General features: G+C 69.8%; 108 protein-coding genes, 3 tRNA genes and 1 riboswitch (1 of these 112 only partly in view). Of the genes, 61 read left to right on the top strand and 50 right to left on the bottom strand.

All coding sequences use genetic code 11. From position 1 onward, the window contains the following. Together ACZ4UV_RS07540 and ACZ4UV_RS07535 are read left to right on the top strand one after the other, a co-directional pair. A protein-coding gene (locus ACZ4UV_RS07540; protein ID WP_467836342.1) for an immune inhibitor A domain-containing protein crosses the window boundary here: on the top strand, positions 1-1,903 show its 3' portion. Its footprint begins 449 nt before the window's first position; only the last 1,903 of its 2,352 coding nucleotides appear in the window; the start codon falls outside the window, past its left edge; the stop codon is at positions 1,901-1,903. Positions 1,904-2,024: 121 nt separating this feature from the next. Beyond that, positions 2,025-2,354, top strand: coding sequence for a hypothetical protein (locus ACZ4UV_RS07535; protein WP_351501667.1), 330 nt, complete (start codon positions 2,025-2,027; stop codon positions 2,352-2,354). A gap of 800 nt (positions 2,355-3,154) precedes the next feature. Here the strand turns inward: ACZ4UV_RS07535 and ACZ4UV_RS07530 are convergent. Together ACZ4UV_RS07530 and ACZ4UV_RS07525 are read right to left on the bottom strand one after the other, a co-directional pair. Continuing rightward, positions 3,155-3,739 carry an isochorismatase family protein gene (locus tag ACZ4UV_RS07530; RefSeq protein ID WP_351501666.1) on the bottom strand — a complete coding sequence of 195 codons (585 nt, stop codon included), beginning with the start codon at positions 3,737-3,739 and terminating at the stop codon, positions 3,155-3,157. Between the two features lie 148 nt (positions 3,740-3,887). Beyond that, positions 3,888-5,234 (bottom strand): nicotinate phosphoribosyltransferase, encoded by a 1,347-nt coding sequence (locus ACZ4UV_RS07525; RefSeq protein ID WP_451017532.1) that lies wholly within the window; start codon positions 5,232-5,234, stop codon positions 3,888-3,890. Between the two features lie 58 nt (positions 5,235-5,292). Here ACZ4UV_RS07525 and clpS point away from each other — a divergent pair, with 58 nt between their 5' ends. From clpS to ACZ4UV_RS07480, 9 genes are all read left to right on the top strand, one after another. Continuing rightward, positions 5,293-5,610, top strand: a complete 318-nt coding sequence (gene clpS / locus ACZ4UV_RS07520) for an ATP-dependent Clp protease adapter ClpS (protein WP_351501662.1) — start codon at positions 5,293-5,295, stop codon at positions 5,608-5,610. Positions 5,611-5,662: 52 nt separating this feature from the next. Further along, positions 5,663-6,268: a DUF2017 domain-containing protein gene (locus ACZ4UV_RS07515; RefSeq protein WP_451017533.1), complete on the top strand. Its 606-nt coding sequence runs from the start codon at positions 5,663-5,665 to the stop codon at positions 6,266-6,268. Positions 6,269-6,611: 343 nt separating this feature from the next. Beyond that, positions 6,612-8,060 carry an amino acid permease gene (locus ACZ4UV_RS07510; RefSeq protein WP_467836334.1) on the top strand — a complete coding sequence of 483 codons (1,449 nt, stop codon included), beginning with the start codon at positions 6,612-6,614 and terminating at the stop codon, positions 8,058-8,060. A 131-nt stretch (positions 8,061-8,191) separates the two neighbouring features. Next, positions 8,192-8,614, top strand: coding sequence for a M67 family metallopeptidase (locus tag ACZ4UV_RS07505; RefSeq protein WP_351501655.1), 423 nt, complete (start codon positions 8,192-8,194; stop codon positions 8,612-8,614). 207 nt (positions 8,615-8,821) lie between these two features. Beyond that, positions 8,822-8,917 (top strand): putative leader peptide, encoded by a 96-nt coding sequence (locus ACZ4UV_RS07500; protein WP_345053128.1) that lies wholly within the window; start codon positions 8,822-8,824, stop codon positions 8,915-8,917. 85 nt (positions 8,918-9,002) lie between these two features. Then, a complete protein-coding gene (locus tag ACZ4UV_RS07495; protein ID WP_351720166.1) occupies positions 9,003-9,281 on the top strand; it encodes a MoaD/ThiS family protein in 279 nt (92 codons plus the stop codon). A 7-nt stretch (positions 9,282-9,288) separates the two neighbouring features. Beyond that, complete coding sequence (locus ACZ4UV_RS07490) at positions 9,289-10,239, top strand: PLP-dependent cysteine synthase family protein (protein ID WP_467836329.1); 951 nt, start codon at positions 9,289-9,291, stop codon at positions 10,237-10,239. Between the two features lie 245 nt (positions 10,240-10,484). Next, positions 10,485-12,557: a putative Ig domain-containing protein gene (locus tag ACZ4UV_RS07485; RefSeq protein WP_451017827.1), complete on the top strand. Its 2,073-nt coding sequence runs from the start codon at positions 10,485-10,487 to the stop codon at positions 12,555-12,557. 122 nt (positions 12,558-12,679) lie between these two features. Further along, positions 12,680-13,180, top strand: coding sequence for a hypothetical protein (locus ACZ4UV_RS07480; protein ID WP_390042638.1), 501 nt, complete (start codon positions 12,680-12,682; stop codon positions 13,178-13,180). Between the two features lie 7 nt (positions 13,181-13,187). Here ACZ4UV_RS07480 and ACZ4UV_RS07475 read toward each other — a convergent pair whose 3' ends face one another. Further along, on the bottom strand, positions 13,188-13,643 hold the full coding sequence (locus ACZ4UV_RS07475) for a type II toxin-antitoxin system PemK/MazF family toxin (RefSeq protein WP_451017828.1): 456 nt from the start codon (positions 13,641-13,643) through the stop codon (positions 13,188-13,190). A 237-nt stretch (positions 13,644-13,880) separates the two neighbouring features. Between ACZ4UV_RS07475 and ACZ4UV_RS07470 the strand changes: the two genes are divergently transcribed. Then, on the top strand, positions 13,881-14,633 hold the full coding sequence (locus tag ACZ4UV_RS07470) for an MBL fold metallo-hydrolase (RefSeq protein WP_451017829.1): 753 nt from the start codon (positions 13,881-13,883) through the stop codon (positions 14,631-14,633). 105 nt (positions 14,634-14,738) lie between these two features. On the opposite strand, the gene ACZ4UV_RS07465 is transcribed toward ACZ4UV_RS07470, so the two are convergent. Beyond that, positions 14,739-15,986, bottom strand: coding sequence for a PTS transporter subunit EIIC (locus tag ACZ4UV_RS07465; RefSeq protein WP_351490931.1), 1,248 nt, complete (start codon positions 15,984-15,986; stop codon positions 14,739-14,741). A 132-nt stretch (positions 15,987-16,118) separates the two neighbouring features. Then, the gene (locus ACZ4UV_RS07460) at positions 16,119-17,339 is read right to left on the bottom strand and encodes a PTS transporter subunit EIIC (protein WP_467836645.1); all 1,221 of its coding nucleotides are present in this window, start codon (positions 17,337-17,339) and stop codon (positions 16,119-16,121) included. Between the two features lie 247 nt (positions 17,340-17,586). Here ACZ4UV_RS07460 and ACZ4UV_RS07455 point away from each other — a divergent pair, with 247 nt between their 5' ends. The 4 genes from ACZ4UV_RS07455 to rdgB all read left to right on the top strand — a co-directional run bounded on the left by ACZ4UV_RS07455 (position 17,587) and on the right by rdgB (position 19,830). Beyond that, positions 17,587-17,820 (top strand): PTS sugar transporter subunit IIB, encoded by a 234-nt coding sequence (locus ACZ4UV_RS07455; protein ID WP_089106674.1) that lies wholly within the window; start codon positions 17,587-17,589, stop codon positions 17,818-17,820. Between the two features lie 96 nt (positions 17,821-17,916). Further along, on the top strand, positions 17,917-18,654 hold the full coding sequence (gene rph, locus ACZ4UV_RS07450; RefSeq protein WP_351490935.1) for a ribonuclease PH: 738 nt from the start codon (positions 17,917-17,919) through the stop codon (positions 18,652-18,654). Positions 18,655-18,783: 129 nt separating this feature from the next. After that, the gene (locus ACZ4UV_RS07445; RefSeq protein ID WP_451017830.1) at positions 18,784-19,191 is read left to right on the top strand and encodes a hypothetical protein; all 408 of its coding nucleotides are present in this window, start codon (positions 18,784-18,786) and stop codon (positions 19,189-19,191) included. A 33-nt stretch (positions 19,192-19,224) separates the two neighbouring features. Beyond that, the gene (gene rdgB, locus ACZ4UV_RS07440; RefSeq protein ID WP_451017831.1) at positions 19,225-19,830 is read left to right on the top strand and encodes an RdgB/HAM1 family non-canonical purine NTP pyrophosphatase; all 606 of its coding nucleotides are present in this window, start codon (positions 19,225-19,227) and stop codon (positions 19,828-19,830) included. A gap of 41 nt (positions 19,831-19,871) precedes the next feature. Here rdgB and ACZ4UV_RS07435 read toward each other — a convergent pair. Together ACZ4UV_RS07435 and bcp are read right to left on the bottom strand one after the other, a co-directional pair. Continuing rightward, a tRNA-Leu gene (locus ACZ4UV_RS07435) sits at positions 19,872-19,956 on the bottom strand. A 242-nt stretch (positions 19,957-20,198) separates the two neighbouring features. Further along, positions 20,199-20,666 carry a thioredoxin-dependent thiol peroxidase gene (bcp, locus tag ACZ4UV_RS07430; protein WP_451017832.1) on the bottom strand — a complete coding sequence of 156 codons (468 nt, stop codon included), beginning with the start codon at positions 20,664-20,666 and terminating at the stop codon, positions 20,199-20,201. Between the two features lie 104 nt (positions 20,667-20,770). Here bcp and ACZ4UV_RS07425 point away from each other — a divergent pair, with 104 nt between their 5' ends. From ACZ4UV_RS07425 to ACZ4UV_RS07415, 3 genes are all read left to right on the top strand, one after another. Continuing rightward, positions 20,771-21,103: a DUF3618 domain-containing protein gene (locus ACZ4UV_RS07425; protein ID WP_351490942.1), complete on the top strand. Its 333-nt coding sequence runs from the start codon at positions 20,771-20,773 to the stop codon at positions 21,101-21,103. A gap of 24 nt (positions 21,104-21,127) precedes the next feature. Next, a complete protein-coding gene (locus ACZ4UV_RS07420) occupies positions 21,128-21,484 on the top strand; it encodes a GroES family chaperonin (RefSeq protein WP_046730549.1) in 357 nt (118 codons plus the stop codon). A 53-nt stretch (positions 21,485-21,537) separates the two neighbouring features. After that, a riboswitch (guanidine-III (ykkC-III) riboswitch) is annotated at positions 21,538-21,611 on the top strand. A gap of 45 nt (positions 21,612-21,656) precedes the next feature. Further along, positions 21,657-21,977: a DMT family transporter gene (locus ACZ4UV_RS07415; RefSeq protein ID WP_467836316.1), complete on the top strand. Its 321-nt coding sequence runs from the start codon at positions 21,657-21,659 to the stop codon at positions 21,975-21,977. A 21-nt stretch (positions 21,978-21,998) separates the two neighbouring features. Here ACZ4UV_RS07415 and ACZ4UV_RS07410 read toward each other — a convergent pair whose 3' ends face one another. After that, positions 21,999-24,326, bottom strand: coding sequence for a transglycosylase domain-containing protein (locus ACZ4UV_RS07410; RefSeq protein ID WP_467836638.1), 2,328 nt, complete (start codon positions 24,324-24,326; stop codon positions 21,999-22,001). An 812-nt stretch (positions 24,327-25,138) separates the two neighbouring features. Between ACZ4UV_RS07410 and ACZ4UV_RS07405 the strand changes: the two genes are divergently transcribed. The 6 genes from ACZ4UV_RS07405 (at position 25,139) to ACZ4UV_RS07380 (ending at position 32,191) form a co-directional block, all read left to right on the top strand. Next, the gene (locus ACZ4UV_RS07405) at positions 25,139-25,924 is read left to right on the top strand and encodes an ABC transporter permease (RefSeq protein WP_390042967.1); all 786 of its coding nucleotides are present in this window, start codon (positions 25,139-25,141) and stop codon (positions 25,922-25,924) included. Between the two features lie 85 nt (positions 25,925-26,009). Further along, positions 26,010-26,774: an ABC transporter permease gene (locus ACZ4UV_RS07400; RefSeq protein WP_451017842.1), complete on the top strand. Its 765-nt coding sequence runs from the start codon at positions 26,010-26,012 to the stop codon at positions 26,772-26,774. Positions 26,775-26,778: 4 nt separating this feature from the next. Continuing rightward, on the top strand, positions 26,779-27,786 hold the full coding sequence (locus tag ACZ4UV_RS07395; RefSeq protein WP_351490950.1) for an ABC transporter ATP-binding protein: 1,008 nt from the start codon (positions 26,779-26,781) through the stop codon (positions 27,784-27,786). A gap of 41 nt (positions 27,787-27,827) precedes the next feature. Then, positions 27,828-28,571 (top strand): DUF1707 SHOCT-like domain-containing protein, encoded by a 744-nt coding sequence (locus ACZ4UV_RS07390; RefSeq protein ID WP_451017835.1) that lies wholly within the window; start codon positions 27,828-27,830, stop codon positions 28,569-28,571. A 788-nt stretch (positions 28,572-29,359) separates the two neighbouring features. Then, a complete protein-coding gene (locus tag ACZ4UV_RS07385) occupies positions 29,360-30,622 on the top strand; it encodes a DUF445 domain-containing protein (protein WP_467836628.1) in 1,263 nt (420 codons plus the stop codon). A gap of 84 nt (positions 30,623-30,706) precedes the next feature. Beyond that, complete coding sequence (locus ACZ4UV_RS07380; RefSeq protein ID WP_467836309.1) at positions 30,707-32,191, top strand: MFS transporter; 1,485 nt, start codon at positions 30,707-30,709, stop codon at positions 32,189-32,191. 18 nt (positions 32,192-32,209) lie between these two features. Here ACZ4UV_RS07380 and ACZ4UV_RS07375 read toward each other — a convergent pair whose 3' ends face one another. The 4 genes from ACZ4UV_RS07375 to ACZ4UV_RS07360 all read right to left on the bottom strand — a co-directional run bounded on the left by ACZ4UV_RS07375 (position 32,210) and on the right by ACZ4UV_RS07360 (position 36,528). Then, the gene (locus ACZ4UV_RS07375) at positions 32,210-32,587 is read right to left on the bottom strand and encodes a cytochrome C oxidase subunit I (RefSeq protein WP_467836306.1); all 378 of its coding nucleotides are present in this window, start codon (positions 32,585-32,587) and stop codon (positions 32,210-32,212) included. Beyond that, the gene (ctaD, locus tag ACZ4UV_RS07370) at positions 32,584-34,278 is read right to left on the bottom strand and encodes an aa3-type cytochrome oxidase subunit I (RefSeq protein ID WP_467836303.1); all 1,695 of its coding nucleotides are present in this window, start codon (positions 34,276-34,278) and stop codon (positions 32,584-32,586) included. Before ctaD ends, ACZ4UV_RS07375 begins: the two co-directional genes overlap by 4 nt. Before the next feature lie 247 nt (positions 34,279-34,525). Further along, entirely contained in the window at positions 34,526-35,962 is a 1,437-nt protein-coding gene (locus ACZ4UV_RS07365) for an alginate lyase family protein (protein WP_451020342.1), read from the bottom strand. A 107-nt stretch (positions 35,963-36,069) separates the two neighbouring features. Then, a complete protein-coding gene (locus ACZ4UV_RS07360; protein WP_390042670.1) occupies positions 36,070-36,528 on the bottom strand; it encodes a hypothetical protein in 459 nt (152 codons plus the stop codon). A gap of 144 nt (positions 36,529-36,672) precedes the next feature. Here ACZ4UV_RS07360 and ACZ4UV_RS07355 point away from each other — a divergent pair, with 144 nt between their 5' ends. Then, positions 36,673-37,629, top strand: a complete 957-nt coding sequence (locus ACZ4UV_RS07355; RefSeq protein ID WP_390042672.1) for a GlxA family transcriptional regulator — start codon at positions 36,673-36,675, stop codon at positions 37,627-37,629. Between the two features lie 127 nt (positions 37,630-37,756). On the opposite strand, the gene ACZ4UV_RS07350 is transcribed toward ACZ4UV_RS07355, so the two are convergent. The 5 genes from ACZ4UV_RS07350 to ACZ4UV_RS07330 form a co-directional block, all read right to left on the bottom strand. Then, the gene (locus ACZ4UV_RS07350; protein WP_451020343.1) at positions 37,757-38,059 is read right to left on the bottom strand and encodes a hypothetical protein; all 303 of its coding nucleotides are present in this window, start codon (positions 38,057-38,059) and stop codon (positions 37,757-37,759) included. Between the two features lie 112 nt (positions 38,060-38,171). Beyond that, complete coding sequence (locus tag ACZ4UV_RS07345; RefSeq protein WP_451020344.1) at positions 38,172-38,456, bottom strand: hypothetical protein; 285 nt, start codon at positions 38,454-38,456, stop codon at positions 38,172-38,174. 276 nt (positions 38,457-38,732) lie between these two features. Further along, positions 38,733-40,022, bottom strand: a complete 1,290-nt coding sequence (locus ACZ4UV_RS07340) for a hypothetical protein (RefSeq protein ID WP_467836290.1) — start codon at positions 40,020-40,022, stop codon at positions 38,733-38,735. Positions 40,023-40,052: 30 nt separating this feature from the next. Next, a complete protein-coding gene (locus ACZ4UV_RS07335; protein ID WP_467836287.1) occupies positions 40,053-40,574 on the bottom strand; it encodes a SigE family RNA polymerase sigma factor in 522 nt (173 codons plus the stop codon). Between the two features lie 145 nt (positions 40,575-40,719). Continuing rightward, entirely contained in the window at positions 40,720-41,259 is a 540-nt protein-coding gene (locus ACZ4UV_RS07330; protein WP_467836620.1) for a TetR/AcrR family transcriptional regulator, read from the bottom strand. Between the two features lie 177 nt (positions 41,260-41,436). Between ACZ4UV_RS07330 and ACZ4UV_RS07325 the strand changes: the two genes are divergently transcribed. Then, complete coding sequence (locus ACZ4UV_RS07325) at positions 41,437-42,312, top strand: SDR family oxidoreductase (protein WP_467836285.1); 876 nt, start codon at positions 41,437-41,439, stop codon at positions 42,310-42,312. A 95-nt stretch (positions 42,313-42,407) separates the two neighbouring features. Here ACZ4UV_RS07325 and ACZ4UV_RS07320 read toward each other — a convergent pair whose 3' ends face one another. Continuing rightward, complete coding sequence (locus ACZ4UV_RS07320; protein ID WP_451020347.1) at positions 42,408-43,577, bottom strand: serine hydrolase domain-containing protein; 1,170 nt, start codon at positions 43,575-43,577, stop codon at positions 42,408-42,410. Between the two features lie 151 nt (positions 43,578-43,728). Here ACZ4UV_RS07320 and ACZ4UV_RS07315 point away from each other — a divergent pair, with 151 nt between their 5' ends. Then, a complete protein-coding gene (locus ACZ4UV_RS07315; RefSeq protein ID WP_451020348.1) occupies positions 43,729-44,433 on the top strand; it encodes a Clp protease N-terminal domain-containing protein in 705 nt (234 codons plus the stop codon). A gap of 84 nt (positions 44,434-44,517) precedes the next feature. Here ACZ4UV_RS07315 and ACZ4UV_RS07310 read toward each other — a convergent pair whose 3' ends face one another. Continuing rightward, a complete protein-coding gene (locus ACZ4UV_RS07310) occupies positions 44,518-46,440 on the bottom strand; it encodes an N-acetylmuramoyl-L-alanine amidase (RefSeq protein ID WP_467836283.1) in 1,923 nt (640 codons plus the stop codon). A gap of 354 nt (positions 46,441-46,794) precedes the next feature. Between ACZ4UV_RS07310 and ACZ4UV_RS07305 the strand changes: the two genes are divergently transcribed. Further along, entirely contained in the window at positions 46,795-47,127 is a 333-nt protein-coding gene (locus ACZ4UV_RS07305; RefSeq protein ID WP_451020350.1) for a hypothetical protein, read from the top strand. Between the two features lie 266 nt (positions 47,128-47,393). On the opposite strand, the gene ACZ4UV_RS07300 is transcribed toward ACZ4UV_RS07305, so the two are convergent. From ACZ4UV_RS07300 to ACZ4UV_RS07280, 5 genes are all read right to left on the bottom strand, one after another. Further along, the gene (locus ACZ4UV_RS07300; RefSeq protein WP_467836281.1) at positions 47,394-47,906 is read right to left on the bottom strand and encodes a nucleoside deaminase; all 513 of its coding nucleotides are present in this window, start codon (positions 47,904-47,906) and stop codon (positions 47,394-47,396) included. 39 nt (positions 47,907-47,945) lie between these two features. Further along, positions 47,946-48,473 carry a hypothetical protein gene (locus ACZ4UV_RS07295; RefSeq protein WP_467836279.1) on the bottom strand — a complete coding sequence of 176 codons (528 nt, stop codon included), beginning with the start codon at positions 48,471-48,473 and terminating at the stop codon, positions 47,946-47,948. Continuing rightward, entirely contained in the window at positions 48,470-50,194 is a 1,725-nt protein-coding gene (locus tag ACZ4UV_RS07290) for a hypothetical protein (RefSeq protein ID WP_467836276.1), read from the bottom strand. The genes ACZ4UV_RS07295 and ACZ4UV_RS07290 overlap by 4 nt, the downstream gene beginning before the upstream one ends. Positions 50,195-50,302: 108 nt before the next feature. After that, complete coding sequence (locus tag ACZ4UV_RS07285) at positions 50,303-50,500, bottom strand: DUF397 domain-containing protein (RefSeq protein WP_467836274.1); 198 nt, start codon at positions 50,498-50,500, stop codon at positions 50,303-50,305. Next, positions 50,501-51,346, bottom strand: coding sequence for a helix-turn-helix domain-containing protein (locus tag ACZ4UV_RS07280; protein WP_467836272.1), 846 nt, complete (start codon positions 51,344-51,346; stop codon positions 50,501-50,503). It lies immediately after the preceding gene. A 215-nt stretch (positions 51,347-51,561) separates the two neighbouring features. On the opposite strand from ACZ4UV_RS07280, the gene ACZ4UV_RS07275 reads away from it, so the two are divergent. Beyond that, positions 51,562-52,188, top strand: coding sequence for an ATP-binding protein (locus ACZ4UV_RS07275; RefSeq protein ID WP_467836269.1), 627 nt, complete (start codon positions 51,562-51,564; stop codon positions 52,186-52,188). Positions 52,189-52,196: 8 nt separating this feature from the next. Here the strand turns inward: ACZ4UV_RS07275 and ACZ4UV_RS07270 are convergent, their stop codons facing one another. After that, positions 52,197-52,919 (bottom strand): HNH endonuclease, encoded by a 723-nt coding sequence (locus tag ACZ4UV_RS07270; RefSeq protein WP_467836267.1) that lies wholly within the window; start codon positions 52,917-52,919, stop codon positions 52,197-52,199. A 174-nt stretch (positions 52,920-53,093) separates the two neighbouring features. On the opposite strand from ACZ4UV_RS07270, the gene ACZ4UV_RS07265 reads away from it, so the two are divergent. Then, positions 53,094-54,224 carry a DNA cytosine methyltransferase gene (locus tag ACZ4UV_RS07265; protein ID WP_467836265.1) on the top strand — a complete coding sequence of 377 codons (1,131 nt, stop codon included), beginning with the start codon at positions 53,094-53,096 and terminating at the stop codon, positions 54,222-54,224. 54 nt (positions 54,225-54,278) lie between these two features. Here the strand turns inward: ACZ4UV_RS07265 and ACZ4UV_RS07260 are convergent, their stop codons facing one another. The 3 genes from ACZ4UV_RS07260 to ACZ4UV_RS07250 all read right to left on the bottom strand — a co-directional run bounded on the left by ACZ4UV_RS07260 (position 54,279) and on the right by ACZ4UV_RS07250 (position 58,235). Beyond that, a complete protein-coding gene (locus tag ACZ4UV_RS07260) occupies positions 54,279-56,102 on the bottom strand; it encodes a DEAD/DEAH box helicase (RefSeq protein WP_467836262.1) in 1,824 nt (607 codons plus the stop codon). Then, on the bottom strand, positions 56,099-57,514 hold the full coding sequence (locus ACZ4UV_RS07255; protein ID WP_467836260.1) for a ParB N-terminal domain-containing protein: 1,416 nt from the start codon (positions 57,512-57,514) through the stop codon (positions 56,099-56,101). Before ACZ4UV_RS07255 ends, ACZ4UV_RS07260 begins: the two co-directional genes overlap by 4 nt. Positions 57,515-57,602: 88 nt before the next feature. Beyond that, complete coding sequence (locus ACZ4UV_RS07250) at positions 57,603-58,235, bottom strand: hypothetical protein (protein ID WP_467836258.1); 633 nt, start codon at positions 58,233-58,235, stop codon at positions 57,603-57,605. A 263-nt stretch (positions 58,236-58,498) separates the two neighbouring features. Between ACZ4UV_RS07250 and ACZ4UV_RS07245 the strand changes: the two genes are divergently transcribed. Next, positions 58,499-59,188 carry a hypothetical protein gene (locus tag ACZ4UV_RS07245; RefSeq protein ID WP_467836257.1) on the top strand — a complete coding sequence of 230 codons (690 nt, stop codon included), beginning with the start codon at positions 58,499-58,501 and terminating at the stop codon, positions 59,186-59,188. On the opposite strand, the gene ACZ4UV_RS07240 is transcribed toward ACZ4UV_RS07245, so the two are convergent. The 4 genes from ACZ4UV_RS07240 to ACZ4UV_RS07225 all read right to left on the bottom strand — a co-directional run bounded on the left by ACZ4UV_RS07240 (position 59,166) and on the right by ACZ4UV_RS07225 (position 65,544). Further along, the gene (locus ACZ4UV_RS07240) at positions 59,166-59,684 is read right to left on the bottom strand and encodes a very short patch repair endonuclease (protein WP_467836255.1); all 519 of its coding nucleotides are present in this window, start codon (positions 59,682-59,684) and stop codon (positions 59,166-59,168) included. The two genes, ACZ4UV_RS07245 and ACZ4UV_RS07240, sit on opposite strands and share 23 nt — an antisense overlap. Positions 59,685-59,913: 229 nt before the next feature. Further along, positions 59,914-60,927: a NaeI family type II restriction endonuclease gene (locus tag ACZ4UV_RS07235; protein WP_467836251.1), complete on the bottom strand. Its 1,014-nt coding sequence runs from the start codon at positions 60,925-60,927 to the stop codon at positions 59,914-59,916. A gap of 14 nt (positions 60,928-60,941) precedes the next feature. Next, complete coding sequence (locus tag ACZ4UV_RS07230; protein WP_467836615.1) at positions 60,942-63,845, bottom strand: Z1 domain-containing protein; 2,904 nt, start codon at positions 63,843-63,845, stop codon at positions 60,942-60,944. A 118-nt stretch (positions 63,846-63,963) separates the two neighbouring features. Next, positions 63,964-65,544, bottom strand: a complete 1,581-nt coding sequence (locus tag ACZ4UV_RS07225; protein ID WP_467836249.1) for an ATP-binding protein — start codon at positions 65,542-65,544, stop codon at positions 63,964-63,966. An 812-nt stretch (positions 65,545-66,356) separates the two neighbouring features. On the opposite strand from ACZ4UV_RS07225, the gene ACZ4UV_RS07220 reads away from it, so the two are divergent. The 4 genes from ACZ4UV_RS07220 to ACZ4UV_RS07205 all read left to right on the top strand — a co-directional run bounded on the left by ACZ4UV_RS07220 (position 66,357) and on the right by ACZ4UV_RS07205 (position 69,181). Then, positions 66,357-66,674 (top strand): hypothetical protein, encoded by a 318-nt coding sequence (locus ACZ4UV_RS07220; RefSeq protein WP_390042703.1) that lies wholly within the window; start codon positions 66,357-66,359, stop codon positions 66,672-66,674. Between the two features lie 107 nt (positions 66,675-66,781). Further along, a complete protein-coding gene (locus ACZ4UV_RS07215) occupies positions 66,782-67,960 on the top strand; it encodes a hypothetical protein (RefSeq protein ID WP_467836246.1) in 1,179 nt (392 codons plus the stop codon). Next, entirely contained in the window at positions 67,957-68,583 is a 627-nt protein-coding gene (locus ACZ4UV_RS07210) for a hypothetical protein (RefSeq protein WP_467836243.1), read from the top strand. Before ACZ4UV_RS07215 ends, ACZ4UV_RS07210 begins: the two co-directional genes overlap by 4 nt. A 4-nt stretch (positions 68,584-68,587) precedes the next feature. Beyond that, positions 68,588-69,181: a hypothetical protein gene (locus ACZ4UV_RS07205; RefSeq protein ID WP_467836239.1), complete on the top strand. Its 594-nt coding sequence runs from the start codon at positions 68,588-68,590 to the stop codon at positions 69,179-69,181. 22 nt (positions 69,182-69,203) lie between these two features. On the opposite strand, the gene ACZ4UV_RS07200 is transcribed toward ACZ4UV_RS07205, so the two are convergent. Continuing rightward, positions 69,204-70,223, bottom strand: coding sequence for an SEC-C domain-containing protein (locus ACZ4UV_RS07200; protein ID WP_467836237.1), 1,020 nt, complete (start codon positions 70,221-70,223; stop codon positions 69,204-69,206). Between the two features lie 86 nt (positions 70,224-70,309). Between ACZ4UV_RS07200 and ACZ4UV_RS07195 the strand changes: the two genes are divergently transcribed. Continuing rightward, entirely contained in the window at positions 70,310-70,600 is a 291-nt protein-coding gene (locus tag ACZ4UV_RS07195; protein WP_451018289.1) for a DUF1905 domain-containing protein, read from the top strand. A 96-nt stretch (positions 70,601-70,696) separates the two neighbouring features. On the opposite strand, the gene ACZ4UV_RS07190 is transcribed toward ACZ4UV_RS07195, so the two are convergent. Further along, on the bottom strand, positions 70,697-72,169 hold the full coding sequence (locus tag ACZ4UV_RS07190; protein WP_451018288.1) for a glycoside hydrolase: 1,473 nt from the start codon (positions 72,167-72,169) through the stop codon (positions 70,697-70,699). A gap of 525 nt (positions 72,170-72,694) precedes the next feature. Here ACZ4UV_RS07190 and ACZ4UV_RS07185 point away from each other — a divergent pair. From ACZ4UV_RS07185 to ACZ4UV_RS07160, 6 genes are all read left to right on the top strand, one after another. Then, positions 72,695-73,072, top strand: coding sequence for a hypothetical protein (locus ACZ4UV_RS07185; protein WP_390042717.1), 378 nt, complete (start codon positions 72,695-72,697; stop codon positions 73,070-73,072). Positions 73,073-73,163: 91 nt separating this feature from the next. Then, the gene (locus ACZ4UV_RS07180) at positions 73,164-74,426 is read left to right on the top strand and encodes a DUF7224 domain-containing protein (protein WP_451018287.1); all 1,263 of its coding nucleotides are present in this window, start codon (positions 73,164-73,166) and stop codon (positions 74,424-74,426) included. Beyond that, positions 74,417-74,998 (top strand): hypothetical protein, encoded by a 582-nt coding sequence (locus ACZ4UV_RS07175; RefSeq protein ID WP_451018286.1) that lies wholly within the window; start codon positions 74,417-74,419, stop codon positions 74,996-74,998. Before ACZ4UV_RS07180 ends, ACZ4UV_RS07175 begins: the two co-directional genes overlap by 10 nt. Next, a complete protein-coding gene (locus tag ACZ4UV_RS07170; RefSeq protein WP_451018285.1) occupies positions 74,995-75,741 on the top strand; it encodes an ATP-binding cassette domain-containing protein in 747 nt (248 codons plus the stop codon). Before ACZ4UV_RS07175 ends, ACZ4UV_RS07170 begins: the two co-directional genes overlap by 4 nt. Before the next feature lie 123 nt (positions 75,742-75,864). Next, positions 75,865-76,638, top strand: coding sequence for a class E sortase (locus tag ACZ4UV_RS07165; protein WP_451018284.1), 774 nt, complete (start codon positions 75,865-75,867; stop codon positions 76,636-76,638). Between the two features lie 177 nt (positions 76,639-76,815). Beyond that, the gene (locus ACZ4UV_RS07160; RefSeq protein WP_451018283.1) at positions 76,816-77,100 is read left to right on the top strand and encodes a hypothetical protein; all 285 of its coding nucleotides are present in this window, start codon (positions 76,816-76,818) and stop codon (positions 77,098-77,100) included. An 8-nt stretch (positions 77,101-77,108) separates the two neighbouring features. Here the strand turns inward: ACZ4UV_RS07160 and ACZ4UV_RS07155 are convergent, their stop codons facing one another. Continuing rightward, entirely contained in the window at positions 77,109-78,515 is a 1,407-nt protein-coding gene (locus ACZ4UV_RS07155) for an MFS transporter (protein WP_467836231.1), read from the bottom strand. A 68-nt stretch (positions 78,516-78,583) separates the two neighbouring features. Here ACZ4UV_RS07155 and ACZ4UV_RS07150 point away from each other — a divergent pair, with 68 nt between their 5' ends. The 4 genes from ACZ4UV_RS07150 (at position 78,584) to ACZ4UV_RS07135 (ending at position 81,301) form a co-directional block, all read left to right on the top strand. After that, positions 78,584-79,111 (top strand): winged helix-turn-helix transcriptional regulator, encoded by a 528-nt coding sequence (locus tag ACZ4UV_RS07150; protein ID WP_451018281.1) that lies wholly within the window; start codon positions 78,584-78,586, stop codon positions 79,109-79,111. Between the two features lie 35 nt (positions 79,112-79,146). Next, positions 79,147-79,470: a DUF6412 domain-containing protein gene (locus tag ACZ4UV_RS07145; protein ID WP_451018280.1), complete on the top strand. Its 324-nt coding sequence runs from the start codon at positions 79,147-79,149 to the stop codon at positions 79,468-79,470. 108 nt (positions 79,471-79,578) lie between these two features. Then, the gene (locus ACZ4UV_RS07140; protein WP_467836228.1) at positions 79,579-80,310 is read left to right on the top strand and encodes a YidC/Oxa1 family membrane protein insertase; all 732 of its coding nucleotides are present in this window, start codon (positions 79,579-79,581) and stop codon (positions 80,308-80,310) included. Positions 80,311-80,443: 133 nt separating this feature from the next. Next, the gene (locus ACZ4UV_RS07135; RefSeq protein WP_451018278.1) at positions 80,444-81,301 is read left to right on the top strand and encodes a fumarylacetoacetate hydrolase family protein; all 858 of its coding nucleotides are present in this window, start codon (positions 80,444-80,446) and stop codon (positions 81,299-81,301) included. Between the two features lie 123 nt (positions 81,302-81,424). Here ACZ4UV_RS07135 and ACZ4UV_RS07130 read toward each other — a convergent pair whose 3' ends face one another. Further along, on the bottom strand, positions 81,425-81,925 hold the full coding sequence (locus ACZ4UV_RS07130) for a heme-degrading domain-containing protein (RefSeq protein WP_467836223.1): 501 nt from the start codon (positions 81,923-81,925) through the stop codon (positions 81,425-81,427). Next, on the bottom strand, positions 81,925-83,004 hold the full coding sequence (locus ACZ4UV_RS07125; protein WP_467836220.1) for a Gfo/Idh/MocA family oxidoreductase: 1,080 nt from the start codon (positions 83,002-83,004) through the stop codon (positions 81,925-81,927). Before ACZ4UV_RS07125 ends, ACZ4UV_RS07130 begins: the two co-directional genes overlap by 1 nt. A 48-nt stretch (positions 83,005-83,052) precedes the next feature. Between ACZ4UV_RS07125 and ACZ4UV_RS07120 the strand changes: the two genes are divergently transcribed. The 6 genes from ACZ4UV_RS07120 to ACZ4UV_RS07095 all read left to right on the top strand — a co-directional run bounded on the left by ACZ4UV_RS07120 (position 83,053) and on the right by ACZ4UV_RS07095 (position 89,560). Continuing rightward, a complete protein-coding gene (locus ACZ4UV_RS07120) occupies positions 83,053-84,213 on the top strand; it encodes an ROK family transcriptional regulator (RefSeq protein ID WP_451018275.1) in 1,161 nt (386 codons plus the stop codon). Positions 84,214-84,879: 666 nt separating this feature from the next. After that, entirely contained in the window at positions 84,880-85,881 is a 1,002-nt protein-coding gene (locus ACZ4UV_RS07115) for a hypothetical protein (protein ID WP_467836218.1), read from the top strand. Positions 85,882-86,061: 180 nt separating this feature from the next. Then, positions 86,062-86,841, top strand: coding sequence for an HAD-IIA family hydrolase (locus tag ACZ4UV_RS07110; protein WP_351491055.1), 780 nt, complete (start codon positions 86,062-86,064; stop codon positions 86,839-86,841). Positions 86,842-86,980: 139 nt separating this feature from the next. Beyond that, positions 86,981-87,523, top strand: a complete 543-nt coding sequence (locus ACZ4UV_RS07105) for a hypothetical protein (RefSeq protein WP_390042753.1) — start codon at positions 86,981-86,983, stop codon at positions 87,521-87,523. 13 nt (positions 87,524-87,536) lie between these two features. Continuing rightward, the gene (locus ACZ4UV_RS07100) at positions 87,537-88,208 is read left to right on the top strand and encodes a class F sortase (protein WP_467836214.1); all 672 of its coding nucleotides are present in this window, start codon (positions 87,537-87,539) and stop codon (positions 88,206-88,208) included. A gap of 323 nt (positions 88,209-88,531) precedes the next feature. After that, positions 88,532-89,560, top strand: a complete 1,029-nt coding sequence (locus tag ACZ4UV_RS07095; RefSeq protein WP_467836211.1) for a glycoside hydrolase family 6 protein — start codon at positions 88,532-88,534, stop codon at positions 89,558-89,560. Positions 89,561-89,650: 90 nt separating this feature from the next. On the opposite strand, the gene glxA is transcribed toward ACZ4UV_RS07095, so the two are convergent. The 3 genes from glxA to ACZ4UV_RS07080 all read right to left on the bottom strand — a co-directional run bounded on the left by glxA (position 89,651) and on the right by ACZ4UV_RS07080 (position 94,112). Beyond that, a complete protein-coding gene (gene glxA / locus ACZ4UV_RS07090; RefSeq protein ID WP_467836209.1) occupies positions 89,651-91,588 on the bottom strand; it encodes a radical copper oxidase GlxA in 1,938 nt (645 codons plus the stop codon). After that, positions 91,585-93,567: a glycosyltransferase family 2 protein gene (locus ACZ4UV_RS07085; protein WP_467836205.1), complete on the bottom strand. Its 1,983-nt coding sequence runs from the start codon at positions 93,565-93,567 to the stop codon at positions 91,585-91,587. The genes glxA and ACZ4UV_RS07085 overlap by 4 nt, the downstream gene beginning before the upstream one ends. A gap of 471 nt (positions 93,568-94,038) precedes the next feature. Further along, a tRNA-Lys gene (locus ACZ4UV_RS07080) sits at positions 94,039-94,112 on the bottom strand. 186 nt (positions 94,113-94,298) lie between these two features. On the opposite strand from ACZ4UV_RS07080, the gene ACZ4UV_RS07075 reads away from it, so the two are divergent. The 5 genes from ACZ4UV_RS07075 to ACZ4UV_RS07055 all read left to right on the top strand — a co-directional run bounded on the left by ACZ4UV_RS07075 (position 94,299) and on the right by ACZ4UV_RS07055 (position 99,897). Further along, positions 94,299-95,600 (top strand): peptidoglycan-binding protein, encoded by a 1,302-nt coding sequence (locus ACZ4UV_RS07075; RefSeq protein WP_467836202.1) that lies wholly within the window; start codon positions 94,299-94,301, stop codon positions 95,598-95,600. Positions 95,601-95,669: 69 nt separating this feature from the next. Continuing rightward, positions 95,670-96,800 carry an SPFH domain-containing protein gene (locus ACZ4UV_RS07070; RefSeq protein ID WP_467836199.1) on the top strand — a complete coding sequence of 377 codons (1,131 nt, stop codon included), beginning with the start codon at positions 95,670-95,672 and terminating at the stop codon, positions 96,798-96,800. 114 nt (positions 96,801-96,914) lie between these two features. Continuing rightward, positions 96,915-97,520, top strand: a complete 606-nt coding sequence (locus ACZ4UV_RS07065) for a lytic polysaccharide monooxygenase auxiliary activity family 9 protein (protein ID WP_390042765.1) — start codon at positions 96,915-96,917, stop codon at positions 97,518-97,520. Between the two features lie 129 nt (positions 97,521-97,649). Beyond that, a complete protein-coding gene (locus tag ACZ4UV_RS07060; RefSeq protein WP_467836194.1) occupies positions 97,650-98,123 on the top strand; it encodes a DUF3592 domain-containing protein in 474 nt (157 codons plus the stop codon). A gap of 115 nt (positions 98,124-98,238) precedes the next feature. Next, entirely contained in the window at positions 98,239-99,897 is a 1,659-nt protein-coding gene (locus tag ACZ4UV_RS07055; protein ID WP_467836192.1) for a long-chain-fatty-acid--CoA ligase, read from the top strand. Positions 99,898-100,183: 286 nt separating this feature from the next. Here the strand turns inward: ACZ4UV_RS07055 and ACZ4UV_RS07050 are convergent, their stop codons facing one another. From ACZ4UV_RS07050 to ehuB, 8 genes are all read right to left on the bottom strand, one after another. Continuing rightward, the gene (locus ACZ4UV_RS07050) at positions 100,184-100,765 is read right to left on the bottom strand and encodes a hypothetical protein (protein WP_451021286.1); all 582 of its coding nucleotides are present in this window, start codon (positions 100,763-100,765) and stop codon (positions 100,184-100,186) included. Between the two features lie 65 nt (positions 100,766-100,830). Beyond that, positions 100,831-101,499, bottom strand: a complete 669-nt coding sequence (locus tag ACZ4UV_RS07045; RefSeq protein ID WP_451021287.1) for a Crp/Fnr family transcriptional regulator — start codon at positions 101,497-101,499, stop codon at positions 100,831-100,833. Positions 101,500-101,629: 130 nt separating this feature from the next. Then, a tRNA-Lys gene (locus ACZ4UV_RS07040) sits at positions 101,630-101,706 on the bottom strand. A 108-nt stretch (positions 101,707-101,814) separates the two neighbouring features. Further along, the gene (locus tag ACZ4UV_RS07035) at positions 101,815-102,573 is read right to left on the bottom strand and encodes an IclR family transcriptional regulator (RefSeq protein ID WP_451021288.1); all 759 of its coding nucleotides are present in this window, start codon (positions 102,571-102,573) and stop codon (positions 101,815-101,817) included. A gap of 279 nt (positions 102,574-102,852) precedes the next feature. Further along, a complete protein-coding gene (ehuA, locus tag ACZ4UV_RS07030; RefSeq protein ID WP_390042771.1) occupies positions 102,853-103,635 on the bottom strand; it encodes an ectoine/hydroxyectoine ABC transporter ATP-binding protein EhuA in 783 nt (260 codons plus the stop codon). After that, positions 103,625-104,275: an ectoine/hydroxyectoine ABC transporter permease subunit EhuD gene (gene ehuD / locus ACZ4UV_RS07025; RefSeq protein ID WP_351496855.1), complete on the bottom strand. Its 651-nt coding sequence runs from the start codon at positions 104,273-104,275 to the stop codon at positions 103,625-103,627. The genes ehuA and ehuD overlap by 11 nt, the downstream gene beginning before the upstream one ends. Continuing rightward, positions 104,272-104,988, bottom strand: a complete 717-nt coding sequence (gene ehuC / locus ACZ4UV_RS07020) for an ectoine/hydroxyectoine ABC transporter permease subunit EhuC (protein WP_451021290.1) — start codon at positions 104,986-104,988, stop codon at positions 104,272-104,274. Before ehuC ends, ehuD begins: the two co-directional genes overlap by 4 nt. After that, positions 104,985-105,923: an ectoine/hydroxyectoine ABC transporter substrate-binding protein EhuB gene (gene ehuB, locus ACZ4UV_RS07015; protein WP_390042775.1), complete on the bottom strand. Its 939-nt coding sequence runs from the start codon at positions 105,921-105,923 to the stop codon at positions 104,985-104,987. The genes ehuC and ehuB overlap by 4 nt, the downstream gene beginning before the upstream one ends. 47 nt (positions 105,924-105,970) lie before the next feature. Between ehuB and ACZ4UV_RS07010 the strand changes: the two genes are divergently transcribed. Further along, positions 105,971-106,465 carry a DUF3830 family protein gene (locus tag ACZ4UV_RS07010; protein WP_390042777.1) on the top strand — a complete coding sequence of 165 codons (495 nt, stop codon included), beginning with the start codon at positions 105,971-105,973 and terminating at the stop codon, positions 106,463-106,465. Between the two features lie 302 nt (positions 106,466-106,767). On the opposite strand, the gene ACZ4UV_RS07005 is transcribed toward ACZ4UV_RS07010, so the two are convergent. Next, the gene (locus ACZ4UV_RS07005) at positions 106,768-108,174 is read right to left on the bottom strand and encodes an amidase (RefSeq protein ID WP_451021291.1); all 1,407 of its coding nucleotides are present in this window, start codon (positions 108,172-108,174) and stop codon (positions 106,768-106,770) included. Between the two features lie 16 nt (positions 108,175-108,190). After that, the gene (locus ACZ4UV_RS07000) at positions 108,191-109,144 is read right to left on the bottom strand and encodes a D-2-hydroxyacid dehydrogenase (protein ID WP_451021292.1); all 954 of its coding nucleotides are present in this window, start codon (positions 109,142-109,144) and stop codon (positions 108,191-108,193) included. A 160-nt stretch (positions 109,145-109,304) separates the two neighbouring features. Here ACZ4UV_RS07000 and ACZ4UV_RS06995 point away from each other — a divergent pair, with 160 nt between their 5' ends. Both ACZ4UV_RS06995 and ACZ4UV_RS06990 read left to right on the top strand, forming a co-directional pair. After that, positions 109,305-110,105, top strand: coding sequence for a maleate cis-trans isomerase family protein (locus ACZ4UV_RS06995; RefSeq protein WP_451021293.1), 801 nt, complete (start codon positions 109,305-109,307; stop codon positions 110,103-110,105). Then, the gene (locus tag ACZ4UV_RS06990; RefSeq protein ID WP_467836177.1) at positions 110,102-110,833 is read left to right on the top strand and encodes a maleate cis-trans isomerase family protein; all 732 of its coding nucleotides are present in this window, start codon (positions 110,102-110,104) and stop codon (positions 110,831-110,833) included. Before ACZ4UV_RS06995 ends, ACZ4UV_RS06990 begins: the two co-directional genes overlap by 4 nt. The last annotated feature ends 247 nt before the right edge of the window (positions 110,834-111,080 follow it).

The following is a 111,080-nucleotide window of genomic DNA, read 5'->3' as shown; positions in this document are numbered from 1 at the left end:
GGCCTGGCAGGCGGATTACAACCAGCAGCACTTCCAGGACCTCTACTTCGGCACCGGCGAGAACACCGAGTCGCTGAAGAAGTACTACGAGAAGCAGTCCTCGGGCCGCTACTCGGTCGACGGCGAGGTCACGGACTGGGTCAAGGTCCCCTACAACGAGGCGCGTTACGGCAACAACGCCTGCGGCTCCACCACCTGCTCCAGCGTCTGGAACCTGGTGCGCGACGGCCTGAACGCCTGGGTCGCCGACCAGAAGGCGGCCGGCGAGTCCGACGCCGCGATCAAGGCCGACCTCGCCCAGTACGACCAGTGGGACCGCTACGACTACGACGGCGACGGCAACTTCAACGAGCCCGACGGCTACGTCGACCACTTCCAGATCGTGCACGCCGGCGAGGACGAGTCCGCGGGCGGCGGTGCGCAGGGCACCGACGCGATCTGGGCGCACCGCTGGTACGCCTTCGGCACCGACGCCGGCGCCACCGGCCCCGACAACAACAAGCTCGGCGGCACCCAGGTCGGCGACACCGGCATCTGGGTCGGCGACTACACCATGCAGCCGGAGAACGGCGGCCTCGGCGTCTACGCCCACGAGTACGGTCACGACCTCGGCCTGCCGGACGAGTACGACACCAACGGCGGCGACAACTCCACCGGTTTCTGGACCCTGATGTCCTCCGGCTCCTGGCTGGGCACCGGCAAGGAGGCCATCGGCGACCTGCCCGGTGACATGAACGCCTGGGACAAGCTCCAGCTGGGCTGGCTGAACTACGACGTGGCCAAGACCGGCGCGAAGTCCAGCCACAAGCTGGGCGTCGCCGAGTACAACACGAAGGACAAGCAGGCCACGGTGGTCACCCTGCCCGACAAGGCGGTCACCACCACGGTGGTCACCCCGGCCCAGGGCTCGACCCAGTGGTGGAGCGGCAGCGGCGACAACCTCAAGAACACGCTGACCCGTGACGTCGACCTGACCGGCAAGTCGTCCGCGACGCTGAACCTGGACGGCTGGTACGACATCGAGTCGGGCTACGACTACCTCTACACCGAGGTCTCCACCGACGGCGGCGCCAACTGGACCGCCCTGGACGGCACGGTGAACGGGGCGGCCATCCCGCGCGACGGCAGCGACAAGCCCGCGCTCACCGGCTCGATCTCCGCGTACGCCAAGCTGTCCTACCCGCTGGACGCCTACGCGGGCCAGAAGATCCAGCTCCGCTTCCGCTACCAGACCGACGGCGGGGTCGCTCTCAAGGGCTTCGCGGCCGACGAGATCACCCTGACCGCGGACGGCTCGGCGGTCTTCTCCGACAACGCCGAGTCCGCGGACGCGGCTTGGACCGCCTCCGGCTTCTCGCGCATCGGCGCGTCCTTCACCAAGGACTACGCGCAGTACTACATCGCGGAGAACCGCCAGTACGTGTCGTACGACAAGACCCTCGAGGTCGGACCGTACAACTTCGGCTTCTCGACGACGCGTCCGGACTGGGTGGAGCACTACCCGTACCAGAACGGCCTGTTGATCTGGAAGTGGGACACCTCCGAGGCGGACAACAACACCAGCGTCCACCCCGGTACCGGTCTGATCCTCCCGATCGACTCGCACCCGACGGCGCTGAAGTGGTCCGACGGCACGCTGATGCGCAACCGCATCCAGGCCTACGACTCGCCGTTCAGCCTCTACGCGACCGACGGCATCACCCTCCACAAGGCGGACGTGGCGACGAAGATCAGGCAGTCCTCCGGGGTGTCCGTCTTCAACGACCACAAGAGCGACTACTACGACGCCTCGAACCCGACCGGCGGCGTCAAGATCACTGACACCAACACGAAGATCAACATCGTCACGGAGGCCCGGGACGGCTCGACGATCTCCCTCCAGGTCGGCCCCGCGGTGAAGTAATCCGCATTACCGCAGGTCAGACACGTATCGGCGGCGACCCCTTGGCGGGTCGCCGCCGCTCGTGCTTAGGTGCGTCCTGTGGCTTTCTTATTGACACCGACACGCACGGGGGTGTGACCGCATGGCCGCAGGAGGGTTCTGCAAGCTGCCGAACGGCAGAGTGGTGGTGGCGCTGAACCTGCCCAGTCCGACCACCGCGGACAGCTCATCCGCCGTCCGCGTACTGGTCCACGCCCAGAACCGCGCCCGAGCCCTGACGAGGCTCCGCAACCTGGGCATGCGAGCGGTCTACCTGCGGGGCAACGCCGCCCCACCGACCCCGGACGAGATCACCGCCGTCCTCCACCACCCCGACGGCCTCATATGGCGAACCGCCCCTGACAACGGTGTCACGGCCCTGGAACTCTGGAGACCCATCAGATCCCTGCTCCGCCGACCAACAGCAGCCTGACCAGCACTTCCCGACACGGGCCCTCCAGCGCTGCCTGCCAGTTCCGGGCGGTGCAGCCACCCCAGGGGCGCGGGGAACTGCGCGACCAGCCCCCACCGGCCCGCAGGTGGCCACCGGGCGGTCCGGCACCGCCGAGATCCACCGTCGTGGCTGAGCGCCGTGGCGGCGGAAAGAGGGTGACCGGCGGCCCATCAGGGCTGAACACTGAACGCGGGGAGAGCAGCAGCCCCAGGGGCGCCGACGCTGACTCCCGGTGCCGGGCGGTGCAGCCACCCCAGGGGCGCGGGGAACTGCGCGACCAGCCCCCACCGGCCCGCAGGTGGCCACCGGGCGGTCCGGCACCGCCGAGATCCACCGTCGTGGCTGAGCGCCGTGGCGGCGGAGAGAGGGTGACCGGCGGCCCATCAGGGCTGAACACTGAACGCGGGGAGAGCAGCAGCCCCAGGGGCGCCGACGCTGACTCCCGGTGCCGGGCGGTGCAGCCACCCCAGGGGCGCGGGGAACTGCGCGATCAGCCCCCACCGGCCCGCAGGTGGCCACCGGGCGGTCCGGCACCGCCGAGATCCACCGTCGTGGCTGAGCGCCGTGGCGGCGGAGAGAGGGTGACCGGCGGCCCATCAGGGCTGAACACTGAACGCGGGGAGAGCAGCAGCCCCAGGGGCGCCGACGCTGACTCCCGGTGCCGGGCGGTGCAGCCACCCCAGGGGCGCGGGGAACTGCGCGACCAGCCCCCACCGGCCCGCAGGTGGCCACCGGGCGGTTCGTGTCGTCGGAAGCCGCCGTGGTGGCGGAGGCGAGTGTCAGACCACCGGCTTGCCGGTGAGTTCCACGCCCGCTTCGCGGAGTTCTTCCAGGGCGCGCTCCGTGGTGGCCTCGGCCACGCCGGCCGTGAGGGCGAGGAGGACCTGGGTGTGGAAACCCTCTTTCGCGGCGTCCAGGGCGGTAGCCCGCACGCAGTGGTCGGTCGCGATCCCCACCACGTCCACCTCGTCGATCTTGCGGGCCCGCAACCACTCCGCCAGCTTGACCCCGTTCTCGTCGACCCCCTCGAAACCGCTGTACGCCGCGGCGTAAGCCCCCTTGCTGAACACCGCGTCCACCGCCCCGGAGGCGACCGCAGGGGCGAAGTTCGGATGGAAGCCCACGCCCTCCGTGCCGGCGACACAGTGTGCCGGCCAGCTGTGGACGTAGTCGGGGTTGTCGGCGAAGTGGCCGCCCGGCGCGATGTGGTGGTCGCGGGTCGCCACCACGTGGCGGTAGCCGGCGGGCGCCTGCCCGATCAGCTCCGTGATGGCGGCGGCCACATCGGCGCCCCCTGCCACCGCGAGGCTGCCCCCCTCGCAGAAGTCGTTCTGCACATCGACGACGATCAAGGCGCGGCGCATGATAGGTGTCCTTCGCTTTCGATAGCGGGTCCGTCGACGGGGGAGACGCGGAAAGAAGGGGTGCGGGCCCGGCCTGAACCTCCGAGCGTAGAGACTTACGGGGGCGTAGGGGAGGGGGCCTTGCAGGGCACGTACGCGGGCACCCGCTCTAGCTACCCGAGCGCCCCTGTACGTACTCCGTCGGAATGACCGGTTCCCCGCGCGAGAGCTGGGTCGCGGAGAGCGGCAGATTCGCCATGGCCGCCTGGTGCCGGGCGCGCGGCGCGTCCAGGGGTTCACGGGCGACCACCTCGCCGGACTTCACCAGTTCGACCAGCAGCTGCCGGTCGGCCAGGCCGGCCGGGACCTCGCCGGTGCCGACCACCTCGGCCTCCGCCACCCCGTCGGCGTCCAGCCGCCGCGCCGCCCACTTGCGCCCGCCGACGGACGTCTTGCCGCCGGTCGACTTCTTGGCGACCGCCACCAGCGGCGCCTGCGGGTCGGCGGACTCGGCCCGCGCGACCAGCTTGTAGACCATGGAGCAGGTGGGATGCCCGGAACCGGTGACCAGCTGGGTGCCGACGCCGTACGCGTCCACGGGGGCGGCGGCGAGCGAGGCGATGGCGTACTCGTCGAGGTCGGAGGTCACGGTGATCTTCGTGTGCGTCGCGCCCAGCTCGTCCAGCTGCTGGCGCACCCGGTGGGCGACCAGCAGCAGGTCGCCGGAGTCGATGCGGACGGCGCCCAGCTCGGGCCCGGCCACCTCCACGGCCGTACGCACCGCCTCGGCGACGTCGTAGGTGTCGACCAGCAGAGTGGTGCCCCGGCCCAGCGAGTCGACCTGGGCCCGGAAGGCGTCCCGCTCGTGGTCGTGCAGCAGGGTGAAGGCGTGGGCGCTCGTCCCCACCGTCGGGATGCCGTAGCGGAAGCCGGCGGCGAGGTCGGAGGTGGTGGCGAAACCGCCGATGTAGGCGGCGCGGGAGGCGGCGACGGCAGCCAGCTCGTGGGTGCGGCGGGCGCCCATCTCGATCAGCGGGCGGCCCCCGGCGGCCGAGGACATCCGGGAGGCGGCGGCCGCGATCGCGGAGTCGTGGTTGAGGATGGAGAGGATCACGGTCTCCAGGAGCACGCACTCGGCGAAGGAGCCCTCGACCCGCATGATCGGCGAGCCCGGGAAGTAGACCTCGCCCTCGGGGTAGCCCCAGATGTCGCCGCTGAAGCGGTAGCCGGCGAGCCACTCCAGGGTCGGCCCGTCGACGATGTTCCGCTCCGCCAGGAAGTCGAGGACGTCCGTGTCGAAGCGGAAGTTCTCGACCGCGTCCAGGACGCGTCCGGTGCCCGCCACGACGCCGTAGCGGCGCCCCTCCGGCAGCCGCCGGGTGAAGACCTCGAAGACACTCCGCCGCTCGGCCGTACCCGCCTTCAGGGCGGCCTGCAGCATCGTCAGCTCGTACTGGTCCGTGAAGAGCGCCGTCGACGGGACATCCACCGGCAGCCCAAGGTCCGCAGTGTTCATGACGACAGATGCTACACCCCTTCGCGTCAGTGTGACGATTTAGGGCCCGCGTGGCAGCATGGGCCATGTGACGTCACCCGCTCCCGTAGAGATCGAACGCACCGAGTCGGCGGAGGAGACCTTCGCCGTCCCTGAGCCCGACGTCCCGTGGATCACGCTCGTGCACAACGATCCCGTCAACCTCATGAGCTACGTGACGTACGTCTTCCAGACGTACTTCGGCTATCCCAAGGACAAGGCCACCAAGCTCATGCTGGACGTCCACCACAAGGGCCGCGCGGTCGTCTCCAGCGGCACCCGCGAGGAGATGGAGCGCGACGTACAGGCGATGCACGGCTACGGCCTGTGGGCCACCCTCCAGCAGGACCGGAAGTAGCGACCCTCTCCGCCCGGCCCCCGATCAGCTCCGGAAGCAGCGAATCCACTCCATGCCAGGAATCTTCGAACCGCTCCCCGGCGGCGGCGCGGCCGTCGCCCTCGACGACGTCGAGATCTCCATCATCCGGTCGCTGGCCGTCCAGCTCCTGGAGCTCATCGGCCCCGGCCCCGCCGAGGACGCCCCCGACGACCCGCTCGCCGAGCTGTTCGCCGAGGGCCCGAGCGAGGCGCCCGCCGACCCCGTGCTGCGCCGGCTCTTCCCGGACGCGTACAGCGACCCCGAGCGGCTCCCGCAGTCCCCGGAGGAGGCCGAGGAGCAGCAGGCGCACTCCGCCGAGTTCCGCCGCTACACCGAGAACGACCTCAGGGCCGGCAAGCGGGAGAGCGCCCTCGCGGTGATCCGCTCCCTCGACGCCCTCGCCCCGGGGGAGAAGGGTGAGGCGGTCCTCAAGCTGGCGCCCGAGGAGTCCCGGCAGTGGCTCGGCACCCTCACCGACCTGCGCCTCGCGATCGGCTGCCGCCTCGACATCACCGACGAGGACGACACCGACCTCCTCTACCGGCTCCCGGACGAGGACCCGCGCAAGCCGATGGTGATGGCGTACCTGTGGCTCGGCGGCCTCCAGGAGACCCTGGTCGCAACCCTTATGCCGTAGTCCGTCCCGATTGCCTCCCGGTTTCGCGTTCGCTCAGAGGACGCTCAAATCCGGATAACGATCCCGTCACCGTTGCGGCCTGTTATGACCTTTTCGGCCGCACTTTGTCCACTTCTTCCTGTGGTGTGCGCCACAATCCCTCTCGGTGGAATCCGGTGATCAGCGTTGCGACCGTGATAAATCTTCACGACCGCCCGGCGAACACCACCCACGTGTACGTCCGGGTGCGCCACCGAACCGGCCACCACCGGTCAGGCACCGCTCCAGCAATCCGGGGGGATCGAAACCCGATCCGAGGCCGACGAGAGGCCCGGGTCGGCATGGAGAAAGGCGCACACCACACATGACCTCCGCTCAGGTCGACACGTCGGGGAATTCCGCGAATTCCCCGGAAGCCTCCGAAGAGGGGTACGAGCGCGGGCTCGGCAGCCGCCAGGTCCAGATGATCGCCATCGGCGGCGCCATCGGCGTCGGGCTCTTCCTGGGCGCCGGGGCGAACATCGCCAAGGCCGGCCCCAGCCTCATCCTCATGTACGCCCTCGCCGGCGGCATCATCTTCTTCATCATGCGGGCCCTCGGCGAGCTCCTGCTCTACCGTCCGGTCTCCGGCTCCTTCGCCGAGTACTCCCGGGAGTTCCTGGGCCCGTTCTTCGGCTACTTCACCGGCTGGACGTACTGGCTGATGTGGGTCGTCACCGGCATGGCCGAGCTGACGGCCGCCGCGATCTACGTGAACTACTGGTTCCCGCAGGTCCCGCAGTGGGTGACGGCCCTGGTCTTCCTGGTGGTCCTCTTCGGGGTCAACCTGATCTCCGTGAAGGTCTTCGGAGAGCTGGAGTTCTGGTTCTCCATGGTCAAGGTCACCGCCCTGATCGGCATGATCGTGATCGGTCTCGGCGTCCTCACCTTCGGCTTCAGCTCCGCCGGTGACACCGCGTCGGTCGCGAACCTCTACCAGTTCGACGGCTTCTTCCCCAAGGGCGTCGGCTCCTCCCTGATGACCCTTCAGGGCGTCATGTTCGCCTACCTCGCGGTCGAGCTGGTCGGCGTCACCGCCGGCGAGTCGGAGAACCCGGAGAAGACCCTCCCCAAGGCGATCAACACCCTCCCCTGGCGCATCGCCCTCTTCTACGTCGGCGCGCTCACCGTCATCCTGTGTGTCGTCAAGTGGACGGAGTTCGCCCCCGGCGTCTCCCCGTTCGTCGCCGCCTTCGCGAAGATCGGCATCCCGGCGGGCGCCGGCATCGTCAACTTCGTCGTGCTGACCGCAGCCCTGTCCTCCTGCAACTCCGGCATGTACTCCACGGGCCGCATGCTGCGGAACCTGGCCGACAGCGGCGAGGCCCCGGCCGCCTTCCGCAAGCTGTCCGCGTCGAAGACCCCGGCGTTCGGCATCACCGTCTCGGTCCTCTTCATGGGCATCGGCGTGGTCCTCAACTACGTCGTCCCGGAGAAGGCGTTCGGCTACGTCACCTCGGTCGCCACCGCGGCCGGCATCTGGACCTGGCTGATGATCCTGGTCAGCCACGTCCTCTACCGCCGCGCGGTCGACGCGGGCCGCCTGCCCGCGTCCTCCTTCCCGGCGCCGGGCGGCGCGGTGTGCAGCTGGATCGCCATCGCCTTCCTCCTCTTCGTCACCTGCCTGATCGCGTACGACGGCGACTCCCGGGTCTGCCTCTACGTGATGGCCGGCTGGGCGGCCGCGCTCGGCGTCGGCTGGCTGGTCCTGAAGAACCGCAACCCCGAGGTCGCCGAGCGCCGCGAGCCGGCACCGCTGGAGAAGGTGAACTGACCACCCTCCGGGACGCCCGCCGCGGGGAGCACTCGTGGCGCCCCCTGCGGCAGCCGCTCAGGGCGTCCGGCATCCGGGCCGTCCCGTACCACCCACCGGTACGGGGCGGCCCTTTGCTTATCCTGGCGAACATGCTGACCATCACCCAGGCCCTCGTCGACCAGATCGTCGCCCACGCGCGCAAGGACCACCCGGACGAGGCGTGCGGTGTCGTCGCCGGGCCGGCCGGCTCCGACCGCCCCGAACGCTTCATCCCCATGCTGAACGCGGCGATGTCCCCCACGTTCTACGAGTTCGACTCCGGGGACCTTCTCAAGCTGTACCGGGAGATGGACGACCGTGACGAGGAGCCGGTGGTCGTCTACCACTCCCACACGGCGACGGAGGCGTACCCCTCCCGTACCGACATCTCCTACGCCAACGAGCCCGGCGCCCACTACGTCCTCGTCTCCACCGCCGACACCGACGGCCTCGGCGACTTCCAGTTCCGCTCGTACCGCATCGTGGAGGGCGAGGTGACGGAGGAGGAGGTCAGGATCGTCGAGGCGTACTGACTCCCGGCGAGCCGACGCCTGCCTCTTCTCCGCCGCGACGGCGGAGTCCGGCGGTGCGGAGCCGGCCGGTGGTGATCCGCGGGCCGGCGGGGGGTGGTCGCGCAGTTCCCCGCGCCCCAGGTTGGTCATCTCACTCTTCGGCCGGAAAATGTCCGGCATGTGGAATCACACTCCGGAATCGGTACCGGGAATCGATACGATGAGCCCATGGTTCTGAACGACGTGAGCGACAAGGCGCCGGGCATGCTGCTCGTGGCGCGGCTGCACGTCGACCTGTGCAGGCTGAACAGCGCCATCTGTTGACGTTCCCCTGCCGCCGTACGGCCGTGAGCCGCGGCGTGCCGCTGCGCGCCCACCCACCCAGACTTTCCGACAGGAGCCCTGAGCCATGGCCATCGAGGTCCGCATCCCGACCATCCTCCGCCAGTACACCGACGGTCAGAAGGCGGTGGAGGGCAGCGGTGACACCCTCGCCGACCTCTTCAACGACCTCGAGACCCGGCACGCCGGCATCCACGCCCGCATCGTGGACGACGGCAAGCTGCGCCGCTTCGTGAACGTGTACCTGAACGACGAGGACGTCCGTTTCGTCGACGGCATCAACACCAAGCTCACCGACGGCGACACCGTGACGATCCTGCCGGCGGTCGCCGGCGGCATGGCCTGAGATCGGCATGCGCTACGACTCCCCGTTGGCCGCGGTCGGCAACACCCCCCTGGTGCGCCTGCCGCGGCTCTCGCCGTCCGCCGAGGTCCGGATCTGGGCCAAGCTGGAGGACCGCAACCCGACCGGCTCGGTCAAGGACCGTCCCGCCCTGCACATGATCGAGCAGGCGGAGAAGGACGGCCGGCTCACTCCCGGCTGCACCATCCTGGAGCCGACGTCGGGCAACACCGGCATCTCGCTCGCCATGGCGGCCAAGCTCAAGGGCTACCGCATGGTGTGCGTGATGCCCGAGAACACCTCGCAGGAGCGCCGGGACCTGCTCGGGATGTGGGGCGCGGAGATCATCTCCAGCCCGGCCGCGGGCGGGTCCAACACCGCCGTACGAGTGGCCAAGGAGCTGTCCGCCGAGCATCCCGACTGGGTGATGCTCTACCAGTACGGCAACCCGGACAACGCCGGTGCGCACTACGCGACCACCGGTCCGGAGATCCTCGCCGACCTGCCGTCCGTCACGCACTTCGTCGCGGGGCTCGGGACGACCGGCACGCTGATGGGTGTCGGGCGGTACCTGCGCGAGCACAGGCCCGACGTGAAGATCGTCGCCGCCGAACCCCGGTACGACGACCTCGTGTACGGGCTCAGGAACCTCGACGAGGGCTTCGTGCCCGAGCTGTACGACGCCTCCGTGCTCACCACCCGCTACTCGGTCGGCTCCGCGGACGCCGTGACCCGGACCCGGGACCTGCTCCAGCAGGAGGGCATCTTCGCGGGCATCTCCACCGGTGCCGCGCTGCACGCCGCGATCGGCGTCGGGAAGAAGGCCGTACTTGCCGGCGAGAGCGCGGACATCGTGTTCGTCGTCGCCGACGGCGGCTGGAGGTACCTGTCGACCGGCGTGTACACCGCCGCCACGACCGAGGAAGCCATCGAGACCCTCCAGGGTCAGCTCTGGGCATAGCGCTCATCATGTACGCGCCAACCCCCCTCTATGAGGGGGCTAAGCGCTGCCTATGACGGAGCAAAGATCTTCGCCGGGGGGAACCGGTCCCCGGTGAACCCCGCTAGGTTCCTCACCGTCCTGTCATGCCACGCTCGTCGGCATCCCAGGGTGTTCGAAGTGTCATGCTCATGACGCCGCACTCTGCCGCCGCTACGCGCGTCACGGGCCTGCCTTGTAACCCCACCGATGGAGGCAGTACCCCCATGCGTGAATCACGACGGAGCCTGCGAAGACTTCTGGCCTTCGCGTTCCCCGCCCTCGCCCTCGCCGTCTCCGGATTCGTCGCGGCACCGGCCGCACAGGCACAGGCACACACCGTCTCCCCCCAGGCCACCGCCCAGACCACCCGGGCCGCCCAGAACGCCAAGGCCCTGACCGACCCCGCCCGGCAGGCCGTGCACAGCACCGGCAAGGCCGGGCAGAAGGTGCCCACCAAGCACCTGTGCGCCACCGCCGCCAAGCCCGGTGAGGTCAACTGCTTCGCGCAGCGCCGCACCGACATCAAGCAGCAACTGGCCTCGGCACTCGCCGCCGCGCCCTCCGGCCTGAGCCCGACCAACCTGCACAGCGCCTACAACCTGCCCTCCACGGGCGGCTCCGGCCTGACCGTCGCCGTGGTCGACGCCTACAACGACCCGAACGCCGCCTCGGACCTCGCCACCTACCGCTCCACGTACGGCCTGTCGGCGTGCACCGTCGCCAACGGCTGCTTCAAGCAGGTCAGCCAGACCGGTTCGACGACCTCGCTGCCCACGAACGACTCCGGCTGGGCCGGCGAGGAAGCGCTCGACATCGACATGGTCAGCGCCGTCTGCCCGAACTGCAACATCATCCTCGTCGAGGCCAACTCCGCCACCGACTCCGACCTCGGCACCGCCGAGAACGAGGCCGTCGCGCTCGGCGCCAAGTTCGTCTCCAACAGCTGGGGCGGCTCCGAGTCCTCCTCCCAGACCAGCGAGGACACCTCCTACTTCAAGCACCCGGGTGTCGCGATCACCGTCTCCGCGGGCGACTCCGACTACGGCGCCGAGTACCCGGCGACCTCCCAGTACGTGACCGCCGTCGGCGGCACCGCGCTCTCCACCTCCTCCAGCACCCGCGGCTGGACCGAGTCCGTGTGGAAGACCAGCTCCTCCGAGGGCACCGGCTCCGGCTGCTCCGCCTACGACGCGAAGCCGAGCTGGCAGACCGACACCGGCTGCACCAAGCGCATGGAGTCCGACGTCTCCGCGGTCGCCGACCCGGCCACCGGCGTGGCGGTCTACGACACCTACGGCGGCTCCGGCTGGGCGGTCTACGGCGGCACCAGTGCCTCCTCGCCGATCATCGCCGGCGTCTACGCCCTCGCGGGCACCCCGGGCTCCAGCGACTACCCGGCGAAGTACCCCTACTCGCACACCAGCAACCTGTACGACGTCACCAGCGGCAACAACGGCTCCTGCTCGACGTCGTACTTCTGCACCGCCGGCACCGGCTACGACGGCCCGACCGGCTGGGGCACCCCGAACGGCACCACCGCCTTCGCCTCCGGCACCAGCACCGGCAACACGGTGACCGTCACCAACCCCGGCAGCCAGTCCACCGCCACCGGCAGCTCGGTCAGCCTCCAGATCTCGGCCTCCGACAGCGCGGGCGCGACCCTCACCTACAGCGCCTCCGGCCTGCCGACCGGCCTGTCCATCTCCAGCTCCACCGGCCTGATCTCCGGTACGGCGTCCACCGCGGGCACCTACAGCACCACCGTCACCGCGACCGACTCCACCGGCGCCTCCGGCTCGGCCTCCTTCACCTGGACCGTCAGCACCAGCGGTGGCGGCACCTGCACCTCCACGCAGTTGCTGGGCAACCCGGGCTTCGAGTCGGGCAACACCACCTGGACGGCGTCCAGCGGTGTCATCACCAACTCCAGCAGCGAGGCGGCCCACGCGGGCTCGTACAAGGCCTGGCTCGACGGCTACGGATCGACCCACACCGACACGCTGTCCCAGTCGGTGACGATCCCGTCCGGCTGCACCGCCACCACGTTCACCTTCTACCTGCACATCGACACGGCCGAGACCACCACCAGCACCCAGTACGACAAGCTGACGGTCACTGCCGGTTCGACCACGCTGGCCACGTACTCCAACCTCAACGCGGCCTCCGGGTACGTGCAGAAGTCCTTCAGCCTCGGGTCCTACGCGGGCTCGACCGTCACCCTGAAGTTCAGCGGTGTCGAGGACTCCTCGCTCCAGACCAGCTTCGTCGTCGACGACACCGCCGTCACGACCGGCTGACCCCGCCCCTGAACTGACCGGATCCCGCACCCGGAAGCCGTCCGGGTGCGGGATCCGTATGACCGGGAGATACGTCATATCGGCACCAAGGGTCCGTTCCCCGACGGAAAGGCGGACACCCCATGCGCCGTACGACGTTCCACCGCACGTCGCTCGCCGCGGCGAGCCTGCTCCTGCTGGCGGCCTGCGGCTCGCAGAGCGGGGGCGACGACAAGGGCAGCGGCGCGGTGTCCCCGAAACCGACGCCGACCCCCACCTCGACACCGAGCCCCTCCGCCGGCGGTTCATCCGCCGGCTGCACGCCCCTGACCTCCGAACTCACCGCCGCCGACAGCGGCCGTACCTTCTGCCTGGCCCACGACGGCACCTTGCGGGTCACCCTGACCGGCTCCGAGCAGCGCCCCTGGAAGAAGATCGCCGAGGCCGGGGACACGGCCGCCCTCCAGGAGACCAACTACGGGATCATGCTCCGCGGCGGCGACGCCGGATCCGCCTACCGGGCGATGGCCGCCGGGACCGTCACCCTCTCCTCCACCCGCCCCCTGTGCGCCCAGCCCACCGCGCCCGGCGGGGTCTCCTGCAAGGGGATCGAGGAGTGGAGGGTCACCGTGCGGGTGAGCTGAGCCCGCCCTAGGCGAGGTGCCGCACCTGGTCCCACAGCACCGGGTCGACCACGCCCACCCGGCGCCGGAACTCCCACACCGCGATCTCGCGCAGCTCGTCCGTCTCCAGGAAGCTCGGCCGGCCCTGGGCGTCCCCGACCGAGCCCGGCGGCAGCGGGATCACCCCGGCGCGCTCGTCGTGGTACTTGCTGGTGATCTTCGCGATCGTCGCCCGGCTGCCGTGCACGGCCAGCACCAGGCACGGACGGTCCTTGGCGCCGGGACCGTCCTCGTAGGGCACGTTGGCCCACCAGATGTCCCCCGGACGGGGCCGTCCGGTCTGCGTGCGCGTGCCGCGCGGATGCCCCGGGGGGCGGGTGCGGTGTCCGCGCGGCCGGTGGCCTCTGCCCCAGCCGTCGACGAGCGTGGCGACCAGCGCCAGCAGGACGACTGCCGCGAGTGCGAGCCACCATGACGTGTCCATACGACGACGTTACCGGCGCGAGATAATCGATGCGCGCCCTTGCGCGATCCTTATGCGCCCCCGGTCCAGCCGAACCGGTGACACCACAGGTGAGTTCGCCCACAACGGCCCCTGGCGGAGGAGCGACCGGCTCTTTTGCGCCTTACGCTCGACAAACCGCACGACCCCCGTCATGCCCTTTTTCCCGACTCCAGTTCCCAGCGCATCTGGGTTTCCGCCAACGGAGGTTTCTGCTTCATGAAGCTCACCGTCGTCGGCTGCTCGGGGTCGTTCCCGTCCGCGGAATCGGCCTGTTCGAGCTACCTCGTAGAGGCCGACGGCTTCCGGCTGCTCCTCGACATGGGCAACGGCGCCCTGGGCGAGCTGCAGCGCCACTGCGGTCTCTACGACCTCGACGCGATCTTCCTGAGCCATCTGCACGCCGACCACTGCATCGACATGTGCGCCTACTTCGTGGCGCGCTACTACCGTCACGACGGCGGTCCGTGCCCACCGATCCCGGTCTACGGCCCCGAGGGCACCGAGCACCGGCTCACCACCGCCTACGCCGACACCCCCACCGCCTCCTCGATGAGCGAGGTGTTCGACTTCCACACGGTCAAGCCGTCCACGTTCGACGTCGGCCCCTTCACGGTCCACACCGAGCGGGTCCGCCACCCCGTGGAGGCGTACGGCATCCGCGTCGAGCACGCCGGGAAGTCCCTGACGTACTCCGGCGACACAGGCCTCACCCCGACGCTGGAGGACCTGGCCCGGGACACCGACCTGTTCCTGTGCGAGGCCGCCTTCACGCACGGCAAGGAGAACATCCCGGACCTGCACCTCAACGGCCGCGAGGCCGGTGAGACCGCCGCCCGCGCCGGCGCCCGCCGCCTGGTCCTCACCCACATCCCGCCGTGGACCGACCCCGCCGTCAACCTCGCCGACGCCGGCGAGGTCTTCGACGGCCCGGTGGAACTCGCGGCGCCGAGGGCGACGTACGAGATCTGACGCGCGTACAGCGTTCAGGGCCGTACGACGAGAAGGCGGCCGTACGACGAGAAGGCCCCCGCAGCCGCCGGGCTGCGGGGGCCTTCGCCACACCGTGGAGGGGGCTCACGCCTTCGTGAGGTCCTCGATCTCCTCCTCGGGCTCGCGGCCCGGGGTGGGGAGGTTGAAGCGGATGATGGCGAAGCGGAAGACGAAGTAGTAGATCGCCGCGAACACCAGGCCGATCGGGATGATCAGCCAGGGCTTGGTCGCCAGGTTCCAGTTGAGTATGTAGTCGATGACACCCGCGGAGAAGGTGAAGCCCGCGTGCACCCCGAGCGCCCAGGTGATCGCCATGGACAGGGCGGTGAGCACCGCGTGGATCGCGTACAGCAGCGGCGCGATGAACATGAACGTGAACTCGATCGGCTCGGTCACACCGGTCACGAAGGAGGTCAGGGCCATCGACAGCATCATGCCCATCACGGCGGCGCGGCGCTCCGGGCGGGCAGTGTGCGCGATGGCGAGGGCGGCGGCCGGGAGGCCGAACATCATGATGGGGAAGAAGCCGGACATGAACTGACCGGCCGTCGGGTCACCGGCGAAGAAGCGGGTGAGGTCACCGTGGACGATCGTGCCGGACGCGGTCTTGTAGTCGCCGATCTGGAACCAGGAGACCGTGTTCACGAACTGGTGCATGCCGACCGGGATCAGCGCACGGTTGATCAGACCGAACAGACCGGCACCGAAGGCGCCGAGACCGGTGATCCACTTGCCGAAGTCGGAGATGCCGTCACCGATGGGCTTCCAGACCAGGCCGAAGAAGACACCCATGATCGTGCCGACGAAGGCCATGATGATCGGAACGAGCCGGCGGCCGTTGAAGAAGCCGAGCCAGTCCACCAGCTTGGTCCGGTGGAAGCGCTGCCAGACCACCGCGCCGAGCAGACCCATCACCAGGCCGCCGAGCACACCGGGGTTGTTGTAGGTCGCGGCGATGTCAGCGCCCGCCTGGACCTTCGCGTCGGTGACGGGGAACGCGGTGAGGACGTTCTTGTAGACAAGGAAGCCGACCAGCGCGGCCAGTGCGGTGGAGCCGTCCGCCTTCTTGGCGAAGCCGATCGCGACACCGACGCAGAACAGCAGCGGGAGGTTGTCGAAAATCGCGCCACCCGCAGTGGCGAACACCGCCGTGACCTTGTCCGGCAGGTGCAGCTTGTCGTGGATGTCCTGCTGGCCGAAGCGGAGCAGCAGGCCCGCCGCCGGCAGCACGGCGATGGGGAGCTGAAGGCTGCGGCCGATCTTCTGCAGGCCCTGGAAAAGACCGGATCCCCACTTCTTTGTGGGGGCCGCCGTCGCGGTGGCGGTTGTCATACTTCCTCCATCGGTGGTGGTCTACACCACTCAGTGGTGTAGACCTGTTGTACACGATGGGGGCGATATAAGGAACCCGTCAATTCCGCAACCGGAGCACTACGCGGCGTATGCCATTCGGCCACCGGCTGCTCAGGCCTCGGTGACGTCCTCCACCTCGTCCTCCGGTTCCCTGCCCGGGGTCTTCAGGTCGAACCGCGTGATGGCGAACCGGAAGATCACGTAGTAGACCGCCGCGAAGCACAGCCCGATCGGAACGATCGCCCAAGGTCGCGTCGCCAGGTTCCAGTTGATGACGTAGTCGATGAGCCCCGCCGAGAAACTGAACCCGTCGTGCACCCCCAGCCCCCACGTCACCGCCATCGACACCCCCGTCAGCACCGCGTGCACCCCGTACAGCAACGGCGCGACGAACATGAACGAGTACTCGAGCGGCTCGGTGATGCCCGTCACGAACGACGTCAGCGCCACCGACAGCATCAGACCGCCGATCTCCTTGCGCCGGTGCGGCCGCGCACAGTGCGTCATGGCGAGCGCGGCGGCCGGCAGCGCGAACATCATGACCGGGAAGAACCCCGACGTGAACTGACCCGCGCTCGGATCACCCGCCAGGAACATGTTGATGTCGCCGTGCACCGTCTGCCCCTCGGGCGTGGTGTAACTGCCGAACTGGAACCAGATGGGCACGTTCAGGAACTGGTGCAGCCCCACCACCAGCAACGCCCGGTTCGCAAGCCCGAACACCCCCGCACCCCACGACCCCGCGTCCCGCAGCCAGTGACTGAAACTCTCCAGACCGCCACCGACCGGCGGCCAGACCCACAGGCACAACGCGGCGAACGCGATGGCCACGAACGACATGATGATCGGGACCAGCCGCCGCCCGTTGAAGAACCCCAGCCAGTCCACCAGCCTCGTCCGGTGGTACCGCACCCAGAAGAACGCCGTCAGCAGCCCCAGCGCGATCCCGCCGAACACCCCCGGATTCTGGAACGTGAACGCCGACACCGACCCGTCGCGCACCTGGCACCCGATCCCCGGCAACGTCCTCGACCCGCCGGGACAGTCCTCCGGGAACTGGTGCAGCACCCCGTAATAGACGAGAAAGCCCGCCACCGCCGCCAGCGCCGTCGAACCGTCGGCCTTCCTCGCCATCCCGATCGCGACCCCGACGCAGAACAGCAACGGCAACCCGACCGAACCGTCGAGCAGTGCCCCGCCCGCCCCCTTCATCACCTTGGAGACCGCCGTCCAGCCCAGCCCCTGCTCACCGAACACGTCCGGCTGGCCCAGCCGGTTCAGGATCCCCGCCGCCGGCAGCACCGCGATCGGCAGCTGAAGACTGCGGCCCATCTTCTGCAGCCCCTGGAAGAGGGCGTGCCACCGTTCCCGCGCGGGACCGACCGTACTGTCGGCGCTCTCGGCACTCACGGGCGTCTCCTCCGGGGTTTGTCGACCGCCCACCAGCTGGTGTAGACCAGTCGACAGACGGTTCCGCCGCGCTGCTCGCCATCATTCGGCACGCGCGGTACGACCGCTCGCAAAGATGGGCCAACTGTGGGTTACTGCGACAAAGCGGTTCGGATCAGGGAGAAGGAACATGGCCAGCAAGGCTGAGAAGATCGTCGCCGGCCTCGGCGGAATCGAGAACATCGACGAGATCGAAGGCTGCATCACCCGGCTGCGCACCGAGGTCCACGACGCCTCGCTGGTCGACGATGCCGCCCTCAAGGCCGCCGGCGCGCACGGCGTCGTCAAGATGGGCACCGCCATCCAGGTCGTCATCGGCACCGACGCCGACCCGATCGCCGCGGAGATCGAAGACATGATGTGAGCCCACGGGCTCACCGGGCGCACCGGGTTCACCGGCAAGGGGCTCTTCCCCTCCTGGGGAGGAGCCCCTTCCCGCGCTCCGGATAGGCTCGTCGCCATGTCTCGAATCGACGGCCGCACCCCCGAACAACTCCGCCCGGTCACCATCGAACGCGGCTGGAGCAAGCACGCCGAGGGCTCCGTCCTCGTCTCCTTCGGCGACACCAAGGTCTTCTGCACCGCCTCCGTCACCGAAGGCGTCCCCCGCTGGCGCAAGGGCAGCGGCGAAGGCTGGGTCACCGCGGAATACGCCATGCTCCCCCGCGCCACCAACACCCGCGGCGACCGCGAGTCCGTCAAGGGCAAGATCGGCGGCCGCACCCACGAGATCTCCCGCCTCATCGGCCGCTCCCTGCGCGCCGTCATCGACTACAAGGCCCTCGGCGAGAACACCATCGTCCTCGACTGCGACGTCCTCCAGGCCGACGGCGGCACCCGCACCGCCGCCATCACCGGCGCCTACGTCGCCCTCGCCGACGCCGTCACCTGGGCCAGGGAACGCAAGCTCATCAAGGCCGGCCGCCAGCCCCTCACCGGCACCGTCTCCGCCGTCTCCGTAGGCATCGTCGGCGGAGTCCCCTTGCTGGACCTCTGCTACGAGGAGGACGTCAAGGCCGAGACCGACATGAATGTCGTCTGCACCGGCGACGGCCGCTTCGTCGAGGTCCAGGGCACCGCCGAGGCCGAACCCTTCGCCCGCGACGAACTCAACGCCCTCCTCGACCTCGCCGTCGCCGGCTGCACCGACCTGGCCACGATCCAGCAGGCGGCGCTCGAAGAGGCACTCAAGAAGTAAAAGGGAAGGAAAAGGGCGAGGTGAGAAGGGGGCAACCCCGGCGGCCCACTCCGCGTCCCTATGAATACGGGCGCACGGCACGTACAACCGTGCGCCCGGCCAGCCGTACCACGGGGAGGGAACACCACCATGGCCGCCAGCCGACGCCGAGGACGCCGTCGCGTCACCACCATCGCCGCCGCAGCCGCGACCGCCGCACTCACCACCGCCCTCCTCACCGGCTGCGACTCCGTCAACACGGCACTGGACTGCGTCCGCACCGCCGACTCCATCGCCGACAGCGTCACCGCCCTCCAGCAGGCCGTGGAGAACGCCGCGAACGACCCCACCCGCACCGAGGCCTCCCTCGACTCCATCCAGCAGAACCTCAAGAAGATCGGCGACAAGACCGACGACGCCGACGTCAACAAGGCCGTCGACCACCTCCAGCAGGCCGTCGACAACGTCCGCACCGCCGTCAGGAACGGCGACTCCACCCCCGACGTCACCCCGGTCACCGACGCCGCCGGCGAACTGACCAAGGTCTGCACGCCGTAAAACACCGCCCCGGCCCTTGCGATACTGCTGGACATGACGACCCGCCTGATCCTCGCCACCCGCAACGCCGGAAAGATCACCGAGCTGCACTCGATCCTCGCGGCGGCGGGACTGCCCCACGAACTGGTGGGCGCGGACGCGTACCCCGACATCCCCGACGTCAAGGAAACAGGCGTCACCTTCGCCGAGAACGCGTTGCTGAAGGCCCACGCCCTCGCCCAGGCCACCGGCCTCCCCGCCGTCGCCGACGACTCCGGCCTCTGCGTCGACGTCCTGAACGGCGCCCCCGGCATCTTCTCCGCCCGCTGGGCAGGCCGCCACGGCGACGACAAGGCCAACCTGGACCTGCTCCTCGCCCAGCTCTCCGACATCGCCGAGGAACACCGGGGCGCCCACTTCGCCTGCGCGGCGGCGCTGGCCCTGCCGGACGGCACGGAGCGAGTGGTCGAGGGCCAGCTGCGGGGCATCCTCCGGCATGCGCCGACGGGCACGAACGGCTTCGGCTACGACCCGATCCTCCAGCCCGAGGGCGAGACGCGCACGTGCGCCGAACTGACCCCCGCCGAGAAGAACGCGATCAGCCACCGGGGGAAGGCGTTCCGGGCGTTGGTGCCGGTGGTGCGGGAGCTGTTGGGCTGAGAACGGAAGAGGGGCCGCCCGTGAAGGTGGCCCCTCGCATGTGCGGTCGGTGGGACTCGAACCCACACGGGATTTCTCCCACGGGCACCTAAAACCCGCGCGTATCGCCTATTTCGCCACGACCGCCCCAAAACGGACATTTCTCGGAGCTGCCGTTTTGCTTGGCCCAGTGTACGGGGCTACGCCTCTCTTCGCGTGCCTCCTCGGTACCAGGCGCTCGTGACCGCATGGCAGTTGGGGCGCGGCAGCCGCAGGTTCTCGATGCGGTCGTCCCGCCGGTTCCCTCCGTCTGCGGCCGCGTGTTCGCGAAACGGCTTGCGCCGGGTCACCCCGGTGCAAGCCGTCTGCGGTGGTGGATCAGGTGGTGCTCAGATGCCCAGATCCTTGATGATCTTGGCCACGTGGCCGGTGGCGCGGACGTTGTAGAGGGCCTTCTCCACCTTGCCCTGCTCGTCCACGATGATCGTGGAGCGGATGACGCCCATGTAGGTCTTGCCGTAGTTCATCTTCTCGCCGAAGGCGCCGTACGCGTCGAGGACCTTCTTGTCGGGGTCGGCGAGGAGGGTGACCTTGAGGTTCTCCTTCTCGCGGAACTTTCCGAGTTTCTCCGGGGCGTCGGGGGAGATGCCGAGGACGTCGTAGCCGGCGTCGGCGAGGAGGGAGAGGTTGTCCGTGAAGTCGCACGCCTGCTTCGTGCAGCCTGGGGTGAGGGCGGCGGGGTAGAAGTAGACGATGACCTTGCGGCCCTTGTGGGCGGAGAGGGACACCTCGTTGCCGTCGGCGTCGGGGAGGGTGAAGTCGGGGGCTACGTCCCCGGGCTGGAGTCGCTCGCTCATCGGTCTAGCGTAACGGGGGGTCCTGACCGTGCGGCGGCGGCGAGAGCTGACAGACTGTCCAGAACAGGCAGTACGGCAGTACGGCAGACTTCGGAGGGCCTACGGTGGCGGAGACGTCGGACACCAGAACCCCGGCGCAGATCGAGGCGGACATCAAGCGCCGCCGCGAGGTGCTGGCCGAGACGCTGGACGAGATCGGGGTGCGGGTGCATCCGAAGACCATCGTCGGCGATGCGAAGGCCAAGGTCGCGGCCAACGTCGATCACACGCTCGGGCGGGCCTACGTCCAGGTCAACCGGGTGGTGAGCGATGTGAAGGCCCAGTTCGTGGACGAGGAGGGCGCGCCGCGGCTGGAGCGGGTCGTGCCGGTCGCGCTCGTCGCCGTGGGCGTGGTCGGGCTGCTGGTCTTCAGCGGTACCCGACGGCGTAAGAGCTGATCAGAGGCAGGTAGGTTCACAGGCGTGAGCGCCAAGAGAGACGAGCAGAGCAGCCAGCACGACAAGCTGCCCATCCGGATGCTGCACGACCGGGTCCTGGTCAAGCAGGACACCGGGGAGGGCGAGCGACGGTCCGGCGGGGGCATCCTGATCCCCGCCACGGCGGCCGTCGGGCGCCGGCTGGCCTGGGCCGAGGTGGTCGCGGTCGGGCAGAACGTGCGGACGGTGGAGCCCGGTGACCGGGTGCTGTACGACCCGGAGGACCGTGCCGAGGTCGAGGTGCGGGGGGTGGCGTACGTGCTGATGCGGGAGCGCGACCTGCACGCCGTGGCCGCCGACCGGTTCGAGGGCTCGGAGGACTCGACCGGCCTGTATCTCTGATTCAGAGGCTTGGAGCGGCCTGGTGGCTTTGGTCACCAGGCCTCTTTGTCATTCCTTTGCTACCTTCGAAGGAGCCAGCCCGACGAGACGCGCCGTACCGGGACCGTGAAGGCAAAGACGACGCACCCCCGTTGTCAGCGATACGTCAGCGATACGTCTCGGAGGTGCCGTCATGGCCTGGGTTCTGCTTTTCGTCGCCGGTCTGCTCGAGGTCGGGTGGTCCGTGGGGATGACGTACACGGACGGCTTCACCCGGCCCCTGCCCAGTCTGCTCACCGGCGGCGGGATCGTCGCCAGCATGCTGCTGCTGTCGTACGCCGCGCGGACGCTCCCCATCGGTACCGCCTACGGCGTGTGGGTGGGGATCGGGGCGGCGGGGGCGGCGGTGTTCGGGATGGTGGGGCTGGGGGAGCCGGCCACCGCCGCCCGGATCTTCTTCGTGTGCCTGCTGCTGGTCGCCGTGGTGGGGCTCAAGGCGACCAGCGGTCATTGACCAGCAGGCATTGACCAGCGGTCATTGGACGAACCCGAACCCTCCTCCGCCCCCGTCGCCCGCTGTCGTGCCGGTACTGGTGCCGGTGTCGGTGCCCGCCGTCGTCGTCCCGGTACTCGTGCCGGCGGTCGTGGTCCCGGTGGAGGTGCCGGAGTCGGTGCCCGAGGTCGTCGTACCGGAGTCGGTGCCGGCGGTCGTCGTACCGGACGTGGTGGTGCCGGCGGTGGTGGAACCGTCCGTCGTGCCGCCGTCCGTGGTGCCGGCGGTGGTGGTGCCGGTGGTGCCGCCGTTGTCCTGGCCGCCGTCGGTGGTGCCGCCGGTGTCCTGGTTCCCGCCGGTGGTGCCGCCGTTGTCCTGGCCGCCGGTGCCCGGGGTGGCCGTGTTCTGGGTGGGCGGGGCCACGGTCTCGGCGCCGGCCTGGAGGTCCAGGTCGAAGTCGGAGGCCGTGGTGCCCTTCAGGGCGTCCTTGGTGTACTGCGCCCAGATCTCGGTCGGGGCCCCGCCGCCGTTGATGCGCTCCAGGCCGAGCGCGCCGTAGAGCGACTTGTGGGCGGCCGTGACCGGGTCCTGGCCCATCACGGAGACGACGGTGGAGAGGTCGGGGGTGTAGCCCGCGAACCAGGCGGCGGTGTCCTCCTCGGCGGTGCCGGTCTTGCCGGCCGCCGGGCGGCCCGCGGCCTGGGCGGCGGTGGCGGTGCCGTTGTCGACCACGCTCTGCAGGACGGAGGTGGTGGTGTCGGCGGCCTGCCGGCTGACGGCCTGGGTGGTCTTGGACTCCGGCAGCCTGACGGTCTCCGTGCCGTCCCTGGTGATCTTGTCGACCATGGTGTACGTGCCGTGCCTGCCGTGGTTGGCGAGCGTGGCGTAGGCCTCCGCCATGTCGAGGACGCTGGCGGTGGCGGTGCCGAGGGCGATCGACGGGTACGGCTGGAGGTCCTTGGTGTCGGCGGGGATGCCCAGGCCGACGGCGGTCTGCTTGACCTTGGACGGGCCGACGTCGACGGCCATCTGCGCGTACACCGAGTTCACGGAGAGGTCGGTGGCCTTGCGGACGGTGATCTGGCCGTACGACTTCTCGTCCTCGTTCTCCGGTGCGTAGGAGCCGCCGGGCCAGCCCTGGACGGTGCGCTTGTTGGTGCCGTCGTAGTAGGTGTTCGGGGTGATGGTCTGCCCGGCCTGGGTGGTGGAGCCGTTGTCGACGGCGGAGGCGAAGACGAACGGCTTGAAGGTGGAGCCGACCTGGAAGTCACCGCGGGTCGCGCCGTTGGTGTACTGCTTCACGTAGTCGATGCCGCCGTACATGGCGACGACCTTGCCGGTCTTCGGGTCGACGGAGGCGCCGCCGGCCCGCACGTAGTTGTCCACCTTGTTGTTCTTGCTCAGCTTCGACATCAGCTTGTCGTCGACCGCCTTGACGAAGGCGTTCTGCCGGCTCTTCTGCAGGGTGGTGGTGATGCGGTAGCCGCCGGCCTCCAGGGAGTCCGAGTCGACGATCTTGTTCTTGATCAGGTAGTCGTTGACCGCGTTGACGATGTAGCCGCGCTGTCCGGACATGCCGGTGGAGACGGTCTGCTCCTTGGGCATCGGGAACTTCATGGCGGCCCTCTTGGACTCGCTGAGCCAGCCCTTCTTGACCATGCCGTCCAGGACGTAGTTCCAGCGGGCGACCGCGGCCGCCTTGTTCTCGGGGTGGGCGACGACGTCGTACTCGCTCGGCGCGTTGACGAGCGCGGCGAGGTAGGCGGCCCGGGCCGGGTCGAGGTCGATGGCGTCCTTGCCGTAGTAGGCCTGGGCGGCGGCCTGGATGCCGTAGGCGTTGCGGCCGAAGTAGCTGGTGTTGAGGTAGCCCTCGAGGATCTGGTCCTTGGACTCGCTGCGGTCCAGCTTGACCGAGATGAAGAACTCCTTCACCTTGCGGGTGACGGTCTGTTCCTGGGCGAGGTAGTAGTTCTTCACGTACTGCTGGGTGATCGTGGAGCCGGACTGGGTGCCCTTGCCGGTCGCGGTGTTCCAGGCGGCGCGCAGCATCGCCTTGGGGTCGACGGCGGACTCGGTGTAGAAGTCGCGGTCCTCGGCGGCGAGCACGGCGTGCTGGGCGTCCGTGGAGACCTGGGAGAGGTCCACGTTCTCCCGGTTGACCTCGCCGTCGCGGGCGAGCTGGGAGCCGTCGGCGTACAGGTACACGTTGGACTGCTTGGTGGCGAACGTGTTGGCCGCCGGGATCTTGACCATCGAGTAGCCGAGGAAGAACAGGCCGATCAGCAGCAGTACCCCGAGCACGAAGGTGCCGAGCAGCATCCGCCAGGTGGGGATGATCCGCCGCCATCCGGTCCGCTTGGGCCGCTTCATCTTCTTCCCGCCCCCCGTCGTCTGCGCGTCGGCCGCGGGCGGCTCGGCGCCGGGCGGTACCGCCCCGGCCGGCGTGACCGCGGCAGCAGGCGTGACCGCGGCGGGTGCCGGCGCCTTCGGCGGCCTGACCGCCGTGAGCTGCCGTGTCTGCGTGTCCTGCCCGTCGTCCTGTGCGCTCCGTGCGTTCTGCCGGTCCTGCGTGCTCTGCCGGTCCTGCCCGCCCTGTGCGTTCTGCCGGTCCTCGGGCGCCGCCGCCGGTGGTCGCGCCTTCGGCACCCTGACCGCGGCGAGCTGCCGTGTCTGCGTGTCCTCGGCCGCAGGCCGCCGCTCCGTCCGCCCCGGACCGGCCACCGCGGGCGGCTCCGCGCCGGGTGGTTCCGTGCCTCGCGGCTCCGCACCGGGTGGTTCCGTGCCCTGCGGCTCCGTGCCGGGTGCCTCCGGCGTCGTCTTCCCGGCCGCCGCGGGCGGCTCCGGCTGCTTCGTCCCGGCCGTCGGCTGCGCCGGGATCTTCTTCCCCTCGGCCGCGGCCGGCGGCTCCGTCGGGCCTCCGCCGCCCTGGTTCGGCTGTTGCGGCTGCGGCTCGTCGCTCATGTCGTGCACGGACTCCTGTTTCGCGTCGTACATTCGTTCCCGTACGACCTCGTACGCTTCTGCGCCCCCTGTTGAAGACTCTCGCACCGCGCGTTCCGTTCCCGGATTCCGGCACGCTTCGGTCACGGAAATTGCGTGGCCTGCGGTGTCGTCGGCGCAGTAGGCTCCTGCGCTTCGGTGTCGGACGGTCCGGGAGGTCGGTTGGCGTGGGCGCGGGACGGTTGTACACGGCCGTCGCTGCGGGGGGTTTCCGACGGTACGCGACGTATCGGGCGGCCACCGCCGCCGGGGTGTTCACGAACACGGCCTTCGGGATCATCCTCGTCTACACGTACTTGGCGCTGTGGGACGAGAAACCGCACCTCGGAGGCTATGACCAGGCACAGGCGGTGACCTATGTGTGGCTCGGGCAGTGCCTGTACGCGACGCTCGCGATCCAGGGCGGGGGCGTGGAAAAAGACCTGATGGAGCGTATCCGTACGGGCGCGATCGCGATCGACCTGTACCGTCCGGCCGATCTTCAAATATGGTGGCTGGCGACCGATTTGGGTCGCTCGCTCTTCCAGATGCTGGGACGGGGCGTGATCCCCTTCCTGGTCGGCGCGGTGTTCTTCCCGATGGCGCTGCCCGCGGACGCCGGCACCTGGGCCGCCTTCCTGGTCGCGCTGTTCCTCGCGATGCTCGTCAGCTTCGGCATCCGCTACCTGGTCGCACTGAGCGCGTTCTGGCTGATGGACGGCATGGGCGCCAACCAGGTGATGATGATCGCGGGGATCTTCTTCTCGGGCATGACCCTGCCGCTGAACGTCTTCCCGGGCGCCCTGGGCGAGGTGGTGCGCGTCCTGCCCTGGGCGGCGCAGATCCAGATGCCCGCGGACGTGCTGATGGGCGAGACCGGGGTGGCGGGGGCGCTCGCCTTCCAGGCCGGGTGGGCGGTGGTGCTGCTGGCGGCGGGGCGCCTGCTGCAGTCGGCGGCGACGCGACGGGTGGTGGTGCAGGGTGGGTGAGCGTGCCCTGGACGGGGGGCGCGGTTGGCGCGGGGCGGGGGAGCGGACCCGGGAGGGGCTGCGGGCGTACCGGCTGATCGCCGGGATGTGGATCCGCTCCACGATGATCTACCGCACCTCCTTCGCCCTGACGATGGCCGGGAACCTGCTGGTGACCGGGCTGGACTTCGCCACGATCCTGCTGATGTTCACGCGGGTCCACTCGCTCGGCGGCTGGTCGCTGCCCGAGATCTGCCTCCTGTACGGACTGTCGGCGACCGCGTTCGGCGTCGCAGACCTGGCACTGGGCTCGATGGACGTGCTGGGCGCCCGGATCCGCGACGGCTCCTTCGACACCCTGCTGGTCCGGCCGGCGCCGGTGCTCGCGCAGATCGGCGCCGACCGCTTCGCGCTGCGCCGCCTGGGCCGGATCACCCAGGGCGCGGTGGTGCTGGGCTGGGCGCTGGTCTCCGTGGACGTCGCGTGGACGCCGGCGAAGGTGCTGCTGGTCCCGCTGATACTGGCCGGCGGCGCGGCGATCTTCTGCGCGCTGTTCGTGGCGGGCGCGGCCTTCCAGTTCCTGGCGCAGGACGCGGCGGAGGTGCAGAACGCGTTCACGTACGGCGGTACGACGCTGCTCCAGTACCCGCCGACGGTGTTCGGGAAGGACTTCGTGCGCGGGGTGACGTTCATGCTGCCGCTGGCCTTCGTCAACTGGGTGCCGGCCGCGTACGTGCTGGGGCGGCCGTATCCGCTGCGGCTGCCGGCGTGGACGGCGTGGTCGACACCGCTGGTCGCGCTGGGGTGCTGCGTACTGGCGGGCGCGGCGTGGCGGGTGGGCCTCAGGTCGTATCGAAGTACGGGGAGTTGATCCGATGTCGGACGTGTTCAGCGAGGTCGCCGGGGTGGACGAGGTCGCCGAGGTGTTCATCGAGGTCGCCGGGGTGGAGAAGGTCTTCGAGGTCCGGAAGAAGACCGGCTTCCTGAAACGGGAACGCCGGCAGGTGCGGGCGGTCGACTCGCTCTCCTTCACGGTGGCGCGGGGCGAGATGGTCGGCTACATCGGCCCGAACGGCGCCGGGAAGTCGACCACGATCAAGATGCTGACGGGCATCCTCACCCCGAGCGGCGGCCGGCTCCGGGTGGCCGGCATCGACCCGTCCCGCGAGCGCACCCGCCTGGCCCACCGCATCGGCGTGGTCTTCGGGCAGCGGACGACCCTGTGGTGGGACCTCCCCCTCATCGACTCCTACCGCCTGATGCACCGTATGTACCGCATCCCGGACGCCCGTTACCGCGAGAACCTCGACCGCCTGGTCGAACTCCTCTCCCTGGACACCCTCCTGGACGTCCCGGTACGGCAACTCTCCCTCGGCCAGCGGATGCGCGGCGACATCGTGGCCGCACTCCTGCACGACCCGGACGTCCTCTATCTCGACGAGCCGACGATCGGCCTGGACGTGATCTCGAAGGCCAGGGTCCGCGACTTCCTCCGCGAACTGAACACCGAGCGCGGCACCACGGTCCTGCTCACCACCCACGACCTCCAGGACATCGAGCAGTTGTGCTCCCGCGTGATGGTCATCGACCACGGGCGGCTGATGTACGACGGTCCGCTCGCCGGCCTGCACGAGGCCGGGGAGAGCGAACGCACCCTCGTGGTCGACCTGGAGCGGGAGCTTCCGCCGATCGACGCCGGCCCGGCGGCTCGGGTGGTGAGGGTGGAGGGGCCGAGGCAGTGGCTGGCGTTCCCCGCGTCGGAGTCGGCGGCGCCGCTGGTGGCGAGGATCGCGGCGGAGTACCCGCTGGCCGACCTGTCGGTCCGGGAGCCGGACATCGAGGCGGTGATCGCGAAGATGTACGCGGACAGGGCCACCGCGTAGTCCCCGTAGTACCCGGCGCCGCGAACTCGTAGTCTGCCTCTATGACCGAGGATGCCCCGGAGCTGCGCGCCTCCGACGCCGATCGTGAACGAGTCGCCGAGATCCTGCGGGACGCCCTCGCCGAGGGGCGGCTCGACATGGAGGAGTTCGAGGAGCGGCTGGAGGCGACGTACAAGGCCCGTACGTACGGCGAGCTGACGCCCATCACCAGGGACCTGCCCGCGACACCGGCCGTGTCACTCACCAAGCCCGCGCCGCAGGACGGCACTTGGGGGCACCGGATCGTCGGCGGCGAGGGCACCTCCTCCTGGGCGGTGGCCGTGATGTCCGGCTTCCAGCGCAAGGGGCGCTGGACGGTCCCGAGGCGCTTCAACTCCCTCGCGTTCTGGGGCGGCGGCGAGATCGACCTGCGCGAGGCGAACTTCGCGGACGGCGAGGTCGTGATCAACTGCATCGCGATCATGGGCGGGATCAGCGTGATCGTGCCGCCGGGCGTCGAGGTGGTGATGCGCGGCATCGGCATCATGGGCGGCTTCGACGAACGCGAGCACGACATGTCACCGGACCCGGCCGCCCCGAGGGTGGTGGTGACGGGCTTCGCGTTCTGGGGCGGAGTCGAGGTCGCCCACAAGGTCACGAAGGCGGAACGCCAGCGCCTCAAGGAAGAACGCCGCCAGGAGCACCTCGACCGCAGGTCGGCCCGCCAAGAACTCCACGCCGCCCGCCAGGAGTGGCACCACCAGCGCCGCGAGGAGCGTGACCGCCGGAGGCACGGGGACTACTGAGGGGGCGGCGGGACAGCCGACCCAGGGGCGCGGGGAACTGCGCGACCAGCCCCCACCGGCCCGCAGCTGACCACCGGCCGGTCCGGCACCGCCGTGATCGGCGGAGCGTTTCGGGTGGCGGTGGGGCAGCCGCCCCAGGGGCGCGGGGAACTGCGCGACGAGCCCCCACCGGCCCGCAGGTGACCACCGGCCGGTCCGGCACCGCCGTGATCGGCGGGGCGTTTCGGGTGGCGGCGGGACAGCCGACGTAAAGGGGCGCGGGGAACTGCGCGACGAGCCCCCACCGGCCCGCAGGTGACCACCGCCTGGTCCGGCACCGCCGGATTCCGCCGTCGTGGCCGTGCGCCGTTGCGGCGGGGTGCAGGGAGGCGTCGGGGCATGGGGGAGCGGCGGGGTGCAGGCGCTGCGGAGGTGCGCCGGGGCGTTTCGAGTGGCGGCGGGACAGCCGACGTAAAGGGGCGCGGGGAACTGCGCGACGAGCCCCCACCGGCCCGCAGCTGACCACCGGCCGGTCCGGCACCGCCGGATTCCGCCGTCGTGGCCGGGCGCCGTTGCGGCGGGGTGCGGGGTGCGGGGAGCGCCGGGGCGTAGGGCAGCGGTGGAGTGGGCCGCTGGAATTTTCGGGGGGACAGGTGGTGGGAACTCTTGTCTCCGTCCGGGAGTAGGTCAGGTAGGGACAATGGGTGCGGGATCACCGTGAGGGTGGTGCCGGGTGCGAACGGGTGGAGCAGATGGAGGAACGTACGGAAGCGGTGGACCGGGAGTCGGCTGCCCCGTCCTACAAGTCCATGAACGCCTTCACGCCCGCCGACGAGGAGCGCCAGCGCGGCGTCCGGCACATGAAGCGCACGGCGACCGGCCTGCTGCTGCTCGTCGCCCTCGTGTACGCCCTCGCCAAGTGGGCGTCCGGCGCCGGCGCCGGCGCCTGGGCGGACTACGTCGCCGCGGCCGCCGAGGCCGGCATGGTCGGCGCCCTCGCCGACTGGTTCGCGGTGACGGCGATCTTCCGTCACCCCCTCGGCGTGCCCATCCCGCACACCGCGATCATCCCCAGCAAGAAGGACCAGCTCGGCGTCTCGCTCGGCGAGTTCGTCGGTGAGAACTTCCTCTCCCGGGACGTCGTACGCCAGCGCCTGCGCGCCGTCGGCATCGGCAGCCGCCTCGGCGCCTGGCTGGCCGAGCCGAAGAACGCCGACCGGGTCACCGCCGAGCTCGCGACAGCGCTCCGCGGCGCGCTCACCGTGCTGCGGGACTCCGACGTCCAGGCGGTCGTGGGCGAGGCGATCACCCGGCGCGCCGACGCCCAGGAGATCGCCCCCGGCATCGGCAAGATGCTGGAGCGGGTCGTCGCCGACGGCGGCCACAAACGCGTCGTGGACCTCGTCGTCACCCGGGCGTACGACTGGCTGGTGCTGCACGGCGACTCCGTGATGGACGCCGTCCAGGGCGGCGCCCCCGGCTGGACCCCCCGGTTCGTCGACCGGCGTGTCGGCGAGCGCGTCTACAAGGAGCTGCTCCGCTTCTGCTCCGAGATGCGGGACATGCCCTCCCACCCGGCCCGCGGCGCCCTCGACCGCTTCCTCACGGACTTCGCGAACGACCTCCAGTCCGACACCGACACCCGCGCCCGCGTCGAGCGGCTCAAGGGCGAGGTCCTGGGCCGCGGTGAGGTGCAGGACCTGATCGCGTCCGCCTGGACGGCCGTACGCTCCATGATCGTGGCGGCGGCCGAGGACGAACGCAGCGAGCTGCGGCTGCGCGTCCGCGCCTCCCTGATCTCCCTGGGTGCCCGGATGGCCGAGGAGCCCAAGGTCCAGGACAAGGTCGACAGCTGGGTCGAGGGCGCTGCCGTGCACGTCGTGTCGACCTACCGCAAGGAGATCACCTCCCTGATCACCGACACGGTGGCCGGCTGGGACGCCGAGCACACCACCCGGAAGATCGAGGCGCACATCGGCCGCGACCTGCAGTTCATCCGGATCAATGGCACGGTGGTGGGGTCGCTGGCCGGTGTGCTGATCTTCACGGTGTCGCGAGCGCTGGGAGCGTAGACCGCGCGGGCCGGGGCACCCGAACGGGCGGCTTCGGTTCTGGACTCCCGGGCAAGGAGGCGCGCGTTGGGTACGGCTACGGGCATGGGCGTGGACGAAAGCGGCGGCCGGACGATCACCACCCGCATCCCGGCCCGCCTGGACCGGCTCCCCTGGTCCCGCTGGCACTGGACGATCGTCATCGGCCTCGGCACCGTCTGGATCCTGGACGGCCTGGAGGTCACGGTCGTCGGCAACATCGCGAGCCGCCTCTCCGAACCGGGCAGTGGCCTCGCGATCTCCTCCTCCCAGGTCACCGGTACCGCCGCGGCCCTCTACGTGGCCGGCGCCTGCACCGGCGCCCTCTTCTGGGGCCGCCTGACCGACCGCCACGGCCGCAAGAAGCTCTTCATGATCACCCTGGCGGTCTACCTGGCCGCCACCGCCCTGACCTCGATCTCCTTCGCCCCCTGGTGGTTCTTCACCTTCCGCTTCCTGACCGGCTTCGGCATCGGCGGCGAGTACGCGGCGATCAACTCGGCGATCGACGAGCTGATCCCGGCGTACCACCGCGGCCGCGTCGACCTGATCATCAACGGCAGCTTCTGGGTGGGCGCGGTGGGCGGCTCGCTGCTCTCGATCGTCGCGCTGAACACGGACTTCCTGGCGAAGGACGTCGGCTGGCGCCTGACCTTCGCGCTGGGCGTCGTCCTCGGCCTGGTCATCCTGCTGGTACGGCGCAGCGTCCCGGAGAGCCCGCGCTGGCTGCTGATCCACGGCAGGGAACGGGAGGCCGAGGAGATCGTCTCCTCGATCGAGGCGAAGGTGGAGGAGGAGACGGGGAAGCCGCTCCCGGCACCGGAGAGCGAGCTGGTGATCCACCAGCGCAAGAGCGTCACCTTCGCCGAGATCGCCCGCACGGTCTTCCACGACTACCGGCGCCGCGCCGTCCTCGGCTTCTCCCTCTTCATCGGTCAGGCCTTCCTCTACAACGCGATCACCTTCGGCTTCGGCGCGATCCTCACGAAGTTCTTCGACGTGCCGACGGGGGACACCGGCTACTACTTCGTGGTCATCGCCGTCGGCAACTTCCTCGGCCCCCTGCTCCTGGGCAAGCTCTTCGACACGGTGGGCAGGAGGGTGATGATCTCGTCGACGTACCTCCTCTCCGGCCTGCTGCTCTTCCTCACGGCGTGGCTGTTCGACCGCGGCGTGCTCACGGCGGGAACGCTGACGGCGTGCTGGTGCGCGGTCCTCTTCTTCGCGTCGGCGGGAGCGTCCAGCGCCTACCTGACCGTCTCCGAGATCTTCCCGATGGAGACGCGGGCGATGTCCATCGCGTTCTTCTACGCCCTGGGCACGGCCGCGGGCGGCATCAGCGGCCCCCTGCTCTTCGCCGACCTCACGGGGACGGGCAAGGTGGCCGACACGGTGCTGGCGTTCCAGATCGGGGCGGGCCTGATGTGCGCGGCGGGACTGGTGGCGGCGGCGTGCGCGGTGAACGCGGAACGCCGGTCTCTGGAGGACATCGCGCGTCCGCTGACGGCAGCGGCGGCGGAGAAGGGCGGTCCGACGAAGGCGCCCGCGTAGGAGAGGACTTCCAGCAGCTCACCGGCTCAGCGTCACGGCCGTCACCGCCGTCGCCACGAAGGCGACACCCCCGCACACGGCCACCGCCCAGCCCACGCAGCGCGCCCGCAGCCCCCGGTAGCGCCGCTCGTACTCGCCCCGCAGGGACACACACCGGGCGGCGATCCGTTCGAGGTCCTGGCGGGCGCGCCGGAGGCTGTCGTCGACGTAGTGGCGCTCGACCTCGTCGCGCTGGGACGTGGTCAGCCAGTCCATGTGGCCGGTGAACTCCCGCGCCAGCTGCTCGGCCTCGGCGATCCTGGCCTGCCACAACAGGTATCCCTCGACCTGGTTGGCGAGGTCTCCGTCGGCTCCCGGCGGGTGTCCGCCGCCCCTGCGACGTCCCGCCCCGGTCACGTGTGGAGCCTGTGCGCCTCGGACTCGGCCATGGCGAGGTCCGGGTGGTGCAGGTCGAACGCCGGGGACTCGCTGCGGATCCGCGGCAGGGTGACGAAGTTGTGCCGCGGCGGCGGGCAGGAGGTCGCCCACTCCAGGGAGCGGCCGTAGCCCCACGGGTCGTCGACGCCGACGGGCTTGCCGTACCTGGCCGTCTTCCACACGTTGTAGAGGAACGGCAGGATCGACAGGCCGAGCAGGAACGAACCGATCGACGAGACCGTGTTCAGCGTGGTGAAGCCGTCGCTCGCCAGATAGTCGGCGTACCGGCGCGGCATGCCCTCCGCACCCAGCCAGTGCTGGACCAGGAAGGTGCCGTGGAAGCCGACGAACAGCGTCCAGAAGGTGATCTTCCCGAGCCGCTCGTCGAGCATCTTGCCGGTCATCTTCGGCCACCAGAAGTGGAAGCCGGAGAACATCGCGAAGACGACCGTGCCGAAGACCACGTAGTGGAAGTGGGCCACGACGAAGTACGAGTCGGAGACGTGGAAGTCCATCGGCGGCGAGGCCAGGATGACACCGGTCAGACCGCCGAACAGGAACGTCACGAGGAAGCCGGCCGCCCACAGCATCGGTGTCTCGAAGGACAGCGAGCCCTTCCACATGGTGCCGATCCAGTTGAAGAACTTCACACCGGTCGGGACCGCGATCAGGAAGGTCATGAAGGAGAAGAACGGCAGCAGCACACCACCGGTGACGTACATGTGGTGGGCCCACACCGTCACGGACAGACCGGCGATCGAGATGGTCGCCGCCACCAGACCCATGTAGCCGAAGACCGGCTTGCGGGAGAAGACCGGGATGACCTCGGTCACGATGCCGAAGAACGGCAGCGCGATGATGTACACCTCCGGGTGGCCGAAGAACCAGAAGAGGTGCTGCCAGAGCAGCGCTCCGCCGTTGGCCGCGTCGAACACGTGGGCGCCGAACTTGCGGTCCACCTCCAGCGCGAACAGCGCGGCCGCGAGGACCGGGAAGGCGAACAGGACCAGGGTCGCGGTCAGCAGCACGTTCCACACGAAGATCGGCATCCGGAACATGGTCATGCCGGGGGCCCGCATACAGATGATCGTGGTGATGAAGTTGACCGCGCCGAGGATGGTGCCGAAACCGGAGAAGGCCAGGCCCATGATCCACATGTCGGCGCCGAGGCCGGGCGAGCGGATCGCGTCCGACAGCGGGGAGTAGGCGAACCAGCCGAAGTCGGCCGCGCCCTGCGGGGTGAGGAAGCCGCCGACCGCGATGGTCGAGCCGAACAGGTACAGCCAGTAGGCGAACATGTTCAGCCGCGGGAACGCGACGTCGGGGGCGCCGATCTGGAGCGGCATGATCCAGTTCGTGAAGCCGGCGAACAGCGGCGTCGCGAACATCAGCAGCATCACCGTGCCGTGCATCGTGAACGCCTGGTTGAACTGCTCGTTCGAGATGATCTGCAGGCCCGGCCGGGCGAGCTCGGCGCGCATGAGCAGCGCCATCACGCCACCGATCAGGAAGAACGCGAACGACGTGACCAGATACAGCGTGCCGATCGTCTTGTGGTCGGTGGTGGTCATCCACTTCACCACGACGTTGCCGGGCTGCCGGCCCCGCAGCGGCACCTCGCTGTCGTAGTGGGGGACGGCCGAGGGCTCGGGCTGGTTGAGAACGGTCACCGGTGTGTGTCTCCAGACGCTCGCGGTTCACCCTCCGGCCATCCTGGCGGCTGGGGACCGGGAGAGAGGCCCCTGAGCCGCCCGCATACGGCCGAACGGGCGGCCAGGACCCACGGGTGGAGCAAGCCCCGGGCGCGTCCGACCGCGCCCCGAAGTGGCGCTGGGGGTACCCCCGGCCGAAGGCTGGGGGAGGAACCGCGCGACCAGCCACGACGGAGCCGCGCCCGAACGACGGCGCACCGCGGCACTACCCCGCCCGGCGCCCCCGCCTCCGCAGCAACAGCAACCCACCCGCCAACGCGGTGACCCCCGTCGCCGCGGCCCACCCGACGACGTCCCCCGACCCGGTGGCGGCAAGGTCGTCGCCCTTGCCCATGGCCGACGGAGACGCCCCCGACACAGGCGCGGACGCCGATGCCGACGCCGCCCCGGACGCCGATGCCGATGCCGATGCCGACGCCGCCCCGGATGCCGCCGGACTCGGCGAAACCCGGTCCCGTGTGAACGCCAACGTCCCGAACCCCAGCTGGTCGTACCCCCCGCTGTTCGGCCCGTAGTCCCCGCCCCCGCCCTCCGGCGCCGCCTTCGCCGCGATCCGGGTGACGTAGGTCGCCGACATGCCCCGCCGCTTGGTGTAGTGGTTGGCGATCATCGCCCAGATGGGCCGGATCATCGACGGGTCGACGCCCGCCGCCGCCGTCACCGTCTCACTCCCCGACCACCCTCCGACCGCCCCCTTCCGCCGTGTGTTCGCGGTGAACGGCACCTGCCCGCCCAGGTTCCACTTGGCGACGTACTGCGCCCCCTTGAGGAACCGGCTGTCGTCGTAGCCGTACAGGTCGATCCCCTGGTTCCACGCCATCTCGCAGAACGTGCCCATCAGGCCGACGCCGAGCAGGGCGTGCCCCTGGTCGCGCCCGGCCTCCAGCCACTCGCCCAGCCCGTCGTCGTACACGACGGGAATCGCGTTCCTGACCGACCCGAGCCCGGCGCCGTGCTTGAAGTAGTCGACCGCGCGGGCGACCTGGGCGCGGTCGTCGCAGAAGATGCCGGTGGCGAGGACGCAGGCCATGTTGGCGAGGTCCCAGTTGGTCCAGTAGTTGGAGACGACGGCGCCGTTGTGCCGGACGAGGAAGTCGTCGCTGACCGCGCCGAAGTTCTTGGCGAGCATCTCCTGGAAGCGGGCCAGCTCGAAGTCCCCGTGGCCGCGGACGAGTTCGGCGGCGTTGGCGAACTGGTAGCCGTACAGCCCGGCGGCCAGGAACCGGTCGGCGGAACCGTTGACCGCGGTGAGGGTGGCGGACCAGGCGTTGAGGACGGCCACCGCGGTGTCGGCGTACGCGCTCTCGCCGGTCACGTGGTAGCGCAGGGCGTTCTGGTACGCGGCGTGGATGTCGTTGTAGAGGAGCGAGTAGTTCTCCGGGGTGCCCGACCCCCGGTACACGACGGCCTGCGGCCGCGCCTGCCAGCCGCTCTGCGCGTGCCGGTTGGCCGTGAGCCTGGCGAACCCGGCCGTGTAGGGCGCGGCGCCCGCCTTCACCTTCGCGGCCATCCGGTCGAGGTCGGTACGCGTGTGCAGCAGGCCGGGATGGGCGAAGGCTCCCGTTCCGGCCCCGGCGGCGACTGCGGGCGCGGCCGCGCCCACCGCGGCGATCCCCGCGGCCGCGCCCGAGGCCTTCAACATGCTCCGGCGGCTGATCTGTCGAGTCACGTGCATGCCCCGGGAGACGGGCCCGCCCGCCCCCCGATAACAGAAAACCGGCAGTCGGGTACGACGCTCCGGTACGGCGCTCAGGCGCCGGTCGTCGACCCCGGCCGCACGATCATCAGCACCGTCACGGCGGCCCAGAGGAGGTTGAACACCCCGGTGAACATGGCCAGTCGGACGGTCGTCTGCCGCGTGCCGGCACCCGCACCGGCCTCCACCAGTGCGCTCTGCCGGGGCAGTACCAGTGCGGCGAGGACCAGTGCGGCGAGTGCGGTGAGCGCGATCGACGTGATCAGCCAGGCGCTGCCCAGCACGTGCATGGTGCTCGCCGTGGCGAACCCGAACACGGGGACGACGACGCCGACGACGGCGTACACCCGGCATATCCGGTGCAGCAGCTGGACGGTCTCGGCGGCCCGGACGTCGTCCGGTGCCTCGATGGCGCGCCGGGCGGCCGGCGGGAACATGCTGGCGGCGACGGTGACGGGACCGATCGCGACGATCGCCGCGAGGACATGGACGGCGAGGAGGAACTTGGTCACGGCGACGACCGTATGCGGCCGGATGATCGCGCAGAAGCGGCGATACTGACACCCTTCGACGGATTCTCGCCAGGCGCCAGGTCTCGCCCCGCGGGAGTGGCCCTCACGGTTGGCGACAACCCGTCGAACAGCTACGTTCCTGCCATGCACACCGTCGCCGTACTCGTCCTGGACCAGGTCATCCCGTCCGACTTCACCGTGCCGATCGACACCTTCGGCTGGGCCCGGCTGCCCGACGGCCGGGACGCCTACCGGGTGCGGGTGTGCGGGCCGGCGGCCGAGGTGACGGCGGCGGGCGGCGCGTTCACGATCAAGGCGCCGTACGGGCTGGACGCGCTGGCCGAGGCGGACACGGTCATCGTGCCGGGCGTCGCGGATCCCGCCTGTGTCCTGCCGCCCGAGGTCGCCGACGCCCTGCGCGCGGCGGCGGCGAACGGCACGCGGATCGCGTCGGTCTGCGTCGGGGCGTTCGTCCTCGCGGCGACCGGCCTGCTGGACGGCCTGCGCGCCACCACGCACTGGGCCGCGGCCGACACCCTGGCCGCGCTGCACCCGTCCGTCGACGTCGACCCGAACGTCCTGTACGTCGACAACGGCCAGTTCCTGACCTCGGCGGGCGCGGCGGCGGCCATGGACGTGTGCCTGCACATGATCCGCAGGGATCACGGCTCGGCGGTCGCCGCGCACGCCGCCCGGATGTCGGTCATGCCGCTGGAACGGGAGGGCGGCCAGGCCCAGTTCATCGTCCACGACCAGCCACCGGCCCCGGCCGGCGCGACCCTGGAGCCGCTCCTGGCCTGGCTGGAGGACAACTGTGACCGTGATCTGACCCTGGACGAGGTCGCGGCACAGGCCGGTATGAGCACCCGTACCCTCAACCGGCGCTTCCGCGACCAGACCGGCACGACCCCGCTGCAGTGGCTGCACCGGGCCCGGGTGCGCAGGGCCCAGCACCTGCTGGAGACCACCGCCCACCCCGTCGAACGCATCGCGAGCCAGTCGGGCTTCGGCTCCCCGACGGCCTTCCGCGAACGCTTCAGGAGAGTGGTCGGCACCAGCCCCCAGGCCTACCGCCGGGCCTTCCGCACCTCGGACGCGTAGGCGCTCCGCTGGGAACCGCCGCGATGGGCCGTCGTTCGTCCGCGGCGGCCTCGTGACTGGTCGCGCAGTTCCCCTTACCCGGCCTTCGGCCGGGGGTGCCCCCAGCGCCCCTCTGGGGCGCGCCGGCTCAGGCTCGGCGGTCCGCGACGGCCCAGGATGCCAGTGCCACCGCGCCCGCCACGCCGAAGACGGAAGGCCAGGCGCCGACCTTCTTGGCCAGCGGGTGCGAACCGGCGAACGCGGCGACGTACGCGGCGGACAGTGCCCCGGCGGCCTTCCCGCCCGCCTGCTGCCGCCACTGCTGAGCGGCCGCGGCCCCGGCGACGGCCAGCACGGCCCCGCCCAGCGGCCGCTTCCTGGTCCAGCGCGCGACGCCGTACCCTCCGACGAGCCCACCCGCGGCGATCACCGAACTGGGAACCCTGGCCATGCCTGTCTCCTTCTGGACGGATCGCAGGCCGGACCTCTGCCCGGATCTCTGCCTGGATTTCCCGAGGCTAACGCGGAGACGGGTGCGCCGAGCGGACCTGAGTCGCCCCGGATCAACTCTCCTCGGCTCGATAGGTGGCCTCCCGGTCGACGGACCCGACGCCGTCCAGGGCCGCCGGCGCCGGGATCCGGTCCTCACTGGGGACGGTGCCCGTCAGGGCGCCCAGCAGCGGCTGCTCCCCGGTGACGGTGAGTCCGGCGTGCCGCAGCCTCGCCACCACCTCGGCGAACCGGTCGGGATCGACGGAGACTGCCTTTCCGCGCTGTGCTGTCTCCTGCCCTCGGCGATCGCCGTGTGTTCGTGCACCGCCGGTCGTCAGGATGCGGACATGCGTCACCGATGCGCGGTCAGGTTCGATGTGCGGGGCGGATCTGCCGGGTACCGATGACTCGTCGTGCGTGGGGGCGGATCCGCCGTGTACCGGAGAGCCGTCCTCGCCCCCGTACGATCGGCCCGTACCACAGCGGCGCCTCTTCCACGCTCCCGCCACCTGCGACGACGCGGAACTCCGGGGCGTGTGACGTGGTTGAACTCGCGATGAGGGAAGGGGGGTTCAAGTTGCTCCGTCAACCACGGCGGCGACGGCCACTCAGGGCGGGACGGCACCCACGAGCTAGGACCGCCACTTGGGGCTGAGCGCGATGGCGCGCAGCTGCTTCATGGTCAGGGCCGGGGCGGTGCGGGTCGCGGCGGTCTGCTGGGAGCCGGAGTTGAAGGCGCTGATCACCACGCGGAAGCCGTCGGTGCGCAGGGTGTCGACGGTCCACATGACGACCCCGGCGCCGCCCTTCTCCCCGGGCTGCTTCTTCTCGGCGACCCTGGTCCCGTCGGGGAGCGTCTCGGATCCGGCCCCGAACAACTGCCCCGCGACATCGGACATGTCCGGCTGCACGTTGATCTGGACGAGACTCCGCCCCTTGCCGTCGTCCACGACGACGTACGTGAACTGGGCGTCGTCATCGCTCCCGTGCGCCACCACCTTCAGCCCCTTCGGGACGAGTGAGGTCAGGGCCTTCCGGATCGCCCCGCCGTCCTCCTGGGCCGCGGGCGGTTCCTGGGTCTGCCGGGGATCCTCCGGGATGGCGTCGACGACCCCGCGCCACTCCTGCGCGGCCGCCAGCTTCTTCAACTGAGCGGCCGACAGCGGCGGTTCGTCGCGGCTGACCGGCGCGTCCTTCTCGGCGGCGGCGTTCCACTCGCTGACGGAGACGTGATGGCCGTCCGGGGTGACGAGGTTCGCCGTCCAGAGCTTGGTGTCCACCCGCCGGTCGGGGTACTCGTATCCCTTCACGACGGTGACGACGGACGCGTCGGGCAGATGGCTGGTGCTGCAACTGTCGTACGGCGTGTAGACCTTGTCCGGGCACCGGACGGCCTGCCGGGCGTCGGACCCGCCCGGCAGCACCCGGTTCACGGCGACGCTGACGGCGGCGGGGCCCTGCCCGTCGTCGAACACGACCTGCGCGTACGGCGCCGCGAGCGGCTCGCTCGGGTCGACGCCCCGCCCCTCCGCCTTGCCGAACTTCCCCTCGGGCAGCAGCTTCTCCAGCATGCTGATCATGTCGTCCGAGGTGACGGCGCGGTCGGTGGGGGAGACCGTGGGGTGCGGGGTGGTGCGCACGGCGGAGGGGGACCGTTCGGACGGCGCCCCGCTCCAGGGCACCAGCAGCGCCCCGCCGACCCCGGCGAGCGCGACCCCGGCCGCGCCGCCCAGCAGGGTCGTCCGCCGACGCAGCCGTAGCCGCCGCCCCCGCACCGTACCGCCGGCGACGAGCGCGCCCCGGTCGGCGTCGAAGGTGTCCCCGGCGTCGTGCAGCGCGGCGGAGAGCCGCACCTCGAAGGCATCGCCGTGACTGTTGTCGCTGTTGCTGTCGCTGTCGTTGTACTGCCGCTCCACGGCCATGACGAACCACCGTCTCCACAAAGGTTGATGTCAGGGGCGGGCGTACTCGGCGAGGTCCTCGCCCAGCAGCTCGCGCAACCGCCCGAGGGCGCGCACACACCGCGTACGGACCGCGGCCGAGCTCATGTTGAGCGCGTCCGCGGTCTCGTGCACCGACCGGTCCTCCCAGTACCGCAGCACGACGACGGCCCGGTCCTTGGCGGGCAGCCGCGCCAGCGCGTCGAGGAGGGTCAGCCGCAGCGAAGGGTCGGCGCCCCCGATACCGGCACCGGTGTCGGCCAGTTCGGGGAACGAGTCCCTGGCCCGCTCCCTGCTGCTGAACCGCCGCCGATGGGCGAGGAAGGTCCGGGTGAGGACGGTCTGCGCGTACCCGGCGGGGTTCTCGGCGCGGGAGACCCGGCCCCAGCGGACGTAGATCCGCCCGAGGGCCTCCTGCACCAGGTCCTCCGCGAGGTAGGTGTCCCCGGCGGTGAGCAGACAGGCGGACCGGTACAGATGCCCGGCCCGCGCCGCGGCGAACTCGGCGTAGTCCTCCCCAGCCTTCTGACTCATCCGCAAGCTCTCCCCGCTTCCCGGTCTCCGACCCCGCCCCCGGCCCGGCGCTCTGCCGTTCCACCTCACTGATGCGGTGGGCCGGGGGAAATGTTTCAAAGAATTCTCAGGGGAGGCTCATTGGCTGCCGCCCGCACCGCCGTCGTCACCGCAGTGAGCCGAGCCAGTCGAGGAGACGGGCGCCTTCGCGGGTCATGACGCCCGGGTCGCGCAGGGCGTTGGCCAGCAGCGACATGCCCTGGTAGCCGGAGACGAGGGTGAGGGCCAGGTCGTCCGGGTCGTCCGGGCCGGACAGCCGCATCTCGCGGAACTGGCGTGCCGCCCAGTCCAGCAGCCGCCGGATCACTGCGCCGGCCTCCGCGTCGAGGGTCCCGTCGCCGCGCTTGCCGAGCTCGGCGGCCAGGGTGCCGGTGGGGCAGCCGTACCGGGCGGCGACGTCGCGCTGCTCGACCCACGCCTCCACCAGCGCCCTGAGCCGGTCGCGCGGGTCGGGCAACTGGTCGAGGCGGGCCGTGAGTTCGTCGAGGTGCGCGGTGTGTTCGCCGAGCGCGGCCCGGACCAGCTCGTCCTTGGTCTTGAAGTAGTAGTAGACGTTCCCGACCGGGACGTCGGCCTCCTGGGCGATGTCCGCGAGGGTGGTGCGCTCGACGCCCTGCTCGTGCAGGACCCGGGCGGCGGCGGCCATCAGCCGCTGCCGCTTCTGCGACGCCCGCACCCGCCGGTCCACTGAGTTGGTCACCCAACTCACTATAGACAACCGGGGAGTCGCCCGTGCTAGCGTCTGAACCAGCAGACTAAGTCAGTCAGCTAACTAACTCGTAGCCAACCAACTCGTAGATGACCAACTCACAGGGGGAAAACGATGATCACCGTGACGGGTGCGACCGGCACCATCGGCCGGACGCTGGTGGACCTGCTGACCGAGGCGGGCGAGGAGGTGGTGGCGGTGTCCCGGCACCCCCGGCAGGCCTCGTCCGCCGCCCCCGGCGTCCGGTGGGCCGAGGGCCATGTCGGGGACGCGGCGAGCATGCGGGCGCCCCTGACCGGGGCCCAGGCCCTGTTCATCGTCCTGGGCGGCGCACTCAACGCCTTCGGCGAGAACCCGGAGCTGCTGCTGCGGACGGCCACGGACGCCGGCGTCGAACGCGTCGTCCTGGTCTCCTCACAGGTCAGCGCGACCCGCCCACAGGCGTCCTCGCACGCCCGCCTGCGCGAGTTCGAGGCGGCGGTACGCGCATCGGGCCTCGGCTTCACGATCCTGCGCCCCGGCGGCTTCGCCTCCAACGCCTTCGCCTGGGCCGACACGATCCGCACCAAGCGCACGGTCTTCGCCCCCTTCGCCGACGTGGCCCTCCCGGTCGTGGACCCGGCGGACATCGCGGCGGTGGCGGCGAAGGCGCTCCGCTCGCCCCGGGGGCAGGGCGGAGACGGCGAGGGCGGTCACGGGGGCCGCGTCTACGAGCTGACCGGCCCGGAACCGATCAGCCCCCGTCAGCAGGCGGCGGTCATCTCCGCGGCGCTGGGCGAGGAGGTGACGTTCGTGGAGCTTTCGCGCGAGGAGGCCCACGCGGCCATGGCCCGCTTCATGCCGGAGGAGGCGGTCGCGGGCACGCTGGACGTCCTCGGCGCGCCGCTTCCCGCGGAGTCGAGGGTCAGCACGGACGTGGCGGCCGTGCTGGGCCGCCCGGCGGGCGGGTTCGCGGGATGGGTCGGCCGCAACCTGCCGGCGTTCCGGTAGGCGGACGGAAGGCGTCCTGGCCGCACGGTGTTCCGTGTGCGGCCAGGCCACCTTCCACCCACCGCGCCCGCTCCCCCTGCGCCGCACTCACCCGGTCACAGCGCGGCCCGCACCGCCTCGACGAGCGCGGACGCCCGCACGTCCTCCGCACCCTCGACGATGCTGTTCATGACGTACCCGAAGGCGATGCCGTGCTCGGGGTCGGCGAAGCCCAGCGAGCCGCCGCGCCCGGGATGCCCGAAGGCGCGGGGACCGGTGAGCGGGTTGGTCTCGACGGGCAGCATGTACCCGGAGGCGAACCGGACCGGGAACATGATGACCCTGTCCACCCCGCCGGCCTGCTCCGCGGTCGCCGACGCGAGCGTCTCCGGGCTGAACAGCCGTACCCCGTCCACCTCCCCGATCAGCGCCGCGTACATCCGCGCGAGGCCGCGCGCGGTGCCGATCCCGTTGGAGGCGGGCAGCTCCGCGGCCTGCACCTCGGCCGAGTTGAAGTCGATCTCGGCGGGGTCGGTGACGGCGAACGCCCGGTTGCTCAACGACTCCGGATCCTGCAGCGCCGCGACGAACTCCCGCGCCTCCGGCGGCACCAGGTCCAGCGGTACGGTGCTCAGATCGACCTCCGGCTTCGGGTACACCATCCGGCTGACCCGCCCGCGCTCGGCCGCCGGCAGCCCGATGAAGAAGTCCAGGTCCAGCGGCCCGGCGACCTCCTCGGCGAAGAACCGCCCCGGGGTGCGTCCGGATACCCGTCGTACGACCTCCCCAACCAGCCATCCGAAGGTCCGCCCGTGGTACCCGTGCGCGGTCCCCGGCTCCCACTCCGGCCGCTGCACGGCGAGCGCGTCGGCCATCGGCTGCCATCGCAGCGCATCCGCCAACGGCACGGGCGGCCGGACCGTGACCACCCCGGCCCGGTGCGACAGCAGCCACCGCACCGGGATCTCCGCCTTCCCCGCCGCTCCGAACTCCGGCCAGTAGCGGGCCACCGGAGCGTCGAGATCCAACTCCCCGCGCTGGGCCAGCAGATGGGCCACGGTGGCGGTGGCCCCCTTGGTCGCGGAGTACACCAGCTGCAAGGTGTCCCGCTCCCACTCCCGCCCGGTCCCCGGATCCGCCACCCCGCCCCACAGATCCACCACGGGCCGCCCGTCCCGGTACACGCAGACGGCGGCCCCGACATCCCCCCGCTCCTCAAAGTTGGCGCGGAACGCGTCCCGCACACCTTCGAACCCGTCGGCCACTTCCCCGTGGATGGTCGTCATGCCCTCATCCTGGCACTGGGTCGTCCGGCCCCGGCCCCCGCCCCGGGGCTCATCGGCCGCATACCGCGGGCGAGTTGGAGGCGCAGAAGACATCGGCCGAATTCGTCAATTACAGATTGACGATGAGGGATCGTCAATTTAAAGTTGACGCATGAGCCCACTCGACATCAGTCTTGCCGACCTGATCGCCCGACTCGACGAGGAACTCCCCGAAGCCAGCGAACTGGCCCGCATCAGCGAGGCCCGACTGCGCGCCCAGACCCTGTCCGACCTCGGTGACCAGCTCATCGACCACTACGTCAGCAAGGCCAAGCAGACCGGCGCGTCGTGGACCGAGATCGGCGACGCCATCGGTGTGTCCAAGCAGGCCGCCCAGCAGCGTCACGCACCCGCCCCGTTCGAGCGGTTCACCGACCTGAACCGGCACGGCATCGTGCTGGCCCAGGAGGCCGCCCGAACGCACAAGCACGACTCCATCGGCACCGAACACCTCCTGCTCGGCCTGCTCGGCGAACCGCGCGGCCTCGGGTACGAGCTGCTGCTCGCGAAAACCGAGTCCGAGCAGCCCATCCGCGACGCCGTCCGCGAAGCCCTCCCGCCGGCCGGGAGGAAGGCGCCCCGAGGTCACATCCCGTTCCACGCGCAGAGCAAGGAGGTCATCGACCAGGCCCGCCGCGCCTCGTCCGACCTCGGCCACGACTGGGTCGGCACCGAACACACCCTGCTGGGCCTGATCCGCGTCGCGGAGAGCCCGGCCGCCCGGATCCTCCGCAACCTCGGCTTCACGTCGGAGGACCTGCACGAGACCGTCAAGACCCAGATCACCAGGCGGCTCGCCGCACGCGACGACCGCTGACGCAAACGAAAAGTGCCCGGGAGGCCGTAACCTCCCGGGCACCACATGCGCCTGCGTGCGCCGGTCCGCGTCCGACGGGTGCCGTCAGCCGTCCGTCGCCGTGACGTCCGAGGCGTACACCAGGGCGACCCGGTGGTTGTACTGGATGGTGTACATCGCCTTGGCGCCGGTGACGACCGCGCCGCTGGACGGGAAGAAGTCGTCCGTGAGCGACGGCGCCGTGGTGGCCACGTACGCCTGACCGGCCGGGACGGTGTACATGCTCAACGGGGCCTGCGTGGAGGGCGACAGACCCGCGGGGTACTCGGAGGCGTCCGGGTAGCTGGAGCCGTACACCGCCACCGCCGAGTCGCCGGCCGCCGAGATCACCTTCACGCCGTGGGCGGGCGCGGTGTTGCAGCCGTGCGGGTTGTAGAACCACACCTTCGAGCCGCTGTACCAGATGGCGGTCCAGTCGCCGTCCCTGTCGGCCACGACGAACTGCTGCCCGGCCGCAGCCGTGCTGCCCCAGTCGTTGATCCGGTCGGTACCGGCCGCACCCGGGTGCAGCGCCTGGTCCCCGAAGAGGGGAGCGGTCTCGCTCGGCTCGGTCCGCAGGTAGACGAAGTCCGACGGCTGCTGCGTCTCGGTGCACGCGGTGGTGGCACCGGTCGGGTCGTCGGAGGGGCAGATCTGCACGGTCTGCAGGTTGTCGTCGAACCGCGGGGCGATGGTCACCACCGAGCCGACGGGCCCGACGCCGTGCCGCCCGGTGTGCACCCCGAGCAGGCTCATGAGGTGGTTCCAGTCCCAGGACGGGCCCGGGTCCCAGTGCATGCCGGAGACGAGGGAGGACTTCGGCCCGGCCACGTTGTCGTGGCCGATGATGTGCTGCCGGTCCAGAGGTATGTCGAACCGCTCGGCCAGGTACTTCACCAGGTCGGCCGTGGCCTCGTACTGCGCCTCGGTGTACCAGGTGGCACCGTGCGCGGCGTAGCCCTCGTGCTCGATCCCGATCGAGTGCATGTTGGTGGAGTAGTTGCCCGCGTGGAAGGCGAGGTCCTTCGTCGGCACCATCTGCGTCACCGCGCCGTCCGAGGACCGCATGACGTAGTGCGCGGCGGACCCGCCCGGCTGCGTGAAGAGGTTGACGGCCGCGTCGTACGACGTCTCCGTGTCGTGGATGACGATGCTGTCGATCCGGATGCCGTTGGCGGGCCGGTTGGAGACCTGGCCGTTGGACGCGGCCGCCGGGACGAAGGTGCACGCGACCGTGGCCGGGCACTCGGTGTCCGTGGTCGCGGCCGACTTCAGGTCCAGCGCGTTCAACTGCCCGCTGTCCGCGACGACATCGCTGTCAGCCGCCAGGCGCACGCGCTCGCCGTCGGCCGTGGTCCGCCCGGCACCCTTCTTGATGGTGGCGAACACGCGCCCGGCGAAGACAGCGGCACCCTGCCGCTCGGTGGCCTGGCTGTAACGGGCCACGGCCCCGTACCAGTCACCGGGATCCGCGGACACCGACCCGGCCACAGCCTCCTGATAAGAGGCGAGCAGCGCCGCACCCCCACGGATGTTGGCCGCCGGATCGCTGCGCAACTCCTCCGCCGACAGCCCGGTCAGCTTCGCGGCAGCCTGAACGGTGTGCAGAGCCGGAGCGGCGGCAAGCTTCGCCACGTCCCCGCGCCCCGCCGCCCCCGCGTCCCCACCGGCCATCATCGCCGGAGTCACGTCCGTCAGATGCATCGGCCCGAACCCGCCGTCAGTGCTGTGCTGCCCGGCGTGCGTGTCCCACGCGGACTCCTGGTACGCCACCGCCAGCAGCACCTGACGCGGCACGTGATACGCGTCGGCGGCCGCCGCAAAGTCCTGCTGCAGAGTGGTCGCGCTGTCCGCGGCCTCACCGTCGGCCAGCGCCGGCACCGGCACGGCCGCCCCACCCGCAACGGCGAGCGCGGCGACGGCGGTCAGCAGAGCCGGACGGCGACGTCTCGACGCGTCGTCCCCACGTCTGGAATTGCTTGTGCTCATGAAAAAGTCCCCGAACCTCGGAGGATCAAATGGCGGAATGGAGGATGCGTACGACGGGCCATCGGTTCACCGACCGCCCCGGTACGCGCACAGCTCCGCGCCCTACGCGGGGCGCTCCCCGCCGACGTCTGGAAGCGGATGATCCCCCTCTGCGTGAAGTCGAGTCAACTTCACCATTTCAAACGGCACTTGAACGAACCGAGGAGAACCACGCACAACGACGGCCACCGCCGGGCGCACTCTGGGATCGGTTCCAGGAAGGCACGCGAAAGGCGTAGCGTCCCTGAACAACCCGGTGACGGTCACCGATGGGGCCCGCGCCCGAAGCGCCGGTCGGCGAAAGGAAGCAGCCGAGTGAACGAGAGGCCGACCCCCGACAGCTGTCATAGCGGCGTGGAACTGCAGATCGCCCGGGTCATCGTCGCGTCCCTCGAACAGGCCACGGTCAATGTGCGCTGCCTGCGGGGTCCGGTCCGCCGCGGTGCCCGCTTCAACCGCCTCAGCGGTTCAGCACAAGCAGTCGACCTGACCCTGACCGAGGCCCTCGTCTACGGGCATCGAGTGGCACAACTCGACACAGGACTCACCGCCTTCGTGACACTCCGAGGCAAAGGCGTCCAGCGCCTCATGTCAGGCACTCCGGCCTCCGGAGGGCAGGTCATCCAGGGCGCCAACCCGTCCCCTTGACCCCGTCCCCCCTGCCTGACGCCCCCCGCCAACGGCCCCCTGCGACCCACCCAAGGGTCCGTCGACGCAGGCCCCACCCCACCCTTCCCGGCCGCCCGCTCGCTTCTTCCCCGTGCTGGAGTGAGCCGAGTCAAGGGTCGGCCGAAGGCCGATCGGCGCCAGCCGACGCGGACGCGGAGCGCAGCGGAGCGGGAGCGCCCTTTACTCGGATCGCGGAGGCACGACACTGCCGAAGAAGCGAGCGGCTGGGGGCACCCTTCTGAACGTCAGAGCTTGGGCTCCACAGGGAAGGGCAGCTTGTCGGCCCAACTGGCCAGCGCCGCCGCCGCGATCTCCCGCGTCTCACCGCCGACCGCGGTCTCCTGGAGCAGGGCCCGCTCCGCGTTGGGAACGCTGAGCTCCCGGTAGTACTGCAAGTCCTCGAACCCGCTGACCCCGACGTCGTGGCTGGTCGCGGCATAGACGAGGCGCGGGACACGGGCCCAGTAGCAGGCCACCAGACACATGGGGCACGGCTCGCTGCTGGAGTACATCACGGCGTCCTCCATGAGGTGACGCCCGAGTTTGTTGCCTGCTGCCCGGAGGGCCATGACCTCGGCGTGCGCGGTCGGGTCCCGGAGTTCGACGACCGAACTGGTGCCGGTGGCGACGACCTCCCCGTCGATGACGACCAGGGCACCGAACGGAGTCTTGCCCTCGTCCTCCAGGGCATGGCGGGACAGCTCGATGGCCTGGGCGAGAAAGACGTGGTCCTCGGGGGTCTCGGGGGAGATAGGCACCTGGTCTCCAAGTCTCTGATAGGCCGCTCGCGGCCACTCTCACATGTAGACGGAGGGATCGGCGTCGCCGAAGGGGCCGTCCAGGTCCATGTCGTAGCCCGTGAGGGGCGTGGTTGCGCCGACCGAATTGATGATGTCCAGCGCCAGCCCGGCCCGCTGGTGGTCGGTCCAGTCGCCGTTGTCCAGCACTTCGACCATATCCGGGATGGGCGCGGACGACTGGTCACCCTCGAGGATGAGACGGTGGATCCTTGGCGCCGGCCGACCATCCGCGCAGAGCAGCAGGGCGGCGGCCGACATCCGGAGCTGCCATTCCTCGAACGCCCCGACAGCGGCCGCGGATTCGACCGGCAGACTGTGCAGGACGACTCGGTCCACAGTGAGGCCGTCATCGCGCCGCAACTGGGCCCTCATCACAGCCTGGTCGATCTCGTTGCGAAGGCCGAGCAGACCCGGCCGGAGCCACGTCAGGTCGCACTGCACGATGACGGCGGCCGCCACCGCGTCCGATTCCAGCGCGGCGAGGCGCTCACGCCAGACGGCCATGTCTATCTCCGGATCCGTCATGCGCCCTCCCGGGTGTGAGACCCGACCAGTGTCAGGACTTTCAGGCCTACGACGATGACCTCGACCGGATCCGTCTGCGCAACCTCGGCCGCACCGGGCAACACGCGGGCGGCCAGACCAGCGGTGATCGTCAGACTGACCGAGGGCAGCGCGGCGAGGAAGCCTCGCAGCTCCGTCTCGTCTTCACCAGGCGTGAGCGGAGCCAGCCGACATGCGACAGCCAGGATCATCGCGGCGGGCCGGAGCTGCGGCTCCACATGTGGGGCGGGCACTCGGTAGGCACGGCCGACCCGCCCGTGGTGCACTCGCTCACTCACCGCCCCGGCCGCAGCCGTACGGGAGATGAGTCCGAGCAGGGCCGTACGCGCCTCTTCCGCCGTGCCGAAGTAGCGGTGAGTGGCGAACGTCCGCAAGTACGCGCCCAGCAGCTGATGATCAGGGGTGAACTCGGGTCGCACGAGCTCCGGAGGATGTGGAACACGGCAGTCCCGCAGCGTGGCGAGTGCGGTCACCGAAGTCAGGGCCCAGAAGTGGTCGTACTCCTCGACATTCCCGAAGGCCGCACGCGCCGCGTCCGCCGCCGATGTCGTCACGGCTTCCTCGCCCCCGAACAGCGCCCGCCGCAGCTGCGTGAGAATCGACGCGCCGTCCCAGTAGTTCCCCATGAACTTCGTGCCGGTGAGGATCTCGTAGACGCCGTACAGGGCCCCGGCTTGATGCGCGCCATGGAACTCGGTGAAGTCCGCGCTCCACAACAGCACTTGGCGCGGCTCAGGAAGCAGGGTGCCGATCTCGTCCGGCCCGCTCGCGGACTTCGGGTCCGGGTCCACACACCGCAGGATCCTCGAGCGGGCGTCCGTGCTCAGCGCGACCAGCTCACGGGCGGATCGGTTGGAGGCGACGCCCCGGACCGACATCAGCAGTGCGGTGTTGGACAGCCACGCCAGATACCGGCTGAGCGCGCCGAGAGGCGAGGCCGGATCGGGCAGCCTCCGGCACAGCCGGACGACGGAATCGACCAGGGTGTCGGCACAGGCGGTCACCTGGATCGGATCGGCCCCGCTGACGAGGGCGGCGCGGGCGAGTCGGTGCAGAACGTCGATATGAAGCGTGATCGCACGCTCGGCCGCCGCCACACTCACCTCGGCCCCGGCCAACTGGTCCACGAGATTCCGCACAGCCGTCGGATCGTTGCTGGTCACGGCTTGACTGATGGCACTGAGATAGGCGTTGACGACGGAACCGTTCTCGAAGTCGCCGGCCGACGCGCCGCCTCCGGCCCCGGCCTGCCCGAGCTCCCCGGCGAGCGTCCGGCACAACAGCCGGTTACGCCCGCCGACGCTGGCCAGACCGAAGAGCTGGATGAAGGAGAAGATCCCGAAGATGTTGGCCAACAGGAACAGCAACGCGCCGTAGGTCGCGCTCATCCCGTTGCCGCCGAGCAGGCCACAAGCGGTGAAGAGAGCGGCGAACCAGCCGATGAGCACCCACTCCCGGAAGGCGATGTGGCTGTCTATCGCCTGTAAGGAGGGCCAGGAACTGGCCGCTGAGAAGGTGAGCGCGAAGATCACGGCTTCGCCGGTCAGCAGCGTGGCGAAGAAGGCGATGCTGAACTGGGTGGCGGCCACGACGTCGTCGGCGCTGCGTGGATATACGACGGCGAGGAGCGCGAGTACGACCGCACACATGCACAGCACGACCTGCCGACGCTTCTGCACCACAGCCCGCTCGCTCCCCCGCGCCTCAGCTGACGCGTCTAACTCTTTCATTTGGTGGGGGAGTTGCCAACAAGACCGATGGACGGTGGCCGGACCGGATCCGTCAGCCGGTCATGTCACGACGTCGGCCACGAACCTGTTCCACGTCTCGGCCGAGATGCTCAAGCGGGGGCCGGCTGGCCGCTTGGAATCGCGTATGAGTACCTCCTTTCGGTCGAACGCCGCCTCAAGGCACTCCGTTGCGTTTCCTCCGCTGTGTGACGACTTGAACCATCTGGGCTCTTCGCTTACTCCGCCGACGATGGGCATTTACAGCTCCTTGCGGATGCGTTCGATCATGGATGAGGAAGCCTCCATGTCCAACGCTTGGGCGCGAAGGTACTCGAACGCAAGTCTGTAGCGGTCAAGTTCCTCGTCCTTCTCAAGGAAGAGTGAGCCGGTGTGGAAGTCGACGTACACCACGTCGAGCGCCGGCTCGGCTCCACCGATGATGACGAAGCTGCCCAGGGCGGCGGCGTGGGCTCCTTTAGAGAAGGGCAGCACCTGGAGGGTGACGTGAGGCGACTCGTTCGCTTCCAGAAGCCTGTCGAGCTGTTCCTTCATGATCTGCGGTGATCCGACGCCCCGGCGGATCACGGACTCGTCGAGGATCGCCCAGAGCCGCAGCGGCCTGGTCCGGTTGAGAATGTCCTGCCGCTTCATGCGGATGTCGACCAGCCGCTCGATCTCTCCCGGTGCCAGGGGGACTTCGTTGGCCTTCTGCAATGCCGTGCTGTACGCGCGGGTCTGGAGGAGGCCCGGAACGTAGACACAGGAGAAGTGGCTTTCGCCCACCGCCTCGTCCTCAAGCGTGAGCAGTAGGTTCATGCTCTCTGGGATGGAGTCCGCGAAGGAACTCCACCAGCCCTGCTGCTTGGCGTCTTTCGCCAGCCCGACAACGGCTCGCCGCTCGGCCTCGGTTGCGCCGTACTCCCGACACAGTGCATCGACAACGATCCACTTGACTGGCCCCGACTGTGTCTCGTACCGGCTGACGGTGGCCTTGGAGACACCGACGAGCCCTCCCGCCTCCTCAAGCGTCAGGCCTTTGCGGGCACGCAACTTGCGCATCATCGCGCCAAGTTGGCGACGGCGGGTGGTAGTCCGCTCGGCCATACGACTCCTCTGCTCACGCCCGGGCATGGCCCGGTGATCGCCCTCAGGCTAGGCAGCGGGGGAACTGACTGACCACCAGATTCACTCGATGGATTCTCGTGAGAAGTTACACAGAGAGATTTCTCTCTGCCATCCTCGGTTACGGATCGCTACGCGCTGAAGTCGTACGGATACGGCGGGCGCAGCATGCGCGTGGCTGGGAAGGAGAAGCTGACATGTCTGGTTGCGAGATCCCCGAGCCCCGACTCCGCTGTGTCCTGCCGTTCGAGGCGGCGCCGGCGGAGGTGCGCCTGCTTCGGAAAGCGGCGGTCGGTCAGCTAGGGCGATGGGGCTTGCCTGCTGCCGCCGACGAGGCCGCGCTACTGGTGACGGAGTTGGCGACGAACGTTCTCAAACACGTCGGCGAAGGCGTGTCGGCGACCTTGATCCTCGAATGGAGAGGCGAGCGGCTGCGGGTAGAGGTCCACGACAGGAGTCGTACGATCCCGGCGCTGAGGTCGGCTGAGTGTGACGAGGAATGCGGCCGGGGCTTGCATCTCATCGCGGCATGCGCGCTGGACTGGGGTGCCGTCCTGACCGCAGCCGGCAAGGCGGTGTGGTGCGAGATTCCGCTCAGCGTGGGGAAGGGCTGTCCCCGCGTCGAGCGAGCGGCCGAGACTCTGGAGGGTTACCGGGCCGGTTGCGGTGGCCGACACGGAAAGATGACGGAGGCAGGCATCGAGGAGTCGGCGATCGAACTTATTGCCGACCTGCTCCACTGGTCCGCCGCCCGCGGTCATGACCCCGATGACGTTCTGGACTTGGCCCAGATGCACTACGAGGCCGAAGCGGATGCGGCCTGATGGATGCCTCACTGCCCAAGCTTCTGCATCTGCTCGCGAAGGGCGTCAGGTGTGCGCCAGGATTCTCCGCGGAAACTCTTGTGGCACATGCGGTGGCAGTTGGCGCACAGAAGAGCAAGCTCCGAGAGCCGGGTCTCTGTCACCCCCGATACGTGGAGAGGCAGGCTGTGGTGGACCTCGATGTAGCCGTCTCCCAGCTCGCCGTAGGCAGCAGTGAAGTCGAACGAGCACACCTCGCACCGCAGAGGGAGGCCCTCTTCCAGGACCGCCTGGATCTTCCGGTCGCGCAGGGGCTTGTTCCGCTCGCGGTAGAGGGCCCAGCGTCTGAGGAGCTGTCCTTCGCGTGCCAAATCGGTCTCGCCCTCCTGGGCGGGTATGCCGACGATCTCGGCGGATGCAACGCCAGCGTGCAGAGCCTTGGCGGCGGCGAGCATCTCGGCGGGACGCTCTGTGAAGTCGGCCACTACCTCACGGGTCAGCTGGCCGCCCTTCATAGCGACCCCGTGATAACCGGCACGGGCTGTCACGATGTTGCCGGTCTTGAGGCTGACGCTGCCAGGGGAACGGAACCTCGGATCTGCCGCCGCGCCATCGTGCAACGGAAGCTTCCTGAGGATCTGGGACAGGTTCTGCACTCGCTTGTCGGCTGGCCCCAGCTCACGCCAGCGGTTTTCGACAACGAGCGCGCAAGCCAGCAACAGCTCGTCACGCGTCCAGTTGATTTTCGCCACAGCGGTATCGTACGAGTATTCGAAATCGCCATGCAGTTGGTGACCAAGGTGGGGCAGAGGATGCTGCACACTGGTGTGTGCCGCCGTGTCGAGTCGCAATGTCAGTGGGTCATGTCACCCTCTGTGATGGTTGCCGTATGAGGCGTCACTGGAATTCGTGCAAGAGGAGGGGCCATGACGGGCACTGACCAGGACTACACGTCGATCGAGATCTGCGCCGGTGCTGGCGGACAGGCGATCGGACTGCACCTGGCGGGTTTCAGACACCTCGCCCTTGTGGAGATCGACAGGTACGCGGCGGCGACCCTGCGCGAAAACATCGAGGTGCACCCGAAGTGGGACTGGGAGCGCGCCAACTGTGATGTGCTCTGCCAAGACGTGGTGGAGTTCGACCCCGCGCGTGACTTGGTGAAGAGTGCCGGTCTCTACAAGCAGGGTGAGGTTGACCTGCTTGCCGGGGGTGTGCCTTGCCCGCCTTTCTCTCACGCTGGCAAGCAGCTCGGCGAGGACGATGAGCGTGATCTCTTCCCGCGCATCCTGGAGCTGGCCGAACTCATCCGTCCTCGCGCCGTGATGATCGAGAACGTCCGCGGACTCATGGACCCCAAGTTCGACGACTACAGGTCGCGCATCCAGGCCAGCCTTGAGGAGATGGAGGCTGACGAGGACGGGAGGCCGGGCTACGAGGTCGTGGGGTGGGACGTTTACGAGGCGGCGGAGTTCGGTGTTCCGCAGCTTCGGCCGCGCTCCATCCTCGTCGCTTTCCGGAAAGACGTGCTCAAGGATCTGAAGTACGAAGCTCCTGCGCCCAGCGCCGAGATGGTAACGGTCTATAAGGCGCTAAAAGATACGATGCAAGAGCGCATTGCACCGTTTTTGACGGGGGCTAAAGCTGTCCAAGCGCAAAAGGTCTTCGACGATTGGGCGGACGGCGCTAAAAAGGGCGTAGCCCCCACGCTCGTGGGCGGCTCCAAGAAGCACGGTGGCGCTGACCTCGGTCCCAGCCGAGCTAAGAAGGCGTGGGCAAATCTCGGCGTCTCGGGCATGGGTGTGGCCAACGCGCCTGTAGACGGCAAGCCGACCGGCACCGAGGACCGCGATCTGTTTCGTGCCGGAGGACCCATGCTCACAGTTCGCCAAGCCGCGATCATTCAGGGATTCCCGACGTACTGGGAATTCTCGGGCGGCAAGACAGCCCAGTACCGGCAGGTCGGGAACGCGTTTCCGCCGCCCGTCGCACAGGCCATCGGCCAATCGATCATGGAAGTGCTCAAGGCGGACCGCAGACGCGCCGCCAGCCAGTGACTGAGGGCGGCTGAGCTGCGGCGTGCATAAGCGGTATCGCAGCTCAGCCGTCCGTCAGGGCAGGCGGCTTTTCAAGTGCGCGAGCAGGGCATGGATGTCATCGGCGTCCATGCCCAGGCCCGTGGTCTCCTCCTCCTGGAGGTCGCCTAGTTGGCGAACCGCAGGGTCATCGAGCACGCTGCCCAGGAAGTGCAGCTTCTTTTCGAGGCGCACGGCCACGATCTCGTCGATCGTGCCCCGGGCCGCCAGTACGGTCACGCGTGTCTCGGTGCCTGGGGGCAGTCCTAGCCGGTGAATGCGGTCAAGGCTCTGGAGGAAGCGGCCGGCCATGAAGTCGCGGTCCACGTACACGGCGTCATGACAGACCTGGTGAAGGCTGATCCCCTCGCCCAGGGTCGCGGGGTTGGAGATCAGGACCATGCACGACGGGTCCTCGCGGAAGCGGCTGAGCTCAGCTTCCCGGTCCTGGGTGGCTCCGTGGACGGAAGCTGGGGCATGCGGCGCCAGTAGCTCTTCCAGAGTTTTCTGGCTTCGGATGAATCCAGTCCAGACCAGCGTCTTGCGGCCGGCCCGCGCGTTCTTCGCGACAATGCGAACGGTTTCCTCGTATTTGGGCGACAGTTCATGCTGAGGGAGCCGCTGGAGCAGTACGTGAAGCGAGTCGTCGTCGGAGACGTCAAGCGCCGGAAGCTGAAAGGCGAGCGCTTCATAGGGGGTCTCGCTCGGGGCCAGCAGGGCCGGGCTGATGGCGGCCATGAGCGTGCGCATAGCTGCCTTGCCGAGTGAGGCCAGGTCACCTCGGCGTGCGGACGGATCCCCCTTGAGCGCGTCGTACAACTCGCGGTGCAGTGGGGGGAGATCGACATAGCGGACTATGGGTTCGAAGGGAGGGAGGCCCAATTCCTTCTTCGTCGTCCGAGTGAACAGCGGGCGCAGGGCCTGGCTGGCGTAAGCGAGATCCCCGCCGCTGACTGCTTCGATGACGAGTTGCTTGCCGCGCCCTGGCCAGACGAACGAGAGCAGGCTCTCCAGATCCCTGGCACCGTTTGGAGCTGGTGTCCCGGTGAGGATGAGGCGCCGCCGGGCCAGCGGTCCGAGCGACAGACAGGCGGAGCCGTATGTGCCGCGGGCCCCGAGTTTCATGCGGTGCGCTTCATCAAGCACGAACATCGCCGGGGCCGTACGCAGCCACTCTGACAGGTGGCTGACAGAGCCAGCCAGCCGTTCGTAGTTGACCAGAACGACATCAGCTCGTGGATCGGGGAATCCACTGTCCATGACTGATGTGAGCAAGGGCTCCTTGAAGCAGGCATCCCCTTCGAACTGCCAGGCTTCGTAGGCCGGCTTGGGGCATACGACGAGAAGGCGCCGGACTTCTCCCCGCTCGCGCAGGGCGCTGAAAACCGCCAGCGCCGTCCGGGTCTTGCCGGCACCGGGAACGCTGAAGTTCGCGCCGTGTCCAAGTGACAGCAGCTCCGCGATGTCCCTCAGCTGGAACGCAGTGAGGTCTGCTTGCCAGCCTGCGCCCAGCAGTGCGTGCACGCTGTCGGGCGCGAGCGGTACCTCATCAGAAATAACAGCTGGGGAGCTGAGCCGGGTCTGCACAGTCTCGGCGTCATCAAGGACACCGGTGACCAGGGTGGCCAGCTCAGGCTCCCACTCGACATCAGAGTGGGGCCAGCTGGCCAGCTCGCCTATGGAGAACAGAAAGCTGTCCAGATCGGCATCGGAGGTCAGCGGGCCACGCTGGCCGCCCGGAGTCACCCGGGTGGCCAGCATCCCGAAGTCCCCTTCCAGACCAGGCCGGGCACGGAGCACTGCCCGCGTCCTGGTGATGTCGAAGGTAATCCGGAGAGACGGGAGGTCAGAGTGCGTCATCGCTGGTCTGCCACGGCCTCACGCAGCCACGACAGGCCTTCCCCTGGGAGCTGGATGCTCCTTGACGCCTCCGCTGACAGCTTGGCCAGCGTTTGCCTGAGTACGATCAGCGTGTCGTCGAAAGCGCCCTCGTCCAGGCTGTTGTTGCCCCGCGCCAGTACCAGGTCGGTGACGCACTGCTGGAGATCATCAACTGCGGCGATGATGCGGTCGGGAGCGACAAGCCGCTTCTTCTGCTTGCGGATCGCATCTCCAGCGGCATCGATGGATTCGTCGAACGCCTTCTCCAGCAAGGTTATGGAGCGGTTGGCATCGGCCATCTCTTCGGCAGTCGCGGTGGTCCCGGAATTCTGGGTGGCCTTGGCTCTGAGAAGCGCGTCAGTAAGGGCACGCGCCTTGGCTGTCTCAGAACTAGGCCCTGGCACACTGCGGTTGAGGCCAGGGATGGAGACTGCCTTTGGAGACTGCGCAGGCATGTCCCAGGGACCCTCAGGCAGACGATGAGCTAGATAGTTCTCCCGGAAGTCCGTGCGGATGAAGCGGATGTCAGTCTTGGCGACATCAAGGACGATGGCTGCCAGCCGGTACTCAAGCAGGGCGTCGGCCTTCTCCTTGTCCTTGGCCTTCTCCTTGACGTAGGTCCGGTACAGCTCAGCGAAGCGTTCCTGAGCGTCTTCAAAATCCATCAGTCGTAGCTTGGTCCGACCGTGCTCGCTGCGTTTCACTAGATCACGCAACTGTCCGAGAACCCAGGTGTCTCGCTCAAGTGCGGGTGTCGAGGTGTGGAACAGCTTGGCGATGGCAGCGAGAGGAAGACCTTGCTGGATCTGCTCCTCAACGGCCATTAGGCGGTTGATGTAGGAGTATTCACGTCGACGGTCGGGCCTGAGCTGCAATGACAATTCGACAGAGCGAATGTCGTCCCAGGTGCAGCTGGCAGGCAGTACACCCACGCGGATGGACTGGATGCCGAGCTCCTTGAGAGCGGCTCGCCGGGTGTTTCCGTTGACGAGAACACCATCACGGGAGATGAGCCCAGGCTCGTTCTGGTGGTGGTCCTGGAGGCTTTGCTTCAGCTTTTCGAAATCAGGGTCGCGTAGGCGCGGGTCAGACGGCTTCGCCATCAGCAGCTGGTGCAGGTAGCCCTGGCCGGCCTCGGACCAGTGGTCCTTCGTCAGTGCCTCTTCCTGCGCGGGGTCGTAGGCGCGCTGTGCGCTGACCCTGTGAGTTGCCGGATTATAGTAGAGCCCATCGACGGGCATGTCGATGACTTCGACGTGGATCGGACGACCCCGGAACTCCACGCGGAGCGTTTCGGGTACAGAGCCTCCCAAGCGCGCGTCTTGGAGACGCTGCTCCACCTTGGCGCGGATTTCGTTCGCTGTGGGCGGGACGCCGAAGTCCGTCGGCATGATTACCTCTCATAGCTGGTGCGGTCTATGGGACCAGTTTGGAACGGGTGGGGGCGGTCGCCGGCGGCTGGCCCGCCCCCATCGGCGTTTAGCCCAAGCCGCTGCGGAAGGCTTCGCGTGCCTCAGCCGGCAGTGCCCGGTACTTCGCCCAGACATCCTCCACTGAACTGAAGGTCCGGGCATCCTGCCTGATCCAGGACTTCAGGATGTCGAGTTCGAACGAAGGGAGCGCGGAGGCCTCCGAGAGCAGCGCCGGCACGTCGTACGTGGAACCGATACCGCCGACCCGGCACCGGTTGCACTCGACGACGTACTGCTGAGCCTTCGTGCCGTTCGGCAGCCGGACCTCACGCTTGGCCACATCGAGCTGAGCGGTGACTTCCGAGTCGGTGTACGTGTCCCCGGGAGTGGCACCACACGAACTGCACTTGTGGTTGTAGGCGGCCAGCAGCTCCCGGCGCTGGTTCACCGTGATCGCGCTCTTCGGACGAGTGCCGCGGCCGGGCTCCCAGACGGCTTCGCCACGCTGGACGTAGCGCTGTTCGTTCGCGTCGAGGTCGATGTCCTCCCGCTTGGTGTCGATCTTCCATCCGAAGTCGCGGAGATCCCGCATACGGCGGTCGATCTGCGCCACATCCGGAAAGGCGTCACGGAGTTCCGTCTTGGTGAAGACGTTCCCCTCGCCGACCACCTGCACGAGCCAGAGAGCGGCGCGCTTCATCGTGCCCAGTTTGCTGTCCTGCCAAGAAGGCAAGGCCGTGCTCATCTCCACCTCGCAGAGCCTGAGCGGGCCAGCCCGACTGCGTGTCAGGACAGTTGATGCCTGACAGTGGCCCGCAAGACACAACGGAACATCAAGTCCGCCTGAAAGCAAAGTGTCTGGGTGTCCGGATGAGCATCCGGACAAAACTGAGGGTCGAGTGAGGGGTGGGCAGAGGCACACTGTCGTCAAAGCTTTGATGGGGTGGGACACAAGGAGCTGGCGTGCCGAGACCGGGTCGCTTCAAAGAACTGGACGCTGGAATACCGGAGGAGAGAAAGGCCCTGGCCAGGGCCGTGCGCCGTTTGCTGAGCGTGGTCGACCTCTCTCTGAGGGAGATACACAAGGAGCTGGCGAGGCGGGACCGCGGCTGCGACACCTCGGCGAGCGCACTTTCCGACCTGCTCAACGCACGCATCCACAAGCCCAAGCGTGAGGTGATCCGCGGACTCTACGAACTGGCCGAGACAGTCGCGAGGACGAGCGACGCCTCCATGCCAATCACCTGGGAAGAGCTTGAGAGCCTTCGGGCCAAGGCATGCGAACCGCCGGCGGCCTTGTGCGCCAACTGCGAGCGCACCGTGTTGCCGGTCCCCCGAGCGCAGGGGGACCGGCAACACGCGCAAGGTCAGTGGCCCACCGCGCTGACCCTGCTGGACATGAAGCAGAACCGAAGGGCCGAGGACGTTGCCGGCATCCTGAGGCACGTGGGCGTGGCCAGCGAGCCGGCCGAAGTAGCTCACGCGGTGGCCGCGTGCCAGGCATGCGGGCTGGGGTCCGAGGCAGACGTGATTCTCCGCTACGCGCAGACCGGGCGCGATGGGCGCCAGCTTGCGGAGATCGCCTATGAGTTTCTGAGGATCGAAGACAACATCATGGCCCGGCGGGTACTCAAGATGTCCCTGGCTCTGTAGCGGTGTCTGCATTGCCGGCACCAGAGACCGGGCGCCTGGATAGCACCGCCTGGCAGATCGCCGCACTGCTTTCCTCTGCTGACTCGTGCTCCCAGAAGCGCAGAACAAGCCAGCCGGCTGCCCGCAGGCGCTCGTCCGTATCGCGGTCCCGGGTCATGTTCCGGGCCACTTTGTCGGACCAGTAGCCCGGATTGGTCTTTGGGGAAACGTAATGCTCCGGGCAGCCGTGCCAGTAGCAGCCATCGATGAAGACGGCTACTTTCGCGGGCCGGAAGACCATATCGGCGGTGCGGCGGAGGCCGGGCAGCGGGCGAGCCGCTACTCGGTAGCGCAGACCTTGGGCGTGCACCAGCCGACGGACAAGCCGTTCAGGCGTGGTGTCCCGGCTCCGGATCGCCTGCATGTTGCGGCGGCGTGCGGCGGACGACGCCCAAGAGCCCTCGGGCGGCACCCAGGCGGCCTTGGACGGATCTGGTTCTGGGGTGGGAGTAGTCATCAGTAGTGAGCTATCAGCCGGGCAGAGTTGGCGGCAATGTTCCAGGAGAGGACAGTCCTGTTCGGTGATCTCGCTGCGGCCGGGCTCCGGCGTCCATCGTCAGGTAGGAGCCGGGCACGTTGAGGGCCGAGCAGTTGATGAAACTCATGGTGTGCTATTTATGGCGATCGGATTATTTATTTGCTTATAGGGTACTGCGGCGGGCAAATGCGGCCCGGCGTGTCTGGCGTCAGTCTCCTCTGGTGTGTGAAGGAAGAGCCGGTGCGGGTACGACCAGGTCATCCGGCTGAGCGAGGACCCATTCCTTACCGTCGAGGGAGACTCGCGGGGAATCCCCGTGCTGGGGTCCGGAGGGTGTCACTCGGGCGCTGACGAATTCGCCTTCCTCGGGGAGGGGAAGGCCAAGTCGGCCGGCGATCATGCGGTGGCTGGCATAGTCCCCCATGATGAGGATGCCCTCCGGCCTCAGCGCCGACCGGCTGCCGCTGTTGCCGCGGACTCGTTTCATGTAGTCCTTCTGCTGGGCCACGGTGCGCACCACGTTGCGGCCGATGCGCCGCTTCTGAACTCGCCGGAAGAGTTCGTTCAAGCGCCGCTGACCCGAACCTGCGGCGAACACGGCGTCGCGATCGGCGGCATCTATGTGGAGAAGCACGTTCTCGGGCAGCGGCTCGTCACGCCACAGCCAGTGGATCTTGTCTCGGTGCGCGGCCTTGATGGTGAGCTTGAGATCACGGTTGTTGCCTGTGTTCAGCCACTCACCACGTATCCGGACGAGACCGATGCTCCAGCACGACCTGTAGTCGTCCGCCCAGGCCAGCAGGCAGAGGTGACCTACTGCCTCCGGCGGAATCATCCAGCCGCCGAACTGCTGTGAGTATTTGCAGTCCACGTCGATGCCGACGATCTGGTAGTCCATGGCCTCGCCGTCCGCGAACCTGAACTCGCGCTGCAGGTTGATCTCTACCAGGGTCCCCGCGTGGGTCTTCTCGGTCTTGAAGAGCGTCTTCCAGTCGTACCGCCCGGTCACCTCGCCGTTGAGCAGCTGGTCGATGGTGTCGCGGAGGACCGTGGCGAACCGCCGGCCCGTAGGATCGAGCGCCTTGAGGTGCTCGTAGACCTGGTCCAGTTCAGGGTCTGGCAGGGCCGTCACGTCGCGCAGGGCGACCGACGTGGCGGCCTTGATGTCGGCTTCTTCGAAAGGAAGCATGTTTCCCCCGTTGGTGACTCGTTCGTCGAGCATGAAGTTGGGGTGCCTCAGAACGCATCGACGATAACCGCATCCGGACGGGAAGAGTCCCTCGTCCGGAAGCGCACGAGCTGCCGTTTCGAGTCGACGGCCGACTTCGGTGGAATCACGGTGAACGCCATGATGACCTTGTCAGGTGCCGCCACCCCAGTTGCGGCAACGGCCTTCACCTCGTCGTCTTGTTGAGCGTCGACGACGGGGTACAGGAGGACTACGCCGCGATGCGGCCCGAGTGCGCTGTCTCCGGCCGGCGTTTCGCCTGGCTCGTCAATCAGCTGCTGTGCGTACAGGCGGTGCTCCAGGCCCGAGATGCGGCCAAAGGACAACTTGTTGGACTGGCGGCTTCGGCGGAACAGGGAGAAGGGGCCTTTGTCCAGCACAGTTGCCTCGATCCGGTTGCGCTGCGTGCGTTGCGGGGCGATGACCAGCCAGTCGTCGACCCTGGCCAGGCGACCGTCGAGCTGGGACAGATAGGCCAGGTGCGGGGCAAGGATGTTGCCCTCCTCCCACTCCAGTGAGCTGAGCACGGAAAGGAGCCGGGTGTGCGGGATGATCGCGGTTGCCGCCTGGAAAGTGCGGGGCAGCGGTGAGGACGCATCTGGCTGCAGAACGCAGGTTGCTGGCGTGCCGCCGAGTGCTGCGAGGACGGGCTTCCAGCGATTGGTGTTCTGCTCGGTCATCTTGGCGTCCTGCGGATATGCTGCCGGCTCAATCGGCTTGCCCGGGGAACGTACCTCGACCAGCTCCGCGTTGAACATCTTGTTCCGGGCTGACGGCTTTACCCAGGACAAGTGCTGCGCTACCAGCGGCGGGATCTGGGCGGGGGTGACCTGGGGGTGGCCATCTACAAGCGCTGAGTACCGCGCCAGCTCCTCGCGGAAGAGCTCCTCGTCGCGGCAGATCGCCTCGAAGGCCTCGTACAAGTCGACCGTCTTGGCGTTGCGGCCACGGCCGAGCGACTCCTCGCGGCCGATGTAGAGGCGCACGAGGTCCCGGTAGCCGGGGCGGAAGCCGAACCAGCGACCCATTTGCATCAGGGTGTCGGCCTGCTGCGTGGTGCGTCGGTAGTACGTGATTGTCAGGCCCTCGACGGTGAAGCCGCGGGACAGCTTGGTGCCGCCGACGAGGATCTTCCAGACGTTCGGGGTGCGGGCAAAGTCCAGGTCGGGCTGGGCGTAGTCGCGCTCGCTATCGCCGTTGACGACGATGACGGGGCTGCCGCCGCGATTGATCAGTTGGATGGCGCGTGATACGTACGGCTTGAGGTCCGCGTACGCCGCGGGGGTGTGCTCGGAGCCGTTCGTGTGGGGGTGGAAGTCCTTGTCGAAGAGGGCTGCCAGGCGCGAATGCCCCTCGGGTCCCGTGTGCGCGGCATTGCGCCACATGGTCTCGATGCGCTCGGCGAGTGCGGCGTGTTCGGCCATGCGGACCGATTCGTGCACGAGCATCGTGTGGTGCCGGAAGTCGCCGGGGACACCGTGCTTCTCGCGGTAGAGCTTCAGAGCGCCTGTGAGGACGAAGGCGTCCAGGGCTTCTTGGAGGCGGTCACCCGTGGCCTCGTAGATGCCTCGGACGTGCGCCTTCTCGGCCTCGCCATCGATGTTGTCGACGTTGTCCAGGTCATGGAAGTCCTGTACGCCCATGTAGTTCATGGGGCGGGGAAGGGAGAGCAGGAAGTCGCGCGGGAAGATGTCTTCCTCGTCGCCCGGGTCGATGAACACGTTGGCGAACGGAGTCGCGGTGTAGCCGACGTACTGGGCGCGGGGCAGGAGGTTGAGAAGCTTGCTGATCTGGCCGTTGATCGCGGTGCGGGTGACCTTGCCGTCCTCCCACTTCTTCGGGTCGGTCGTGTTCACAGAAGCCTGGTCGGACTCGTCGTCGATGATCAGGGTCGGTATCTCGCCGAGGATCGGGCCAATCTTCTTGAGGTCCTTGACCAGCTTCTCCAGCACCGACTTGTTCTTCTTCACGACCATCACGCGGGCGCGGGCTGTGTGCAGGTTCGCCGGGTCGTACAGACGACGGGTACGGTCAGACTTCTCGAACTCCAGGGCGCTGATGCCTCGTTCCAGCGTCATGTAGTCACGGTCGCGCGAGGTCAGACGCTCGATGTCGAAGGCACCGAGGACGGAGGGGCGGCCGCCGAACGAGACGAACTTCGCGGGCCAGTCTTCGTCGTCCTGGTAGTCGATGCCGACCAGGGCGTCCGGGTCGTCCGGGTCGACGGCGCCGAGGATGTTCTCCTGCCCGATCAGCTCCATGTCGAGGCGGCGCTGGGTCTGGCCGCGCAGCAGGTTCAGGGTGCCGCCCAGAACGATGACCAGGCGGTAGCCCGCGTCGATGGCCTTTGCGGTGACGCCGGTGAAGTTGGCGGTCTTGCCGGACTGTACATAGCCGACGACGAGTCCGCGTGCGCCGTAGGCGTCGTCACGGGTGGGGTCGGCAAGCCGCTCCACGACCGCATGGGAGGCCTCGTCCAGACTGGAGACTGCCGCGTCGCTCCAGCCCTTGCGGCGCAGCAGTCGCTCGTACGAGGTCCAGTAGAAGGAGCGGTTCGCAGCCTGCTCCCGGGTGTACCAGGCCTGGAACTCGCGGCTGATGGTGACCGGACCCGGTTCCTTGTGGACCGGGACGGCGGCATCGAGCGCCTTGCGCAGATCCGTGCCGAACGCGAGCTTGTCGTAGACCTCGGTACGGCGCTCCGATGTGCGGGGCTCGGTCACCGACCACGAGGGGGAGTGCTCGAAGTCCCATGCGGTGAGCTTTCGGCGCCAGAGGGTGAGCAACTCGTCACCGGGGTTCGCGGCCATAATCCGGTCGCGGAAGTGGAACAGGTCCGTGTCCGCCGGTTCGTCGGTGTCGGCGAGTACGAAGGCGAGCTTGGCGAAGTGCTTGGGGCCGCGCCGGCTCATTGCGTCGAGGACCTCGCCGTGGAGATCGGCGAGGTGGTCAGGAGCGGGGGCGTTGTCGGCAGTCACGGCGGCTGATCGGCCTCTCTGGGGTACGGGCGGTGGCGGGAACAGGGATGGGCTAGCCCTCGGCGCGCGCGATTTCGGCCCGCGCCGCGGTGACGAGCACGCTGTTCCACAGAGCGACCTTGTCGGTCTGATTGGCCCAGACCCGCTCCTTCTGGAAGATCTCGTTGAGCATGAGGTAGAGGAGGCTCTTGAGGACCGGGGCGTCGTTGGAACCTCCGCGTCGCCCGCCGTTGAAGGCGTGTCGGTAGTCCCTGTTGAGGACGATCCGACGCTCCTTGTGGTCGATCGTGAAGATCAGTTCGGCAGGATCGACGCCGGGCGGCACTTCCAGCCTGGCCCAGGTGAAGGTGATGGGATCGTCGCCCTCCAGCTGCGGCAGTTCGTCGCGCAGCGTCCGTTTCAGCTTCGGGTCGAGTCCCTTGCCCGGAGGGATGACGGCCATGCGCTTGACCTCGGTGCGTCGTTTGGCGGCTTCGCGGTAGGTCGTCTCGGCCTCGTGGACGTACGCGGTGAAGGTGTGGCCGGTCGTCGGGTCGGTCGCCTGCTCCAACCCTCGGGCGAACGCCGGTGTGACCTGGACGCCGTCCTTCTTGACGGTCAGAGCGAACACGTCGTTGGGCTCCGGCGGCAGGTCCACGGCGACACGGGCGAGCGCGAGGTGGCCTTCAGGGCTGCGGGTGTCGTTCCAGCCGCCGGCCTGGACCAGCCGGTCGTTGCGGTAGACGTAGAAGCCCTGACGCTCGGCGAGCGGGCCGACGCCCCGGTAGGCGACGAGCGGTGACTTGGGCGGCCATATGTGCGCCGTGAGCGTGACGTCGCCGACGCCTTCGACGGGCGCGATGTAACTGCGTGGATAACCGGCGCGGCCCGGAACGCGGTAGCCGAAGGGATCGATGGGCTCGACGCCCCGGTGATCCAACTCCTCCCGGGTGTGAACGTCCTCGACGACGATGTCGATGTGGAAGCCGTCGCGGGCGAGAAAGCGGTGGAGGTGGAGACCGAGGTGGGTCTCAAGCCGCTCGATCGCGTCGTTGAGGTAACGGTCGGTCTGCCCGTCGGTGATGGTCTCGAACGCGCGGACCTGGTCCCAGCGCACGATCGTGCCTTGCCAGTCGATGATCCCGTCGTAGCGGTCGACCAGGCTCTGACAGTACGTCGCATCCACGATGTCGCAGGTGAAGTCGGCCTGCGCGCGTGCGGTGAGCCAGCGGCGTCCGGCCGAAGGGCTGCGCTTGGTCCGACTGATCACGGTGAGTGCGTCGGCGTGCGAGAGCGAGGCTGCCTTCAGGCCGGCGCCGAAGTGCCCCAGGGCGCCTGCGGCGTAATTCTCGCGCCCGCCGACGGTCATCGCAGTGTCCAGTCCAGACTCGTCCATGCCCTCGCCGTCGTCGACCACGAGCAGGCCGACCAGACGGTCGCGACCGCCGCGCTCACCCGTGTCCCGCAGGAAGCTCACGACGACGTTGTGAGCTTGAGCGTCGATCGAGTTGTCGATCAGGTCGGCGATGGCCGCCTCGAAGCTGTAGCCCTGGTGCGCGAGCGATTCGAACGACCGCGCCGCCGGAGGCAGCCGCTTGCTCCCGCTGGTAGGTACGTCGAACTGCCAGTCGGAAGATGGCTGGTAGGGCGGCATGCGGGCGTTCCTCGCGGGCTAGGACACGCCTGGGACGCTTCTTGGCATGCCGGTTCAGCTGGTCAGATGTGACGTTAGCGTGAGCTAGTTGTGGAGGAACAGGGGGATCGGGGCAAACGATGCTGATTCAACCCCCAAGGGTCCGGTCGCGATAGCGGCGTTGCCTTGCCGGAGAATGTGCTCTCTGGCGGAGCTGTCGTTGGGCCGCCCGCTTCTTTGTCAGTGTCGTGCCTCCGCGCCCCGCCTCAAGGGCGCTCCCGCTCCGCTGCGCTCCGCGTCCGCGTCGGCTGCGCCGATGGCCCGCGGGCCACCCTTGACCCGGGCCGCTCCAGCACGGGGTAGAAGCGAGCGGGCGGCCCGGGGAAAGTGGGCGGCTTTCCGGGGTGGGGCTGAGGGTGGGCTGCGGTCTTGGCCGGGGTGGGGACGCGTCTGGTGGGTGGGGGCACGCCGGGTGGTTGGGCGGCGGCCTGGTGGTCTGTGGTGGTGGGCGGATTTGTGGGCCCGTAGCGGGTGTGGCGCAGCTGGGTCTGGCCACGGAGCGGTGGACATGCCCTCTGTCTGCGCCGCAGTGGGTGCTGTGTGCGAGCGGTTCGCTGCACGATGAGACGAAGGCGCTCGGTGTCTGCCGCCCGCGAGTACCGCAGCCGGAGCCCATGGTGACGCCGGCGCAAACTCCCGCGAAGGCGAAACGTTGAGTGGATCTTGACGGAAATCCGGCTGGAGCCGGGCCGGGCCGGGCCGCTAGCGTCGGGTCACTCGTGTCGTCCTTCGTCTCATTGGTAGCCGGGGTGCGGCAAGGGGGGAGGAGGGGGATGAGCGGCGGCGGTAGTGACATATTCGTCGACTTCGACGTGCTTCAGCGCGTCCGGGACGACATCCAGCACATCGGCGAGATCATGCAGCGCCCTGGCCGGGAGATGGATGAGGTCGACGGCGCGGCCATGGGGGTGTTCGTGCTGGCCGTGCGGATGAACGACTTCGGCGACGAGTGGTCGTACGGGATCAAGCAGATCGAGAAGTTCTCCGACGCGGCCGTCAAAGCCCTCGACGGGATACGGAAGGCCTTCGAGGGCCTCGATGACCGGGTGGCCGAGGAACTGCGGAGGTCACGGGAGGTCGGCTCTGTATGAGCGACCTCTTCTCGTGGCCCTCTCCTACGCAGTCCTCGCCCCTGCGGGGGGAGTTCACGGCCCTCGGGTTCGTCCCCTGCCCCGGTGATCCACATGCTGCGAGGCACGTGGCGGACATCGTGCGGCGTACGGCCGATGCGCTGCACGAGATATCCGACGTGCTGCACGGCACCGGAGAGGGCGACTGGAAGGGGCGTCACGCCGAGGCTTTCCGGGAGCGGTTCGACGACGACTTCCGGCCCCGGGTGGACCAGGCGAGACGGTCGTTCGGCAAGGCGGCGACGGCGTTGGTGGGTTGGGCCGATGCCATGCCCGAGTGGCAGCGCAAGGCGGCTGTTCTGGAACAGCGGGCGCAGGACGCTCTCGATGCCCGGCACGCGGCCGAGCAGCGACTGGCCGGGCTGCCGCCGGCCTTTCTGATCGACCCGAAGGCGGAGGACGGCGCCGGGGTCGGCAAGCGGGAGAAGAACGAGAAGGACAGGGCCGCTGCGGAGCTGGCGATCGCTACCGCTCGTGCGGACTTCGAGCGGGCGGTCGCCGAGGCGCGCAATCTCGCGATCGACTTCGATATCGAAGGGCGGGCCGTCGCGAGACGCCTCGACAAGGCGATGGACATCGCTCCGGACGAGCCCGGCGTGTTCGACAAACTGGGCGACGCGGTCGTCGGGATCGGGAAGGCTCTGGACGCGATGAACCGAGCCGCCGCCGATGCCGTGAGCGCGGCCGTGGGCGATGCCGTCGAGTGGCTCGCTGAGCATGCGAACTCCATCGCCGCGCTCGGTGACGTACTCGGGACCGTCAGCGCGGCCCTCGGCGCGATCTCGCTCGGTCTTGCCTTCGCCGCTCCGGAGACGGGCCCGCTGGCGCCTCTGCTCCTCGGCGGGGCCGAGGTGATCGGGCTCGCCTCGGGAGGCTTCTCGCTCGGCGCGCTGGCGGTGCACGGTACGGCACGTGCCGTCGGCGGCGATGCCGTGGTCTCCGATCGGACGCTGGCCGAGGACGCTCTGGGTGTGCTTCCCTTCGGAGGCGTTCTCAAGGGCGTCTCCCGTGTAGCCGCCGAAAGCCGTCTGGCCGTCGGAGCCGCCAACTTCGGCCTCGTGGACACCGTTGCGGCATTCATGGGGGATCCGACCGCACTCGGATACTGGGCTCCGGATAACGAGCGGCAGGTCGCGGAGGACGTGGTCGTTCCCGGTGGGGCGATGCTGGTGGCCTTCGAGAACGCCTGGCACGCCGGAAGCGAGAAGGACAGGGCGGCTCGGGAGAAGGAGCAGGCGTCGCGATGAAGGAAGCGGAGATTCCGGGCCACTTCGACGGGCGGGGCCGCGTCGAGTTCAGCCTGAGCGGTCTGGAGGCGGGACAGTCCGACACGATCACCGCGATCGGCTTCGAGTTCGGCTACGACCTCACGGCGACCGAAGCACGGAGCAGGAGCACGATGCGCCTGGTCTTCGTGCGGAACGACTCCCCGACAGCTCGTCAACGGGCTGCGCAGACCCATGACCGACTGCGCGCCGGAGGCCCGCTGCTCATGGCTTGGGCGGTGCAGGCGCCCGGCGCGGGACAGGCAGCGCCGCAGACCCCCCTCACCGCCGTCGAGCTGGCGTCGAAACGCCGAGGCCTGGCCGCCTACGAGAGCAACGGCATCCGCGGGCTGGTCGTCCTCGTCTGCGTGCTCAGCGTGGGCTGTCTCGTCCTTGCCTGGGTGCTACGCCACGGACCTGTCGGAGCTGTAGTGCTGGCGGCGCTGTTCGCCGTGGCCCTGGCCGTCCTGGCGGCCCTCGTCCCCTCGCTGACGAGGCGCTGGTACGAGAAGAACCGACGGCTGGTGGATCTCTACGACCAGCAGCGAGCCGGCGGTGTGGGGCCGCCACCACCCCCTCCCGGCAGCTTCGGCCAGGGAGGGTAGGGCAGTGATACGGGTCGACTTCTCACTGCCCGTGGAGTTCCAGGAGATCCCTCTGGAGGCGGTCGCCACGGCCGGTGAGGGGGAGGGGCCGACGAACCAGGCGACTCAGGTCCTGCGGCGAGTCTCACGTTTCCTGAGTGATGTCGGAGTGGTGTACGCGGCCAACTGTCTCCACACCTTCGAGGGCCGACCCTCGTTCGGGTCGCTCGCCGTCGCGGTCGTCGACTACCCGTACGGCCACAGCGCGACCACGGCGGCACGAGGAGCCGTCCAGGCTGTCCTCGGAACGAGGGGAGAGGGCTGGAGCGGAGGGGTCGTCCATGCCCCGTGCGGTCCGGCCGCCGTCTTCACCGGTGGCCGGACCCAGGTCCTCCCCGCTCCGCTCGCTTCGGACGGAGGTACCGGGCACGCAGAGGTACCCACCGCACAGTTCCACGCCATGATCCCGATTCCGCCGCCCGAGGCGGGTGGCGAGGGACTGCACATGTGCCTGGTGGTCTTCTCCACACCTCAGGTCGCCCACTGGGAGAAGTGCTACGCCCCGGTCGTCGCCGGCATTCTGCGGAGCCTACGTTTCTCCGGTGGCGGCCGTCCCTGACGCCGTCGGCGGGGAGATCGACTCAGGTGGTGGGACTTCCGTGGCACTCCGCGTACGCCTGCCCCACCCCGCACCAGCAGTCCGACGTGCGCTGCGGCGGCCAGGCCACCGCCCGCCCCCGTGCCGCCAACGTCGTCGCGTACTGCGGGAGGAGCGTCGTGTCCGCCGGGGACGAGCCCTCGGAGGCGGCGAAGGCTTCGTAGGAGGGGACGGTGCCGGTGACGATGCCGAGGTTGCCGGTGCCGGAGACGGAGAGTTCGCGGAGGGAGGACTCTATGGTCGAGAGGTGTTCGTCGTGGGACGGGTACTCCGTGGCCAGGTCGGGGTACGCCGACAGGAGCTCCGCCAGTTCTTGCGCCGGCCAGTGGAGGACCGCTACCGGGAAGGGGCGGGAGAGGGCCTCTCGGTAGGTGCCGAGTTCGGCTCGGAGGCGGGAGATCTCGGCCTCCAGCTCCTGCGGGTTGTCGGAGCCCAGGGACCAGACGCGCTTGGGGTCGTGGAGTTCGTCCAGGGAGACGGGCGAGGAGTGGAGGGTGTCGGCGCGGGCGTCCCAGTCGTCGTGGGGGAGGCCGAGCATGCGGCGGACCCGGTGGCGGCCGAAGAGGAGCGGGTGCGTGGCGTAGGGGGGTTCCGCCACGTCCGTGAGGAGGAGGGTGGCCGCCTCGGTGAACGTGTCGTGGGCCGCTTCCAGCTCGTCGTGGGATTCGAGGGATTCGGCGACGATGACCCAGGGGGCCGGGTCCCGGGGGGCCGTGGTGCGGATGCCGTCGATGATCGCCCTGGCCTCTGCCTCGTGGTCGTACTCCCACAGGTTCGACGCCTTGAGGGCCCGGACGAGGGGCGCGTTCTCCAGGGTGTCCGGGGTGGCGAGGAGGCGGTCGTAGAGCGCGGTGGCGGCGGGGCGGTCGTCGGCCAGTTCCAGGTGGGCCGCGGCCTGGAGGAGGAGGGCCTCGGCGTCCTCGGGGTAGCGGTCGGCGGTCCGCTCCAGGCGTGCCGCTTCGGCGGTGTGGTCGACGTTCTCGGCAGGCGTGTCGGGGCGCATGAACGACACCGTACTGCCCGGCGGTGACAAAGAAGAGATAGGGATAGGGGGTAGTCCGTGCAGTCGGTGGCCAGGGGAGGCGTTCGGTGCGGTTCGAGTTCGGTGGGTGTGTCGTGGAGTGGCGGGGGCCTGCTCCGTACTACTTCCTGCCGGTGCCGGAGGAGGAGTGCGAGGAGGTGCGGGCCGTGGCGGGCATGGCGTCGTACGGGTGGGGGGTCGTTCCTGTTGAAGTGACCTTGGGCGGGGTCGTGTTCGAGACGTCCCTGTTTCCCAAGGACGGGGGATATCTGCTGCCGTTGAAGAGTGCGGTGCGCAAGGCGCAGGGGGTGGAGGCGGGGGACGAGGTGCGCGTCGAGATGCGGGTTCGGGTGGGTTAGCGGGGCCGGCGGCGGGGGCACGGTGAGCTGCGTGGCCCCGCCGCCGGGCGGGCCCGGTCCGGGCCGGTTCGGGCGGGCCGGTTCGGGCCGGTCGGGTCAGATCGTCACGCCGTCGATCTGGAGGGTCTGGACGGACTTCGCGGGGAAGGACACCGCCACCGTCTTTCCGGACAGGTGGGTGTCCGAGTACGACTTGTACGCGTCGCCGCCCGTCGTCACCGTGTTCCAGCGGGGGACCAGGCCGTTCGTGCCGCCCGTCACCGTCGTGAAGCCGGAGAGGTTGAAGGTGAAGGTCTGGGCGGAGGTGGCGGTGTTCAGCGCCACGATCACCAGGCGTTTGGCCGAACTGTCGTAGGCGGCCACCGCGTTGCTCACGCCCGTGTCGAGGATCTTCATGCCGGGGCGGATGTGGCGGCTGAACTGTGCCATCACGTAGTACTTGGTGGTGACCGCGCCGGCCGCCAGGGTGTTCGCGTCGTAGGCGATCATCGCCCAGTTCGTGGACGGGTCCATGACCTGCCAGTAGACCCAGGCGGTGGGGTGCAGCCAGCGGAAGTCGTAGAGCAGGTTGAAGGCCATGGTGTAGCCGGTGCCGTCGTTGTCGCCGGTCTCGGAGTTCCACAGGGCCTTGCCGGCCGTCGTCACGACGTCGGTGTAGAGGAGGTCGCGGCGGCCGCCCGAGCCCTGGTAGCCGTGGACGTTGACGCGGTCCACGTAGCCCTTCGTGGTGGAGGAGAAGGCGCTCCAGGTGGTGCGGGCGAGGTCGTAGCTGGTCTCGTCGGAGGCCGAGATCTTGGTGCTGGTCAGGCCCCGGCTGTTCAACTCGCTGCGGAGGTAGGGGAGTACGGCCGCCTGGACCGTCGAGTCCATGTGGCAGCCCTCTTGCGTGCCGGTCGCCGTCCACCAGGAGGAGGACGGTTCGTTGAAGGCCTCCACCGTCGCGAAGTTCACGCCCCAGTTGTTCTTGGCGTAGAGGGCCACGGAGGCGAGGTGGGAGGCGTGCTGGCGGTAGTTCCAGGACTGGAGGTTGTTGCCGCCGTCGGAGGCGCCGGACGGGTTGTGGTTCAGGCACATCCACCACATGGGGGAGTTGGCGAAGAGTTCGGCCGTCGCGCCCCGGTTGACGGCTTTGACGAGCATGGCGCGCTGGGTGGCGTCCGCCGTCCAGTCCCAGGCCGAGGAGGTGGGGTCCTCGTTGTTCCAGTCCTGCCAGTAGCCCTCGATCTGCTTGAACGCGGGGATGTTGGCGGAGGCGACCATGCTCTGGCCGTTCACGCTGTTCCAGCTGGACGCGCCCAGGTTGTAGCGGGCGATGTTCAGGCCGAGGCCGGGCAGTGAAGTGCTGTTGTACGTCGTCGACTTGGTGGTGAAGAAGATGTCGGCGAAGTCGTCCCGGGTGCCGAAGACGTTGCCCCACCAGGCCAGGGAGGTGCCCCAGCCCTCCCAGGTGCCCCAGGAGGTGGACGGGCTGACGGCGATGGTGGCGTCGGCGTGGGCCGTGCCGGTGGCCAGCGCGCTGCCCAGCAGGCCGCCTCCCGCGGCGGCCAGCAGTGTTCTGCGTCGGATCATGGCTGTTTCTCAACCTCTCCGTGCGGCTCAAACACCGGTTCCCGGACCGGCGTCGACTCGTCCCCCCGCATGCCAACAGGAAGCATCAGGTGTGGTGCGTGAGGTTGTCGAGGGTTGTGACAGTGGTTTCTAAAACCCATGGAGGAATGGGCGGCGGAGGGCGCCCGACGGGTGTTCGGGGCTGCGGGAAGGTCTCGGGTCCCTGCGATAGCTTTCAGCCATCGTTCGTCTCTTCGGCAAGGCTCCGGGTATTCCGCTTCTTGTAAGGCATGTGGCGCCTGGGGCGTGCTCAGGTGTCCGGGCAGCGGACAGAAGGTTTCCGCTTGCCGATCCGCGTCTGTCATGTTCAAGACTTATGCCTGGACCCGGTCTCGATCACGTGGCTAAGGTGCCGAACTCCTGGCCGAACTTGATCGGTTGGGCTCGGGTGTTGACACCTTCAGACGACCAGTGGGGGCTGAGTACGTGCGAATACGACGCGGGGGGATCGTTGCTGCGGTGACAGCAGCGGTCACCATGCTGTCCATGTCAACGGCGTGGGCCGAGGACTTCCTGTGGAGCAGCTACTTCTACAACGTCAGCAAGGGGCAGGAGTCGCGCAGGTGGGCTGACGAGCAGTACTCGGAAGTCATGTACAGGAACTGCAGCGGCCCCGAGAGCTCCGGCGGCAGCACGCCGTACAAGACGACGATCCAGATGCACCGGGACATCTCGGCGTGGCCGGACGCCGACTACGACACCAAGACCTACACCGAGTGCTTCAAGGGCTACATGCACCAGAGCGACGGCGCATGGCACGATCTCCCCAAGGGTGACTACTACTTCAGTGTCAACGGCGTGTGGGGCGGTGTGGGAAAGCTGGACGTCGAGGTCATCATGGTCGACAACACCGCGGCGGACTAGGACCTGTGCGCATCGCGCAAGCCGGTGACCGCCTCCGTCGGAAGAACGGGGGCGGTCACCCGTCTCGTTCACCGCTCCGACCGGGAAGACCGTGAAGCTCACTACCCTGTACCGCAGTTCACCCGCCCTGTGGGCGGCTCCTGTCGCGCTCGCCCTGCCGCTGCTGTACTACCTGGGCGGCCCGGGGCACCCGCCGTCCGACACCTACGGGTACGCGCCCGAGATCACGTCGTATCCGCTCCGCTTCGCCTACCCGTTCGCCTACGCTGTCACCTCGGCGCTCGCCGCCTGGGTGTCCGGGACGCTGCGGCAGGCCGGCGTGTGGGACATGAACCACGCCAGGTCCCGGTACCGGATCGCCGCCCAGGCTCTGCTCCCCGTCGTCACGCTGGCCTGGCTGATGCTGATCCTTCCTCCGGCGGTGGCGCTGGCTGTGGAGGGATCACGGCCGACCTGGGACAGCGTTTCGCCGTTGGTCGTGGGCATGATCGTGTGCGTGGAACACGCTGTCATCGGCTTCACCGTCGGCCGATGGCTGCCCAAGGTGATCGCGGCACCGGTACTCGCGGTACTGACCTGGGTCGCCGTGGCATTCACCGTGACCGTCGACGCGCCCTGGGCACGACAGGTGTCCGGTGCGTTCCCGGAGGAGTTGATGTTCGGCGAGGCACCGACCTGGGGCGCTCTGTGGCCCCACGTCGCGTTCACCGGCAGCATCGCCGTCGGGCTGATCGTGGCCTGGTCCCCGGTGCTCCGCCCCACGGCGGGAGCCGCGGCCGCGTTGGTCGTCGCCGTCGCGGGTGTCACGAGCACCTACGAGGGAGTCAAGGACTACGGCTACACCCCGCCTCTCAGGAACTATGCGGTCACGATGAAGTGCGGGCATGCGGGACGCACCGACGTCTGCATGCCGGAACAGACGGCCGAGGCGCTGCCCCAGGCCGTGGCCGCCACCCGCACGGTGTTGGCCGACTTCGAGCACGCCGGTGTTCCGCGACACCCTGCGACCGTGGTGGACACATTGCCCGAGGGGCGCTTCTCCCCGCCGTCGACGGCCTCGACGTGGCGTGTTTCCCTGACGGTCGCCACCGGTCGCCACGACGCCGAGTTCGCCGTCGCCGTCGCTGCCACGGACATGAACTGCGCGCGCCCCGACCCCCTCCTGCGCCGTGAGGCCATCGCATGGGCCGCCCACATCACCGGCACCACCCGGTCATGGGAACAACTGCGGAACATCATCGACCGGCAGGGTTCGCCAGGTGACGTCGACGGCGTGCTCCGCAGGGTCCTCAGCCGCCCGCCCAAGGAGCAGGCCGCCTGGTTCGTCAGCACCTCCAGGAAGGCGTGCGCCTGATGTGGTGGTGGCTCAGGGCGCGGCGCGCTCTCACCGTCCTCACCGGACTGATCGTGCTGTCGATGGGACTCACGGTGTGGATCGGCGGCGAGTACGTCCTGCTGCCGTCCCTCTTCTCCAACAGCCAGCAAGCGGTCCTGACCGTGTTTCTTCCAATCCCCGTCGTAGCGGCGCTCTCGCTGTCCCTGGACTCGGGGCTGGCCGCCGTCGAGGCGGCCGCCGTCCGTTGTGTGCCGGCACGCGACGTACTGCTGGTCCTGGCGGCGACAGCCGCATGCCTCCTCCTGGCCGGGGTCTTCCGGTCGGCGACCGGGGTGTCCGTGGCCCGCAACGCCGCCTTCCTGACCGGCCTGATGCTGCTGGCAAGGCCGTGGGCACGTCAGGCGGCCGTGACGGTACCGCTCGTGTGGATCGCGCTCGTCGTCTTCTTCTCGCACCGCCCCTATCCCGATCCCGACCCCTGGACCGTCCTGCCCGAACCGGCCGCATCCGTGCATGCCGCTGTCGCGGCGGTCGCTGTGCTGACAGCCGGCCTGACCGTTCTTCTCCGTGCCCGCCAGGAGCTCTCATGACGATCCGCATCGACGACGTGACGTATGCGTACCGGCGCTGGAGCAAACCGGTCCTCGTCGACTTCACCTACACGCTTCCACGAGGGCTGACCGTGCTCCTCGGGCCCAACGGGGCGGGGAAGTCCACGTTGCTGAGGCTCGCTGCCGGTACCGCCCGACCTGCGCGCGGCACGGTCACGCTCGACGGGACACCCTCCACCGCCCGTACGTACCGGCGCATGGTCGGCTGGCTACCGCAGCACGTACAGCCGATGCCGCAGCTCACCGCACACGAGTACGTCGCGTACGCGGGCTGGCTCAAGGGAATGGCGACAGGCGTGGCACACGACCAGGCCGCTGCCGCGCTCGACCGTGTCAATCTCACCGGACAGGCCGGCGTGAAGACCCACAGGCTCTCGGGCGGGCAACTGCGGCGCCTCGGTGTGGCCGCCACGCTCGTTCACGACGCCCAGGTCCTGCTCCTGGACGAACCGACCGCGGGCCTCGACCCACAGCAACGTCGGGCGTTCCGCAACGTGCTGGCCGCACTGTCGGGTGAGGTGACGATCCTGATGTCCACGCACGACGTCCAGGACCTCGCGGAGGAAGCCGACCACGTCACGGTCCTTCACTCGGGCCGGATCCTGCAGACCGGAACCACGGCGGAGTTCCTGGCCCACACCCCGCAGGACACGGCTCCCGGTCGTCGCGCCGAAGGCGCGTACACGGCTCTTCTCGACGGCGTCGGAATCACGGAGAGCTGATGCGCCGACGCGGACAGGAATCCCCGCGGCTCTGGTGAGTTGGCGGCGGGCGCCTTATCGTGCGGGACCGACCGGGGCCGGCGAGTCCGGCCGGGGGTCGGTGGGAGGTGCGCGGTGCGGGTCGTGGGGCACGGTGAGCGGCGGTGGCGGGCCCGGCGTCGGCGGGTGCTGTGGACCGGGGGCGAACTCCTCGTCACCGTGGGTGTGGTGCTCATGCTCCTGGTCGTGCACCAGTTGTGGTGGACCAACCGGGAGGCGAAGCAGGGGGCCGCGCGGAAGGTGGAGGCCCTGGAGCGGGAGTGGGGCGGCGGAGGGGCGGCGAACGGCTCCGGGGGGTCGGGCGGCGGGGAGAAGGGCGGTTCCGGTACGGCGCGCTCCGCGGCGTCCGGCGGGGCCTCCGGCGGCGGACGGCGGCAGACGTCGTACACCACGCGTGTCGTCGCCTCCCAGGCGTACGCCGTCCTCGTCGTCCCGCGGCTCGGGCTGCGCGTCCCGGTCGCCGAGGGTGTCAGCAAGCCGAAGGTGCTCAACCACGGGTACGTCGGCCACTACCCCGGCACCCAACAGCCGGGCCAGGCCGGGAACTTCGCGCTCGCCGGGCACCGGAACACGCACGGCGAGCCGTTCCGCTACCTGCCGCGGCTCCGGCTCCGGGATCCCATCGAGGTCGAGACGGCGTCGGCGACCTACACGTACGTCGTGGACCAGATCCTGCCGCAGACGTCGGCGCGCGACTCCGGGGTGGTACGGCCCGTACCGCGGTCGATCGTGAAGCCGTCGTACGGGTACAAGGAGCCGGGGTACTACATCACGCTCACCACCTGCACGCCGGAGTTCACGTCCCGGTACCGGATGGTGGTGTGGGGGAAGCTGGTGTCGACGCGGCCGCGGGCGTAGTGCGGGGTGGGGGGTATGGGGAGCGTGGTTGCGGTGATCCATGCGCCTATCCGAGGGGCTTCCGGGCATGCCAGGAGCGGGTGGCGCGCTTCGGGGGGTATGTCCGTTTCGAGAAGGGTGGCCCCTGGAGGTCCCGGGAGGTCACGGAAGGCCTCGGGATCCGTGAGGAGATCGGCTATGTACGCAGTGGTTCGGCGGTACGAAGGGGTGACGGACCCCGCCGAGGCGGGACGCCTGGTGGACGAGGGGTTCGTCCCGCTCCTCCGCCAGGTCCCCGGCTTCGTGGCCTACTACTGGGTCGACGCCGGGGACGGCGTGATGCTCTCCACGAGTGTGTACGACGACCAGGCCGGGGCCGAGGAGTCGGTCAGGAGGGCGGCGGCCTTCGTGCGGGACCAGCTCGCCTCGCTGCTGCCCCATCCTCCTCAGGTCACGGCCGGTGAGGTCGTGGCCGCCGGGTAGCGGGCGGTTCAGGCCCGCTCGCGCAGCGCCACCACCCCCGCCGCTCCCAGCACCGCCACTCCTGCCGAGACCGCCATCGCGACGTCCGCGCCGTGCGCCAGGCCGCCGCCGGAAGACGTGGCGAGGGCGATGGTCAGGGCCACGCCCGCGCAGGAGCCGATGTAGCGGAAGGTCTGCTGGGCGCCTGAGCCCATCGCCGCCCGGGCGGCGGGGACCGACTCCACCGCCTGGAGGGGGAGCGCGGCGTTGAGGAGGCCGCTGCCGACGCCGCCGAGGACCAGGCCGGGCAGCAGGCGGGGCCAGGAGCCCGCGTCCAGGGCGCCCAGCATGGTCAGCGCGCCGGCCGCGTGCAGCAGGAAACCGGCGGCCAGTTGCCAGCGGGGCGATACCCGGCCCGCCAGCCGCTTGGCCTGGAGCGCCACCGTGAAGGACAGGCCGGACCAGAGCAGGAACAGCCATGCCGTGTCCATCGCGGACATCCTCAGCAGCTGCTGGAGCAGCGCCGGGAGGTAGCTGAACAGGCCTATCACCGTCAGGCCCGTGACCAGGCCGCTGAGGGAGGAGACCAGGAAGCGGGGGGTGCGGAAGAGGGTCAGGTCGATCATCGGGGTGGGGGCGAAGCGGCGCTCGATCAGGGTGAAGGCGCCCAGCAGGACGACCGTCGCCGCCAGCAGCAGGGCCACCGGTGCGCGCAGCCAGCCGTCCCGGCCCAGGGTGAGGGCCGCCACCAGGGAGACCAGCGCGAGACCGAAGGCCAGGGCCCCGGCGATGTCCGGGCGGCCGCCGCGCGGTGAGCGGGACTCGGTGAGGGTGCGGAAGGAGAGTCCGGCCACCAGGAGGGCGGCCGCGCCCAGCACCGCGTACGCCACCCGCCAGCTGGGCATCGCGCCCGCGACCAGCGGGCCGAGGGCGATGCCGCCGCTCACGAACGCGCCCCACACGCCGGTCGCGTGCAGCCGGCCGCGCGGGCTCGGGAAGGCGGCCACCAGCAGGCCCAGGCTGCTCGCCAGGATCGCCGCGCTGGCCGCGCCCTGCGCCACCCGGGCCAGGGTGAACGCCCAGGTGGAGGTGGTCAGGCCGCCGAGGGCGGTGGTCAGGCCGAGGGCGAGGGTGCCGGCGACGAAGACGCGGCGGCGGCCGTAGTCGTCGGCCAGGCTGCCCGCGACCAGGAGAAGGGCGGCGAGGCCGAGCGGGGTGCCGTTCAGCAGCCAGGCCTGCCCCGAGAGCGGGGTGTGCAGTGCGGCGACCGTGTCCGGGAGCGTGACCACCGGGGCGGTGTACGTCATCAGGGCCACGGCGGTCGCGGCGCTGGTGAGGGCCAGGGTGGGGCGGCCGCTACGGGCACTGTCGGTGTCGGGGTCGTTGACGGGTGCGGGGCTCGCACGCTTCATGGTTCTTTCATTGAACCTAGTCATGGGGGTACCGTAGCACCGTTGGTTCATTCATTGAACCCGCTATCGGGAAACTGGCTAAGGTGGTCTCCATGGCACTGGGCAAGGACTACGCGACACAGGAGTGCTCGATCGCCAGGGCACTGGAGGTCGTCGGCGAGCGCTGGACCCTGCTCGTCATCCGCGACGCGCTCTACGGCGTCCGGCGCTACAACGACTTTCTCGTCCACCTCGGCATCCCGCGCGCCGTCCTGTCGGCCCGCCTGAAGACGCTCACCCAGGAGGGGATCCTGGAGAAGCACCGGTACCAGGAGTCGCCGCCCCGGGACGAGTACGTCATCACCGAGCGCGGCATCGAGCTCTTTCCCGTCCTGCGCACCCTCGCCGTCTGGGGGCGCGAGCACCTCATGGACTGTCGGCTGCGCTACTTCCGCCATGTGGCGTGCGGGACCGAACTCGGCTCGTACGGTGAATGCCCCGCCTGCGGAACCGTCGTCCCCGTCGCGGACGTTGTCATCACGCCGGGCCCGGGACTCGACCCCGACCCGGCGGACCCGGTCAGCCGGGCGCTCCTGAAGCCCAAGAGGCTCCTGGAGCCGCTGGTGACGGATCATGTATAACCGGTCACAGGGAGAGTGAGGGGGGAGGGGCGCACATGAATCGCCGCTGGGCCGTGCCGTCGTCCCGCCCCGTCGCCCTCGCCCTCCTGCTGCTCCTGCTGTTCGATCTCCTGCTGCTCGACTCCGGCAGCCTCTTCACCACCGTCGCGCTCGCCGCGACCGCCGCCGCCGGCTCGGCTCTCGCCCTCTGCTCGGTCCTCGCCGCCCGCTCCGCGCCCGCCGTGCCGCCCACCCGGGTCCGTACGGCGATACGCGACCGGGCCCGGCGTACGGCCTTCCTGCCGCAGCGCGACCCGGACGCGAGGGGCCGCAGCCGTCCGCGAGCACCCGGACACGCCCTCCCGGCGACCCCCGCGTAGACCACCCCGGTCCCCGGCCCCGGGTGACCTCGCGTGCGTCGTCATGCCGTTCCACCTCTTCACCCACGGCACGTACGGCACGACGAGACCCCCGGAGGGCTCCCACCCATGTCCGCCTTCATGTCCGCTTTCGCCGGCCTGGTCGAGCATCTCGCCGACCTGCTCCAGCCGCTCTTCCACGCCTCCGCGGCCGCCGCCGCGATCGTCCTGTTCACCGCTCTGGTACGACTGCTCGTACATCCCCTGTCCCGCGCCGCCGCCCGCGGCCAGCGCGCCCGGGCCGCGCTCCAGCCGAGAATCGCCGAACTGCGCGAGAAGCACGGGAAGAACCAGGAAGCCCTGCAGAAGGCGGTGCTGGAACTCCACGCGGCGGAAAAGGTGTCACCGCTCTCCGGCTGCCTGCCGGGACTGCTGCAACTGCCCGCGTTCTTCGTGCTCTACCACCTCTTCTCCAACTCGACGATCGGCGGCCACGGCAACGGTCTGCTGTCCCATGCGCTGCTGGGCGCTCCGCTCGGCGGGCGGTGGAGCGACGTCCTCGCCGACGGCGGGTTCGGGAGCGGTGGTGGGCTGGTCTATCTGGCGCTGTTCGCGGTGGTCGCCGCCGTCGCCACCTTCAACTTCCGCCGCGCCCGGCGGACGACGGCGGCAGCGGTCGCGGTGGCGGTGCCGGGCGAGGGGGACCAGCAGGTGCCCGGTGTCGGCGCGGTCACCAAGGCGATGCCGTACCTGTCGTACTTCACGCTGGTCACCGTGGCCGTCGTGCCGCTGGCCGCCGCGCTGTACGTGGTGACCAGCACGACGTGGAGCGCGGTGGAGCGCGCCGTGCTGTACAGGTGAGGGCCGTGGTGCCTACGGTCCAGTACATGAACAGGCTCTTGCCCGCTGCACGCTCATCTTGGAGGATCGACCAGTCCTCCGATGGCTGCACCCATCGGCTGGGCGACTGCTGTCGAGGGAGATGGTGACGACCATGAAGCTGCTGCGAGTCGGTACGGCGGGGGCGGAGCGGCCCGCGCTGCTCGACGCCGAGGGTGTCCTGCGGGACCTGACGGGCCTCGTCGACGACATCGACGGGGCGCTGCTCGCCGACGCCGCCGCGCTCGGGCGGGTCCGGGCCGCCGCCGAGGCCGGGGAGCTGCCCGTGCTCGACGCGACCGGGCTGCGGATCGGGCCGCCGGTGGGGCGGATCGGGAAGGTCGTGTGCATCGGGCTCAACTACCACGACCACGCCCGCGAGACGGGGGCCGAGCCGCCGGCCGAGCCGGTCGTCTTCTTCAAGGCCGCGGACACGGTCGTGGGGCCGAACGACACCGTGCTGGTGCCGCGCGGGTCGGTGAAGACCGACTGGGAGGTGGAGCTGGCGGTGGTCATCGGGCGTACGGCACGTTATGTCGCCGACGACGAGGATCCGCTGGCGTACGTCGCCGGGTACGCGGTCGCGCACGACGTGTCCGAGCGGGAGTTCCAGATCGAGCGGGGCGGGACCTGGGACAAGGGGAAGAACTGCGAGACGTTCAACCCGCTCGGGCCGTGGCTGGTGACGGCCGACGAGGTCGGCGACCCGCAGGACCTGTCGCTGAGGCTCTGGGTGAACGGCGAGCTGAAGCAGGACGGGACCACGGCCGAGCAGATCTTCTCGGTGGCGGAAGTGGTGCGGTACGTCAGTCAGTTCATGGTGCTGTACCCCGGGGATGTCATCAACACCGGGACTCCGGCGGGGGTGGCGCTCGGCGCGCCTGAGCCGAAGCCGTTCCTGCGGGCCGGGGATGTGGTGGAGCTGGAGATCAGTGGGCTTGGTCGTCAGCGGCAGGAGTTCAAGGACGCCTAAGGGGGCGGGGGTGCTCTGCGCGGGCGGGTGCGGCTTCGTCGTGGTTGCTCGCGCAGTTCCTCCCCCAGCCTTCGGCCGGGGGTGCCCCCAGCGCCCCTTACAGGGCGCTGCAGTTGTCGGCGTCTACAGCTCCAGGAACTTCTCCAGTGCCTCCACCACGAAGCGGTGGTCCTGGAGTTGGGGGAGGCCCGAGACCGTCACCGAGCCGATCACGCCGGCGTTCTCCACGGTGATCGGGAAGGAGCCGCCGTGGGCCGCGTACTCGTCCGGGTTCAGGCGGGAGGACTCCTCGAAGGTCGTGCCCTTGGCGCGGAAGCGGGCGCCGACGAGGTAGGAGGCCGAGCCGTAGCGCTCGACCACGCGGCGCTTGCGGGTGATCCACGCGTCGTTGTCGGGGGTGGAGCCGGGCAGCGCCGCGTGGAAGAGCTGCTGGCCCGCGCGGTGGATGTCGACGGCGACCGGGGCCTGGCGCTCCCGGGCCATCTCCACCAGCAGGGAGCCGAGGGCCCACGCGTCGTCGTACGTGAACCGCCGGAACACCAGGCGGCGTTCCTGCTTCTCCAGCTCCTCCACGGACGGGGTGAGTTCGGGAGTGGTCTTCGGGGTGAGCTGCGGGTGGTGCATCAGAGGGTCACCGTCACCTTGTCTCGCGCCGAGCGGCGGGCTGCTTCCAGTACGTCCAGGGCGGCGGCCGCCTCCAGCGCGGTCACCGGGTTGGGGCCCTCGCCCCGCAGGGCCTGGGCCACGGCCGCGTAGTACGCGGGGTAGTCGCCGGGGAGGGTGGGGACGGTACGGCCGCCGCCGGTGACCGGGGACTCCCCGGCGCCGATACTGCCGTACAGCGACTCCGGTTCCTGGCCCCAGGCGGCCGAGGTGCCCGGGCGCTCGCCCTTGCGCAGGGCGTCCTCCTGCGGGTCCAGGCCGTACTTGACGTAACCGGCCTTCGAGCCCAGCACCCGGAAACGCGGGCCGAGCTGGGCCGCCGTCGCCGAGGCGTAGAGGTGGGAGCGGACGCCGTTCGCGTGCGTGACGGCGATGAAGGTGTCGTCGTCCGTCTCGGCGCCGGCCCGGCGGATCACCGACTCGGCGTACACCTCGGTGGCGGGGCCGAAGAGGACCAGGGCCTGGTCGACGACATGGCTGCCGAGGTCGTAGAGGAGACCTCCGATCTCTGCCGGGTCGCCGGACTCGCGCCAGCCGCCCTTGGGCTGCGGACGCCAGCGCTCGAAGCGGGACTCGAAGCGCCAGGCGTCGCCGAGTTCGCCGTCCGCCAGCAGCTTGCGGAGCGTCAGGAAGTCGTTGTCCCAGCGGCGGTTCTGGAAGACCGAGAGCAGCAGACCGCGCTCCTCGGCGAGGGCGGCCAGCTCGCGCGCCTCCGCGGCGGTGCCGGCGACCGGCTTGTCGACCACGACCGGGAGGCCCGCCTTGAGGGCGGTCGTCGCCAGCGGGACGTGCGTCCTGTTCGGGGACGCGATGACGACCAGGTCGAGCTCGGCGGCCCGGTCGAACAGCTCGTCGGGGGTGGCGACCGTCCGGACGTCGGGGAACTCGGCCTTCGCCTGCGCCTGCCGCTCGGGGTTCGAGGTGACCACCGTGTCCAGGGCCAGGCCCTCGGTGGCGGCGATCAGGGGGGCGTGGAAGACGGATCCGGCGAGGCCGTAGCCGATGAGGCCGACGCGGAGGGGAGTGGCAGCAGCTGTCATGCGTCCTACTTTCGCAACGCTGTTGCCAAAGTGCAAGTGGGAGGGAGAATGAGTGGCGTGAACAGGACGAGGAGCGGGCGGCCGGGTGTGGCCGGCGGGCGAGCGGGGGCGGCCGGCGGGCGGCCGGGGGCGGTCGGGGCGAATCTGCCGGCCATGCGCAGCCACAACAGCGCGCTGGTGCTGGACCTGCTGCGCACGGCCGGGGAGGACGGCATCAGCCGGCTCGAACTGGCCGAGCGGACCGGGCTCACCCCGCAGGCGGTCAGCAAGATCACCGCCCGGCTGCGGGAGGACGGCCTCGCCGCGGAGGCCGGGCGGCGCGCGTCCACGGGCGGCAAGCCCGCCACCGTGCTGCGGCTGGTGCCGGACGCCGGGCACGCGGTGGGGATCCAGCTCGACCGGGACGAGCTGCGCGCGGTGCTCGTCGACCTCGACGGCACGGTGGTCGCGGACCGGCAGGCGGCGGTGGACCTGGGGGCCGGGGCGGAGGCCGTCCTCGGCGCGGTCGTGGAGCTGGCCGGGGAACTGGTCGAACGCGGCGGCGACACCCTGCTCGGGGTCGGGGTCGGGGCGCCAGGGCCGCTCGACCACAGCCACGGGGTGCTGCACCGCGTCACCGGGTTCCCCGAGTGGGACGGCTTCCCGCTGCGGGACGCCCTCGCCGAGCGGCTCGGGGTGCCGGTCGTCGTCGACAAGGACAGCAACGCTGCGGCCCTCGGACTCGCCGTCGGCGGCGAGGGCGGCTCCTTCGCCTGCCTGCTCCTCGGTACGGGGCTGGGCGCCGGCCTGGTGATCGGCGACACCGTGCACCGGGGGGCGCGGACCGGGGCCGGGGAGTTCGGGCACCAGGTCGTCCAGCTCGACGGGCCGCCCTGCCACTGCGGCAACCGCGGCTGCATCGAGGCCCTGTGCCTGGCGGCGGTGGCCCGCGGCGACGTGGCCGAGGCGGCGCGGGTCCTCGGCGTCGGGGCCGCGAACCTGGCCGGCCTGCTCGACATCGACCTCGTGCTGCTCGGCGGCCGGACGATCGCCGCCGCGCCGGAGCCCTTCGTACGGGGCGTCGCCGCCGTCCTCGACGCGCACACCCGGCGGGAGGGGAGCCTGCGCACGGCCGTCCCGGTCCGCCTCGCTCCCGGCGGCGGCCGGGGGGTCGCGGAGGGCGCGGCCCAGCTGCTGCTCGCTCCACTGTTCGGGCGCGCGGACGGCTGAACGGAGTGCGCCCCCCCGCGCACGAGTTTCGGCGGGCAGGGCGAACGGGGTGCGTCGGTGCAATGGGCGGGGCGTCGGCGGGGCATGGCGAAGGGGGTGCGCCCTTGCACGGGGTCGGTCGGGCATGGCGACAGGAAGTCCTCTTCACCGGGTTTGCGACGGGTGTGGCGGACGGGGTGCGTCATTGCACGGGCTTTGGCGGGCATGGCGACGGGGGGTGCCTCGGCACCGGGCTTCTGGCGGATATGGCGACGGGGGGTGCCTCGGCACCGGGCTTCTGGCGGATATGGCGACGGGGGGTGCCTCGGCACCGGGCTTCTGGCGGAAATGGCGACGGGGAGCGCTTCTGCACCGGGCTTCTGGCGGATATGGCGACGGGGAGCGCCTCTGCACCGGGCTTCGGGCGGGTATGGCGAACGAAGTCCTCGGTGGATGGGCTTCGGCCGCGCATGACGAAGGGGCCTTGGCTGACCCGAGGTTCCTAGCGGGTATGGCGAACGGGGTGCGTCGGTGCAGGGGTTCGGCGGGCACGGCGAACGGCGGTTGTGCCCCTGGCGGGCTTCGGGCGTGTATGGCGAACAGCGTGCGGCTGATCGGGCGGAGTAGGCCGCTTCCGCGGAGTGGCGTCCGTCTTCTCCGGCTCCCGCCCGGCAGAGTCACCTGTCCATGCGCATGCGACTGAGCACCGCCCTGTCCCTCTGCCTGGCCGCCGCAGCCGCCGTACTCACCCCCGCGTCCCCGGCGACGGCCGCCCCCGCCGTCGCCGAGGCGTCCTGCGCGGGCGCCGACCAGCAGGGCTTCCCCCTGACCACCCGCCTCCACGACGGCCCCTCGTCCTACGAGCCCGGCGGCGGCTTCGGCACCTGGTACCTCGACCTCACCAACACCACCGGCCGCACCTGCGCCGACATCCACCCCGTCGTCGTCCTCGTCGACGACAAGAAGGCCCTCAAGCCGTCCCAGACCGAGCTGGAGTTCTACGACGGCCCGCGCACCCGCCCGGTCCCGCTGACGGAGACCGACGAGTCCGAACTGGTCGGCGTCTTCGACGGGACCGGATTCCCGGGGCTCACCGTGGCGCCCGGGGCGACCGTCTCGGTCAAGGTGAGACTGGCCGTCACCTCCGACGCCGTACGGAACGGGGTCACGGCCAACGCGGCCGTCGTGCAGCGGCAGGGGGCGGACGGCGAGTGGGTGGGGGAGTCGAACGACTACCGCTTCGGCATCGGTGGCGAGGCACCGCCGCGGCCGCCCGCGAGCGTCGCCCCCGCCGTCCCTTCCAGTGGCTCCTCGCAGGTCGGCCCGGAGACGCCCGCGCGCACACCTGCGGGGACCAGCCCCGCAAGCCCCGCCAGTCCCGACACCAGCCCGGGTGCCACCCCCGCCGCCTCCCCCGGGGGCAGCGCCTCGCCCTTCACCGACGAGGCCGCCGGCGGAAAGCGGGACGGCCGGCGTGACGGCTGGGAGGGCCGGGAGGTCTGGGACCGCCGCCGGGAGGCCTGGGAGAACCGGGGTGCCTGGGGCGCCGAGGGACCCTGGGAGGCCGGGGAACGCGCCCGCGAACTGGCCCGCACCGGCCTCGGCCTGGCCCACGGGCTGTTCACGGCCGCCGTCGCTTTGCTCGCCGTAGGAGCGAGTGCGTTCCTGCTGGCGCGCCGACGGCGGTGACCGCTGTCGGGTGACGGCCACGGCGACGGCCATGGCGCTGCCCCCTGTCGATCCCTGGGCGGGCCGGCAGGCGAACCGGCCATTCCCGGGTGATCCCGGCTGTGTCTAGGCTGGGGCGTCGGTACGCCGTGGTTCCGGCGCCCAAACGCACACAGGACAGCTCACCTGGAGACGCACCACATGGCAGAGCGCAAGCCCATCGAGTCGTGGCTCACCGACATGGACGGGGTCCTCATCCACGAGGGGGTTCCGATCCCCGGAGCGGACGCCTTCCTGAAGAAGCTGCGGGAGTCCGGACGGCCCTTCCTGGTGCTCACCAACAACTCCATCTACACCGCCCGTGACCTGCACGCACGGCTGCGCCGGATGGGGCTCGACGTGCCGGTGGAGAACATCTGGACCTCGGCGCTGGCCACCGCCCAGTTCCTGGACGACCAGCGGCCCGGCGGCAGCGCCTACGTCATCGGCGAGGCCGGCCTGACCACCGCCCTGCACGACATCGGGTACATCCTCACCGACCACGAGCCCGACTTCGTCATCCTCGGCGAGACCCGCACCTACTCCTTCGAGGCGCTGACCAAGGCCGTGCGGCTGATCAACGACGGCGCCCGGTTCATCGCCACCAACCCCGACAACGTCGGCCCGTCCGTGGAGGGCGACCTGCCCGCCACCGGCTCGGTCGCCGCGCTGATCACCGCGGCGACCGGCAAGAAGCCGTACTTCGTCGGCAAGCCCAACCCGCTGATGATGCGGGCCGGCCTCAACGCGATCGGTGCCCACTCGGAGACCTCCGCGATGATCGGCGACCGCATGGACACCGACGTCCTCGCCGGCCTGGAGGCCGGGATGCGCACCTTCCTGGTGCTGTCCGGCGTCACCCAGCCGGACGACGTCGACCGCTACCCCTTCCGCCCCTCCGAGGTCGTGAACTCCATCGCGGACCTCGTCGACCGGATCTGAACCGGTCCCGGACCGACTCCGGACCGGCTGCGACCGGCGGGCACCAAACCTGGGACCACCCGTACGGAGCAACAAGGCGCCCCCAGAGGATGCGGGGGCGCCCCGTGCGGGGGAGCCTCCAGATATCTGGAGGTTCACGATGGGCTCAATTCCCCTCACTCTCTGTACCGGACTCCTGGTCTGCGCCGCCGGTCTCGCCCCCGCGGCGGCCCTCGCGGCGGACGGCCAGGGCGTCACCGTGACCCCTGCTTCCCCGCCCGCCGGATCCGTGGTGGCGCTGCGGGCGAGCGGCTGCTCCGGTACGACCGGCACCGCCGCCTCGACGGCCTTCGTGACGGACGTCCACCTCGCCGGCACCGGCGGCGACCTGACCGGCCAGGCCCAGGTCCGCTCCACGGCCGGCGCCGGCAGCTACACCGTGCAGGTCACCTGCGGCGGCTCCGCCGTCGCCGGCAGCGTCACCGTCGTACGGCAGTCCCAGCCGGACGCGCCCGGCGTGGTGCCCGCCTCGCCGTTCGCTCCCGTGCACGCGGGCGGCGGCGGCACCGCTCCGCTCGCCTCGGTGGATGCCCGTTCGGCCGGTCCGGACACCGCGCAGGCGGTCACCGGCCTGCTCCTCGCCGCCTTCGCCGCGGCCGCCGTCGGACTGCTGAGCGCCCGCCGCCGGCGCAGCTCGCGCTGAGGACGGGAGCACGATGTCCGACGACACCGAACGTTCCCCCGGCACCGGACGGCTGCTGACCGGGGTGGCCTGGGCGGTCCTGCTGCTCGGGCTGTGGCTGTGGGGTCGCGGGGTGACCGAGATACCCGACGGCATGACGGGGCCCACCACGGGCGACGTGGCCGCCGTCGGCCGCCCTCCGTCGGATCCCGAACTCCCGCCCGCAGCAAAGCCGTTGACCTCGGCCGTGCCCGAGCGCGTCGACATACCGGACCTGGGCGTGCAGGCCCCCGTGGTCGCCCGCGGCCTCGACGGGGACGGCGGGGTCGACCCGCCGCCCTTCGACCAGCCCGGTGTGGTCGGCTGGTACGGCTCCGGGACCTACCCCGGCGCGGCCGGCACCGCGGTCCTGGTCGGGCACGTCGACACCGAGACCCGGGCCGCCGTCTTCTACAAGATCAGCGCGATGCGCCCCGGCGAGACGATCCGCGTGGTCCGCGCGGACAACACGGTCGCCGAGTTCACCGTCGACGACGTCCGGGTCCTGCCCCGCGACCACTTCGACGCCCAACAGGCCTACGGCACCCGCGAGTCGGGTCGCGCCGAGCTCCGCCTGATCACCTGCGGCGGCACCTTCGACCGGACGACCCACAGCTACACGGCGAACGTGGTCGTCTCGGCGTACCTCACCGGCACCGCCGCATAGGGCCCCGGCACCGCACGCACCACCTGTCGCCCGGTCGACGGCCCGCTCCCCTGAGACCGCCGACCGGGCCGGTCCTCGACCGCGCGAGCTCGGGCTGCGGGAGCAACCCGGCGTCAGGCACGGGAGGCTGGGAAGGCGGCCGGTGTCCGGGCCGCCCGCAAGCGACTCTAGAGGGCGACGGGCGCCCGGGCCTAGGTTCGCGCTCGCCAAGCCCGTCAACGGCGGCTGTAACAGCTCACCGACAAGGGTTGGGCGATCTCGTGGCGAGAGCGGTGGGTATGTCACGATTGGGCTCTGGCCAAGTGCACCCAGGGGGGAATTGGATGTACGACAGCAGGGGGGCCCGCTCGGCGGCCCGGGCCGGGGCACTGGGGGCGGCGCTGCTGCTCGCGGGCTGCTCCTCGGGCGGCGGCTCGGGCGGGGGCAAGCCGGCCGCGAGTCCGCAGGCGGTGATCACCCAACAGCCCAAGGAGGCCGACCCGTTCTGGGTGAACCCGGACTCCAACGCGGCCCGCCAGGTGAAGGCCTACGCGAAGGCCGGCAAGGACGGCGACGCCGAGCAGATCCGCAAGATAGCGGCACAGCCGACCGGCGAGTGGATCGGCCCGGAGAACCCGGAGCAGGAGGCGCGCGGCTTCACCGAGGCCGCCCAGAAGTCCGACCGCACGGCCCTCCTGGTCCTCTACGACATCCCGCACCGTGACTGCGGGCAGTACAGCCAGGGCGGCGCGGCCGACGGCGACGCGTACCGGGCGTGGATCGACGGGGTCGCCCGGGGCATCCAGGACCGTCCCGCCACGGTGATCCTGGAACCGGACGCCGTACTGCACATGGTCGACGGCTGCACCCCGCCCCAGTTCCAGGAGGAGCGCTACAGCCTGCTCAACTACGCGGTCGGCAAGCTGAAGTCCCTCAAGTCCACCAAGGTCTACCTGGACGCCGGCAACGCCGGCTGGGGCCACCCCGACCAGATCTACCGCCCCCTCCAACAGGCGGGCATCGCCCAGGCGGACGGCTTCGCCGTCAACGTCTCCAACTTCTACTCCACCCAGGACTCCATCGCCTACGGCAAGCAGCTCTCGGCGAAGGTCGGCGACGAACACTTCGTCATCGACACCAGCAGAAACGGCAACGGCCCGTACACAGGCGGGAATCCGGACGAACGCTGGTGCAACCCCCCGGGCCGTGCCCTGGGAGAGACCCCGACGACGAAGACGGCGGACCCCCTGGTGGACGCCTACCTGTGGGTCAAGCGCCCCGGCGAGTCCGACGGCACCTGCAAGGGCGGCCCCCAGGCAGGCAACTGGTGGCCGACCTACGCTTTGAAACTGGCGCAAGGATCAGAAACCTAGGGGCGCGGGGCGGAGTCGATCTGCGGCTCCGCCGCGCGGGCGCGACCAGCCACAGCGCTCCCGCACCCGAAGTCCCGTCCCGCGGGAGCGCTACGGCACCTTCACCCACTGCGCCTTGCTCGGCGTCCCCTGATCGTCGTCCACGAAAATCATGTACCACCCTGAAGGAACCAGGTTCCGGTTCCCCGGCACCGTCACAGTGATCCGGTTCCCGGACGTCTTGAAGTCCAGGGCGACCGACCGCTGGTCCACGTCCGTGACATGGGTGGTCGCACTCGGCCGGATCAGCCGCACCTTCTTGATCGTCGACGCATGCCGCGACGTGAACGTTCCCGTGCCGCCCCGTGCGATGGTCTGCGGGCCCCCGCTCAGCGACGGCCGCGAGTCCCGGTACAGGTACGGCGGCGTGTAGATCTCGATCCGCTGCTCGAAGACCCCCGGCCTGGTGTTCGCCTTGTCCGCGAAGAGCGGGTTGGAGCCGAAGAACATGACCCGGCCGTCGGGCAGCAGGATCGACCCGGAGTGGTAGTCGCGGCCCACGAGCGGGTCGGCCACCCTCCGGAAGGAGTTCGTGGCGGTGTCGTAGATCCGCGCCTGTCTGATGTCGGAGGCGCCGCGCCCCCGGTAGTCCTCGGAGCCGCCCGACACCAGCACGCTGTCGTCCGGGAGCACCGAGATCTGCGGGTACCGCGTCCCCTTCTCCAGCGAGGGGCCGTCGACGAACTTCGGGTTCGGGTCCTTCAGGTCGATCAGCCGCGTCTTCCTCGTGGACAGCGCGGACTCGCCGACCCCGCCGCCCCCGACCACCAGGTACTTCTCGTCCTGCGCCGGAGGCAGCAGCACCGTCCCGGACGTCTCCAGCATGTTCGGGTCGCTGAGCCCGGACAGCCTGGTGAACCGGTTGGTGTCGACGTCCCAGATGCCGGGGTCCCGGCCTACGTCGTCCGGGCCGTACCCGGCGTTGGAACCGGAGTAGAAGAGCCTGCCGTCCTGGAGGAGGAACAGCGCGGGGTAGGTCGGGAACTGGCGCTTGTACTTGGTGTACGTCCAGGTCTTCGTCCTCGGGTCGAAGACCTCGTTCTTGCCGGGCACCAGCTGCCCGATGTCGTCGAGTCCGGAGACGCTGAGGATCTTTCCGTCGGACAGTGTCGTGAGCGTGGGATACCAGCGTGCCTCGTTCATCGGGTCGACCTTGATGTACTTCTCGGCGACCGGATCGAATTCGTAGGCGTTCTTGATGCCCTCGAAGTCCCGCTTGTCCATCCCGAGTTTGTTGGCGATGCCGTAGGTGTTGCGGGCGTCGGCGCCGGTCAGTCCCGCGATGCTGTAGTTGTCCTGGGTGCCGGTCTCGTACCTGGTGCCCTGCTCGGGCGCCTCCACGACGACGCGGGCGTAACCGGGGTTGTTCCGCAGGAACCTGCCGGTCTTCCTGTCGAAGACCTTCGTCGCGCGCGGGATCAGCGCCGAGTCGTCGGAGACGAACGTCTTGCCGTTCTGCTTGCCGGTGAACCGGGTGCCCTTGGGCAGGGTCATCGGTTTGTCCGGGTTCTCGTTGTAGAGGATCATGACGCCGCCGGCCTTCTTGACGTCGCCCTTGAGCTTCTCGTACCGCTTGGTGCCGCCCGCGATCAGGATGTTGCCGTTGGCGAGCTGGGTGTGGCCGGTGCAGAACAGGTCGGCCGGGGTGGGCACCTTCTTGATCGTGCCCTTGACCGGGTCCCAGATCCGGCTGTCGTAGATCTTCGCGTCGAAGTTGTCCTGGTTGTTGCCGGAGCCCGCGACGAGCAGCACCTTCCCGGTGTGCAGGAGCACCGCGTGGATGGTGTCCTGGCGGTACTCCTTCGGGAACTCGATGATGTCCCAGTGGCCGTTCGCGGCCTTGTACTCCGGTCTGTTGATCTTGTACTGGTGGTATCGCTCGGTCCCGAAGCGGTACAGCCACGGCCCGTTCATCCCGGCCAGGGCGAGAACGACCACGGTACTGATCGCGAGCCGACGGGCCCGGCGGCGGCCGGCGCTGTCGTTCATGCCTCACGACCTCCCGGTCCGCCGCTGCCCCTCGGTCCGCCCGGACCGCCGAGCGCGATCCGCAGGGTCTGCTCGGCGGGGGTGCCGGTGGGCGGCGTCCAGGTCGGCCGCTGCCGCGGCGCGTGTCCCGCGGGCAGGTAGCCGGCCGGCACCGCGTCCTCCGGTTCGGGCACCGCCCCGGACGCCCCGCGCTCCTTCCGCAGGGTGTACCGCCAGACGAAGATCGGCGCGGCCGTGATCAGCAGCGCCAGCGTGGCCCAGGTGAGCATCGCGGGCTGCGCGTGGCCCTCGACGAAGCCCGCGGCGAGCGAGCCGCCGAAGACCAGGATGAAGAACCAGTGGATGCGGAAGGTCCCGAAGAGGGTGTCGGGGCTCGCCGACTCGCCCTTCGGGGTGACCACGAACCTGCTCTTGCGGCGCAGCACGGCGTCCATGAGGGAGCGGGCGTAGACGGGTGCGGAGAGAGCCGACATCACCATGCCGGCGACCCCGCCGGAGCCCTCCGGCTCGTGCGGGGAGACGTTGTGCCGGCGGTTCCAGACGTAGAGGCCGATCTGGAGCGCGGAGGCGTTGCCGTAGAGCATCAGCCACACGGCGGGGTCGATGTTCACGCCCGAGGCGCCCAGGCCCAGGAACAGCGCGCAGCTCAGCGCCGCCAGGATCCAGTTGAGGGCCGACATCGGGTAGAAGATGATCATCATGGTGTAGTTGAAGAGCTTGCCGGGACCCAGGCTGAACAGGCCCTTCCAGTACTGCTTGAGGATCGTCTCGTACGTGCCCCGGGACCAGCGGAGCTGCTGGGTGAAGAAGTCGGTCCAGGCGTTCGGGCCCTCGCCGACCGCGAGCACGTCCGGGGTGTATACCGAGCGCCACTTGCGGCCGGTGGCCGGGTTCTTCGCGCGGTGCATCTCGAAGCCGGTCGCCATGTCCTCGGTGATCGAGTCGTACAGACCGCCGATCTGCTGGATCGCCCTGATCCGTACGGCGTTGGAGGTGCCGACGAACATGGGGGCGCCGTAGCGGTTGCCGGCGCGCTGGATCAGGGCGTGGAAGAGGAACTGCTGGGACTCGGCGGCCTTGGTGACGAACGTGTCGTAGTTGCCGTAGACCTGCGGGCCGATGACGAAGCCGACGTCCGGGTCGCGGAAGTACCCCAGCATCCGCTCCAGGTAGTTGGGGAGAGGGACGTGGTCGGTGTCGACGGAGGCGAAGAAGTCGTACTCGCCGCCGTGCGCCTCCAGCCAGGCGTTGTAGTTGCCGTGCTTGGTCTTCGCGCGGTGCGGGCCCTGTGGCCGGTTCCACCGCTCGACGCCCTTGCGGGTGAAGTGGTGCACGCCCAGGCGCGCGCAGACCTCCTTCACCTCTGCGTCGTCGCCCTCGTCGAGCAGCCACACGTGCAGCAGGCCCCGGTGGCGCAGCCGGACGGCCGCCTCCAGGGTGCGGGTGACCATGTCGAGGGGTTCCTTGCCGGGCACGAACGTGGTGATGAAGGCGACCCGGGTGCCGGTCTCCGGGACCACCGGGACCGGGTCGCGGGCGACCAGGGTGGCGTGCGCGTTGGACAGCACGTTCAGGCAGCGGAAGAACTCGATCAGGCCGATCGACACCAGCATCACGATGTCGAGGGCCGGCAGGAAGTCGTACGCCGGGTAGTCCCGCTGGGTCCAGTGCTCGGGCTGCAGCAGCCAGGTCAGCAGGACCAGCGAGAGCAGCGGGGCCGCGCCCAGCATCAGCGCGGCGCGGACGCGGTGCGGTTCCTGGGAGAGCAGCGAGCGGTACTGCACGGTGTACGGCCGGGCCGGGTCGGGCTGGGTGAGGGGGCCCGCGAGCCGGCTGTAGTGCTCGTAGTCGTATCTGGGCAGGGTCTTCTTTATGCGGCCCAGGGCGGCGGCGGTGCGGTGCGCGGGCACCCGGAGCTGTGCGGTCTGTGACGGGTCGTATTCCTGTTCCTGCCGGGCGCCCATCGGCGTCGACGTCATGAGTCATCCCCCCACACGCAGATCAGCGCGTGATTCATCGGTCCCGGAGCCCGCTCGGATCCCCCTCGACCCTGCTGGGCGCGTCAATGGCGGGGCACAGTCGTCCCACAGAAAATGGACACGGACCGTGACCGTCCGGTTGCATGGTGCCCCCCTCGGCACCGATTCATGACGGGGCCCCTCAACCCCGCAGATCTGGCAACCGGCTATCTACCCCCCAAGTGCCGCGAAACACCGGCACTTTGGACAACCAGGGTTCTACGCTGCCCAACATGATCGCAAGGGCGAAACGCCGTGTTTACCGGGCATAAGCGTTCATTGTGGAGCGTGTGGCGATTGTGTGGATCGGTCGTGTCGGTCGTTGACATGAAGAGGCAAGAGGGGGCATGGGGCGCCGAAGTGGCCTCGCGTGACCGCCGGGGTGTACGCCAGAAGGCCCCCCGCTGCTGCGGAGGGCCTTCTGGGTGTCTGTGCGCCGCCAGGGACTCGAACCCCGGACCCGCTGATTAAGAGTCAGCTGCTCTAACCAACTGAGCTAGCGGCGCCTGCTGACATCGAGAACTCTACCCGACGGGGAACCGTGCTCCCGACCATCGGCCATCAGGGCGACCCCCGTCCGCCCTCTTCTGTACATCATTCGGACCGTCAGCATGCGCACCGGGGCCACAGTTGGGAAACTGATCAACGTGCACAGTCCCGGACATATCAACATGAAGTGTGAGGGGAATCGCATGCCGGCCCCGGTCTTCGAGGAATTCGACCCCGCGACCACCTGCGACTGCCCCGGCTGCGTCCACTGGCGGCGGGTGAGCCCCTCCCCGCTGCCCGGCCGCTTCGGCGGACACCCGGCGGCCCGCGGCGTCCTGGTCGTGGCCGCCGCCACGTCCGCCGCCCTCGCCGCGGGCGCCCCCACCGCCGCCGCCCACAGCACCCCGCCCGCCCCGCACCGGTCCGCCACCCCCGTGGACCCCCAGCCCGAGACCCCGCAGGGCGTGAAGTCCCCCCTGCACGGCCCCAACGGCAAGCCCGTCCAGGGCCCGGTCACGACGCCCCCCATCACCCGCACGCAGATCATCAACCGGGCCAAGACCTGGGTCACCGCCAAGGTGCCGTACAGCATGACCCTCTACTGGACGGACGGATACCGGCAGGACTGCTCCGGCTACGTCTCCATGGCCTGGGGGCTGACCGGCAACGAGTGGACCGGGAGCCTCGACCAGTTCGGCACGAAGATCACCAAGGAGGAGCTCCAGCCCGGCGACATGCTGCTCTTCCACAACCCGGACGACCCCGAGAAGGGCTCCCACGTCGTGCTCTTCGGGGGCTGGACGGACTACACGCACACCTACTACACGGCGTACGAGCAGACACCCCCGCACGCCCGCAGCCAGTCCACGCCCTACGCCTACTGGAGCAACTCCGCCAAGTACGTCCCCTACCGCTACAAGGGCCTGATCGCGGACCCGGCCACGCCCGGCGCCCAGGCCGCGAAGACGTCGGTGGTGTACCCGGGGGCGGCCTACTTCGGGCCCGGTGCCCACAACAAGTACGTGACCCTCCTCGGGCAGCTGCTGATCGCCCGGGGCGCCGGCGGCTACTACGCCAAGGGCCCGGGGCCGGCCTGGGGGCCGTCGGACCAGCGGGCCACCCAGGCCTTCCAGCGGGCCCAGGGCTGGACCGGCGCCGCCGCCGACGGCCTGCCGGGACCGGGCACCTGGGAACTCCTCGCCACCGGCAGGGGCAAGAACATCAAGTCCGCCACCACGGCCCCGTCCGCCCCCGCCTCGCACGGGGTCCCCGGCTACCCCGGCAAGAACCTCTTCCGCCCGGGCGCCGCCAACGACTACGTCACCCGGCTCGGCAGGCAGCTGGTCGAGAAGGGCTACGGCCGGTTCTACCCCGACGGTGCGCATCCCGCCTGGGGCGAGGCGGACCGCAGGGCCGTCGAGGCGTTCCAGCGCGCCCAGGGCTGGCGCGGCGGCGCGGCCGACGGCTACCCGGGGCCGGAGACCTGGCGACGCCTGTTCCTGTGACGACCCCGACCCCGATCCCGACCCCTTGAGGACCACCTGAAGCATCTGGCGCGGAGGCTGGAGGCAGGCATGAGTACGACCACCGAACACACCCCTGATGCGGACGGGCCCCCGGACGGCGGGCCGCCCACCCGCCCGACCCCCCGGCTGATCCAGAACGAGATCACCACCGAGATCCCCGTCCACCTGCTGTTCCGCGACGACCCCGACCCGGTGTCGGTGCCGCTGCGGCCCGCCGTGGTCGGCCGTAGGCAGGGCACCGGCGAGCAGCCCCGGCTGCGCCGCCCGTTCCCGGCCAAGCCCCGGCCGGCCGCCGCCGTCGACCCCGACCTGGTGGAGCGTCCGGCCCGGGTGCTGCCGGGCGCGGCCGGCGTGTGCGCCGGGCTCGGCGGAGTGGCCGGGGGGCTCGCCACCTCCTGGTGGGCGGGGGTGCTGCCGCCGCTCGCGGCGCACGCGCTGCGCCTGCCGACGTACGGGGGCGCGGGGCTGGGCCCGGCGCAGTGGGCGGCGTACACCGGGGCCGGTGCGCTCGGGCTGGCCGGCTTCGCGGGGCTCGCGCGCGGGACGACCGGCCGGGCCTGGGTGCTCGGCCTGTTCGGCCGCTACCGGGGGACGGTACGGCGCACCGGCCTGCTCTGGGTCAACCCGCTGCTGCAGCGCCGCCGGGTCGACGTCCGGCTGCGGCACTGGCGCAGCGAGGAGATGCCGGCGGCGGACGGCAACGGGGTCGCGCTCCGGGTCGTCGTCCTGGTGGTGTGGCGGGTGCGGGACACCGCGCGGGCGGTGCTCGGGGTCGAGGACCACGAGACGTATCTGCGCGAGTGCGTGGAGGCCGCACTGGCCCGGGTGCCGGTGGAGCCGCCGGGCACCGCCCGGGGTTCGGTGGAGATGGCCACGGACGCGCTGACCCGGCTGGTCGCGGCGGACGCGGCGGGCATCGGCCTGGAGGTGTTCTCCGTGCAGCCGGTCCGCGTGGAGTACGCGCCGGAGGTCGCCGCCGCCATGCAGCGCCGCCGGATCGCCGCGCTCGACGCCCGGCAGCGGGCCACCATGCTCACCTCGGTCGTGGACTCGGTCGAGGACACGGTGACCCGGCTGACCATGCGCGGACTCGTCGAACTCGACGACTACGAGCGCAAGGTGCTGGTGCGTGACCTGACGGTGGCGTTCTGCTCGGGGCGCACCGAGCCCGTGCCGTGACGGGGACGGACCCCCGTTTGGTATGGACATGCTCAACAGGCGGCAATAATCTGGAACTTGGTCTAGACCTGCACGGCTCACTGAACCTCCCCCACGTTCTCCAGGAGCGGCAGCATGCGTAAACGGACCAAGGTGTCGGCCGTCGTGCTCGGCGTGGCGACCGCCGGAGCCTTCGCACTCTCCACCGGCGGCGCCAGCGGGCACGGCTACACCGACCTCCCCATCAGCCGGCAGAAGCTCTGTGCCAACGGCACGGTGACGAACTGCGGCGACATCCAGTACGAGCCGCAGAGCGTCGAGGGCCCGAAGGGCTTCCCGGCGGCCGGTCCCGCCGACGGCCAGATCTGCAACGGCGGGCTGAGCAGGTTCGCCCAGCTCAGCTCGCCGACCACGCCCTCGGGCGGCGCCTGGCCGACGACGAAGGTGACCGGCGGCCAGACGTACACGTTCCGCTGGCAGTTCACGGCGATGCACGCCACGACCGACTTCAAGTACTACGTCACCAAGCAGGGCTGGAACCAGAACCACGCCCTCGCCCGTTCGGACCTCAACACCACCCCGTTCCTCACCGTCCCCTACAACGGCCAGCGCCCGCCGGCCACCCTCAGCCACAGCGGCACCCTGCCGTCGGGGCTGAGCGGTCACCACGTGATCGTGGCGGTCTGGACGATCGCCGACACGGGCAACGCGTTCTACGCCTGCTCGGACGTCACGTTCTGACCGGCGTCGTTCGACAACCGGGTAACACCCGGCTGATCTGAGCTTCGCTTGAGGACCCGCCGCGGGCCGCGGGGGTACGTTCCCGCCACGCCGGTCAGTCGGACCGGTGTTCGGAGGCGGGGGACTCTCATGGGCCTGATGGAAGCGTTCTTCTACATCCTTCCCGGCATCTTCGTCGTCGTCGGTGTCCTCGGGTTGGTCAAGACGCTGCGGCGGTCGAGCGAGATCAGCCGGACGTGGCGTCACGGGCGTACCGCCGAGGCGCGCTGTCTGCGGTCGTACACGAGGACCAGCGGCGGTGGCGGGGACACGTCCGTGACGACCACGCTGCACCATGTCTACGAGTTCACGACGGCCGAGGGGCGGGTCGTCCGCTTCGACGAGGCGAGCGGGCGGTCGACCGTGGTCGAGGGGGATTTCGTGACCGTGTACTACCTGCCGGAGCGCCCCGAGGGGGCGACCTCGCAGCCGCCCGCGCAGGGGAAGCTGGCGGTGGGGACCGGGTGCACGGTGGCGTTCTTCGCGGTGTTCATCGGGTTCGCGCTGGTCTTCATGGGGGTGGCGCACTTCTTCTTCTCGGTGGCGGACGGTTTTGCGCCGTGAGTGCCGGGTTGGGGGGTGTGGCGCTCTGCGGGCCGGTAGGGGCTGGTCGCGCAGTTCCCCGCGCCCCTTACGGGGCGCTCCACATCTGACGGTGTGGCAATTACGCTGCCTCCCCATGGAGTCCAATGGGCGCACCGTTGCCGAAGCCGTTGCCGCCCGGTGGGGGGACCACCGGCCGGGGCTGTGGTTCGAGGAGTCGGTGCTGACGCACCACGAGGTGGCCGGCGGGGCCGCTGCCCGCGCGGCCCTGTTCAGGGAACTGCTGCCTGCCGGGGCCGTGCCCCACGTCGGGGTCCTCCTCGACAACACCCCCGAGTTCGCGCTCTGGTTGGGGGCCGCCGCGCTCGCCGGGGCCGCCGTCGCCGGGGTGAACCCGACCCGCCGGGGGCCCGAGCTCGCCCGGGACATCCTGCACACCGAGTGCCCCGTCCTCGTCACCGAGCGGGCCCGACTGCCGCTCCTCGCCGGGCTCGAACTGCCCGGCGTCCGCGTCCTCGTCACCGACGAGCCGGAGTACGGCGCTCTTCTCGCCCCTTACCTCGGTGCCTTTCCCGACGCCTCCCGGGCCGCCCCCGAGGACCGGATCCTGCTCTACTTCACGTCCGGCTCCACCGGCGCCCCGAAGGCCGCCCTCTGCTCGCAGGGGCGGCTCGCGGCGGCCGGGCGGTCGCTCGCCGGGCAGTTCGGGGTCCGGCCCGACGACGTGCACTACGTCTGCATGCCGATGTTCCACGGCAACGCCGTGATCGCCGACTGGGCGCCCGCGCTGGTGGCGGGCGCCGGGGTGGCGTTACGGCGGCGGTTCTCGGCGTCGGGCTTCCTGGCGGACGTGCGGCGGTACCGGGCCACCTACTTCACCTATGTCGGCCGCGCGGTGCAGTACGTACTCGCCACCGAGCCGCGCGCCGACGACCGGGACAACCCGCTGCGGCTCGGGTTCGGGACGGAGGCCGGGGCCGTGGACGCGGCGGCCTTCGAGGAGCGGTTCGGGGTGCGGCTGGTCGAGGGGTACGGGTCCTCGGAGGGCGGGGCGGCGATCCAGTGGTCGCCGGGGACGCCGGCCGGGGCGGTGGGGCGGGCGGCGCCGGGGCTCGTCGTACTCGACCAGGAGTCGGGGGAGGAATGCCCGCCGGCCGTCTTCGACTCCGGGGGAAGGCTGCTGAACGGGGAGGCGGCGATAGGGGAGTTGGTGAACCGGGCGCCGAATCCGTTCGAGGGGTACTGGCGGAACCCGGCGGCGGAGGCGGAGCGGCGCAGGGGAGGGTGGTACTGGACCGGGGACCTCTTCTACCGGGACGCGGCGGGATATCTGTACTTCGCCGGGCGTACCGACGACCGGATCCGGGTCGACGGGGAGAACCTGGCCGCCGCGGTGATCGAGAACATCGTGGCCCGCTACGAGGGTGCGGAGGCCGTCGCCGTGTACGGGGTGCCGGACCCGGTGACCGGGGACCAGGTGATGGCGACCGTGGCCGGGCGGTTCGACCCGCTGGACTTCGCCGAGTTCCTGCTGGCCCAGCCCGACCTGGGGACGAAGATGGCGCCCCGGTTCGTGCGGGTGGTGGACCGGATGCCGGTGACGGCGACCAACAAGATCCAGCGGGCGGCCCTGCGGAGGGAAGGGGTGCGGTGTGCCGACCCCGTGTGGTGGCGGCCGCCGGGGGAGCGGACGTACCGCAGGCTGACCCCGGAGGACGCCGAAGCGTGGCGTCCATTGCGGGGGGCCGATGGGCCGCCCGAAAGGCCGTTCATACGTGGACACTTGGGCAGCTGACCGGATGCCGGTGTGCCCGGAGAACGACATCGACCTGGTGATGGTCGAAGCAGGTCAACCGGCCCGACTGTTCCGGCGCCCCATGGTCGTCTTCTGCCCGGTCACGATCACACAGGCGGCGGTGATCCATACGTGAGTCAGTTCCATGGCGTACTCCCGGCGGTCGGATCGGCACACCAGTGCGATCAGGCCCAGGATTCCTGCGAAGACGACCAGGAGGATCGCCGGAATCGTTCGGAGGGGGAAAGCTAACGCGCGGGCGGCTGACGTTATGTCCATGTCGCGCTCACCGGGAAAGAGCGGGGTCGGGTGCGACCTCGGTGAACCAGGCCTGCGCCGAGCTCTCCTTGGTGGTGACGAGGACGGGTGTGAGTGCGCGCCGAGCGGAGTCGGGTGGCATCAGTCGTCGAACCGTGTCGGAGATCGCCACGACCATGTCCGCCTTGCTTTCCGCCAGGGCTGTACGCAGTTCGGGAGAGTCCAGGAGGCGGAACGCGTGACTGATGTCTTTCCCGGTGTAACCGTGTTCGTCCCGCACGACCTGTCCGCAATGCAGGGTTGCGCGTAGTCGGATGCGGTGGGCTTGATGTGCCAGCTTGTTGTACGCATGCAGCGCTGCGGCAAGCGTCGGGACAGTGGTGCGGATGAGGCCGCCGATGTCCGCGGGAGGGCCGAGGACGGTCATGATGCCGTCGCCGCGGTCCAGTAGTTCGTAGCACTCCGGTGGGATCTCGGCGCTGTCGAGGCCGCGCTGGAGCGCGTCGTAGATCGTTCGTCGCATGACGATGCCCACGCAGTCGGACCGGTCGGCGCGGTTGAAGCCTGCGATGTCGATGCCGAAGAAGATCCGGCTTACTTGCTGGTGCAAGCGGCCACGCTCCCAGAGTGGTATTACTCAACGCTCCTTCTGTGTAAAAATACCATTCGGCTCGGTCATTCGGTAGCCATTGCCTTGAGGCCGTCGACGTCCTCGATGATGATCTGTCGTCGGGCAGTGGACACCGCGCCTTGCTGGCGCAGTCTGTTCAGGACCTGGACCACCGCTTCCCGTGATGCTCCGGCCCAGGACGCCAGCTCTTGCTGGGACAGGTCGAGGCGCACCGTTCCGGCGGTATCGCCTGGGACGCCGATCTCTTCCGTCAGCTCGATCAACCGGGCGACCACGCGCTGAGCGACAGGCTGGGTGGTCAGCTCCTGTCGTCGCTGATCGGATTCGCGCAATCTGGCAGTCACTGTGTGGAGCACGCTGGCGGCTGCTGTCGGGTGCGTCGCGAGAAACTCGCCGAGTTGGATGGCGGTGACGACAACGGCTCGCACTTCCGTCATGGCCACGACCGTGGCCGACCGCGGCCGGTCGTCCAGGGCTGCCAACTCGCCCACGATGTTGGGGCTGCCTCGCAGCCCCAGAATGACCTCGGTGCCGTCGGCGGAGTGCGTGACGACCTTGGCATGTCCTTCGCGCAGCAGTACGGCGTGCGTCGAGGGTTCGCCTTCCCGCAGGATGACTTCGCCCGCCTGGAATCGAACTGAGGTCCCCGTCTCCGCCAGTGAGGCCAAGGGGTCCGGAGGCGTTGCCTTCTGCGCTTCGCTGTCGCCAAACACCGTGGTTTCCTTTTGGGGTCGGCTTGGACTTGACCTCAACGTAGACCACTTCCGGGTTCGCCGTCGTCGGCGCGGGCCTCGAAAACGACCAAGGGCGCTCTCCAGAAGAGGAGAACGCCCAGATCGCAAATGGTGCGCCGCCAGGGACTCGAACCCCGGACCCGCTGATTAAGAGTCAGCTGCTCTAACCAACTGAGCTAGCGGCGCATGACCCACGCCGACCGTTCGAATCGTCTCTCGACTGGTTCGTCCGGCTGGCGACGAAGAAAATACTACCTGGTCCGGCGGGGTGCTTCCGACCACCGCCGGGGTGATCTAGATGGCCAGGGAGAGCAGCAGGGGAGCCGCGCTGCGGTTCAGGGTGTCGGCGGCCTGGCGGAGACGGTGGGCGTGCTCGACCGGGAGGGAGAGGGCGAGGCAGCCCACGGCCGAGCCGGCGGTGATCGGGACCGCGGCGCACACCGTGCCGATCGCGTACTCCTGGAGGTCCAGGACGGGGACCGTCGGCGGCTGTGCCTCCAGGCGGGAGAGCAGCAGTTTGTCGCTGGTGATGGTGCGCGAGGTGAGGCGGGCCATCTTGTGCCGGGAGAGGTGGTCGCGGCGGGCGTTGTGGTCGAGCTGGGTGAGCAGGCTCTTGCCGATCGCGGTGGCGTGCGCGGAGGAGCGGAAGTCCACCCACTCGTTGACCGCGGGGGTGGTCGGGCCGGCGGCGTACTGGCCGATCTTCACCTCGCCGTCGACGTAACGGCTGAGGTAGACGGCGGCGCCGACCGAGTCGCGCAGCCGGTCGAGGGTCTGCTGGAGCTGCTCGCCGAGGGCCTGCTCCCGCTCGTGCGCCGAGCCGAGCCGGCGCAGGGTCTCGCCGGTCACGTACGCGCCGTCGGTGACCTGCTCGACGTAGCCCTCGCGGCGCAGCATCCGCAGCAGCGCGGGCAGCCGCTCGGGGCCGAGGCCGGTCCTGCGGGCCAGTTCGGTGTCGGTGACGCCGGTGGCGTGCCCCGCCACCGTCTCCAGGACGCGAAGGGCGTCCTGGGCGGAGTGGTACGGGGCGGTCGGCTCGTGCATCAGCGCCACGGTGGTCCCCCTGTGCTCGCTCGGCGATACTGCTTCGGCAGCACTGCTTGGGCCGCGATCCGGACAGCGGATCCTCTCCACGATAACGGGCAAGCACCGGAAACGGAGGGGGTGTTGGCGAGATTCCGGTGCTCTCAACTGCGGAAAAGACCCTCTGGCATATGCCAGCGGAATGACCATGGCCCGGTCGGCCCGCCGGACCTCGGGTGATCGAGCGTTCACTTCCTGTAGTCATGGCACGGTGCGGGGGAATTTCTACGGCGCCGGCGGTGGAAATATCTACAGCACCGCGCTGAGGAACTCCCGGGTCCGCTCGTGCTCGGGTTCGCTGAAGATCCGCTCCGGCGGGCCCGCCTCGATGACCCGGCCCGAGTCGAACATCAGGACCTGGTCGGAGATGTCCCGCGCGAAGTTCATCTCGTGGGTCACGCAGAGCATGGTGATGTCGGTGGTGCGCGCGATGTCCCTGAGCACGTCGAGGACGCCCGCGACCAGCTCCGGGTCGAGCGCCGAGGTCACCTCGTCGAGGAGCAGCACCTTCGGCCGCATGGCCAGCGCCCGCGCGATCGCCACCCGCTGCTGCTGTCCGCCGGAGAGCCGGGTCGGCCGCTCGTCGGCCTTGTCGGCGAGGCCCACCAGGTCGAGCAGCTCCCGGGCGCGCGCCTCCGCCTCGTCCTTGGGCAGGCCGAGCACGGTCACCGGGGCCTCGGTGACGTTGCGCAGCACGCTCATGTTCGGGAACAGGTTGAACTGCTGGAACACCATCCCGATCTGCTTGCGGACCTCCCGCCGCTCCTTCTCGGACGCCGGGAAGAGCCGCTGCCCGTCGACGGTGATGGTGCCGGTGTCCGGCTTGGTCAGGGTCATCAGCAGCCGCAGGATCGTGGTCTTGCCGGAGCCGGACGGCCCGATCAGGGTGACGTGCCGGCCCGTCTGCACGGCGAGGTCGAGCCCGTCGAGGACGGTGTTGTCCCCGAACCGCTTGGTCACCCCCTCCAGGCGGATCAGCTCCGTGGCTGCGGTACCGGTCGTACTCGGCTGCTTGCTGGTGTCAACGGACAAGGCGACGCTCCAGGGTGCGCAGGAGAAGGGAGGCGAGGTAGGAGATGACGATGAAGGCGACGCCGATCACCGTCACCGGCTCGGTGAACTGGAAGTGCTGCTGGGAGAAGAGCCGGGCCTGGCCGAGCATCTCCAGGACGGTGATCGACATCAGGATCGGCGTGTCCTTGAGCATCGAGATCACGTAGTTGCCGAGCGGCGGTACCACCCGGCGCACCGCCTGCGGCAGGATGACCGCGAACCAGGTCCGCCGCGTGGGCAGGCTCAGCGCGGTGGCGGCCTCCCACTGCCCGACCGGCACCGCCTCGATACCGGCCCGGTAGACCTGCATGGTGTACGTCGAGTAGTGCAGGCCGATCGCGAAGACCCCGGTGGTCAGCGCGGAGAACGTCAGCCCCCACTCGGGCAGCACGTAGAAGAGGAAGAACAGCTGCACCAGCAGCGGGGTGTTGCGCACGAACTCGGTCACCACCCCGACCGGCCAGCGCACCCACCGCGTGGGCGTCCGCATCAGCAGCGTCCACACCAGCCCCAGCGAGAACGAGATCAGCGAACCGAGCGCCAGCGCCTCCAAGGTGACCCACAGGCCGTCCCAGAAGTGCGGCATGAACTCCCGTACGGCACTCCAGTCCCACGTCACGCGACACCACCGACCCCGGTCGTCTCCCTGCGCTTCACCGCACGCGCCTCACGTTCCGTCCCCGGCGCCTTGCCGATGCCGGCCTTCAGCCGCTTCTCCAGACCGCGCATCAGCCGGGTGATGACGAACGCGATCACGAAGTAGATGAGCAGCAGGTACGTGTAGATGTGGGCGCTCTCCTGCAGCGCCAGCCGCACCAGGTTCCCGCTGAAGGCGAGGTCGCCCATGCCGGTGATGGACACCAGCGCGGTGCCCTTGAGCAGCTCCACGAGCAGGTTGCAGTAGGACGGGATCATCTCCGGCACCGCCTGCGGCAGCAGGATCAGCCGCAGCCGCTGCCAGGGCGTGAAGCTGAGCGCGATCCCGCCCTCCTTCTGCGCCGGGTCGACCGCGTTGAGCGCCCCGCGCACGATCTCCGAGCCGTACGCGCCGTACGTCAGGCCGAGCGCGAGCGTCCCCGCCCACATCGGCACCAGCTGCCAGCCGAAGGCGACCGGCAGCACGAAGAACACCCAGAAGATCATCACCAGCGCCGAGGTGCCGCGGAACACCTCGGTGTAGAGACCGGCGAGGAACCGGACGATCCAGAGCCGGTGCGTACGGGCCACGCCCACCACCAGCGCCACGGCCGTCATCAACAGCCCGCTGAGCACCAGCAGCTGGACGGTCGTCCAGACCCCCTTGAGTACGAGGTCCCACAGTCCCGAGGTCATCCGCTCTTCCCTCCCCCGCACAGCTCCTTCGCCGTCAGGTCGGTCATCTCGGCCTCGGTGAAGCCGAACGGGCGCAGGATCCGCGCCAGTTCGCCGCTCTTCTTCAGCTTGTGCAGCTCCACGTTGAAGGCGTCCCGCAGCCTCGTCTCCGCCGACCGGAACGCGAACGCGCCCCCGTCGACCTGCGGTTTGCCGCCCACGAGCGGGGTGAACGGCTTGGTCGCCCCGGCCTTGGCGGACTTCTTGACGACGTCGCGGACGGTGACCGCGGTCCCGGCGAACACGTCGACCCGCCCCGCCTCCACGGCGTTCAGCCCGGCGACCTGGTCCGGCACGATCAGGATGTCGCTCTGCCTGTACCCGGCCTCGACCGCGTGCTGGATCTGGGCGTAGCCCGTCCCCGTGGCGAACTTGGCCCTCTTCGCGACGACGTCCTTGTAGTCGTGCAGCCCCTTGGGATTGCCCTTCCGCACGACGAACGAGTCGAGCATCTGGTAGTCCGGATCCGCGAAGATCACCTGCTCGCACCGCTCGGGGGTGACGTACATCCCGGCGGCCACGACGTCGAACTGCTGCGAGTTCAGCCCGGGGATCAGCGAACCGAACTCGGTCGGCACCGGCTGGACCCGGTCCACCCCGAGCCGTTTGAAGATCGCCTTGGCCAGCTCCGGCGCCTCACCGGTCAGGTGCCCGTCCTTGTCGATGTACCCGAAGGGGATCTCACCGGCTATGCCGAGCCGTACGACACCCTGGGCGCGCAGCCGTTGCAGCAGATCACCGCCGTCGGTGCCGGCCGCGTCGGCCACGCGCGTACAGCCTGCGGCGCCGAACGCGCCGAGTGCGCCGACCGCGGCGGCACCCGCGAGAACGGCCCGCCGACTGTGTCTGGATTCGTACCCTGATGTGTCTGATTCGTTCCCGAGTGGTGGAGCCATGGCGGCGCGGCTACCCGACCCCAACCGACTTATGCACCATGGAAGGCATGACCGAACGATTCATCGAAGTCTCGCTGGTCAGCCGCGGTGTCACCGCCAAAGCCCGGCTCCTGGACGACCGCGCGCCCGTCACCTGCGCCGCCGTCTGGAACGCCCTGCCGCTGTCCGGCGACGTCTACCACGCGAAGTACGCCCGCAACGAGATCTACGCCCTTTTCCCGCCGTTCGCCCCGACGGAACCGCCCCTGGAGAACCCGACGGTCACTCCCATCCCCGGCGACCTCTGCTACTTCTCCTTCGCCGGCACGGAACTGGCCACGAAGGCCTACGGCTACGACCGCGAGGTACACCCCGGCACCACCCTGGTCGACCTCGCCCTCTTCTACGAACGCAACAACCTGCTGCTCAACGGGGATGTGGGGTGGGTACCGGGGATCGTGTGGGGTCAGGTGACGGAGGGCCTGACGGAGATCGCCGCCGCCTGCAACGACCTGTGGCGCAACGGTGCGGCGGGGGAACGACTGGAGTTCCGGACCGCCTGAGCCCCTGCCTCCGGTGCGGCACCGCCGCATGTGGTGTTCCGCCGCGACGGCGCTGAGCCGCGACGGCGTTGTCCGGCGGTGCCGAACCCGCCCTGGCCGTCGCACCGCTCGCTGGTCTCCCCGGGCGCTGTCACTCCTTGCCCGCGGCGCTGCCGGTCCTTCTCTTCCGCCGCGACGGCGCTGAGCCGCGACGGCGTTGTCCGGCGGTGCCGAACCCACCGTGGCCGTCGCACCGTTCGCTCGTCTCCCGCGGTGCTGCTCGCTCTTCTCCTGCGAGGTGCTTCTTCTCCGCCGCCACGGCGCTAGGCCGCAACGGCGCTGCCCGGCGGTGCCGAGGCCACCCCCGCCTCGTACAGGGCGTGGGACGCGCGCAGGACCAGGTCGTCGTGGTGGCGGGCGGCCACGATCTGCAGGCCGACGGGGAGTCCGTCGGTGTCCGTTCCGACCGGGACCGTCGCCGCCGGCTGCTGGGTCAGGTTGAAGGGGTAGGTGAAGGGGGTCCAGCCCGTCCAGCGGCGGTGGCCCGAGCCCTTGGGCACCTCCAGGCCCGCCTCGAACGCCGTGACGGGGAGGGTGGGGGTGACGAGGATGTCGTACGACTCGTGGAAGCGGCCCATCCGGCGGCCCAGGTCCATCCGGACGTCCACCGCGGCGAGGTAGTCCAGCGCGGACAGCCGGGCGCCGGTCCCGCAGATCTCCCGCAGCCCCGGGTCGAGCGACGTGCGCTGCTCGGGGGAGAGACGCTGCGTCACCCGGGCGGCACCGGCGAACCACAGCGCGTGGAAGGCCTCCACCGGGTCGCTGAAGTCCGGGTCGGTCTCCTCGACGTACGCCCCGAGTTCCGTAAGCCCCGTCACCGCCCGCCGTACCGCCGCCGCGACCTCCGGACGCACCGCGACCTGACCGCCCAGCGTCGGCGAGAAGGCCACCCGGAGGCCGCGGACGCCTCCGTCCAGCCCCGCCACGAAGGAGCACGGCGCCGGACCGAGGGCCGACCAGTCGCGGGCGTCCGGCGTCCCGATCACGTCCAGCATCAGCGCCGCGTCGGCCGCGTCCCGGGTCATCGGGCCCACGTGGGACAGCGTGCCGAAGGCGCTCGCGGGGTAGAGCGGGACACGGCCGTACGTCGGTTTCAGGCCGAAGATCCCGCAGAACGCGGCCGGGATGCGCACGCTGCCGCCGCCGTCCGTGCCGAGGGAGAGCGGGCCCGCGCCCAGGGCCACCGCCGCCGCGCTGCCGCCGCTCGAACCGCCCGCGGTGCGCGAGGGGTCGTACGGGTTGCGGGTGATCCCGGAGAGCGGGGAGTCGGTCACGCCCTTCCAGCCGAACTCGGGGGTGGTGGTCTTGCCGACGAACACCGCGCCGTGCTCGCGCAGCCGGGCGACGGACGGCGCGTCCTCGTCCCAACTCCCTTTCTCCGGGATCGTCTTCGAGCCGCGCAGGGTCGGGTGGCCGCGCATGAGGAGGATGTCCTTGACCGTCACCGGGACGCCGTCGAGCAGACCCGTCGGCTCGCCCCGCCGCCACCGCTCCTGCGACGCCCTCGCCTGCGCCAGGGCGTCCTCCTCGGTGAGCCGGACGAAGGCGTTGACCTCCGGCCCGATCCGCGCCGCCCGGTCCAGGACCGCCCGGACCGCCTCCACCGGCCCGAACTCGCCCTTGCGATAGCCGTCGAGGAGTTGCCGGGCGGTGAGGTCGGTGAGCTTCATGGGCCCCTCCCGAGGGTCAGTGACCGCGCACGTATCCGCGCTTCTTGTCGACCACGTTCAGCAGAGATCTGCCCGCCGCCCACCGCTCGTACAACTCCAGGAACTGGGTGCCCAGTTCGTCCCGCCAGCCGACCGTGTCCCCGCTCATGTGGGGGGAGACCAGCAGGCCCGGCACGTCCCACAGCGGGCTGTCGGCGGGCAGCGGCTCGGTCGCGAAGACGTCCAGGGCCGCGGCGGCGATCCAGCGCCGGGTCAGCGCCCGCACCAGCGCCTCCTCGTCGACCAGCTGACCCCGGCCGACGTTGATGAAGCAGGCCGACGGCTGCATCACACCGAAGCGGTGCGCGTCGAACATGCCGTACGTCTGCTCGGTCAGCGGCGCGGCCGCGATCACCCAGTCCGCGCGGGACATCAGCCGGTCCAGGTCGTCCGGGCCGTGGATGCCGGTACGCGGGACCCGGCCGACGAGGGCCGTGGTGATGCCGAGCGCCTTGAGGGTGCGGACGATCGCCCGGCCGATCGGGCCGGTGCCGACCACGCACGCGCGCGTGCCGGCCACCCGGCGCGCCTCGCGGTGCCGCCAGGTCCGCTCCCGCTGGAGGTCCAGGGTCCGCGGCAGGTCCTTGGCGATGGCCAGCACCAGCGCCGCCACGTACTCGGCGATGGGCGCGTCGAAGATCCCGCGCGCGTTGGTGACGACCGTGTCGGACGCGGCCAGCTCCGGGCACATCAGATGGTCGACACCCGCGCTCGCCGTGTGCACCCAGCGCGGCCGGGGCCCCTCGCCCGGCCAGGCCTCGCGGACGGCGTGCGAGGCGAAGTCCCAGACGAGGAGGACGTCCGCCTCCGGCAGCCGGGCCGCCAGGTCCGTCGCGTCCGTGTGCACGATCCGGGCGCGGCCGGTGAGCCTGCCCAGCCGCGGGGGCGGGTCGGCGTCGAGGACCAGCAGAGTGGGCACGGGCGGTGTCATTCGGGGCGGTCTCCCGGTGTCCGACAGCGTCTGACGTGGGCGGACGGAACGTCTCGAAGGTGCGGATTGACCACGCTGGCACCCGAACCTACCTTCGTCAACACGGGCGTATCCGTCGACCGTTGCCCCTCGATCTCCCACATGAGGCCGGTGACTTCCCATGGACGTCTCCTTTCTGGGCGGACCTCGTCCCCAGCGCGGCGTCGGCGTCGTGGCGCCGTTCGACTTCGCGCTCGACCGCGAGCTGTGGCGCTGGGTGCCGGACGACGTCTCCCTGCACCTGACCAGGACACCGTTCGTACCGGTCGAGGTCAGCCTCGACCTGGCCCGGCTGGTCAGCGAGCACGAGACGCTCGGCGAGGCGGTGCGGGCGCTGACCGCGGTCGCGCCCGAGGTCGTCGCCTACGCCTGCACCTCCGGCAGCTTCGTCGGCGGCATCGCGGGCGAGCGCGCGATGTGCGAGGCGATGACCCGCTCCGGCGCGGTGCCCTCCCTCACCACCTCCGGGGCGCTGCTCGACGCGCTGACCGAGCTGGGCGTACGGCGGCTGGCGCTGGTCACGCCGTACACGGTCTCGGTGACCCGGGTCCTGGAGGAGTACGTCGCGGAGGCGGGCGTACGGGTCGCCGGCTGCGCGTTCATGGGGCTGACCCGGCACATCTGGCAGGTGCCGTACCGGGACGTGGTGGCCATGGCACGGCAGGCGGTACGGCCCGGGGCCGCCGACGCCCTGTTCATCTCCTGCACCAACCTCGCCACCTACGACGTCATCCCCCAGCTGGAGGCCGAGCTGCGGATACCCGTCCTGTCGGCCAACCAGGTCACGATGTGGGCGGCGCTGCGCAGGCTGGGTACCCGAGCGGTGGGCCCTTATCAGGCGCTGGTCCGTCACCAGGACGAATCGGCGGCGTCCGGTCAGTGGCCCGTACTGCCGGAAGAACAGCAGGAAGGGTGGACATGACAGCGCTCGGACTCCTCTATCCGGGGCACTCCGCGGAGGACGACTACCCCCGTATCGAACAGCTCCTCGGCAGCGACATCCGGGTGGACGTCGTCCACACCGACATCGGCGAGGACGCGCACCGGGTGGACGCGCTCCGCGAGATGGGGGCCGAGGAACGGCTGGCCGCCGGGGTGGCGGAGGTGCGGCTCGCGGGTGCGGACGCGGTGGTGTGGGCGTGCACCAGCGGCAGCTTCGTGTACGGCTGGGAGGGCGCCCAGCAGCAGGTCCGCGCGCTCGCCCGGGCGGCCGGGATGCCGGCGTCGTCCACGTCCTTCGCGTTCGTGCACGCGGCGCGGGAGCTGGGGGTGCGGCGGGTGGCGGTCGGCGCGACCTACCCCGACGACGTGGCGGCCCTCTTCGCCGACTTCCTGCGGGCCGGAGGCCTGGAGGTGACCGGCGTGCGGTCCTCGGGGATCGTGACCGCGGCGGAGGTCGGGACGTGGGGGGAGGAGGAGGTGCTCACGCTCGCGCGGGCGGCCGACGACTCCGGCGCGGAGGCGGTGCTCCTTCCGGACACGGCACTGCACACGGCGGCGCACATGCCCCTGCTGGAGAAGGCCCTCTCCAAGCCGGTGCTCACGGCGAACCAGGTGACCGTCTGGGAAGGCCTCCGCCTGGCGGACCGCCGGGTGAACGCTCCCGCCCTCGGCGCCCTCTTCACCCGCGAACCAATCGTCCAGGCCTGACGGTCCCACCGCACCAGGGGGCTCCGCCCCCTGGACCCCCGAAAGCCCTCGCCCACCCACCACCCGACTCGGTCGGCTGGAACGCGAGGAGGGGGCCTTGGCCGGCTGAAGGGTCGGACCCCCGCGCTCATCCACCCACCCGACTCGGTCGGCTGGAACGCGAGGAGGGGGCCTTGGCCGGCTGAAGGGTCGGACCCCCGCGCTCATCCACCCACCCGACTCGGTCGGCTGGAACGCGAGGAGGGGG

This window comes from Streptomyces sp. NPDC028289, assembly GCF_055565975.1.
The sequence above is the reverse complement of the archived record's forward strand: the minus strand, read 5'-3'. Positions and strand labels throughout refer to the sequence as shown.

Bases quoted from the DNA above. Each gene is read 5' to 3' on its own strand.
- ACZ4UV_RS07055 (WP_467836192.1), top strand. From the start codon at position 98,239: ATGGAGTCCAATGGGCGCACCGTTGCCGAAGCCGTTGCCGCCCGGTGG.
- ACZ4UV_RS07335 (WP_467836287.1), bottom strand. From the start codon at position 40,574: ATGAGTCAGAAGGCTGGGGAGGACTACGCCGAGTTCGCCGCGGCGCGG.
- ACZ4UV_RS07265 (WP_467836265.1), top strand. From the start codon at position 53,094: ATGACGGGCACTGACCAGGACTACACGTCGATCGAGATCTGCGCCGGT.
- ACZ4UV_RS07535 (WP_351501667.1), top strand. From the start codon at position 2,025: ATGGCCGCAGGAGGGTTCTGCAAGCTGCCGAACGGCAGAGTGGTGGTG.
- ACZ4UV_RS07125 (WP_467836220.1), bottom strand. From the start codon at position 83,004: ATGACAGCTGCTGCCACTCCCCTCCGCGTCGGCCTCATCGGCTACGGC.
- ACZ4UV_RS07075 (WP_467836202.1), top strand. From the start codon at position 94,299: ATGCCGGCCCCGGTCTTCGAGGAATTCGACCCCGCGACCACCTGCGAC.
- ACZ4UV_RS07155 (WP_467836231.1), bottom strand. From the start codon at position 78,515: ATGACTAGGTTCAATGAAAGAACCATGAAGCGTGCGAGCCCCGCACCC.
- ACZ4UV_RS07445 (WP_451017830.1), top strand. From the start codon at position 18,784: ATGGCCGCCAGCCGACGCCGAGGACGCCGTCGCGTCACCACCATCGCC.
- ACZ4UV_RS07330 (WP_467836620.1), bottom strand. From the start codon at position 41,259: ATGGCCGCCGCCGCCCGGGTCCTGCACGAGCAGGGCGTCGAGCGCACC.
- ACZ4UV_RS07100 (WP_467836214.1), top strand. From the start codon at position 87,537: ATGTCCGACGACACCGAACGTTCCCCCGGCACCGGACGGCTGCTGACC.
- ACZ4UV_RS07145 (WP_451018280.1), top strand. From the start codon at position 79,147: ATGAATCGCCGCTGGGCCGTGCCGTCGTCCCGCCCCGTCGCCCTCGCC.
- ACZ4UV_RS07010 (WP_390042777.1), top strand. From the start codon at position 105,971: ATGACCGAACGATTCATCGAAGTCTCGCTGGTCAGCCGCGGTGTCACC.
- ACZ4UV_RS07135 (WP_451018278.1), top strand. From the start codon at position 80,444: ATGAAGCTGCTGCGAGTCGGTACGGCGGGGGCGGAGCGGCCCGCGCTG.
- ACZ4UV_RS07230 (WP_467836615.1), bottom strand. From the start codon at position 63,845: ATGAGCCGGCGCGGCCCCAAGCACTTCGCCAAGCTCGCCTTCGTACTC.
- ACZ4UV_RS07060 (WP_467836194.1), top strand. From the start codon at position 97,650: ATGGGCCTGATGGAAGCGTTCTTCTACATCCTTCCCGGCATCTTCGTC.
- ACZ4UV_RS07095 (WP_467836211.1), top strand. From the start codon at position 88,532: ATGTACGACAGCAGGGGGGCCCGCTCGGCGGCCCGGGCCGGGGCACTG.
- ACZ4UV_RS07210 (WP_467836243.1), top strand. From the start codon at position 67,957: ATGAAGGAAGCGGAGATTCCGGGCCACTTCGACGGGCGGGGCCGCGTC.
- ACZ4UV_RS07395 (WP_351490950.1), top strand. From the start codon at position 26,779: ATGTCGGACGTGTTCAGCGAGGTCGCCGGGGTGGACGAGGTCGCCGAG.
- rph (WP_351490935.1), top strand. From the start codon at position 17,917: ATGTCTCGAATCGACGGCCGCACCCCCGAACAACTCCGCCCGGTCACC.
- ACZ4UV_RS07115 (WP_467836218.1), top strand. From the start codon at position 84,880: ATGCGCATGCGACTGAGCACCGCCCTGTCCCTCTGCCTGGCCGCCGCA.
- ACZ4UV_RS07105 (WP_390042753.1), top strand. From the start codon at position 86,981: ATGGGCTCAATTCCCCTCACTCTCTGTACCGGACTCCTGGTCTGCGCC.
- ACZ4UV_RS07200 (WP_467836237.1), bottom strand. From the start codon at position 70,223: ATGCGCCCCGACACGCCTGCCGAGAACGTCGACCACACCGCCGAAGCG.
- ACZ4UV_RS07410 (WP_467836638.1), bottom strand. From the start codon at position 24,326: ATGAAGCGGCCCAAGCGGACCGGATGGCGGCGGATCATCCCCACCTGG.
- ACZ4UV_RS07340 (WP_467836290.1), bottom strand. From the start codon at position 40,022: ATGGCCGTGGAGCGGCAGTACAACGACAGCGACAGCAACAGCGACAAC.
- ACZ4UV_RS07475 (WP_451017828.1), bottom strand. From the start codon at position 13,643: ATGGACACGTCATGGTGGCTCGCACTCGCGGCAGTCGTCCTGCTGGCG.
- ACZ4UV_RS06990 (WP_467836177.1), top strand. From the start codon at position 110,102: ATGACAGCGCTCGGACTCCTCTATCCGGGGCACTCCGCGGAGGACGAC.
- ACZ4UV_RS07310 (WP_467836283.1), bottom strand. From the start codon at position 46,440: ATGAGCACAAGCAATTCCAGACGTGGGGACGACGCGTCGAGACGTCGC.
- ACZ4UV_RS07355 (WP_390042672.1), top strand. From the start codon at position 36,673: ATGCACACCGTCGCCGTACTCGTCCTGGACCAGGTCATCCCGTCCGAC.
- ACZ4UV_RS07120 (WP_451018275.1), top strand. From the start codon at position 83,053: ATGAGTGGCGTGAACAGGACGAGGAGCGGGCGGCCGGGTGTGGCCGGC.
- ACZ4UV_RS07460 (WP_467836645.1), bottom strand. From the start codon at position 17,339: ATGGGCCGCAGTCTTCAGCTGCCGATCGCGGTGCTGCCGGCGGCGGGG.
- ACZ4UV_RS07320 (WP_451020347.1), bottom strand. From the start codon at position 43,577: ATGACGACCATCCACGGGGAAGTGGCCGACGGGTTCGAAGGTGTGCGG.
- ACZ4UV_RS07190 (WP_451018288.1), bottom strand. From the start codon at position 72,169: ATGATCCGACGCAGAACACTGCTGGCCGCCGCGGGAGGCGGCCTGCTG.
- ACZ4UV_RS07325 (WP_467836285.1), top strand. From the start codon at position 41,437: ATGATCACCGTGACGGGTGCGACCGGCACCATCGGCCGGACGCTGGTG.
- ACZ4UV_RS07185 (WP_390042717.1), top strand. From the start codon at position 72,695: ATGTCAACGGCGTGGGCCGAGGACTTCCTGTGGAGCAGCTACTTCTAC.
- ACZ4UV_RS07515 (WP_451017533.1), top strand. From the start codon at position 5,663: ATGCCAGGAATCTTCGAACCGCTCCCCGGCGGCGGCGCGGCCGTCGCC.
- ACZ4UV_RS07110 (WP_351491055.1), top strand. From the start codon at position 86,062: ATGGCAGAGCGCAAGCCCATCGAGTCGTGGCTCACCGACATGGACGGG.
- ACZ4UV_RS07530 (WP_351501666.1), bottom strand. From the start codon at position 3,739: ATGCGCCGCGCCTTGATCGTCGTCGATGTGCAGAACGACTTCTGCGAG.
- ACZ4UV_RS07480 (WP_390042638.1), top strand. From the start codon at position 12,680: ATGCGCCGTACGACGTTCCACCGCACGTCGCTCGCCGCGGCGAGCCTG.
- ACZ4UV_RS07130 (WP_467836223.1), bottom strand. From the start codon at position 81,925: ATGCACCACCCGCAGCTCACCCCGAAGACCACTCCCGAACTCACCCCG.
- ACZ4UV_RS07390 (WP_451017835.1), top strand. From the start codon at position 27,828: ATGACCGAGGATGCCCCGGAGCTGCGCGCCTCCGACGCCGATCGTGAA.
- ACZ4UV_RS07235 (WP_467836251.1), bottom strand. From the start codon at position 60,927: ATGCTCGACGAACGAGTCACCAACGGGGGAAACATGCTTCCTTTCGAA.
- ACZ4UV_RS07005 (WP_451021291.1), bottom strand. From the start codon at position 108,174: ATGAAGCTCACCGACCTCACCGCCCGGCAACTCCTCGACGGCTATCGC.
- ACZ4UV_RS07250 (WP_467836258.1), bottom strand. From the start codon at position 58,235: ATGAAGCGCGCCGCTCTCTGGCTCGTGCAGGTGGTCGGCGAGGGGAAC.
- ACZ4UV_RS07455 (WP_089106674.1), top strand. From the start codon at position 17,587: ATGGCCAGCAAGGCTGAGAAGATCGTCGCCGGCCTCGGCGGAATCGAG.
- ACZ4UV_RS07170 (WP_451018285.1), top strand. From the start codon at position 74,995: ATGACGATCCGCATCGACGACGTGACGTATGCGTACCGGCGCTGGAGC.
- ACZ4UV_RS07470 (WP_451017829.1), top strand. From the start codon at position 13,881: ATGAAGCTCACCGTCGTCGGCTGCTCGGGGTCGTTCCCGTCCGCGGAA.
- ACZ4UV_RS07000 (WP_451021292.1), bottom strand. From the start codon at position 109,144: ATGACACCGCCCGTGCCCACTCTGCTGGTCCTCGACGCCGACCCGCCC.
- ACZ4UV_RS07485 (WP_451017827.1), top strand. From the start codon at position 10,485: ATGCGTGAATCACGACGGAGCCTGCGAAGACTTCTGGCCTTCGCGTTC.
- ACZ4UV_RS07400 (WP_451017842.1), top strand. From the start codon at position 26,010: ATGTGGATCCGCTCCACGATGATCTACCGCACCTCCTTCGCCCTGACG.
- ACZ4UV_RS07415 (WP_467836316.1), top strand. From the start codon at position 21,657: ATGGCCTGGGTTCTGCTTTTCGTCGCCGGTCTGCTCGAGGTCGGGTGG.
- ACZ4UV_RS07085 (WP_467836205.1), bottom strand. From the start codon at position 93,567: ATGACGTCGACGCCGATGGGCGCCCGGCAGGAACAGGAATACGACCCG.
- ACZ4UV_RS07490 (WP_467836329.1), top strand. From the start codon at position 9,289: ATGCGCTACGACTCCCCGTTGGCCGCGGTCGGCAACACCCCCCTGGTG.
- ACZ4UV_RS07150 (WP_451018281.1), top strand. From the start codon at position 78,584: ATGGCACTGGGCAAGGACTACGCGACACAGGAGTGCTCGATCGCCAGG.
- rdgB (WP_451017831.1), top strand. From the start codon at position 19,225: ATGACGACCCGCCTGATCCTCGCCACCCGCAACGCCGGAAAGATCACC.
- ACZ4UV_RS07160 (WP_451018283.1), top strand. From the start codon at position 76,816: ATGTACGCAGTGGTTCGGCGGTACGAAGGGGTGACGGACCCCGCCGAG.
- ACZ4UV_RS07380 (WP_467836309.1), top strand. From the start codon at position 30,707: ATGGGCGTGGACGAAAGCGGCGGCCGGACGATCACCACCCGCATCCCG.
- ACZ4UV_RS07240 (WP_467836255.1), bottom strand. From the start codon at position 59,684: ATGACTACTCCCACCCCAGAACCAGATCCGTCCAAGGCCGCCTGGGTG.
- ACZ4UV_RS07525 (WP_451017532.1), bottom strand. From the start codon at position 5,234: ATGAACACTGCGGACCTTGGGCTGCCGGTGGATGTCCCGTCGACGGCG.
- ACZ4UV_RS06995 (WP_451021293.1), top strand. From the start codon at position 109,305: ATGGACGTCTCCTTTCTGGGCGGACCTCGTCCCCAGCGCGGCGTCGGC.
- ACZ4UV_RS07065 (WP_390042765.1), top strand. From the start codon at position 96,915: ATGCGTAAACGGACCAAGGTGTCGGCCGTCGTGCTCGGCGTGGCGACC.
- ACZ4UV_RS07295 (WP_467836279.1), bottom strand. From the start codon at position 48,473: ATGACGGATCCGGAGATAGACATGGCCGTCTGGCGTGAGCGCCTCGCC.
- clpS (WP_351501662.1), top strand. From the start codon at position 5,293: ATGGGCCATGTGACGTCACCCGCTCCCGTAGAGATCGAACGCACCGAG.
- ACZ4UV_RS07285 (WP_467836274.1), bottom strand. From the start codon at position 50,500: ATGCCCATCGTCGGCGGAGTAAGCGAAGAGCCCAGATGGTTCAAGTCG.
- ACZ4UV_RS07495 (WP_351720166.1), top strand. From the start codon at position 9,003: ATGGCCATCGAGGTCCGCATCCCGACCATCCTCCGCCAGTACACCGAC.
- bcp (WP_451017832.1), bottom strand. From the start codon at position 20,666: ATGAGCGAGCGACTCCAGCCCGGGGACGTAGCCCCCGACTTCACCCTC.
- ACZ4UV_RS07385 (WP_467836628.1), top strand. From the start codon at position 29,360: ATGAACGCCTTCACGCCCGCCGACGAGGAGCGCCAGCGCGGCGTCCGG.
- ACZ4UV_RS07255 (WP_467836260.1), bottom strand. From the start codon at position 57,514: ATGCCGACGGACTTCGGCGTCCCGCCCACAGCGAACGAAATCCGCGCC.
- ACZ4UV_RS07140 (WP_467836228.1), top strand. From the start codon at position 79,579: ATGTCCGCCTTCATGTCCGCTTTCGCCGGCCTGGTCGAGCATCTCGCC.
- ehuB (WP_390042775.1), bottom strand. From the start codon at position 105,923: ATGGCTCCACCACTCGGGAACGAATCAGACACATCAGGGTACGAATCC.
- ACZ4UV_RS07465 (WP_351490931.1), bottom strand. From the start codon at position 15,986: ATGACAACCGCCACCGCGACGGCGGCCCCCACAAAGAAGTGGGGATCC.
- ACZ4UV_RS07275 (WP_467836269.1), top strand. From the start codon at position 51,562: ATGTCTGGTTGCGAGATCCCCGAGCCCCGACTCCGCTGTGTCCTGCCG.
- ACZ4UV_RS07315 (WP_451020348.1), top strand. From the start codon at position 43,729: ATGAGCCCACTCGACATCAGTCTTGCCGACCTGATCGCCCGACTCGAC.
- ACZ4UV_RS07225 (WP_467836249.1), bottom strand. From the start codon at position 65,544: ATGCCGCCCTACCAGCCATCTTCCGACTGGCAGTTCGACGTACCTACC.
- ehuC (WP_451021290.1), bottom strand. From the start codon at position 104,988: ATGACCTCGGGACTGTGGGACCTCGTACTCAAGGGGGTCTGGACGACC.
- ACZ4UV_RS07260 (WP_467836262.1), bottom strand. From the start codon at position 56,102: ATGACGCACTCTGACCTCCCGTCTCTCCGGATTACCTTCGACATCACC.
- ACZ4UV_RS07220 (WP_390042703.1), top strand. From the start codon at position 66,357: ATGAGCGGCGGCGGTAGTGACATATTCGTCGACTTCGACGTGCTTCAG.
- ACZ4UV_RS07350 (WP_451020343.1), bottom strand. From the start codon at position 38,059: ATGGCCAGGGTTCCCAGTTCGGTGATCGCCGCGGGTGGGCTCGTCGGA.
- ACZ4UV_RS07070 (WP_467836199.1), top strand. From the start codon at position 95,670: ATGAGTACGACCACCGAACACACCCCTGATGCGGACGGGCCCCCGGAC.
- ACZ4UV_RS07280 (WP_467836272.1), bottom strand. From the start codon at position 51,346: ATGGCCGAGCGGACTACCACCCGCCGTCGCCAACTTGGCGCGATGATG.
- ACZ4UV_RS07505 (WP_351501655.1), top strand. From the start codon at position 8,192: ATGCTGACCATCACCCAGGCCCTCGTCGACCAGATCGTCGCCCACGCG.
- ACZ4UV_RS07500 (WP_345053128.1), top strand. From the start codon at position 8,822: ATGGTTCTGAACGACGTGAGCGACAAGGCGCCGGGCATGCTGCTCGTG.
- glxA (WP_467836209.1), bottom strand. From the start codon at position 91,588: ATGAACGACAGCGCCGGCCGCCGCCGGGCCCGTCGGCTCGCGATCAGT.
- ACZ4UV_RS07365 (WP_451020342.1), bottom strand. From the start codon at position 35,962: ATGTTGAAGGCCTCGGGCGCGGCCGCGGGGATCGCCGCGGTGGGCGCG.
- ACZ4UV_RS07510 (WP_467836334.1), top strand. From the start codon at position 6,612: ATGACCTCCGCTCAGGTCGACACGTCGGGGAATTCCGCGAATTCCCCG.